At 72.8% G+C, this 114512-nt stretch carries 98 protein-coding genes (2 of these 98 cut by a window edge); 56 read left to right on the forward strand and 42 right to left on the reverse strand.

From position 1 onward, the window contains the following. The 14 genes from Pta02_RS25605 to Pta02_RS25670 form a co-directional block, all read left to right on the forward strand. Positions 1-678: the 3' portion of an ABC transporter ATP-binding protein gene (locus Pta02_RS25605; protein ID WP_203877468.1), read on the forward strand. It extends 306 nt beyond the left edge of the window; only the last 678 of its 984 coding nucleotides appear in the window; its start codon lies off the left edge, out of view; its stop codon occupies positions 676-678. Next, a complete protein-coding gene (locus Pta02_RS25610) occupies positions 675-1469 on the forward strand; it encodes an ABC transporter permease (RefSeq protein WP_203877469.1) in 795 nt (264 codons plus the stop codon). The genes Pta02_RS25605 and Pta02_RS25610 overlap by 4 nt, the downstream gene beginning before the upstream one ends. Then, entirely contained in the window at positions 1466-2830 is a 1365-nt protein-coding gene (locus Pta02_RS25615; protein ID WP_203877470.1) for a YcaO-like family protein, read from the forward strand. Before Pta02_RS25610 ends, Pta02_RS25615 begins: the two co-directional genes overlap by 4 nt. A 16-nt stretch (positions 2831-2846) precedes the next feature. After that, a complete protein-coding gene (locus tag Pta02_RS25620) occupies positions 2847-3497 on the forward strand; it encodes a TOMM precursor leader peptide-binding protein (RefSeq protein ID WP_203877471.1) in 651 nt (216 codons plus the stop codon). A 14-nt stretch (positions 3498-3511) separates the two neighbouring features. After that, entirely contained in the window at positions 3512-5158 is a 1647-nt protein-coding gene (locus Pta02_RS25625) for a TOMM precursor leader peptide-binding protein (protein ID WP_203877472.1), read from the forward strand. Continuing rightward, the gene (locus Pta02_RS25630) at positions 5155-5904 is read left to right on the forward strand and encodes a nitroreductase family protein (RefSeq protein WP_203877473.1); all 750 of its coding nucleotides are present in this window, start codon (positions 5155-5157) and stop codon (positions 5902-5904) included. Before Pta02_RS25625 ends, Pta02_RS25630 begins: the two co-directional genes overlap by 4 nt. 64 nt (positions 5905-5968) lie before the next feature. Next, a complete protein-coding gene (locus Pta02_RS25635) occupies positions 5969-6157 on the forward strand; it encodes a thiocillin family RiPP (RefSeq protein WP_203877474.1) in 189 nt (62 codons plus the stop codon). Positions 6158-6408: 251 nt separating this feature from the next. Beyond that, positions 6409-6576: a thiocillin family RiPP gene (locus tag Pta02_RS25640; protein ID WP_203877475.1), complete on the forward strand. Its 168-nt coding sequence runs from the start codon at positions 6409-6411 to the stop codon at positions 6574-6576. 18 nt (positions 6577-6594) lie between these two features. Then, positions 6595-6780, forward strand: coding sequence for a thiocillin family RiPP (locus Pta02_RS25645; RefSeq protein ID WP_203877476.1), 186 nt, complete (start codon positions 6595-6597; stop codon positions 6778-6780). A gap of 238 nt (positions 6781-7018) precedes the next feature. Further along, the gene (locus Pta02_RS25650) at positions 7019-8095 is read left to right on the forward strand and encodes a PqqD family protein (RefSeq protein WP_203877477.1); all 1077 of its coding nucleotides are present in this window, start codon (positions 7019-7021) and stop codon (positions 8093-8095) included. An 86-nt stretch (positions 8096-8181) separates the two neighbouring features. Then, positions 8182-10617 carry a lantibiotic dehydratase family protein gene (locus Pta02_RS25655; RefSeq protein WP_203877478.1) on the forward strand — a complete coding sequence of 812 codons (2436 nt, stop codon included), beginning with the start codon at positions 8182-8184 and terminating at the stop codon, positions 10615-10617. 4 nt (positions 10618-10621) lie between these two features. Continuing rightward, a complete protein-coding gene (locus Pta02_RS25660; protein ID WP_203877479.1) occupies positions 10622-11563 on the forward strand; it encodes a lantibiotic dehydratase C-terminal domain-containing protein in 942 nt (313 codons plus the stop codon). 15 nt (positions 11564-11578) lie between these two features. Further along, positions 11579-11944: a hypothetical protein gene (locus tag Pta02_RS25665; protein WP_203877480.1), complete on the forward strand. Its 366-nt coding sequence runs from the start codon at positions 11579-11581 to the stop codon at positions 11942-11944. A gap of 205 nt (positions 11945-12149) precedes the next feature. Then, complete coding sequence (locus Pta02_RS25670; protein ID WP_203877481.1) at positions 12150-12356, forward strand: hypothetical protein; 207 nt, start codon at positions 12150-12152, stop codon at positions 12354-12356. A gap of 105 nt (positions 12357-12461) precedes the next feature. On the opposite strand, the gene Pta02_RS25675 is transcribed toward Pta02_RS25670, so the two are convergent. After that, on the reverse strand, positions 12462-15395 hold the full coding sequence (locus Pta02_RS25675; RefSeq protein WP_203877482.1) for an AfsR/SARP family transcriptional regulator: 2934 nt from the start codon (positions 15393-15395) through the stop codon (positions 12462-12464). A gap of 297 nt (positions 15396-15692) precedes the next feature. Here Pta02_RS25675 and tsaB point away from each other — a divergent pair, with 297 nt between their 5' ends. From tsaB to tsaD, 3 genes are all read left to right on the forward strand, one after another. Next, positions 15693-16376 (forward strand): tRNA (adenosine(37)-N6)-threonylcarbamoyltransferase complex dimerization subunit type 1 TsaB, encoded by a 684-nt coding sequence (gene tsaB, locus Pta02_RS25680; RefSeq protein WP_203877571.1) that lies wholly within the window; start codon positions 15693-15695, stop codon positions 16374-16376. 62 nt (positions 16377-16438) lie between these two features. After that, entirely contained in the window at positions 16439-16870 is a 432-nt protein-coding gene (gene rimI / locus Pta02_RS25685; protein ID WP_203877572.1) for a ribosomal protein S18-alanine N-acetyltransferase, read from the forward strand. After that, entirely contained in the window at positions 16863-17894 is a 1032-nt protein-coding gene (tsaD, locus tag Pta02_RS25690) for a tRNA (adenosine(37)-N6)-threonylcarbamoyltransferase complex transferase subunit TsaD (protein ID WP_203877483.1), read from the forward strand. The genes rimI and tsaD overlap by 8 nt, the downstream gene beginning before the upstream one ends. Before the next feature lie 27 nt (positions 17895-17921). Here tsaD and Pta02_RS25695 read toward each other — a convergent pair whose 3' ends face one another. Beyond that, a complete protein-coding gene (locus tag Pta02_RS25695) occupies positions 17922-18992 on the reverse strand; it encodes an alkene reductase (protein WP_203877484.1) in 1071 nt (356 codons plus the stop codon). A 108-nt stretch (positions 18993-19100) separates the two neighbouring features. Between Pta02_RS25695 and Pta02_RS25700 the strand changes: the two genes are divergently transcribed. After that, complete coding sequence (locus Pta02_RS25700; RefSeq protein WP_203877485.1) at positions 19101-19592, forward strand: MarR family winged helix-turn-helix transcriptional regulator; 492 nt, start codon at positions 19101-19103, stop codon at positions 19590-19592. Positions 19593-19684: 92 nt separating this feature from the next. On the opposite strand, the gene Pta02_RS25705 is transcribed toward Pta02_RS25700, so the two are convergent. Next, on the reverse strand, positions 19685-20182 hold the full coding sequence (locus tag Pta02_RS25705; protein ID WP_203877486.1) for a GNAT family N-acetyltransferase: 498 nt from the start codon (positions 20180-20182) through the stop codon (positions 19685-19687). Between the two features lie 306 nt (positions 20183-20488). On the opposite strand from Pta02_RS25705, the gene Pta02_RS25710 reads away from it, so the two are divergent. Next, positions 20489-20953 carry a pyridoxamine 5'-phosphate oxidase family protein gene (locus tag Pta02_RS25710; protein WP_203877487.1) on the forward strand — a complete coding sequence of 155 codons (465 nt, stop codon included), beginning with the start codon at positions 20489-20491 and terminating at the stop codon, positions 20951-20953. Between the two features lie 463 nt (positions 20954-21416). Here Pta02_RS25710 and Pta02_RS25715 read toward each other — a convergent pair whose 3' ends face one another. The 3 genes from Pta02_RS25715 to Pta02_RS25725 form a co-directional block, all read right to left on the reverse strand. Next, positions 21417-22868, reverse strand: a complete 1452-nt coding sequence (locus Pta02_RS25715) for a coiled-coil domain-containing protein (RefSeq protein ID WP_203877488.1) — start codon at positions 22866-22868, stop codon at positions 21417-21419. 180 nt (positions 22869-23048) lie between these two features. Further along, positions 23049-24224 carry a class I SAM-dependent methyltransferase gene (locus tag Pta02_RS25720; RefSeq protein ID WP_203877489.1) on the reverse strand — a complete coding sequence of 392 codons (1176 nt, stop codon included), beginning with the start codon at positions 24222-24224 and terminating at the stop codon, positions 23049-23051. Positions 24225-24249: 25 nt separating this feature from the next. Next, on the reverse strand, positions 24250-24741 hold the full coding sequence (locus Pta02_RS25725) for a MarR family winged helix-turn-helix transcriptional regulator (protein WP_203877490.1): 492 nt from the start codon (positions 24739-24741) through the stop codon (positions 24250-24252). A 110-nt stretch (positions 24742-24851) separates the two neighbouring features. On the opposite strand from Pta02_RS25725, the gene Pta02_RS25730 reads away from it, so the two are divergent. From Pta02_RS25730 to Pta02_RS25750, 5 genes are all read left to right on the forward strand, one after another. After that, positions 24852-25697, forward strand: a complete 846-nt coding sequence (locus Pta02_RS25730) for an NAD-dependent epimerase/dehydratase family protein (protein ID WP_203877491.1) — start codon at positions 24852-24854, stop codon at positions 25695-25697. A 232-nt stretch (positions 25698-25929) separates the two neighbouring features. Next, the gene (groES, locus tag Pta02_RS25735) at positions 25930-26241 is read left to right on the forward strand and encodes a co-chaperone GroES (protein WP_203877492.1); all 312 of its coding nucleotides are present in this window, start codon (positions 25930-25932) and stop codon (positions 26239-26241) included. Positions 26242-26331: 90 nt separating this feature from the next. Beyond that, on the forward strand, positions 26332-27954 hold the full coding sequence (gene groL / locus Pta02_RS25740) for a chaperonin GroEL (protein WP_203877493.1): 1623 nt from the start codon (positions 26332-26334) through the stop codon (positions 27952-27954). Between the two features lie 334 nt (positions 27955-28288). Then, positions 28289-28927 (forward strand): sigma-70 family RNA polymerase sigma factor, encoded by a 639-nt coding sequence (locus Pta02_RS25745; RefSeq protein ID WP_239126861.1) that lies wholly within the window; start codon positions 28289-28291, stop codon positions 28925-28927. Further along, positions 28924-29127 carry a hypothetical protein gene (locus tag Pta02_RS25750; RefSeq protein WP_203877495.1) on the forward strand — a complete coding sequence of 68 codons (204 nt, stop codon included), beginning with the start codon at positions 28924-28926 and terminating at the stop codon, positions 29125-29127. Before Pta02_RS25745 ends, Pta02_RS25750 begins: the two co-directional genes overlap by 4 nt. Here Pta02_RS25750 and Pta02_RS25755 read toward each other — a convergent pair. Continuing rightward, positions 29088-29465 (reverse strand): DUF5319 family protein, encoded by a 378-nt coding sequence (locus tag Pta02_RS25755; protein ID WP_203877496.1) that lies wholly within the window; start codon positions 29463-29465, stop codon positions 29088-29090. The genes Pta02_RS25750 and Pta02_RS25755 overlap by 40 nt on opposite strands. A gap of 162 nt (positions 29466-29627) precedes the next feature. Next, positions 29628-30629 (reverse strand): helix-turn-helix transcriptional regulator, encoded by a 1002-nt coding sequence (locus Pta02_RS25760; RefSeq protein ID WP_203877497.1) that lies wholly within the window; start codon positions 30627-30629, stop codon positions 29628-29630. A 392-nt stretch (positions 30630-31021) separates the two neighbouring features. On the opposite strand from Pta02_RS25760, the gene guaB reads away from it, so the two are divergent. Together guaB and Pta02_RS25770 are read left to right on the forward strand one after the other, a co-directional pair. Beyond that, complete coding sequence (guaB, locus tag Pta02_RS25765) at positions 31022-32503, forward strand: IMP dehydrogenase (RefSeq protein ID WP_239131219.1); 1482 nt, start codon at positions 31022-31024, stop codon at positions 32501-32503. A gap of 69 nt (positions 32504-32572) precedes the next feature. Continuing rightward, positions 32573-33691, forward strand: coding sequence for a GuaB3 family IMP dehydrogenase-related protein (locus tag Pta02_RS25770; RefSeq protein ID WP_203877499.1), 1119 nt, complete (start codon positions 32573-32575; stop codon positions 33689-33691). A 21-nt stretch (positions 33692-33712) separates the two neighbouring features. Here the strand turns inward: Pta02_RS25770 and Pta02_RS25775 are convergent, their stop codons facing one another. The 4 genes from Pta02_RS25775 to Pta02_RS25790 form a co-directional block, all read right to left on the reverse strand. Next, entirely contained in the window at positions 33713-34537 is an 825-nt protein-coding gene (locus tag Pta02_RS25775; protein ID WP_203877500.1) for a class II fructose-bisphosphate aldolase, read from the reverse strand. Between the two features lie 64 nt (positions 34538-34601). Then, positions 34602-35636, reverse strand: coding sequence for a 1-phosphofructokinase family hexose kinase (locus Pta02_RS25780; RefSeq protein ID WP_203877501.1), 1035 nt, complete (start codon positions 35634-35636; stop codon positions 34602-34604). Positions 35637-35664: 28 nt separating this feature from the next. Next, entirely contained in the window at positions 35665-36807 is a 1143-nt protein-coding gene (nagA, locus tag Pta02_RS25785; RefSeq protein WP_203877502.1) for an N-acetylglucosamine-6-phosphate deacetylase, read from the reverse strand. 26 nt (positions 36808-36833) lie between these two features. Continuing rightward, positions 36834-37709, reverse strand: a complete 876-nt coding sequence (locus Pta02_RS25790) for an SIS domain-containing protein (RefSeq protein WP_203877503.1) — start codon at positions 37707-37709, stop codon at positions 36834-36836. Positions 37710-37813: 104 nt separating this feature from the next. Here Pta02_RS25790 and Pta02_RS25795 point away from each other — a divergent pair, with 104 nt between their 5' ends. The 4 genes from Pta02_RS25795 (at position 37814) to Pta02_RS25810 (ending at position 44280) form a co-directional block, all read left to right on the forward strand. Continuing rightward, positions 37814-38584 carry a DeoR/GlpR family DNA-binding transcription regulator gene (locus tag Pta02_RS25795; RefSeq protein ID WP_203877504.1) on the forward strand — a complete coding sequence of 257 codons (771 nt, stop codon included), beginning with the start codon at positions 37814-37816 and terminating at the stop codon, positions 38582-38584. Between the two features lie 222 nt (positions 38585-38806). Beyond that, positions 38807-40543 (forward strand): glycerol-3-phosphate dehydrogenase/oxidase, encoded by a 1737-nt coding sequence (locus tag Pta02_RS25800; RefSeq protein ID WP_239131220.1) that lies wholly within the window; start codon positions 38807-38809, stop codon positions 40541-40543. 126 nt (positions 40544-40669) lie between these two features. Beyond that, a complete protein-coding gene (locus Pta02_RS25805; RefSeq protein WP_203877505.1) occupies positions 40670-41707 on the forward strand; it encodes an aldo/keto reductase family protein in 1038 nt (345 codons plus the stop codon). Between the two features lie 116 nt (positions 41708-41823). Next, the gene (locus Pta02_RS25810; RefSeq protein WP_203877506.1) at positions 41824-44280 is read left to right on the forward strand and encodes an ABC transporter permease; all 2457 of its coding nucleotides are present in this window, start codon (positions 41824-41826) and stop codon (positions 44278-44280) included. Positions 44281-44384: 104 nt separating this feature from the next. Here Pta02_RS25810 and Pta02_RS25815 read toward each other — a convergent pair whose 3' ends face one another. The 9 genes from Pta02_RS25815 to Pta02_RS25855 all read right to left on the reverse strand — a co-directional run bounded on the left by Pta02_RS25815 (position 44385) and on the right by Pta02_RS25855 (position 55422). Then, positions 44385-47291 carry a M36 family metallopeptidase gene (locus Pta02_RS25815; RefSeq protein WP_239131221.1) on the reverse strand — a complete coding sequence of 969 codons (2907 nt, stop codon included), beginning with the start codon at positions 47289-47291 and terminating at the stop codon, positions 44385-44387. Between the two features lie 153 nt (positions 47292-47444). Next, positions 47445-48605 (reverse strand): TIGR04500 family putative peptide maturation system protein, encoded by a 1161-nt coding sequence (locus tag Pta02_RS25820; RefSeq protein ID WP_203877507.1) that lies wholly within the window; start codon positions 48603-48605, stop codon positions 47445-47447. Next, positions 48602-49606, reverse strand: coding sequence for an MvdC/MvdD family ATP grasp protein (locus Pta02_RS25825; RefSeq protein WP_203877508.1), 1005 nt, complete (start codon positions 49604-49606; stop codon positions 48602-48604). Before Pta02_RS25825 ends, Pta02_RS25820 begins: the two co-directional genes overlap by 4 nt. 62 nt (positions 49607-49668) lie before the next feature. After that, positions 49669-49821: a hypothetical protein gene (locus Pta02_RS25830; RefSeq protein WP_203877509.1), complete on the reverse strand. Its 153-nt coding sequence runs from the start codon at positions 49819-49821 to the stop codon at positions 49669-49671. Between the two features lie 47 nt (positions 49822-49868). Next, positions 49869-50021 carry a hypothetical protein gene (locus Pta02_RS25835; protein ID WP_203877510.1) on the reverse strand — a complete coding sequence of 51 codons (153 nt, stop codon included), beginning with the start codon at positions 50019-50021 and terminating at the stop codon, positions 49869-49871. 49 nt (positions 50022-50070) lie between these two features. Then, positions 50071-50220: a hypothetical protein gene (locus tag Pta02_RS25840; protein ID WP_203877511.1), complete on the reverse strand. Its 150-nt coding sequence runs from the start codon at positions 50218-50220 to the stop codon at positions 50071-50073. A gap of 43 nt (positions 50221-50263) precedes the next feature. Next, entirely contained in the window at positions 50264-52570 is a 2307-nt protein-coding gene (locus Pta02_RS25845) for a peptidase domain-containing ABC transporter (protein WP_203877512.1), read from the reverse strand. A 294-nt stretch (positions 52571-52864) separates the two neighbouring features. Further along, positions 52865-53065 carry an ATP-binding protein gene (locus Pta02_RS25850; RefSeq protein ID WP_203877513.1) on the reverse strand — a complete coding sequence of 67 codons (201 nt, stop codon included), beginning with the start codon at positions 53063-53065 and terminating at the stop codon, positions 52865-52867. A 194-nt stretch (positions 53066-53259) separates the two neighbouring features. Next, positions 53260-55422 (reverse strand): beta-propeller domain-containing protein, encoded by a 2163-nt coding sequence (locus Pta02_RS25855; protein ID WP_203877514.1) that lies wholly within the window; start codon positions 55420-55422, stop codon positions 53260-53262. Positions 55423-55507: 85 nt separating this feature from the next. Between Pta02_RS25855 and Pta02_RS25860 the strand changes: the two genes are divergently transcribed. From Pta02_RS25860 to Pta02_RS25870, 3 genes are read left to right on the forward strand one after another with little or no spacing between them, the layout of a single operon-like run. Further along, positions 55508-57073 carry a succinic semialdehyde dehydrogenase gene (locus Pta02_RS25860; RefSeq protein ID WP_203877515.1) on the forward strand — a complete coding sequence of 522 codons (1566 nt, stop codon included), beginning with the start codon at positions 55508-55510 and terminating at the stop codon, positions 57071-57073. Between the two features lie 27 nt (positions 57074-57100). Then, complete coding sequence (locus Pta02_RS25865) at positions 57101-58795, forward strand: GMC oxidoreductase (RefSeq protein ID WP_203877516.1); 1695 nt, start codon at positions 57101-57103, stop codon at positions 58793-58795. Between the two features lie 58 nt (positions 58796-58853). Then, entirely contained in the window at positions 58854-60227 is a 1374-nt protein-coding gene (locus tag Pta02_RS25870) for a pyridoxal phosphate-dependent decarboxylase family protein (protein ID WP_203877517.1), read from the forward strand. Between the two features lie 60 nt (positions 60228-60287). On the opposite strand, the gene Pta02_RS25875 is transcribed toward Pta02_RS25870, so the two are convergent. Beyond that, on the reverse strand, positions 60288-60992 hold the full coding sequence (locus tag Pta02_RS25875; RefSeq protein ID WP_203877518.1) for an alpha/beta fold hydrolase: 705 nt from the start codon (positions 60990-60992) through the stop codon (positions 60288-60290). 13 nt (positions 60993-61005) lie between these two features. Then, a complete protein-coding gene (locus Pta02_RS25880; RefSeq protein ID WP_239131222.1) occupies positions 61006-62259 on the reverse strand; it encodes an MFS transporter in 1254 nt (417 codons plus the stop codon). A 200-nt stretch (positions 62260-62459) separates the two neighbouring features. Here Pta02_RS25880 and Pta02_RS25885 point away from each other — a divergent pair, with 200 nt between their 5' ends. Next, positions 62460-63455 (forward strand): LacI family DNA-binding transcriptional regulator, encoded by a 996-nt coding sequence (locus Pta02_RS25885; protein WP_239131223.1) that lies wholly within the window; start codon positions 62460-62462, stop codon positions 63453-63455. Between the two features lie 127 nt (positions 63456-63582). On the opposite strand, the gene Pta02_RS25890 is transcribed toward Pta02_RS25885, so the two are convergent. Beyond that, positions 63583-64326 carry an N-acetyltransferase gene (locus Pta02_RS25890; RefSeq protein ID WP_203877520.1) on the reverse strand — a complete coding sequence of 248 codons (744 nt, stop codon included), beginning with the start codon at positions 64324-64326 and terminating at the stop codon, positions 63583-63585. Between the two features lie 230 nt (positions 64327-64556). Next, complete coding sequence (locus Pta02_RS25895) at positions 64557-65627, reverse strand: YhaZ family DNA alkylation repair protein (protein WP_203877521.1); 1071 nt, start codon at positions 65625-65627, stop codon at positions 64557-64559. 85 nt (positions 65628-65712) lie between these two features. Here Pta02_RS25895 and Pta02_RS25900 point away from each other — a divergent pair, with 85 nt between their 5' ends. After that, positions 65713-67227 (forward strand): DUF885 family protein, encoded by a 1515-nt coding sequence (locus Pta02_RS25900; RefSeq protein WP_203877522.1) that lies wholly within the window; start codon positions 65713-65715, stop codon positions 67225-67227. 193 nt (positions 67228-67420) lie between these two features. Then, positions 67421-68728 carry an APC family permease gene (locus tag Pta02_RS25905; RefSeq protein ID WP_203877523.1) on the forward strand — a complete coding sequence of 436 codons (1308 nt, stop codon included), beginning with the start codon at positions 67421-67423 and terminating at the stop codon, positions 68726-68728. On the opposite strand, the gene Pta02_RS25910 is transcribed toward Pta02_RS25905, so the two are convergent. Then, a complete protein-coding gene (locus tag Pta02_RS25910) occupies positions 68691-69827 on the reverse strand; it encodes a polysaccharide pyruvyl transferase family protein (RefSeq protein ID WP_203877524.1) in 1137 nt (378 codons plus the stop codon). The two genes, Pta02_RS25905 and Pta02_RS25910, sit on opposite strands and share 38 nt — an antisense overlap. A 77-nt stretch (positions 69828-69904) precedes the next feature. Further along, positions 69905-70651 carry an SDR family NAD(P)-dependent oxidoreductase gene (locus Pta02_RS25915; protein WP_203877525.1) on the reverse strand — a complete coding sequence of 249 codons (747 nt, stop codon included), beginning with the start codon at positions 70649-70651 and terminating at the stop codon, positions 69905-69907. 81 nt (positions 70652-70732) lie between these two features. Between Pta02_RS25915 and Pta02_RS25920 the strand changes: the two genes are divergently transcribed. From Pta02_RS25920 to Pta02_RS25935, 4 genes are all read left to right on the forward strand, one after another. Next, entirely contained in the window at positions 70733-71575 is an 843-nt protein-coding gene (locus Pta02_RS25920; RefSeq protein WP_203877526.1) for an SDR family NAD(P)-dependent oxidoreductase, read from the forward strand. Positions 71576-71672: 97 nt separating this feature from the next. Further along, positions 71673-73247, forward strand: coding sequence for a glutamine-hydrolyzing GMP synthase (gene guaA / locus Pta02_RS25925; RefSeq protein ID WP_203877527.1), 1575 nt, complete (start codon positions 71673-71675; stop codon positions 73245-73247). A 79-nt stretch (positions 73248-73326) separates the two neighbouring features. Next, on the forward strand, positions 73327-74550 hold the full coding sequence (locus Pta02_RS25930) for an acyltransferase family protein (protein ID WP_239131224.1): 1224 nt from the start codon (positions 73327-73329) through the stop codon (positions 74548-74550). 51 nt (positions 74551-74601) lie between these two features. Next, positions 74602-75921 (forward strand): acyltransferase family protein, encoded by a 1320-nt coding sequence (locus tag Pta02_RS25935; RefSeq protein ID WP_203877528.1) that lies wholly within the window; start codon positions 74602-74604, stop codon positions 75919-75921. Here the strand turns inward: Pta02_RS25935 and Pta02_RS25940 are convergent. Beyond that, on the reverse strand, positions 75825-76688 hold the full coding sequence (locus Pta02_RS25940; RefSeq protein WP_239131225.1) for a polysaccharide deacetylase family protein: 864 nt from the start codon (positions 76686-76688) through the stop codon (positions 75825-75827). The two genes, Pta02_RS25935 and Pta02_RS25940, sit on opposite strands and share 97 nt — an antisense overlap. Positions 76689-76870: 182 nt before the next feature. On the opposite strand from Pta02_RS25940, the gene Pta02_RS25945 reads away from it, so the two are divergent. From Pta02_RS25945 to Pta02_RS25955, 3 genes are read left to right on the forward strand one after another with little or no spacing between them, the layout of a single operon-like run. Then, positions 76871-79219: a hypothetical protein gene (locus tag Pta02_RS25945; RefSeq protein WP_203877529.1), complete on the forward strand. Its 2349-nt coding sequence runs from the start codon at positions 76871-76873 to the stop codon at positions 79217-79219. Between the two features lie 60 nt (positions 79220-79279). Beyond that, positions 79280-80434, forward strand: coding sequence for a dTDP-4-amino-4,6-dideoxygalactose transaminase (gene rffA / locus Pta02_RS25950; protein ID WP_239131226.1), 1155 nt, complete (start codon positions 79280-79282; stop codon positions 80432-80434). Beyond that, positions 80434-81171: a GNAT family N-acetyltransferase gene (locus Pta02_RS25955; RefSeq protein ID WP_203877531.1), complete on the forward strand. Its 738-nt coding sequence runs from the start codon at positions 80434-80436 to the stop codon at positions 81169-81171. The genes rffA and Pta02_RS25955 overlap by 1 nt, the downstream gene beginning before the upstream one ends. Here Pta02_RS25955 and Pta02_RS25960 read toward each other — a convergent pair. After that, the gene (locus Pta02_RS25960; protein WP_203877532.1) at positions 81137-82159 is read right to left on the reverse strand and encodes a glycosyltransferase family 2 protein; all 1023 of its coding nucleotides are present in this window, start codon (positions 82157-82159) and stop codon (positions 81137-81139) included. The two genes, Pta02_RS25955 and Pta02_RS25960, sit on opposite strands and share 35 nt — an antisense overlap. A gap of 152 nt (positions 82160-82311) precedes the next feature. Here Pta02_RS25960 and Pta02_RS25965 point away from each other — a divergent pair, with 152 nt between their 5' ends. From Pta02_RS25965 to Pta02_RS26020, 12 genes are all read left to right on the forward strand, one after another. Then, positions 82312-82725 (forward strand): GtrA family protein, encoded by a 414-nt coding sequence (locus Pta02_RS25965; protein WP_275423613.1) that lies wholly within the window; start codon positions 82312-82314, stop codon positions 82723-82725. A gap of 126 nt (positions 82726-82851) precedes the next feature. Next, positions 82852-83919, forward strand: coding sequence for a glucose-1-phosphate thymidylyltransferase (locus Pta02_RS25970; protein ID WP_203877534.1), 1068 nt, complete (start codon positions 82852-82854; stop codon positions 83917-83919). Then, complete coding sequence (rfbB, locus tag Pta02_RS25975) at positions 83916-84893, forward strand: dTDP-glucose 4,6-dehydratase (protein ID WP_203877535.1); 978 nt, start codon at positions 83916-83918, stop codon at positions 84891-84893. The genes Pta02_RS25970 and rfbB overlap by 4 nt, the downstream gene beginning before the upstream one ends. A 26-nt stretch (positions 84894-84919) precedes the next feature. Beyond that, positions 84920-85804: a class I SAM-dependent methyltransferase gene (locus Pta02_RS25980; RefSeq protein ID WP_203877536.1), complete on the forward strand. Its 885-nt coding sequence runs from the start codon at positions 84920-84922 to the stop codon at positions 85802-85804. A 55-nt stretch (positions 85805-85859) separates the two neighbouring features. Beyond that, complete coding sequence (locus tag Pta02_RS25985; protein WP_203877537.1) at positions 85860-87473, forward strand: hypothetical protein; 1614 nt, start codon at positions 85860-85862, stop codon at positions 87471-87473. A gap of 84 nt (positions 87474-87557) precedes the next feature. Further along, positions 87558-89210, forward strand: a complete 1653-nt coding sequence (locus Pta02_RS25990) for a hypothetical protein (RefSeq protein WP_203877538.1) — start codon at positions 87558-87560, stop codon at positions 89208-89210. Positions 89211-89289: 79 nt separating this feature from the next. After that, positions 89290-91404: a glycosyltransferase family 2 protein gene (locus Pta02_RS25995; RefSeq protein ID WP_203877539.1), complete on the forward strand. Its 2115-nt coding sequence runs from the start codon at positions 89290-89292 to the stop codon at positions 91402-91404. Continuing rightward, positions 91404-93083 carry a glycosyltransferase gene (locus Pta02_RS26000; protein ID WP_203877540.1) on the forward strand — a complete coding sequence of 560 codons (1680 nt, stop codon included), beginning with the start codon at positions 91404-91406 and terminating at the stop codon, positions 93081-93083. Before Pta02_RS25995 ends, Pta02_RS26000 begins: the two co-directional genes overlap by 1 nt. Before the next feature lie 3 nt (positions 93084-93086). Next, a complete protein-coding gene (locus Pta02_RS26005; protein ID WP_203877541.1) occupies positions 93087-96497 on the forward strand; it encodes a bifunctional glycosyltransferase/CDP-glycerol:glycerophosphate glycerophosphotransferase in 3411 nt (1136 codons plus the stop codon). Positions 96498-96794: 297 nt separating this feature from the next. Then, positions 96795-97685 carry a CDP-alcohol phosphatidyltransferase family protein gene (locus Pta02_RS26010; protein WP_239131227.1) on the forward strand — a complete coding sequence of 297 codons (891 nt, stop codon included), beginning with the start codon at positions 96795-96797 and terminating at the stop codon, positions 97683-97685. A 26-nt stretch (positions 97686-97711) separates the two neighbouring features. Beyond that, positions 97712-98722 (forward strand): sulfotransferase family protein, encoded by a 1011-nt coding sequence (locus Pta02_RS26015; RefSeq protein WP_203877543.1) that lies wholly within the window; start codon positions 97712-97714, stop codon positions 98720-98722. A gap of 2 nt (positions 98723-98724) precedes the next feature. Continuing rightward, positions 98725-99768 (forward strand): sulfotransferase family protein, encoded by a 1044-nt coding sequence (locus Pta02_RS26020; RefSeq protein ID WP_203877544.1) that lies wholly within the window; start codon positions 98725-98727, stop codon positions 99766-99768. A gap of 233 nt (positions 99769-100001) precedes the next feature. On the opposite strand, the gene Pta02_RS26025 is transcribed toward Pta02_RS26020, so the two are convergent. The 11 genes from Pta02_RS26025 to Pta02_RS26070 all read right to left on the reverse strand — a co-directional run bounded on the left by Pta02_RS26025 (position 100002) and on the right by Pta02_RS26070 (position 112629). Beyond that, a complete protein-coding gene (locus Pta02_RS26025) occupies positions 100002-101096 on the reverse strand; it encodes a glycosyltransferase (RefSeq protein ID WP_203877545.1) in 1095 nt (364 codons plus the stop codon). A gap of 37 nt (positions 101097-101133) precedes the next feature. After that, on the reverse strand, positions 101134-103917 hold the full coding sequence (locus Pta02_RS26030; RefSeq protein WP_203877546.1) for a bifunctional glycosyltransferase/CDP-glycerol:glycerophosphate glycerophosphotransferase: 2784 nt from the start codon (positions 103915-103917) through the stop codon (positions 101134-101136). A gap of 57 nt (positions 103918-103974) precedes the next feature. Further along, complete coding sequence (locus Pta02_RS26035; RefSeq protein WP_203877547.1) at positions 103975-105135, reverse strand: HesA/MoeB/ThiF family protein; 1161 nt, start codon at positions 105133-105135, stop codon at positions 103975-103977. A gap of 69 nt (positions 105136-105204) precedes the next feature. Next, positions 105205-105327, reverse strand: a complete 123-nt coding sequence (locus Pta02_RS42015; RefSeq protein WP_275423612.1) for a hypothetical protein — start codon at positions 105325-105327, stop codon at positions 105205-105207. 57 nt (positions 105328-105384) lie between these two features. Continuing rightward, complete coding sequence (locus Pta02_RS26040) at positions 105385-106233, reverse strand: SRPBCC family protein (protein WP_203877548.1); 849 nt, start codon at positions 106231-106233, stop codon at positions 105385-105387. A gap of 235 nt (positions 106234-106468) precedes the next feature. Beyond that, positions 106469-107356 carry an FAD binding domain-containing protein gene (locus tag Pta02_RS26045; protein WP_203877549.1) on the reverse strand — a complete coding sequence of 296 codons (888 nt, stop codon included), beginning with the start codon at positions 107354-107356 and terminating at the stop codon, positions 106469-106471. Next, positions 107353-109803 (reverse strand): xanthine dehydrogenase family protein molybdopterin-binding subunit, encoded by a 2451-nt coding sequence (locus Pta02_RS26050; protein WP_203877550.1) that lies wholly within the window; start codon positions 109801-109803, stop codon positions 107353-107355. Before Pta02_RS26050 ends, Pta02_RS26045 begins: the two co-directional genes overlap by 4 nt. After that, complete coding sequence (locus Pta02_RS26055) at positions 109800-110285, reverse strand: (2Fe-2S)-binding protein (RefSeq protein ID WP_203877551.1); 486 nt, start codon at positions 110283-110285, stop codon at positions 109800-109802. Before Pta02_RS26055 ends, Pta02_RS26050 begins: the two co-directional genes overlap by 4 nt. An 81-nt stretch (positions 110286-110366) precedes the next feature. After that, positions 110367-111359, reverse strand: coding sequence for a pyridoxamine 5'-phosphate oxidase family protein (locus Pta02_RS26060; RefSeq protein WP_203877552.1), 993 nt, complete (start codon positions 111357-111359; stop codon positions 110367-110369). Between the two features lie 27 nt (positions 111360-111386). Further along, positions 111387-111830, reverse strand: coding sequence for a VOC family protein (locus tag Pta02_RS26065; RefSeq protein ID WP_203877553.1), 444 nt, complete (start codon positions 111828-111830; stop codon positions 111387-111389). Positions 111831-111957: 127 nt separating this feature from the next. Further along, entirely contained in the window at positions 111958-112629 is a 672-nt protein-coding gene (locus Pta02_RS26070) for a type 1 glutamine amidotransferase domain-containing protein (RefSeq protein ID WP_203877554.1), read from the reverse strand. Positions 112630-112715: 86 nt separating this feature from the next. Between Pta02_RS26070 and Pta02_RS26075 the strand changes: the two genes are divergently transcribed. Beyond that, the gene (locus tag Pta02_RS26075) at positions 112716-113732 is read left to right on the forward strand and encodes a LysR family transcriptional regulator (RefSeq protein ID WP_203877555.1); all 1017 of its coding nucleotides are present in this window, start codon (positions 112716-112718) and stop codon (positions 113730-113732) included. Positions 113733-113810: 78 nt separating this feature from the next. On the opposite strand, the gene Pta02_RS26080 is transcribed toward Pta02_RS26075, so the two are convergent. Next, the gene (locus Pta02_RS26080; RefSeq protein WP_203877556.1) at positions 113811-114386 is read right to left on the reverse strand and encodes a CGNR zinc finger domain-containing protein; all 576 of its coding nucleotides are present in this window, start codon (positions 114384-114386) and stop codon (positions 113811-113813) included. Between the two features lie 53 nt (positions 114387-114439). Further along, positions 114440-114512, reverse strand: the final stretch of a protein-coding gene (locus tag Pta02_RS26085) for a hypothetical protein (protein WP_203877580.1). 149 nt of this gene lie beyond the right edge of the window; only the last 73 of its 222 coding nucleotides appear in the window; its start codon lies off the right edge, out of view — the gene reads right to left on this strand; its stop codon occupies positions 114440-114442.

A 114512-nucleotide genomic window follows, 5' to 3' on the forward strand; every position in this document is an offset into this window, starting at 1 on the left:
CCCCAGGAGGCGTCGCTGTTCCCCACCCTCACGGTGGAGGAGACGTTGCGGCTGTGGGCCTCCCTGCACGCCAGGCCCCGCGGCGTCGCCGACACGCTCGAACGCATCGGGCTGCGGGAGCAGGCCGGGGTCAAGGCCAAGGCGCTGTCCGGGGGCCAGCGCCGGCGGCTGCTGCTGGGCGTGGCGGTCATCGCCAACCCCGAGGTGCTCGTCCTGGACGAGCCCGCGGCCGGGCTGGACCCGCAGGCGCGCCAGCAGCTCTGGGACCTGATCAGGGCCGAGCGCGTCGAGGGCACCACGGTGCTGCTGACCACGCACGACATGACCGAGGCCACCGAGCTGTGCGACCGGGTCGGCATCGTCGTGGGCGGCCGGCTGGTCGCCCTGGGCACGCCCCGCGAGCTGGTCCACCGGCTCGGCGTCGCGCACGAGGTGTCCTTCGAGACCGAGGCCGACCTGACGGAGATCGAGGCGCTGGACTGCGTGAGCGGCGTCAGCGTGGACGGCTCCCGCGCGACCGTCACCACCTCCGACACCGACGAGGTGGTCCGCGCGGTGGCGGGCCTGTCCGCCCGGCACATCGAGGTGCGCACCGGCCGGCTGGAGGACGTCTTCCTCAAACTGGCCGCCGAGCACCACGAGAGCACCGCCGCCGAGCGGAACGGAGCGAGCCGATGACCGCCCTGACCGCGGTCCCGGACACCGACCGCAGACCCGGCGCGTTCGCCGAGCTGACCAGGGCCAACGCCCGTGAGCTGATCCGCGACCCCCGCAGCTTCTTCTTCGTCCTGATCTTCCCGCTCGTCTTCATGGCGATGTTCCTGTTCATGGGCACGCTCAACCCCTCCGACGGCGGGGGCGGCTTCGACCCCATGCGGGCAGGCATCCCGGCGGTGCTGATGATGGCGTTCATGTCGCTGGCCTTCTTCGGCACCGCGACCCCGCTGATCTCGCTGCGCCAGAAGGGCACCCTGCGCATGCTCGGCACGACCCCGCTGCGCAGGACGACCTTCATCCTGGCCCAGGCGCCGGTGCGCTTCGCGATCGCCATCGGCCAGCTCGCCGCCCTGTCGGCGGCGGCCCTGGCCACCGGGTTCCTGGAGCCGTCCGCGATCGGCAGGCTGCTGGTCACCTGCGCCCTCGGACTGGCCATGCTCTTCTCGACGGGCTATCTCGTCGCGGCCCGGATGCGCAACGCCGAACTCGCCAACGGCGTGCTGGCGCTGGCCATGCCGGTGCTGCTGATGCTCTCGGGAGTCTTCCTCCCGCTGGAGATCCTGCCCGGGACGGTGCGCGCCGTCGCCGAGCACCTGCCCACCACCTACTTCGCCGACGCGCTCCGCCAGGACCTGGTCGGCGTGGCCGGCGGGCCGATCGTCACCGCCTGGCTGGTGATGGCCGGGGTGGCCGTCGCCGCCGCGGCCGCGGCCGTCGCCCTCTTCAGCTGGACGGACGGTGAGAAGCGATGACCATCGAGACCCCCGCCGCGGCGGGAGAGCAGCGGACCTCGACCGGCGAGCCCCTCGGCAGGCTGACCGACCTCGACGACCTCGTCGGCTCCTACGGGCTGGCCAGCCGCGTGCAGCAGCTGCCCAACCACCCGGGCGAGCCCCGATTCTCGATCTTCACCGCCTCCATGGGCGACCTGGCCGCCGTCTCGGCCAACATCGCCGAGTCCGCCGCCGGATCCGACATCCGCGGCGGCATGGACGGGGCGGGCGGCGCCCTCGGCACCGAACGGGCCGGCCGCCTCTGCGTCGCCGAGTCCCTGGAGCGCTACTCCAGCTGCGTCTTCGACGAGTCGGCGCTGCGCTGGGCCACCGCGGAGGAACTCGGCGAGGAGGCGCTCGACCTGGGCACCGTCCCCCGCTGCACCCCGGGGGAGCTGGCCCACCCCAAGAGCATCGTCACCGCTCCCGACCCCTCGGGGCCGATGCGCTGGACCCGGGGCTGGTCGCTCACCGGCAACCGCCCGGTATGGGTGCCGGCGGTGATGGTCTGGATGCACATCAGGGCCAAGTCGGCCGCGGAACGGTTCACCATGCCGATCTCGACCGGCTGCGCGGCGCACTCCGACCTGTCGGCGGCGCTGGTCGGCGCGATCTGCGAGGTGGTGGAGCGCGACTCGATCTCCCTGACCTGGCTGCAGCGCATCCCCTGGCCGCGCATCGAGCTGGACGAGATCCCCGAACGGCTGGCGCCGTACGCCGAACGGCACCGGGCCAGCCACGTGCGGACCCTGTTCTACGACGCGACCACCGACCTGGGCATCCCGACGATCTACTCGATCGACGTGACCCCGGACAACGAGGTCCTGGGCCAGCTGGTGATGTGCAACACCGACCTCGACCCGGTCACCTCGATCGGGAAGATCATGCGGGAGTCGGCGTCGTCCAGGATCGCCATGCAGGTGCCGCGGCCCCGGCCGGAGGACCCCGACGAGTTCCTCCACGTCTTCCACGGCGCCTCCTACATGGGCGCGCCCGAGCGGGCCGGCGACTTCGCCTTCCTGCTCGACGGGCAGGAGCGCAGGGCGCTGTCGTCCATGCCGGACCTGTCCACCGGGACGGCCCGGGGAGACCTGCGCCTGCTGGTGGAGCGGCTCAAGGCCGCCGGGTGCGACGTGATCGCCGTCGAGGTGACCACGGACGAGGCCAGGGACGTCGGCTTCCGGGTGGTCCGGGTGATCATCCCGCAGCTGATGCCGCTGTCCTTCGTCCACACCGCCCGCTACACGGCCCACCCCCGCCTCTACGAGGCACCGGCCCGCCTGGGCCACCCGGTGCACGCCGAGGCCGACCTCAACCCCCTTCCCCAGCCCTTCGCCTAGAGAGGAGGACACCGCGATGCGCGAGCTCCACATCATCACCCTCGGTGACTTCGGCGCCGACGTGGCCGAGCGGGTGCGCGAGCGCTCCGGCGACGTGGCCGTCACCCCGGCCGACGAGCACGGCTACCTCGACCCCTCGCTCTGGCCGAACGCCAGGGTCCGCGTGCTGGCCTCCTTCCGGCCCGCCCCGCGGCTGGAGGAGACCCTCGACGGCGCCTCCTTCGCCTACCGGACCCCCTGGTTCCCGGTCGTGCTGGAGCATCCCAGGCTGCGGGTCGGGCCGGTCGCGGCCCCCGGGCACGGCGCCTGCGCCGGCTGCTTCCAGACCCGCCGCCGCCAGCACGACCCGACCCACCGGCTCGGCGCGGTGCTGGCCGAGGCCTACGACCCGGACCCCGCGCTCGGCCCCCGGGGATATCTGCCCCACCACGCCGAGCTGGCGGCCCTGCTGACCGTGCAGCTGGCCGGCTCGCTGCGGGCCGACGGGGGAGCGGCCGAGGCCGGGCACGTGCGCCACGTCCACCTGCTCGACGGGACGCTCGGCCGCTCCACGGTCATCGGGGTGCACGGGTGCCGGCGCTGCCGCACCACCCCCGACCAGCGGGAGTCGACCTGGCGCGACCTCGCCGACGAACTGCCGGGCATCCTCGCCCCGGCCGGCCACTAGTGATGGGACGAAGCATGGCCAAGCCCAGCCTGGTCCCCGCGGAGGCGATGAGCCACGCGGTGGCCACCGACCCCCAGTTCCGGATGCCCGGGCGGCCCCGCCTGGTACCCGGCCTGGTGACCCTCCCGCTCCCCGACGGCCTGCTCGTCGAGGGCACCCCGACCCGGCAGGCTCTGCGCGGCACCGCCGCCAGGGAGCTCATCCCCCGGCTCCTGCCCGAGCTGGACGGCCGCAGGCGGCTGCCGGAGCTGGCCGCCGACCTGGACCTGACCCCGGGCCACCTCCACCAGGCGATCTCCCTGCTCTACACCTGCGGGATGCTGGAGGACGCCGACGGTCCCGAGATCCCCGAGGGGACCCCGGAGCACATCGCGACCTTCCTGACCCGCTCGATCGACTCCAGCCGGGTCAACATCTCCGGAGGCGACGCCGTACGGCGGCTGGCCCGCTCCGGAGTGGCCCTGGCGATCGACGATCCGGCACTGGCCGGGGCCCTGCGGCGGCTCCTGTCGGCCTCGGGCGTCGGCAGGGTGGAGCCGTGGAGCGGCGACACCGACGGGGTGGACCTCATCCTGTCGTCCGGCGGGCGGGCGGACGACGCCGGCGTACCGGTGCTCCCGATCCACCTGGACGGCGACGTCGCCTGGCTGGGGCCGTACGTCGACACCTCCTTCACCGCCTGCGCCGCCTGCGTGACCGCGCAGCGGGAGGCGGCGCGGGAGGAGGGGCCGGCCACGCTCGACCCCGGGCACGCCGCCGACACCGCCGCCGCGCTCATCGCGGCCGACGTGGTGGCGCTGCTGTCGAGGGTCGGCTCCACCCACGTCCTGCACGGACTGGTCCGGGTCGACCTCGGCACCTGGCTCCAGCGGTCCTACCCGCTGGCCGCGCTGCCCGGCTGCCCCCGATGCACCGGCGGAGGCGATCCGGAGCCCGAGGTCCCGGTGGCGCTGGCCTACGAGGAGTCGGTCAGCTTCCCGCCCCGCCGCCTCACCAACCCGCGCGACCACCAGATCCACTACCGCCCGGGGAACCTGGCGCTGCAGGTGGAGTGCAAACGATGGCCCTCCGCCCGATACGTGGAGCTGCCCGAGGAGCCCGCCGAGGCCGTCTTCGGCCCCGTCCCGGCCGGCACGCACGTGCCGGACCCGCGCCGGATCGACGCGGTCACGCTGGGGGCGCTGCTGCGGCGGGCCGGCGGCCTGCGCGACGACGGCCCGGACGCGGCGCGCAAGGTGCAGCGCTGGGCCCCCACCGGCGGCAACCTCGGCTCGGCCCAGCTCCACGTGATCGCCCGCGACGTGTCCGGCCTCGACCCCGCGGTGTACGGCTACCGCATCGACACCCACCGGCTGGCCGACCTGTCCTGGGCCGACCCGCACGCGCCGATCGCCGGCCTGCCCGACGCCGAGGCCGTCATCGTCATCACCGGGGCGCTGGCCCGGGTGGGGTCGAAGTACGCCACCTTCGCCTGGCGGGTGCTCCACCTCGACGCCGGCGTCGCCCTCACCCAGCTCCGGCTGGTCGCGGCGGACCGGGGCCTGGCCACCCGCGTGGTGCAGGCCTGGGACGACGCCGCGCTGACCCGCCTGCTCTCCGTCGACCCGGACGAGGAACCGATCACCGCGGTCCTCGCGATCAACCCGCAGGAGCCCCGATGACCGCGCTGCGCGACCACACCACGCTCTTCGGCGACCTCAGGCAGGAGAGCAGGCTCTCCGCCGGGGACGTGCTGGCCGGCCCGCGCCGGGCCGGGCGCCCGGTGCCGCCGGTCGGCCCCCGCGGGTCCGCGCCCGCCGGAGTGCCCGAGGTCCGCCCGGTCGCGGCCCCGCCGACGGACCGGCCGCTGGAGGAGATCCTGCGCCGGCGCGTGTCGATCCGCGACTACGCCGAGCGGCCGATCCCCGTCGAAGTGATCGCCGCCGCCCTGGCGACGGCGTTCCGGATGGACCGGGAGGCCTGGCCGCAGGACTGGGAGGACGGCAACGGCCTGGGCGTCCTGGTCGCCGCCCGCCGGGTCGCCGGCCTGGAGCCCGCCCTCTACCGGGCCGACGAGGACGGCGCCCGCCTGGTGCCGCTGGCCGGGCTCGCCGACGGCCGGGCGGCCGAGGAGATGGTGCTGCAGATCGAGTACGCCGCCAGCCCCGTCATCCTCGCCATCACCGGCTCCCTGTCGACCGCGCTCGCCCGGCACGGCACCCACGGCCACCGCACCCTGCTGGCCAGGGCCTCGGGCCTGGCGTACGCGGCCCTGGTACGGAGCGCCGCGCACGGGCTGGTCGGCAGCGTGTTCGCCGGGTTCCTCCAGTCGGGCATGCGCCCGCTGGTCGACCTGGACGGCTACCGGCAGCGGCAGCTGTTCGCGGTGTCGCTGGGCTATCCCGTCCCGGAGACGGCAGCCCTCTGAGAAGACTTCCGTGCGGCGCCCGCCGTACGGAGAACCGGAAACACCTCGTGAAAGGAACGACGTCATGGCTGACGACATCAAGAAGAACGACGACGCCGTCGACCTCTACGCCGAGGACCTGAGCGGCCTGGCGGCCGAGGACCTCCCCGGGGAGACCGCCCTCGCCTCGCTGAGCTCCCTCACCACCGCCGGCTCGGCCTCCTGCCCCGCCAGCTCCGCCAGCTCGCTGACCACCACGGGCACCTGGGGCTGATCGGGCCCGGCTGATCCCATAGACCGCTGAGGAGAGTCGGAAGTGGACATGGATCTTTTCGCCGAGGAGATCAGCGACGACGAGCTCTATCTCTACCAGCTCGACGAGACCGCGCTGCTGGCGTCCATGAGCACCGCGAGCACGCTGTCCTGAACGTCGTCCTGCCGCTGCCCGCCAAGGGCGCTGCGGGGTGGACCACCACCCGGCATTCCTCGGCAGACCGGAAAACCATCGAAGAAGGAAGAAGGATCATGGAAGAGCAGAACATCGACCTGTTCGCCGAAGAGCCGGACCTCTCGGTCGAGGAGCTCGCCGACGCGAACCTGCTGGGCACCTGGAGCAGCGCCGGCTGTGCCGGTTCGGCCTCCTGCCCCGCCTCCACCGCCTCCAGCGCCTCCAGCGGCTCGTCTTTCGGCTGATCGGACAGGAGAACACAGATGAGTGACGACAAGACCCCGAAGGACCGGATCGACCTGGCGGCCGAGGACCTGGGCGCCGAGGAACTGGACGAGGTGACCTCGGCGGGCTTCACCACCGCCAACACCGCGTTCACCGGCGGCACCGCGAGCTGCCCCGGCTCCTCGGCCTCCACCGCCTCCACCTTCTCCAGCAGCGGCGGCTGATCGGCCGGGTAACGCAGGCCCAGTAACGCAGCAGTGCCGGGACCTCACCACAGGTCCCGGCACATGCGACGCAAGGCGGCCCGGCTGTCGTCCCAAACCTGTCGAGCGTGAAGGCAGCACTCTCGACACGAGACCAGAAAGGCGCATTATGCGATCCGCCACCCAGGATACCTCCGCCGACCCGGCGCAGGCAGGCCGAACCGCAGCGCAGGGCTCGGCCGCCTCGGAAGCCGACTGGATGACATCCGTCCCGCTGCAGCTCAGGCCGGACGTCGAGGTCATCACCGGCATCGATGACAGACCCCTGCTCTACAACACCAGCACCGGGCGCTATCTCGCGCTCACCCCCTCCGGCGTCCGCCTGCTCGACCTGCTCGACGGCAGCCGTACCGGCGAGACCATCGTCAGCCAGCTCTCCGACCACCGCCCCGACCCCGCGTCCGCCCGCGACCGGGTCGGCGCCTTCCTCGGCGACCTGCGGCAGGCGGGCGTGCTCACCGTCGAGCCCCCCGCCCAGGACCGCGGGTCCCGCATCATGCGCTTCTCGCTGCGCGAGCACATGCCCCGTCTCAAGCTGACCGGCCGCGTCGAGCACGTCATGGAGCCGATCGCCGCCCTGTTGCGCAAGGCCCCCGCCCGGGCGCTGAGCGCCGCGGTCGTGGCGATCGTGCTGGCGAGCATGGGCGTCGGCCTCTACGCGCTGCTGAACCCCGCCGGCCACGCCTACCCCGCGCTGTGGTGGGTGGCCATGCCGATCCTGATCCTGCAGGTGGTCGTCCACGAGGCCGCGCACGCCCTGGTCTGCCAGTATCTGCGCGCCCCGATCAGGGAGGCGGGCGTCGGCCTGATGCTCTACTTCATGCCGGTGGCCTACGTCGACAGGACCGACGCCTACCGCATCAGGAGCCGCGGCGGCCGGGTGATGATCGCCCTCGCCGGCCCCTTCAGCGACCAGATCTGGTACGGCGTCACCGGAGTCGTGGCGCTGACCGTCGGGGGACAGGTCGGTGACATCGCCTACGTGCTGCTGGTGCTGCAGACCCTGCTGACCGTGGTCAACCTCAACCCGCTGCTGCCCTCCGACGGCTACCACGCCATCGCGGCGGCGACCGGGGCGGTCAACCTCCGCGGCAGGGCCTTCGCCTACCTGGCCCACGTGGTGCTGCGCTCGCCGCTGCCCTCCAGCATGCACGCGCTGACCGGCTGGAAGCGGGCCGGATACCTGCTCTTCGGCGCACTGTGCTTCCTGTACGCGGCGGGGCTGGCCGTACTGGTCCTGAAGAACCTGTGGGGCATGGTGGGGGGGCTGTTCTGATGACGGCGACCCTGCCTTTCCCGGGGCCCCTCTCCGGATCCCTCCCGGAACTCTCCCCGGCCCCGCCGGACATCGAGATCTCGGACATGCGGATCGACCGGGTGGGGGGCCTGCCCGCCGACGCGGCCGACCTCGACCTGGTGGAGACCGGCCGCCTGCTGGACGCCGTGGCCACCTCCGAGGCGTTCCTGGCCGAGCTGGCCGACCCGGTCAGCGACATCCTCTACCGGCTGGTCCCGGCCCTGGACCACGATCCCGCGCTCCGCCGCCTGGTGCTGAAGGTCAGGCGCTCCACCCACAGCGACAAGGCGCTGCGGGTGGCCGAGGAGGACCTCGACCGCATCGCCGGCGCGCTGGAGGACGAGGAGGCCCGGGCCTTCCGCCGCTGGAGCTCGGCCGCCCTGACCCGGACCGCGCTGCTGGAGCGGCTGCCCGCCGGATACGCGGGGGAGACCGAGGAGACCGGACGGCGGCTGGGCGCGCTGCTGGCCGAGCCCGCCCTCGCGACCGGGATCGCGCACGCCAGCGCCGACCTGCTCAAGCACGTCGACGTCGGCGGCCTGCACCCCGGCGGCAAGGCGGCCCGCTCGATCCTGTCCTACGCCGCCAGGGCCGCGCGCAAGACCAGCCCCTTCTCCACCTTCACCGGCATCGGCCTGTACGGCAGGCCCAGCGGCGGCCGGAGCAACACCGCCCTGTCCCAGACCCACGTCTTCGCCTGGCTGCAGGCCCTGGTCCGCGACGAGCGGCTGGTCACCGCCTTCGAGCTGGAGCCGCTGAACGCGGTCCGGACGATCGACGGCGAGCCGCGGAGCCTGGCCTCGGCCTACCGGATGGGCGACGGCTTCGCCTGGCGGACCGACGAGCTGGTGGACGTCACCGCCTACCGCTCCATCATCCGGTCGCTGGCCGGGATCGGCCGGGCGGGCGCCGCCGAGTACATGATCAGGCTGGGCGGCGAGGACCCCTTCGCCGCGCTGCAGCGGCTGCTGGACGCCGGCATGCTGCGCGTGGTCGCCCCGTGGTCGCGCGGCGACCGGGCCCCGCTGCTGGCCCTGGCCGAGAGCGTGCGCCGGGTGGGCACCGAGTACGCCGCGGCCACCGCCCGCACCCTGCGGGAGCTGCACGCCGACGCCGTCGCGCTGGCCGGCCAGGACGGCGGGCGGCGGGTGCGGACGCTGGAGTCGATGACGGAGCGGGCCGCCGCCGGCCTGGAGAGGCTCGGCGTCGCCGGGGACCGGACGGGCTTCGCCGTCTACGACGACGCCGAGGCGGTCGCCGACGTCCCCGCGCTGGGCGAGCACGTCTCCGACGACCTGCGCGAGCTGGCCGGGCGGATGCGGCCCATGGTCTTCCGCAGCCACCTGTACGACATGCTCGTCGAGATCTTCGTCGAGCGGTACGGCGCCGGCGGCCGCTGCCCGGACGCCCTGCGCTTCTGCATGGAGGTCTCCAACACCCCGGACCTGACGCGGCGGCTGTTCGCGGCGATCCGCGCCGACGCGCAGACCCGCGGCCGGGCCACCGAGCGGGCCTGGCTGCCGGTCAGCGCGAGCTCGGCGCCGCCCACCGTCGCGGTCGCCTACCAGGTCGCGGCCCGCTCGCTCGACGCCGTCCGCGAGGGCGACCACCTGCTGGTGGTCAACCAGTTCAACGCCGGGTCCGGTGGGCTGGTGTCGCGCTTCCGCAACGTGCTCGACGGTCCCGACGGGCTGGAGGGCCGGCTGCGGGCCTGGGTGGGCGGCAACTTCCCCGAGGCGCAGCCCCGCGAGCTGGTCATCTCCTCCGACGTCAACGGCCTGCAGTACGCCTGCACCGGCGCGATCCCCGCGCTCACCTGGCCGAACGAGCTGCCGCTGGCCGACACCGGCGACGCGGTCGCGGTCAGCGAGCTGTCGGTGGTCCACGACGCCAGGACCGGCACGCTCAGCCTGCTCGACGCGCACGGCGCCCCGGTCGCCCCGGTCTACCTGGGTGTGGTGCCCGCCCACATGGTGCTCGGCCCGGCGCGCTATCTGATGGTGCTCGGCGACCCGTGGGTGCTCGGCGCGCGCATGGCCTGCACCCGGGGCCCCTCCGAGCCGGTCACCGAGCCGGTGGCCGAGGTCGACGAGGTCGAGCGGCTGGGGTTCGGGCGGGTCGTCACCCGCAGGGCCGCCTGGCGGCTGCGGCCCGAGCACTTCCCGCGCCCGGAACGGGGCGAGCCGCCCGCGGACTACTTCCTGCGGGCCGACCGGTGGCGGCGCCGGCACGGCATCCCCGAGGAGGTCTTCGTCTCCCTGGAGACGCCGGGCATCTCGCTGGAGCACGGCAAGCGCAAGCCCACCCTGCTCAGCTTCCGCAACCCGCACTCGCTGCACGCCGCGGCGGGCCTGCCCGTGGAGGGCGTGGTGGCGATGTCGCTGGCCGAGTCCCTGCCCGGGCGCGAGGGCCACTGGCTGGCCGGGCCCGGCGGGCAGGCCCACGCGGTGGAGCACGTGTCGTTCATCCGCTGGTCCCGCCCCCGGCCCGAAGAGGAGTGAACCGGTGCTCGACGTTCCCGAGTGGTGGTTCGTCCGCCTGTACACCGGCGGGTTCGGCGCGAGCGACCTGCTGGTCACCGAGGTGCTCCCGCCTTTGGTGGCCGAGGCGCGCGCGCACGGCGCGTTCCGCTGGTTCTTCATCCGCTACACCGACCCCTCGGGCCCGCACCTGCGGGTGCGGGTGTTCGGTCCCCGGGAGACCGTCGACCGCATGCACCGTTCCCTGGCCCGGGTGCAGCGCCACGCCGACGCGGTGGTGGCCGGGGCAGAGGAGGCCCCGGTCTGGCTGGCGCCGATCCCCATGCGGCGCATGCTCGGCGACTCCGGCACGGGCCTGTCCACGGCGCTGTACGAGCCCGAGTACGGCAAGTACGGCGGGCCGTCCGGCGTGGAGCTGGCGGAGCGGGTCTTCGAGTTCTCCAGCGACCTGGCCATCTGGGCCACCGCGCGGTTCGGCAAGATCCCCGAACGGGCGGCGCTGGCGGCGCTGCTGCTGTGCGAGGCGACCCGGGCGATGCTGGAGGGCCGGCCCGAGGACCTCAGCCCCGAACCGGTGATGCCGCCCGCCGACCGGCGCAGGCTCAACGTGAGCTGGGCCCGCTACTGGGACAGGCACCTCGCCTGGTGGACGGCCGACCTCGCCAAACACGCGCCGGAGCTGCAGGCCCAGCTGCGCGAGCACGCCGAGCGGGACCCGCACCGGGTCCGCTCGATCGCCCGCGAGCTGCGCGCCGACAGCTCGGTCGACCCCTGGCTGCGCCGCTGGGGGCAGGTGATCGACGACTCGCTCGTCCGGGCCCACCGGATGCGGATCGGGCTCACCCCGCAACACCTCGTCTTCCACCAGGCCCACATGATGATGAACCGGCTGGGCTTCCTGCCCCGCGAGGAGGCGCTCCTCGGTGTCATCGCGTCCGGGCTGCCGGTGGAGGTTCCCGTCGGCTAGTCGAAGGAGAGAGCAATGACGAACGCAGTACAGCAGGGGAACGCCGCCCCGGTCCGCGGCGGTCTGCTCGTCGCCGCCGCGGGCGCGCTGGCGATGGGCATCGGGCTCACCGTGGTGAGCGGCGCCGCCTGGATCATCGGGATGGGGCTGGCCGCGCTGGTCGCGGGCTCCGTCCAGGCGGCCATGGCCTCGCGCAGGAGGACGGGCCGCCGGCCGGGCGTCTCACCCGCCTACATCGGGGGGAGCGCGGTCGCCTTCGCGGCCGTCATGATCGGCGCCGTGCGGGTCGCGGCCGCCGGTCACTGGTGGATATGGAGTGTGGTCGGCGCCCTCGCGGCCGCCGTCCTGGTGGTCCTGGCGCTGCGGCAGGGGCGGGCCTGAACGGGGGACTCCCGCCGCTCGCGCCGGGTGAGGGCCCGCGTCCCGGTCTCCGGGGCGCGGGCCTTGGTGTTCCCGCGACCGGGGAGGCCCGGAACGGGAGTGCGGCGAGTGGGAGAAGTGAGAAGAGAGACTGACGAAATTGCGGAGAAATCACTCGCTCCTACTGTCGGAGACACCAAGGCGCCGCGGAACAGAGGAGACCGAGATGATGCGCAAGACCAAGCTGGTGATGGCCATGGTGACCTGCGGACTGATCTTCGGTTCCGTGGGTGTCGAGATCGGGGCGGGCCACGGGGGCATCCAGGTCGGCAGGGGTGACGGGCACGGGGGTGTCCCGTTCGCATGCGACATCAAGGCCGATCCGCTGAAGTGCGCGCTGCGGCTCCCCGACGGCGGCGACATGTGGGGGTGACCGCTTCTCCACTCCTCCACGCGCGAAGGGCTCCAGGACGACGTCCCGGAGCCCTTCGGCGTCCCCGGCGGTTCCGCGTCTGCGGCGGTCAGGAGACGGAGGGGTTCAGGGGCAGGAGAAGTTCGTGATGGGCTCCCCGGACAGCCCCTCCAGGGCGGCCTGGGCCCGCTTCTCCCAGATGGGCGCGGCGCCGTCCCCGGAGACGCTGATGGCCTCGCGCAGCAGCTCCTCCGCCCACGCCGGCTCGCCGAGGGCGGTCACGGCCCGGGCCAGCGACAGGCAGGCGCGGGCGTAGGCGACCGCCTGCCCGGCGTCCCCGGCGGTGCGCCGGGCCTCGACGAGGGTGTCGCGCGCGTCGGCGAGTCTTCCCTGCAGGATCCGCGTCTCGCCCAGCCCGCACAGGATGTACGCCTCGCCGAGCGTGTCGCGGCGCTGACGCACCAGTTCGAGGGCCTCGGTGAAGGCCTCGGCGGCCCGGGTGGTGTCGCCGCGGTGCGCGTGGAGCTCGCCGAGCCGCCACAGCGCCTGGGCCTGGCCGCGCTGGTAGCCGACGCCCTTGCAGATGGCCAGGGCCTCCTGCAGCCGGGCGTCGGCGGTCTCGAACTCCTCCCGCAGGATCGCGATCTGCGCCATGCAGCCCAGGACGTGCGCCTCCGCCGCCCGGTCACCGGCCTCGCGCAGCGGGGGCAGGGCCGCCTCGTAGAGCGCCAGGGCCTCGGCGTGGCGGCCCCGGAAGTGCTCGGACAGGCCGATGTAGCGCAGCGCCAGCGCCCGGCCGTGCGCGTTGCCCACCTCGTCGAACAACTGCAGCGCCGTGTCGAGCAGGGCGGAGGACTTGGCCCCGTAGTACAGCTCCAGGCCGCCGAGGCTGTAGACCATGGTGGCCTCGCCCAGCCGCGTGCCGCCGCGCCGTACCGAGACCAGGGCCTGCTCGTGGGTGTGCCGCCAGTCGTCCAGATAGCCCCGCGCCTCGAACAGCGTGACCCCGCTCAGCGCCAGCTCCCAGGCCAGCTCGTCGAGGCCGGCCTCGACCGCCAGCGTGACCCCGGCCACCAGGACGTGCCGCTCGGACTCCAGCCAGTCCAGCGGTACGGCGAGCAGCTCCTCGTCGAGCCCTCCGGGAGGCCGCCAGTAGGCGCTCTCCCCGCGGATGATGGTGAAGTCGCCGCCGCGCTCCCGCCGGTTGGCCTCGTGCGCCAGCGTCAGCAGGCAGCCGAGCACGCGGCGCAGCGCCTCCCGGCGGCAGGACTCCGGCTCCTCGGCCAGGGCCTGCTCCCGGGCGTAGAGCCGGACCAGGTCGTGCATGCGATAGCGCAGGCGGCCCGCCGTGTCCCGGCCCACGGTCGACACGAGCTGGGCGTCGAGCAGTTCCTCCAGGTGGTTCTGGGCCTCGGCCAGGTCGGTGTCGAGCAGGGCCGCGGTGGCCCAGTCGGCGAAGTCGGGGGTGTTGAGCAGGCCGAGCCGGCGGAACAGCTCGGCGGCCGGCCGGCTCAGGCCCTGGTAGCTGAGGGAGAAGTTGGCGCGCAGGCCGACCTCGCCGTGGTTGAACTCGGCGAGCCGGCGCTGCTCGTCGCCGAGCCGGGCGGCCAGGGTGGCCGGGGTCCAGTGCGGCCGGGCCAGCAGCCGGGCCCCCGCGATGCGCAGGGCCAGCGGCAGGCCGTCGCACAGCTCGGCGAGCCTGGCCGTCGCCTCGCGCTCGCCGTCCATCCGCTCCGCGCCCACGATGGCGCCGAGGAGTGCTGCGGACTCCTCGGCGTTCAGCGTGGGCAGCCGCAGCGGATGGGCGCCCTCGCGCACCACCAGGTCGGTGAGCTGGTCGCGGGTGGTGACGACGACGGCGCAGCCGGGGGCGCCGGGCAGCAGCGGGCGCACCTGCGCCGAGGTGCGCGCGTTGTCCAGCAGGAACAGCACCCGGCGCCCGGCCAGCATGCTGCGCAGCAACGCCTCACGGTCGTCCAGGCCGGCGGGCACCCGCTCGCCGGGGACGCCCAGCGTGCGCAGGAACCGGTCGAGGGCGGCCTCGGGGGTCAGCGGCGCGGCCTGCTCGGTGTATCCGTGCAGGTCGATGAAGAGCTGCCCGTCCGGGAAGTGCTCGGCCACCCGGTGCGCCCAGCGCACGGCCAGGCCCGTCTTGCCCACGCCGCCCATGCTGGTCACCACGATGCAGGTCGGCACCCCGGCGTCGCGGCACTCGGCGAAGATGCGGTCCATCTCGGCCAGCTCGCGCTCGCGGGCGACGAACCCGGCGATGTTGGACGGCAGCTGGGCGACGGCCATGGGCGCGCTCGCCGGGACGGGCACGGGGGCGGTCTCACGCGGGGCGGGCGCGGGAGCCGCGTCCAGTTCTCCGTGGAGGATCGCGTCGTGGGTGGCCTGGAGCTCCGGTCCGGGATCGACGCCCAGCTCCTCGGCGAGGATCCGGCGGCCCTGACGGTAGACCTCCAGGGCCTCGGCCTGGCGGCCCCCGGCGTACAGGGCCCGCATCAACGTGGCCCGGAGCGTCTCGCGGAAGGGGTGGAGGTCGACCAGCGTGGTCAGTTCGGTGACCACCTCGCCGCCCAGGCCGCGGGCCAGCTTCAGATCGAGGTACTCCTCGGTGACGGTGAGCCGCCACTCCTCCAGCCGGGCCGCCTCGGCGGCCATCGTGTCGCTGGACAGCCCGCTCAGCGTCTCCCCGCGCCACAGGTCCAGGGCCGCCCGCAGATGCGCGGCCGCGGCCTCGGCGGCGTCGTCCTCCCGGGCCCGGCGCCCGGCTCTGACCAGCTCCTCGGCCAGGCTCAGGTCGACGGTCACGGCGTTGGGCCGCAGCTGGTAGCCCGGCGGCACGGCGGCGATGAGCTCCTCACCGGAGGCCTGGAGGACGCGGCGCAGCTGCGTCACGCAGATGGCGATCTGGTTGCGGGCGGAGGCCGGGGGGTCCTCTCCCCACACGGCGTCGATGATCAGGTCGAGCGGGACCACGCGACCGGCGTTCAGGGCCAGGAGCGCCATGACGACGCGCTGGCGCCGACCGGAAATCGTCAGGAGAGTGCCGTCCACCACGACCTCAACCGGCCCGAGGACCCGCACTTCACGACAGGTGCCCAAATGGCCTCCTGTGAGGTAATGAAACCTGACATGCACCTTCTACAGGTATGTCTGGTTATCTGGCAATCATGAGCAGTTGTCACTGATACTTGATGTTTCTTCCGACCGTTTTGTTGCGGGAGATTGTCGGGGAAGCTAAGTGATCTTGATATTTTGCCTGATTCGCCAGGGTGGACGCACCCGTGCGAACCGGGGACGCTCCGGGTTTGTGTGCGGTTCGCGTCACCCGACGGACTAGGCTTGACGACCGTGCTGGTCCTGGCCTTTGACACCGCCACCCCCGCCGTCACCGCAGCGCTGCACGACGGCCGGAGGGTCCTCGCCGAGTCGACCACGGTGGACGCGCGCCGCCACGGCGAGCTTCTCGCGCCCACGATCGAGCGCGTCCTGGCCGAGTCCGGAGCGGCGCTCCGCGACGTCACCGCGATCGCCGCCGGCTCCGGCCCCGGCCCCTACACCGGGCTGCGGGTCGGTCTGATGACCGCCCAGGCGCTGGCCACCACCCTGGGCGTGCCCGCCTACGGCGTGTGCACCCTCGACGCCCTCGCCTACGGCACCGGGCTGTCCGAGCCGTTCCTGGTCGCCACCGACGCGCGGCGCAAGGAGGTCTTCTGGGGCCACTACGCCGACGCGCGCACCCGGCTGTCGGGGCCCGCGGTGGACAAGCCCCAGGACCTGCCCGCCGATCTGCCGCTGGCCGGCGCCGGCGCCCGGATGTACGCCGAGATCGTCGGCGCCTCCCGCGTGCTGGACGTGCCGGAGCTGCCCTCCGCCGGGGCGCTGGCCGCGCTGGCCGCCTCGCGGCTGGACGACCCCGATCTGCGGGAGGTCGTGGAGAGCGGGGCGCACCCGGTGCTGGGCCTGCCCCGCCCGATCTATCTGCGCCGTCCCGACGCCCAGGTGCCCGCTCCGCCCAAGAAGGTCTCCCGGTGAGCCCGCGCCCCGACGTCCGCGCGACCGGTGAGGGCGGCCGCGTGGGCGTGGTGCTGCGCCAGATGACCGCCGGCGACCTGCCCGCGGTGATGGTGATCGAGCGGGAGACCTTCCCCGCCGACGCCTGGAGCGAGGTCATGCTCCGCGGCGAGCTGGACGACCAGCCCAGGACCCGTCACTACGTCGTCGCCGTGCTCGGCGAGGAGATCGTCGGCTACGCCGGCCTCGCCGCGGCGGGCGACCAGGCCGACGTGCAGACCATCGCGGTCTCGGCCGGTCACCGGCGGGCCGGGATCGGCGGCGCCATGCTGACCGAGCTGCTGGCGGAGGCCGTACGGCGCGGTGCCCGGGAGATCTTCCTGGAGGTCCGCGCCGACAACCCGTCCGCCCAGGCCGTGTACGACCGGTTCGGATTCGAGGCCATCGGCGTGCGCCGGCGCTACTACGAGGACGGCACCGACGCGATCATGATGAAGAAGGATCTCCATGCGTGACGAACCCCTGGTCCTGGGAATCGAGACCTCCTGCGACGAGACCGGGGTGGGCATCGTCCGCGGTCACACCCTGCTGGCCAACACGATCGCCTCCAGCGTCGAGGAGCACGCCCGCTTCGGCGGGGTCGTCCCCGAGGTGGCCTCCCGGGCGCACCTGGAGGCGATGGCCCCGACCGTCGAGCGCGCGCTGCAGCAGGCGGGGCTGAGCTTCACCGACATCGACGCCGTCGCCGTGACGGCCGGCCCCGGCCTGGCCGGTGCGCTGCTCGTCGGCGTGGCGGCGGCCAAGGCCTACGCCCTCGGGCTCGGCGTGCCGCTCTACGGGGTCAACCACCTGGCCGCCCACGTGGCCGTCGACCAGCTCGAACACGGGGCCCTGCCCAAGCCCTGCATCGCCATGCTCGTCTCGGGCGGGCACTCGTCCCTGCTGCTGGTCCCCGACGTGGCCAGGGAGGTCGTCTCGCTCGGCTCCACCGTGGACGACGCGGCGGGCGAGGCCTTCGACAAGGTGGCCCGGGTCCTGGGACTGCCCTTCCCGGGCGGGCCGCACATCGACAGGGTCGCGCGCGAGGGCTCGGGCACCGCCGTCTCCTTCCCCCGGGGCAAGCTGGACGACGGGACCCTCGACTTCTCCTTCTCCGGGCTGAAGACGGCCGTGGCCCGCTGGGTCGAGGCGCGGGAGAAGGCCGGTGAGACGATCCACGTGCCCGACGTGGCGGCCTCGTTCCAGGAGGCCGTGGTCGACGTGCTGACCCGCAAGGCCCTGCAGGCGTGCAAGCAGTACGGCGTCCAGGACCTGCTGATCGGCGGCGGGGTGGCCGCCAACTCCCGGCTGCGGGCGCTGGCCCAGGAGCGCTGCGAGGCCGCCGGGGTCCGCGTGCGCGTCCCCCGTCCCGGCCTGTGCACCGACAACGGCGCGATGGTCGCCGCCCTGGGCTCCGACCTCGTCGCGGCCGGGGTGACCGCCTCGCTCCTGGACATCCCGGCCGACTCCTCCATGCCCATCACGACCGTCCACGTCTGAGCGGGCCGGGGCCTCGGGCGGGCCGGTTCAGGCGGGCTCGCCGGCCGGGTGCAGGGCGAGCGCCGGATAGTCGGTGTAGCCGCGGTGGTCGCCGCCGAAGGCCGTGCTGAGGTCCGGCTCGTTGAGCGGGGCGCCCAGCCGCAGGCGCAGGGGCAGGTCGGGGTTGGCCAGGAAGTACTGGCCCAGCGCGACCAGGTCCGCGCCCCGGTCCAGCCACCGGTCGAGCGCCTCGGCGGGCTGCCCGGCCGACGGGTCGTTGACGATGAGGGTGTTCGGCCACAGCTCGCGGATGCGCAGGTTGAGCTCGTCCGAGGGGCCCGTCAGGAGGTGCAGATAGGCCAGGTCGAGCCCGGCCAGCGCGGAGACCAGCGCCGGATAGACCTCGTGCGCGTCGTCCTCGACCAGGTCCTGGACGCCGGTGGCGGGGGAGATCCGGATGCCGACCCGGGACGGGCCGATCGCCTCGACGACGGCCTCGGCGACCTCCACGGCGAACCGGATGCGGTTCTCGACGGACCCGCCGAAGCGGTCGTCGCGCAGATTGGCGTTCTGCGACAGGAACTGGTGGATGAGATAGCCGTTGGCGCCGTGCAGCTCGACCCCGTCGAACCCGGCCTCGATCGCCCTCCTGGCGGCGTTCGCGAAGTCCTGGACGGTCGCCTCCACCTCGGCGGTGGACAGCTCCACCGGGTCCGGGACGTCCTGCGGGCCGTTCGGCGTGAAGATCTGCGCCGCGGGCCGTACGGCCGAGGGCGCGACGGGCAGGTGTCCGGTGTTGTCGGGATGGCCGATCCGGCCGGAGTGCATGATCTGGGCGAAGATCCGCCCGCCCGCGGCGTGGACGGCGTCGGTCACCTCGCGCCAGCCCGTCACCTGCTCGTCGGTGTGCAGGCCCGGGGTGTTCATGTATCCCTTGCCCGCGTGGCTCGGCTGGATCCCCTCGGTGACGATCAGACCGGCGGAGGCGCGCTGGGCGTAGTAGAGGGCGGTCAGCGAGGAGGGGATCCCGTCCACGTAGGCCCGTGAGCGTGTCATGGGGGCCATGACGAGACGGTTGGGAAGACGCAGGTCACCGAGGTCGAACGTGGTGAACGGCATGGCTGTGGTCCTTTCTTGGGCAGCCAACTTGGCCGACCAATGGTTAGTTCTACAACTTGGTCGGCCAATATGCAAGAGGTAGTCTGTCCACCGAGGATGGAGGTCGGCATGGCTGAACCGTTGACACTCGAGGAGACCGACTGTTCGAGGCCGTACGGGGAGGACCCCGACGGGCTTCCCTGCCTCATGGCCCAGACGTCACGAGGCCACCGCGTGCTGCTCGCCTCTCTCCTGGCCGAGATCGACCTCTACCCGGGCCAGGACCGCGCGCTGTTCACCCTGTGGGAGAACGGCCCGCAGTCGCAGAACGCGCTGGCGCGGCTGATCGGCATCGACGTGTCCACGATGACGAAGACCCTGCAGCGCCTCGAACGCAGCGGCTTCATCAGCCGCAGCCCGTCGCCTTCCAACCGCCGGATCAGCATCGTGAGCACCACCCCGAAGGGCGACGCGCTCCGCCCCGAGCTCTACCGCATCCAGGAAGAACTCCACCGCCGCCTGACCGACGGCCTGACCCCCGACCAGGTCGAGACCCTCACCTCCCTGCTCGCCGTGATCCGCAACAACGTCTGCCGCGAAGCCGGCGCCTGCCCCACCTGACCCACCCCACCGCCGCTCCGTTGCCGCTGTCCTCGTGCCGGGTCCGCCTTCACGGCGCCGGTACGGCTTCCGCATGCCCGCTCTCGGCCATTTCAGCCCCTGTGTTCCATGCACACCAGTTGGGGCCGGGGGTCCCACGAGTCGACCACGGTGAAGCCGGCCCGTTCGTACAGGGCGATGGCGTTCGTGCGCCATTCCCACACCGACAGCCGGACGGTTCGGGCGCCGGTTCCTCCGGCGTGCTTCAGTGCCGCTTCGAGCAAGGAGGACGCGATGCCCCGGCTCCGCATCTCCGGGCTCACCCACAACCGCTTGATCTCAGCCCAGCCCTCTGCGGGCGCCAGGACCACGCAGCCCACCGCGTCGTCACCGATCGACGCCACCAGCACGACGTCGGAGGCGAACGCGGACCGTGGATCCGCGACCTCCGCCAGGTACCGCTCCGGCAGTCCGGCCACCTCGGCGACGGGCTCGCCTTTCTCCTTCTCAGTCTGCAGGTGGTAGGCCGCCAGCAGCCCGGCCAGCCCGTCATCGGCCGACGGGGTCCGGAACGGCCAGCGCGTGACGACGACTTCGTGATGATCAGCCATGCCGGTCAGCATGGCATCCGGCGAAAGCGGAGTATCCGGACGGGGTGACGGCCCAGCCGGGGAACTCGGCACGCACTGCCGACCGTCGCTCCGGCTCGGAGGAGCTCGAAGGATCGCGGCGACGGCGGTGGTCTCGACGAGCCGGCCGGCGCATCCCGGACAGGAGACGCCGAGCAAGGTCGAGGCATGCGGCCCGGCGGCGAGCCCGGACCGGCGTACGGCGTCCCACACCCGGCCGAGATCCGCAGTCGTCCGGCGGTGACCCGGTACAGTCGGCACCGACTTTGATCAAAGGAGACCTCAGCGATGTCACCGTCGCCTCGCACCCCGCAGCAACGCAAGCAGGACACCCTCGACCGGCTCGCTCACGACGTCGACGCCTGGGTGGCCACCGCCGACGGGGAAAGCGGGACGCCCTACATGGTGCCGCTGTCCTTCCTGTGGGACGGCTCCACGCTGCTGTTCTCCACTCCGGCCTCCAGCCCGACCAGCCGCAACCTGCGAGCCACCGGCAAGGTCCGCCTCGGCATCGGCCCGACCCGCGATGTCGTCCTCATCGAGGGAACCGTCCAGACGCTGACGTCCGACGAACTCCCCGACGACGTCGGCGACGCCTTCGCCGTCAAGACCGGCTTCGACCCGCGCCGGCTCAGCAGCCCCTACCTCTACTTCCGCGTCCACCCCCAACTCATCCAGGCCTGGCGCGAAGCCAACGAACTCGACGGCCGCGACCTCATGCGCGACGGCCGCTGGACCACCCCCGACCTCTAGGGCACACCCACCGCCCAGCCTTCCCAGCTCCCACCTGGGCGCCGTACGGTGCCCAGCCCTGCGCTCCTTCCCGCCGGCGAAGCCGCAAGGCCACGGCGAGCAGCCCTGAACGGCCCCGCACCCCCGCTTCAGCCACCCACAGAACACCGATCGTCCGGGAAAGATCCGCACCATACGGCCCGCACCGCCTACGGCGGTGCGCGAGGAGTGCGGCGCGGCCGGCCGGAACACCCGCCCGCACAGCGCGACCATGTCTCCCACCACGACAGCCCGGACCCGCCACCCCGGCCCGCCCGCCGTACAAAGGCGCCACGAGGGGCCACACGCATGCATCAGCGAAAAGAGCCGTGGTGGCCGGGATGAGAGGTGGGGGGGGGTGAGTTCTGGACTGAGGGTGCGGGAGACCGGGGCGTGGAAGGGGAACGTGGTCCCGGTCTCCGGCGCCCCCGGGCCGGGGTCCGGGTCAGTCCTTGGAGCGGGTGGGGCGCAGGAGGGCCTCGGCGAGGGCGAGCATGGTCTCCTCGAGGGCGTTGAGGCGGCGGGTGAGGTCGGTGCGGGCGGGTTCGACGATCTCGCCGAGGGCCTCGACGAGCTGTTCGCGGTCGGGCTGGGCGCGGAGCATGTCGGCCAGCGGGGCGAGGGCGGCCTCGGCCTGGGCGAGGCGGTCGTCCAGGGTGTCGAAGCGCTTGGTCTGGTCGTCGGCCTGGGCGGAGATGAGTTCGCCGATGTTGCGGTGGACGTCGCCGATGTTGAGGGTGGCGGGCAACTGGCCGATGCGCTGGTTGACGGCCTCGATGTGGTCGTCGACGGCTTCGAGCTGCTCGCCGGCCTTCTCGGCGTGGCCGTCCAGTGTGGACAGGCGGGAGTCGACGACGTCGATCCGGCCCGTGATCCGGCCCTCGATGTCGTCGAGGCGCTCGTCCAGGGTGTCGAAGCGGCCGTCGTGACGGGTGGCGATGTCACCGGCGCGGGTGTCGGTGGAGCCGAGGCGGGTGTCCACGGAGTCGAGGCGCGCGGCGGCGGTGCCGAGGTGGGCGTCCACGGAATCCAGGTGGGTGTCGACTGAACCCAGGTGGGTGTCGACTGAACCCAGGTGGGTGTCGACGGAGTCGAGGCGCGTGGTGGCGGTGCCGAGGTGGGTGTCGACCGAGCCCAGGTGGGTCTCCAGTTCGCTCATCCGGGTGTCGATGTCGGCCAGGCAGCAGTCGGTGGTCTCGATGCGGCCGTCGATCGAGGTCAGGCGGGTGTTGACGCCGATCAGGTGGCCGTCCACGCGGTCGATGCGGCTCTCGATGCCGTCGATGCGGTCGTCCATCCGGGTCACCATGATGTCGGCCTTGGACGTCACCTGCTCGACCGCCGCCACCATGCGGGCGGCGGCGGCGTCGACGATGCCCCGCATCTCCGAGGGCAGGGCGGACAGGCCGTTCTCCAGGCCGTCGGTGCGTTCGGACAGCTCGGTCAGCGCCTTGTCCAGGCGGGTGAACCGGCCGGAGGCGGCCTCCATGCCGGCCTGGAGCTGGCCGAGGCGCTTGTCGAGGTCGTCCATCCGCTCGCCGACGCCCTGGCCGACCGAGCCGACGTGCTCGTCGACGGTGTCGACGTGGTCGCGGACGACCTCGACGTGCTGGGCGAGGCTCTCGGCCCAGGCGGGGGGCCGGATGGCGATGTCGTCCAAGCGTCCGTGGACGGACTCCAGCGTGCCGTTCAACCCGCCCAGCTCACGCTCCCTGACCTCGCGCAGCAGCCATTCCATGCCTTCGAGCCGCTGGCGGATCTCGTCGAGCACGGCGCCCTGGGTGCGCTGCTCGTAGACGTGGTCCTGGGCCGCGCGGGCCAGGAGCTCGCGCATGCGGTCGGGAATCATGGACGGGCTGCCTGCCTGAAGCAGGGCGGTGTGGTTGGAGTGATCCACCGAAAGCTCCTTCACTCGCCGACGGTCAGCCGCGCGGTGGGGTTGGTCCGGTCTGCTGAGGGACGCGGTCGAACCGCAGGCGGGAAGAATTCCCGCCCGGCAACCCTAGCCTCTGGATCAAGGTTTTCCGGGGCCGAATTTAAAAGATCGCGATTGTCGAGATCACCCGGGATTGGCCGTTCAAGCAGGCTGTTTGGCGGAGCAGACAAGGGCGAACGGTTTTTCTCCGATGCGGGTGAGAATGACCGTTGCCGATTTTTCCCCGGACAATCTCAGATCTTTCCGGAGCCGCTCGATGTCGACCGCGGAACCGCGCTTCTTGATCGTCACGTTTCCCGCTCCGCGCTCCCTGAGCGCCGCCCGCAGCCGCTTGAGCGAGAACGGCAGCATCTCCTCGACCTCGTAGCGGGAGGCCCACGGGGTGTCGACGGGATCGTCGGAGGTGATGTAGGCGATGTGCGGGTCGAGCAGGCGCCCGCCGACCAGTGCGGCGACCTCCGCGACCAGGTGCGCCCGGATGGCCGCGCCGTCGGGCTCGTAGACGTGGCGGCCGACGGGACCGGTCTCGGCCGGGCCGAGACCGGGGTCGGGGGTCAGCGTCGCGCCCGAGGGCAGCATCGTGGCCCTGCGCCCGCCCTCTCCGGCCAGGCCGCCGCACCAGATCACCGCCTCCTTGACCTCTCCCCGGTGAGAGACCCATTCGGCCTCGGCGCCGGAGGGGATGAACTCGTACGGGATGCCGGGGGCGACCTTCAGGCAGGCCGACCCGGCCTTGGCGACCATCTCCAGCACCTCGGGCCAGGCGGGGGAGTAGGCCATGGGGTCGAAGGTCCTGCCCCGTGAGGTACGGCGGGCGGGGTCGGCGAACAGCACGTCGAAGGCGGCGGGGTCGACCGTGGCGGCGTCGGCCGTACGGACCGAGACGCGCTCGCCGAATCCGAGGGCGTCGGCGTTGGCCCGGGCGACGGCGGCGGTGAGCGGGTCGGCGTCCACGGCGTGCACGGTGCATCCGGCCCCGGCCAGGGCCAGCAGGTCGCCGCCGATGCCGCAGCAGACGTCGGCGACCCGGGAGCCCGGGGCGATGCGCCGGGCGCGGTGGTCGGCGACCTCGCGGCGGGTGGCCTGCTCCAGGCCGTCCGGGGTGAAGTACATCACGTCGGCGTCGGCGCCGAACTTCTCCCTGGCGCGCCTGCGGAGCCCGGCCTGGGTGAGCGCGGCGGAGGTGAGGCCGGCGTCGAAGGTCTTCCTGAGCCTGGTCACCGCCGCCACCGGGTCGTCTCCGGCGGTCTGCGCCGCGGCGTGCAGAGCCTCCTGGCCGTACGGGGTCAGCAGCTGCCGGAACGCGTCGAGGTCCACGGCACCTGACGCTACCCCCTCCGGCTCAGGGCGCGGTGTCGCCCAGGGTGTACAGGAGCTTGCACAGCAGGCCGGCCAGCTGGGCCCGCTCGGCGGCGGTGAGGCCCTCCAGGAGGCTGTTCTCGTTGGCGACGTGGCCGTCGAGGAGGCCGGTGGCCAGCCGGCGTCCCTCCTCGGTGAGGCTGACCAGGACGAGGCGGCGGTTGTCCTGCGAGGTGGCGCGGGTGACCAGGCCCTTGGCCACGAGGCGGTCGATGCGGTTGGTGAGCGCGCCGGAGCTGACCATGGCGGCTCCGGCCAGGTCGCTCATGCACAGGGTCCGGTCGGCGCGCAGCAGGGTCGCCAGGACGTCGAACTCCCAGGCCTCGAGGCCGTGCTCGTCGAAGTAGGCCTTGACGCCGCGTTCCAGCAGCCGGGAGGCGCGGGAGATGCGGCCGACCACACCCATGGCGGAGACGTCCAGGCCGGGGCGCACGGCACCCCACTGATCGAGGATCTTGTCCACGGCGTCGTTCACGGCTCCAGGATACCAACGCTTCAACGTCGAACAGTTTGACATCTCTTGATTATCGCCTCTAACGTTTCACCGGCAGACATTTCGGCATCAAAACTTTTGAGGTGGAGACGATGAAGGTGCTCGTGACGGGCGCGACCGGGTACATCGGCTCGGCGGTGGCCGGACGGCTCGCGGAGCGCGGGCACGAGGTGGTGGCGCTCGTCCGGCCGAAGCAGGTCGAGGCCAGGGGCGTCCCGGGGGCGGCCCAGGTCCGTTACGGCGACGTGACCGACCCCGCCTCCCTCGCCGCCGGCGACGTGGACGCGGTGGTGCACGCCACCGCTCCGACCGGCGACGAAGCGGTGGAGCTCGCGGCGGTCGACGCCCTGCTCGCCGGCGGGGCGAAGGTCGTCTACACCAGCGGGGTCTGGGTGCTGGGCCCCGGTGACGCCGATGAGACCAGCCCGGTGAACCCCATTCCGTTCGTCACCTTCCGCGCCGCGGTGGAGCGGCGGGTGCTCGACGGCGGCGGCGTCGTGCTCAGGCCCGGCATCGTGTACGGCGGGGGCCGCGGCATCCCCGCCCTCCTGACGGCCAAGGCCGCCGAGCACGGCCGGGGCCGTTACGTCGCGGCGGACGGGCGCGAGCCCACCTGGCCCACCATCCACATCGACGATCTGGCCGAGCTGTTCGTCGCCGTGGTGGAGCGGGGCGAGAGCGGCTCGATCTACCACGGCGTGGCCGAGGAGGCGGTCCCGCTGAGCGCTGTGGCGAAGGCGGCGGCGCGGGCGGCGGGCCTCGGGGACGCGCCGGTGGAGGCGTGGCCGGTGGAGGAGGCGGCGGGGGACCTCGGCCCGGGCTTCGCCGGGGCGCTGGCCGTCGGCCAGGCCGTACGGGCCGACCGGACCCGCAAGGAGCTGGGGTGGGCCCCGAGCCGGCCGGGCATCGTCGCCGACCTCGAAGCCGGCGCCCGCTGAGGCGGCGGCGGCCGATATCCGCCCTCTTCGGCGTGGTGGACGTGGCTTGACCGTTCGCGGGAAGCGCACAGAGGCGGTTCGTGTTGACTGTCAAGGCCTCCTTGCATACTGTTCCGTATTGGCACTCTCCCGGTGAGAGTGCCAATACATGCGACGAGGCAGGTCTGACACCCGCGACGGCAGACCGCTGGTCGCCTCTTCTGATCATTCAAATCTGAAGGGGAGGTCCGACGTGACGACCGCCACCAAGGTTCCCGTTAAGCCGCTCGGCGACCGCATCGTGGTCCAGCCGCTTGAGGCCGAGCAGACCACCGCCTCCGGCCTGGTCATCCCGGACACCGCCAAGGAGAAGCCCCAGGAGGGCAAGGTTCTCGCGGTGGGTCCCGGCAACTGGGACGAGAGCGGCACCAAGCGTGTCCCGCTCGACGTCAACGAGGGCGACGTCGTCCTCTACAGCAAGTACGGCGGCACCGAGGTGAAGTACGGCGGCGAGGAGTACCTCGTGCTCTCCGCCCGTGACGTGCTCGCCATCATCGAGAAGTAACCGACGCTTCGCAGAGATGACGCACTGAGCCCCGGGCTGCTGCGGCACCCGGGGCTTTGATGCGCCGACGTACTTTCAGAGAGGATTGTCATGCCGAAGATCCTGTCGTTCGAGGAGGACGCGCGCCGCGCTCTCGAGCGTGGTGTCAACGCCCTCGCCGACGCGGTGAAGGTGACCCTCGGCCCGCGCGGCCGCAACGTCGTCATCGACAAGAAGTTCGGTGCGCCGACCATCACCAACGACGGCGTCACCATCGCCCGCGAGGTGGAGCTGGAGGGCGCCTACGAGAACCTCGGCGCCCAGCTGGCCAAGGAAGTCGCCACCAAGACCAACGACATCGCCGGTGACGGCACGACCACCGCCACGGTCCTCGCCCAGGCGATGGTCCGCGAGGGTCTGCGCAACGTCGCCGCCGGCGCCCAGCCGCTCTCGCTCAAGCGCGGCATCGACATCGCGGCCAAGGCCGTCAGCGACAGGCTGATCGAGTCCGCCCGCCCGGTCGCCGACAAGAAGGAGATCGCGAACGTCGCGACGATCTCGGCGCAGGACGCCAAGATCGGCGACCTGATCGCCGAGGCCTTCGACAAGGTCGGCAAGGACGGTGTCATCACCGTCGAGGAGTCCAACTCCATGGGCCTGGAGCTGGAGTTCACCGAGGGTCTGCAGTTCGACAAGGGCTACCTGTCGCCCTACATGGTGACCGACCAGGAGCGGATGGAGGCGGTCCTGGAGGACCCCTACATCCTGATCCACCAGGGCAAGATCTCCTCCGTCGCGGACTTCCTGCCGCTGCTGGAGAAGGTCGCCCAGACCAAGCGGGCGCTGTTCGTCATCGCCGAGGACGTCGAGGGCGAGGCCCTGGCCGTCCTGGTCACCAACAAGATCCGCGGCACCTTCACCTCCGTCGCCGTCAAGGCGCCGGGCTTCGGTGACCGCCGCAAGGCCATGCTCCAGGACATCGCGATCCTCACCGGCGGCCAGGTCGTCAGCGAGGAGGTCGGCCTCAAGCTGGAGCACGTGGGCACCGAGGTGCTCGGCACGGCCCGCCGCGTCGTGGTCACCAAGGACGCCACCACCGTCGTGGACGGCGGCGGCGACGCGCAGGCGATCGCCGACCGCGTCAAGGAGATCAAGCTCGCCGTCGAGCAGTCCGACTCCGACTGGGACCGTGAGAAGCTCCAGGAGCGCCTGGCCAAGCTCTCCGGCGGCGTCTGCGTGCTGAAGGTCGGCGCGGCCACCGAGGTGGAGCTCAAGGAGAAGAAGCACCGTCTCGAGGACGCCATCTCCGCCACCCGCGCCGCGATCGAGGAGGGCATCGTCTCCGGCGGTGGCTCCGCGCTCGTGCACGTCTCCAAGGCCCTGGACGACCTGGGCCTGTCGGGTGACGAGGCCACCGGTGTCTCCGTGGTGCGCAGGGCCCTCGTCGAGCCGGCCCGCTGGATCGCCGAGAACGCCGGCCTGGAGGGCTACGTGGTGACCTTCAAGGTCTCCGAGCTGCCCGTGGGCCACGGTCTCAACGCCGCCTCCGGCGAGTACGGCGACCTGATCGCCCAGGGCGTCATCGACCCGGTCAAGGTCACCCGCTCGGCCGTCCAGAACGCCGCCTCCATCGCCGGCATGCTGCTGACGACCGAGGCCCTCGTGGTGGACAAGCCCGAGGAGGAGGCCCCGGCCGCCGCCGGTCACGGTCACGGCCACGGCCACGGTCACTGATCCACGGTCACCGATCCGAGCGGCCCGCGCGGGCGGCGGGGCACCGGCCCCGTCCGCGCGGACCGCACCGGACGCGTACGGCCCGCACCTCGAAAAGAGGGGCGGGCCGTTCTTGTTTCACGGTGAACCGAAAGGGGCTTCGAAGCGTCATCGACCGGTCATCCGGAACGGGGCAAGATATAACAAATAGCCGACATATATGGCGATCCCGTGAAATATTCGGGCATATTAAAAATCCCAGGGTCGCCAATCGATCACACTCTGCTATCTCCACCCCAATGTGACCAATCCGTAGCCGTTCGCCATGACGACACGCCGGATCAGTGTGGGCATCATGCCTATCGTGACCGAGGGATGCGTCGCCGACGCCAAAACTGGGGTAAGGCTTGCGACGAGATCTGACGGGGCTGCCCACGGGGATGACCTCAAGGATCTGACGAGCCTCGCCGTTCAGGGGGATCGCACCGCGATCGAATCCCTGCTGGGGCAGTTGCGCCCGATGGTGGTGCGTTACTGCCGTGCTCGTCTCGGCAGGGTTTCCGGCCAGTACCACATCGCCGACGATGTGGCTCAGGAAGTGTGCATCGCGGTGCTGTCCGCGCTGCCCCGTTACCGTGACATGGGGCGTCCCTTCGCGTCCTTCGTCTTCGGCATCGCCTCGCACAAGGTGGCTGACGCGCTGCGCAGCTCCGTGCGCTCCGCCGTGCCGACCCAGGATCTCCCCGACGGGCCCGACGAGGGTCCGGGGCCGGAGGAGACCGTGGTCCGCTACATCGAGGCCGAGCACGCGCGCAGGCTGCTGTCCAGGCTCCCGGACAATCAGCGCGAGCTGCTGATGCTCAGGGTGGTATCGGGTCTTTCCGCCGAGGAGACCGGTAATGTACTGGGCATGTCACCAGGTGCGGTTCGCGTCGCCCAGCATCGGGCGCTCGCCCGGTTGCGGGCGATGGCTGAGCTGGAGTCGATAGCTTGACCACGGTCCACCCACGGCGCCCGGTCCGGCGGTACGGGCCGCAGGAGGATCCGGCCGTAGCCGAGACCGAGGCGATCGTGCAGGCGCTCTCCGGCAGGCAGCCCGTCGAGCTGACCGACGACGCGCTCAGACTGCTCGCGGCGCTGATCGACGACGTCGATCAGCGCTGCTCCTCGGTGTCGATCACGCCGTCCGCGTAGCCCTGGGCGTAGTCCCAGCTCACATAGTTCGTGGGGTTGGGCTGGTAGGCGGGTTCGTGCACCTGCGGCTGACCGTTCTCGATCATCTGACGCAGGTTGCCGCGCAGCAGGTCCCAGTCGAAATAGTGCTGCTCGCCGCATTCGGGGCAGTCGAGGACCAGGCCGGCGACACCCTGAGGTTCGAGGAGGGAGCGGAAAACCTCCACGTCGGCGAGGTCGGTGATGGCCTCGTCGCGTTCGGCCGGCGTCAGGGGTTCGGAGTCGTCAGGCTCACCCAGCGCCGCGGCCGGGTCGTCGGGGTCGTCCGCGAACGGGTCGCGTGGGACGTCTTCCAGCACGATCCCACTTTATGGCCTCGATGCAACCGACATACCCCGAACCCCCCGAGCTTCGTACGGGATCGCCTCCGCCGCAGGTCACCGCGGAGGAGCTTTCGCCGGTGGATCACCCGCCCCCGCGCGGTCCGTACCGCCCGTGCCCCCCGCGCGGGCCGTGCCGTCCTAGTCGAACCACCCGCGCCGGGCCGCCTCCACCCCGGCCTGGAAGCGCGACTGCGCGCCGAGCTCGGCCATCGCCTCGGCGAAGCGGGTGCGGACGGTCCGCACGGAGATCCCGAGCTGCCGGGCGATCGACTCGTCGCTGACGCCCTGGGCGGCCAGCCTGAGCACCCGCGCCGCGCTCTGGCCCGAACGCGACCACGGCAGCGGGGTGGCGCGGGCCCACAGCTCCTCGAAGAGGGTGCGCAGCGCGGCCACCACGATGGAGGCCCGGACCAGGTGGAAGTTGTAGGCGTTCTCGGCCAGGGTCCCGCCCCACTGGGCGGGCATGCCGGCGGTGTCGGCCCCGGCGACGAGGAACCAGCTCGGCACCGAGGTGAGGGTCCGCACGCGCGCCCCGGCCTCCTCGAACTGCGTGAGCTTGTCCCGCAGGCCCGGCATCCCCAGCGTGCCCACCGGGATGAGCGCCCGGCAGGACAGCAGGCCGCGGCGCTGGGCGCCGATCCACTGGTCGGCGTAGCGATGGGCGAAGTCGCCCATCGTGCGCCGGTCGGGGATCGCCGAGAGCAGTTCCAGGGGCGGGTCCTGGACCGCCATCCCGATCACGCTCTCGTAGAGCTCGTCGGCCCCGCCGACCAGCTCGACCGGGAACTGCCCGCTCTGGTAGTCGCGCCCGGCGTCGTACTGGTGGATGAAGCCGCGGATCGAGCCGAGCACGGTGTCGATCCTGCGGCTCTCCTCGGCCAGCCGGTCCAGGCGCTCGGCGATCAGGTGGCCGAGGGCGGCGGCGGGGTGCCGGGCGAGGTATTCGCCGGCCTGCTCGTCGACCACTCCCAGGTTCACGAGGGTTGCCAGCTCGCGGTCCAGCAGGTCGGGAGAGCCGCCGGTGGCCTGGACGAGATCGGCGAAAGTGGCGCGATGGAGGCGCAGCACCGCGTTGTAGAGGGATGTCTGGGCCGGTGTGAGGCCCAGCGCCGCCAGGGGGTCGGTTGTGTCGGTACGCATCGGCGAGAGGCTCCTGAAGTAACACGACTGTCGTGAGGATAACCCGGGGGATCGCCGTTGTCCCCGGCCTTGACCGGACTGGACGCTCATCGCATGCAACTTTGTGCAGTTGCACGTTTGCACATTGCGTCCGAACGCATGGTGACGCAGTCTTGACACAGCGTCGGCACCGTAAGCGAAAGGCGTCGCCGTTCGGGCGCGGAGGGGGGTCCGGCGGTGTGAGAGGACGTCTCGCTGGTGTTGCCGGTGCCGGAGGACCGAGCGGGTCACCGACCGCTCGGTCCTCCGGGCTTTCCCCCTGCCGTCCGGGCGTCGCGCGCCAGACCCTAAACTGTGCCCCGGGGACCGGCGCCTCTCCCCACCCATAGCGCGCCGTGGCAGGAGGGTTGCAGATGGCCAAGTTCACCGGGCAGGGACTCACGTTCGACGACGTGCTCCTGGTCCCCGCCTATTCGAACCTGCAGCCCGGAGAGGCCGACACCACCACCCGCCTGTCCCGCAACATCGCCCTGCGGATCCCGCTCGTCTCGGCGGCGATGGACACGGTGACCGAGGCGCGGATGGCGGTGGCCATGGCCCGCCAGGGCGGCATCGGCATCCTGCACCGCAACCTGTCCATCGAGGACCAGGCCCAGCAGGCCGACCTCGTCAAGCGCTCCGAGGCCGGGATGGTCACCAACCCGGTCACCTGCTCCCCGGACGACACCCTCGCCGAGGTCGAGCGGCTGTGCGCCACCTACCGGATCTCCGGCGTCCCGGTGACCGACGCCGACGGCGTGCTGGTCGGCATCGTCACCAACCGCGACATGCGCTTCGAGAACGACCACGGCCGTCCCGTGCGCGAGGTCATGACCGCGATGCCGCTGGTCACCGCGCCGGTCGGGGTCTCCAGGGACGAGGCGTTCGACCTCCTGCGGAAGAACAAGATCGAGAAGCTCCCGCTGGTCGACGCGGACGGCAGGCTCCGCGGCCTGATCACGGTCAAGGACTTCACCAAGAGCGAGCAGTATCCGCTCGCCACCAAAGACGCCGACGGCCGGCTTGTCGTGGGGGCGGCCATCGGCGTCGGCGGTGACGCCGAGCAGCGGGCGGCGGCCCTGATCGAGGCCGGGGTCGACGTGATCGTGGTGGACGTGGCGCACGGCCACTCCAAGGGTCTCGCCGACATGATCGCCAAGATCAAGGCCAACAGCCGGGTCGACGTGATCGGCGGCAACATCGCCACCCGGGCCGGCGCCCAGATGCTGATCGACGCCGGCGCCGACGCGGTCAAGGTCGGCGTCGGCCCCGGTTCCATCTGCACCACCCGCGTGGTCGCCGGTGTCGGCGCCCCGCAGGTGACGGCCATCCACGAGGCCTCGCTGGCGTGCGGCCCGGCCGGGGTGCCGGTGATCGGCGACGGCGGCCTGCAGTACTCCGGCGACATCGTCAAGGCCATCGCGGCCGGCGCCGACACCGTGATGCTCGGCTCGCTGCTGGCCGGCTGCGAGGAGTCGCCCGGTGAGCTGATCTTCATCAACGGCAAGCAGTTCAAGTCCTACCGCGGCATGGGCTCGCTCGGCGCGGTCCGCAACCGCGAGCGCGGCGGCGCCTCCTTCAGCAAGGACCGCTACGCCCAGGCCGACGTCGGCGGCGAGGACAAGTACATCCCCGAGGGCATCGAGGGCCAGGTCCCCTACCGCGGCCCGGTCGCCGCGGTCGCCCACCAGCTGGTCGGCGGCCTGCGCCAGGGCATGTGGTACGCCGGGTGCCGCACCGTCGAGGAGATGCACGCCAACTGCGAGCTCATGCCGATCACGGCGGCGGGTCTCAAGGAGAGCCACCCGCACGACATCCAGATGACGGTCGAGGCCCCGAACTACCACCGTCGCTAGGTTTCCTCCTGCGGCTTCCGCCCGCACGCGGCGGGAGCCGTACTCGCATGAAATGGGAAAGATGAGCATATGACTCAGGTGGAGATCGGCCGCGGCAAGAACGGCCGCCGTGCATACGCGCTCGACGAGATCGGCATCGTCCCGTCCCGGCGGACCCGTGACCCGGAGGAGGTCTCGATCGCCTGGCAGATCGACGCCTACCGGTTCGACCTGCCCCTGGTGGTGAGCCCCATGGACAGCGTCGTGTCGCCGAAGACCGCGATCGAGGTGGGCCGGCTCGGCGGTCTGGCGGCGCTGGACCTCGAAGGACTGTGGACGCGCTACGAGGACCCGACGTCGCTGCTGGCCGAGGTGGCCGAGCTGCAGGGCGACGCGGCGACGCGCCGGCTCCAGGAGATCTACAGCGCGCCGATCAAGGAGGAGTTGATCGGCCGCCGGATCGAGGAGATCCGCGCGGCGGGGGTGACCACGGCGGTCCGCCTGTCCCCCCAGCGCACGGTCCAGTACCACAAGGCCGTCATCGACGCCGGTGTGGACATCTTCGTGATCCGCGGCACCACGGTCTCCGCCGAGCACGTCTCGGGCCGGGCCGAGCCGCTGAACCTCAAGCAGTTCATCTACGAGCTCGACGTCCCGGTGATCGTCGGCGGCTGCGCCACCTACACCGCGGCGCTGCACCTGATGCGGACCGGCGCGGCCGGCGTGCTCGTCGGATTCGGCGGCGGCGCCTCGCACACCACCCGCACCGTGCTGGGCGTGGTGGTGCCGATGGCCACCGCGATCTCCGACGTGGCCGCGGCCCGCCGCGACTACATGGACGAGTCGGGCGGCCGCTACGTCCACGTCATCGCCGACGGCGGCATGGGCACCTCCGGCGACATCGCCAAGGCCATCGCCTGCGGCGCCGACGCGGTCATGGTCGGCTCGCCGCTGGCCCGCGCCGCCGAGGCGCCCGGTCACGGCTTCCACTGGGGCTCGGAGGCCCACCACCCGGAGCTGCCGCGCGGCAAGCGGGTCCAGTTCGGCACCGTGGGCACGCTGGAGCAGATCCTGCACGGTCCGTCCTCGGTCGCCGACGGCTCGATGAACCTGATGGGCTCCCTGCGTCGCACGATGGCCACCGCCGGCTACTCCGACCTGAAGGAGTTCCAGCGGGTCGAGGTCGTCGTCGCCCCGCAGCAGCCCTGACCCGGGGCCGCCGGGCGGCGCTCAGCCCCGCAGGACGCCGAGGAGGCGGGCGACTTCGCCCGCCACCGCGGTACGGCCGGCCTTGACGTACTTGCGGGGGTCGACGACCTTCTCGTCGGCCGCCAGGTGGTCGCGGATCGCGCGGGTGAACGCCTTGTTCAGGTGCGTGGCGATGTTGATCTTCTTCATGCCGTGCCGTACGGCCTCGCGCAATGTGTCGTCCGGCACGCCCGAGGAGCCGTGGAGCACCAGCGGGACCGGGAGCGCCGCGTGCAGCTCGGCGATCAGGGCGAGGTCGAGGACGGCGTCCCGGGTGGTCATGGCGTGGGAGCTGCCGACGGCCACGGCCAGGGCGTCGACGCCGGTGCGGGCCACGTACTCCACCGCCTCGTGCGGCCTGGTCCGCACGCCGGGGGCGTGCACGCCGTCCTTGCCGCCGATCTCGCCCAGCTCGGCCTCCACCCACACGCCCCGCCCGTGGCACCGGGCGGCGACCTCGGCGGTGAGCGCCGCGTTCTCCTCGTCGGGCAGCGCGGAGGCGTCGAACATCACCGACCCGATCCCCAGCTCCACCGCCTCCTCGACGAGCGCGGGGTCGGTGGCGTGGTCGAGGTGGACGGCCACCGGCACCGAGGCCGCCCGGGCCACGGCGAGCGAGGCGGCCGCGATCGGGGCGAGGGCGCCGTGGTAGCGCACGCAGTTCTCACTGATCTGCAGCACGACCGGGGCGCCCGCGGCCTCGGCCCCGGCGACGATCGCCTCGGCGTGCTCCAGCTGGATGACGTTGAACGCGCCGACGCCCGCCGGGGCGTCGCGGACGATGTCGCCGATGCCGGTCAGAGGCATGATGAGGGGCCTTTCGCTTGCGATGGAACCGGGACGGGACCGGGTCTGCGGGGATGCGGGGCGCTCAGTCGCATACGGGCTCGATCCGGATCCCGGGCTCGACCTCGCGCAGCACGTCCCCGTCGATGTCGCCGGCGACCGGGGCGGCCACCGCCGCCGCGCCCAGGGCGGCGGCCCGGCGCAGCCGGTCGGGCCAGGGCGTGCCCTCCGCCAGGCCCAGCGCCAGCCCCGCGACCAGGGCGTCCCCGGCTCCGGTCGGGTTGCCCTCCACCCGGTACGGCATGGCGGCCCGCCAGGCGCCCTCGGGGGTCACGGCCAGCAGCCCGTCCGCCCCGAGGGAGACGACGACCGATCCGGCGCCGGTCTCCATGAGCGCCCGGGCGCCCCGGAGCGCCTGCCCGGGATCGTCCGGGCGGGCGGGGCCGGACGCTCCCCGGGAGCCGTCCGATCCGGCGGGACCGGGCGCCGCCGACAGGGCGCGGGCGAGTTCCTCGGCGTTGGGCTTGACGATCGCGGGCCGCCCGGCGGGCGCGTGCCGCAGGGCCTCCCCGTCGGCGTCCACGATCACCGGGACGCCGTGGGCGCGGGCCCGGCCGGTGAGGGTCGCGTAGAAGTCCGCCGGCACGCCGGGCGGCATGCTCCCCGAGATCACCGCCACCGCGATCCCGCCGCGGCGCAGCCGTTCCTCCAAAGCGCCGGCGAACCCGTCGAGCTCCCCGGCCGAGACGACGGGCCCCGGCTCGTTGAACAGGGCCGTGCGCTGCGCGGCCCCGCCGGGGGAGAGATCGGAGACGGTGAGGGTGGTGCGGGACTCACCGGTGATGGGGGTGAGGGCGGCGGGCAGGCCGCAGGCGGCCAGGTCGGCCCGGGCGGCGTCGCCGACGGCGCCGCCCGCCAGGCCGGTGACCAGGACCCGCCGGCCCAGGGCCGCGAGCACGCGGGCGACGTTGACGCCCTTGCCGCCCGCCCGGCGGTGCACCGCCCGCACCCGGTTGACGCCGTTCCAGTCGACGTCGCGGGTCTGGTAGGTGACGTCGAGGGCCAGGTTCAGGGTGACGGTGAGGATCGTCCCCGCGGAGGCGGGCGGTGGGAGGGTCATCAGGGTCCGGTGCTCCGGGTCGTGCGCATCACGGCTCCGTGATCCAGCTTCCGCGCCTCATGACGCCGGCGACCTCCAGGCCGTCGGTGAGGACCACCAGGTCGGCCTGCTTGCCGACGGAGAGCGAGCCGATGCGGTCGGCCAGGCCGAGGACCCGGGCGGGGGTGAGGCTGGCGGCCTCGGCGGCCTCGGGCAGGGACAGGCCGAGCTCCCGGACGGCGCGCCGGAAGGCGACGTCCATGGTCAGGGTGGAGCCCGCGATGGAGCCGGCCCCGGGGCCGCCGGCCAGCCGGGCCACGCCGTCCACCACCTCGACCTTCAGCGGGCCGAGGCCGTAGCTCCCGTCGCCCACTCCGGCCGCCGCCATCGCGTCGGTGATGAGCGCCGTACGGCTCGCGCCCGCGGCCCGGTAGGCGAGGCGGAGCATCGCCGGGTGCACGTGCACGCCGTCGTTGACCAGCTCGACCGTGACGCGCTCGTCCTCCAGCAGCGCGGCGATCGGGCCGGGCTCGCGGTGCCCGAGCTGCGGCATCGCGTTGAAGAGGTGGGTCGCGACGGCGGCGCCCGCCTCGATTCCCGCGATGGTCTGCGCGTAGTCGGCGTCGCTGTGCCCGAGCGCGGCGATCACGCCGTTGGCCACCGCCTCTCGGATGGTGTCCGTCGCGCCCGGCAGTTCGGCGGCGATGGTGAGCATCCGCACGTGACCGCGTCCCGCCGCCAGCAGCTCCCGGAACTCCCGGACCGAGGGCTCGCGCAGCAGGGCGGGGTCGTGCGCGCCGCAGCGGGCCTTGGAGATGTAGGGGCCCTCGAAGTGGATGCCCGCCAGCAGGCCCTCCTCGCACAGGTCCGCGAGGGCGGCGGTGGCCCTGGCGATGTCGTCCAGGGTGGCGGTGACGAGGCTGGCGATGAGCGTGGTGGTGCCGTGCTCGGCGTGCAGCGCCGCGATCCGGCTCGCCTGGTCCGGGTCGCCCGAGGGGAAGGAACCACCCGCTCCGCCGTGGTTGTGGATGTCGACGAAGCCCGGCACGACGTACCGGCCGCCCAGGCTGTGGCCCGGACCGGGGGCCCCTCCCTGGCCGATGTGGGTGATGCGGCCGTCTTCGATGGTCAGCCAGCCGTCGTGGACGCCCTCGGGGGTGACGACGCGGGCGTCGGCGAGTGTGATGGTCATGGCGTCATCCTCTCCTCTCCCGGAGGTCACCGGGGAGGGAGGATCACCGAGCGGGTCAGGTGGAGCGGCTCGTCCGGGTCGAGGCCCTGCCGCAGCGCCCGGGCCACGGCCACCCGCTGGATCGTCACCAGCTCCGCCATCGGGTCCAGGCCGCTCTCCAGGAACGTGCCGCCGGTGGCCTCGACCTCGCCGCGCAGCCCGGCGGGGGACTCGCCGAGCATCCAGGTGACCCGGCCGGGGCCGGCGATGCTGATCGGGCCGTGCCGGTACTCCATCGCGGGATAGGCCTCGGTCCAGGCCCGGCAGGCCTCGCGCATCTTCAGGCCCGCCTCCAGCGCCAGGCCGTAGGACCAGCCGCGGCCCAGGAAGGTGAACTGCTCGGCGGCCAGGAGCCCCGGGGCGAGCGGTACGGCGAGCGCGCGCTCGGCGTCGGCGATCGCGCCGGTCAGGTCCTCGCCGAGGTGGGCGCGGAGCAGCGCGAGCTGGGTGGTCGCGAAGCGGGTCTGCACGACCGACCTCTCGTCGGCGAAGTCGAGGACGATCACCTCGTCGGCCAGCGTCATGACCGGGGTGCCCGGATCGGCGGTGATCGCGGTGGTCCGGGTGCCGGAACTCTTGAGCAGCTCCAGCACCTCGGTGGTGGTGCCGGACCGGGTCAGCGCGAGCACCCGGTCGTAGGAGCGGCCGGTCGGCGCCTCTGAGGCGGCGAAGGCGTCGGTCTCGCCGTGACCCGCGCGCTCGCGGAGCACGGCGTAGGCCTGGGCGACGAACCAGGAGGTGCCGCAGCCGACCACGGCCACCCGCTCGCCCGGCCGGGGGAGGGCGCCGGCCGGGACCTCGCCGACGGCGCGGCGCCAGCAGGCGGGCTGGGACGCGATCTCTGCTTCGGTGTGGGTGGTCACGGCATGCCTCCCCAGTGGGATTGTTTCTGATTGATTTATAGCAGAAATGAGCATGATTGCGCACCAGTGGGTTTTGATCGCTCGTCTGTGTCACCCTGTTCCCCGTGAGCCGATACGAGCGCTGGAATTCGATCCTCGAACTGCTCGCCCGGGAGGGCCGCCTGACGGTCGAGCAGGCGGCCGAGGCGCTGGAGGTCTCCACCGCGACGATCCGGCGCGACTTCGACCAGCTCGCCCAGCAGCAGATGCTCATGCGCACCCGCGGCGGGGCCGTGGCCCAGAGCGTGAGCTACGACCTGCCCCTGCGCTACAAGACCGCCCGGCACGCGGGGGAGAAGCAGCGCATCGCCGAGGCCGCCGCCGCGCTGGTGGCGCCCGGCGCGATCGTCGGCATGAACGGCGGCACGACCACCTCGGAGGTCGCGCGGGCCCTGGCGCTCCGGGCCGGCCCCGAAGCGGGCTTCACGATCGTCACCAACGCCCTGAACATCGCCGCCGAGCTGACGGTCCGCCAGCACGTGAAGATCGTGCTGACGGGGGGCGTGGCCAGGCCGCAGTCCTACGAGCTGATCGGCCCGCTGGCCTCGGGGGTGCTGGAGCAGGTCACGCTGGACGTCGCCTTCCTGGGCGTGGACGCCATCGACGCCGAGGCCGGGGCCTTCGCCCACCACGAGGGCGAGGCGAGCGTCAACAACCTGCTGATCGGCCGGGCGGCGGAGGTCGTCGTGGTGGCCGACGCGTCCAAGATCGGCCGTCGCGCCTTCGCCCGCATCTGCCCGCTCGGCGCCGTGAGCACTCTGATCACCGACGAGAGCCTGTCCGACGAGGCCGCGGCCCGCTTCGGCGAGGCGGGGGTCAAGGTCGTGCGCGCCTGACGGCGGGCGTGAAGGCGGGCACGTGGGGCCGGTATGCGTGACCGGTATGCGTGAGAGGTGATGAATCGTTCACCGGAGTGTGGCCGGAATCTCGCCGGGGTTTGCTACTGGTGGGTAATGATGGCTGGGATGAAAGGGTAGATACCCCAGGGGCTGGCCCCGGGGTCCCACCCGGGAACAGACTCTGGACAGGACGATCGGCGTACCTCGGGGAGATGCAGCATGACGGCGCGAATGGGCACCGCACGGCTCGGCCCTGCCGAAAGAACGGCCGCACTGGAGCAGATGGCCACCTCGGAGCTCGACGTGGTGGTGATCGGCGGCGGCATCGTCGGGGCCGGGGTCGCGCTCGACGCGGCGACGCGAGGGCTGAGCGTGGGGCTGCTGGAGGCGCGCGACTTCGCCTCGGGCACCTCCTCCCGCTCCTCCAAACTGATCCACGGCGGGCTGCGCTATCTGGAGCAGCTCAACTTCGACCTGGTCAGGGAGGCGTTGCAGGAGCGCGCCCTGCTGCTGCAGCGCATCGCCCCCCACCTCGTACGGCCGGTGCCGTTCCTGTTCCCGCTGACCCACTTCGGCTGGGAGCGGCCGTACGTCGGCGCCGGGCTGGTGATGTACGACTCGCTCGGCTTCTCCTTCGGCTTCACCCGGGGCGTGCCCGGCCACCGGCACCTGTCGCGCAGGCGGGCGCTGCGGCTGGCCCCGGCGCTGCGCCGTACGGCCTTCTCCGGCGCGGTGCAGTACTGGGACGCGCAGGTCGACGACGCCCGCTACGTGATGACCGTGCTGCGGACCGCCGCGACCTACGGGGCGCACGTCGCCTCCCGGGCGCAGGTGGTGGGCTTCCTGCGCGAGGGCGAGCGGGTCACCGGGGTGCGGGTGCGCGACCTGGAGGCCGGCATCGAGCGCGAGGTGCGGGCGCGGCAGGTGGTCAACGCCACCGGCGTGTGGACCGACGACATCCAGGAGCTGGTCGGCGGGCGCGGCCAGATCCACGTGCGCGCCTCCAAGGGCGTCCACCTGGTGGTGCCGCGCGACCGCATCCACTCCCTGACCGGGATCATCCTGCGCACGGAGAAGTCGGTGCTGTTCGTGATCCCCTGGGGCCGCCACTGGATCATCGGGACCACCGACACGCGCTGGGAGCTGGACCGGGCGCACCCGGCGGCCTCCCGCTCCGACATCGACTACGTCCTGGAGCACGTGAACGAGGTGCTGTCGGTCCCGCTCACCCGCGACGACGTCGAGGGCGTCTACGCCGGGCTGAGGCCGCTGCTGTCGGGCGAGTCGGAGGAGACCTCGAAGCTCTCCCGCGAACACGTGGTGGCCCACCCGGTGCCCGGCCTGGTCATGGTCGCCGGGGGGAAGTACACCACCTACCGCGTCATGGCCCGCGACGCGGTCGACGCGGTGGCGCACGGCCTGGACCAGCGGGTCCCGCCCTCGTGCACCGACCGGATCCCGCTGGCCGGGGCGGAGGGGTACCAGGCGCTGTGGAACTCCCGCCAGCGGCTGGCCCAGACCTCCGGGCTGCACGTGGCGCGGATCGAGCACCTCCTCCAGCGGTACGGCTCCATGATCGACCAGGTGCTGGCGCTCATCGAGGACGACCCCTCGCTCGCCCGCCCGCTGACCGGGGCCGACGACTACCTGCGGGCCGAGGTCGTCTACGCCGCGACCCACGAGGGCGCCCGGCACCTCAACGACGTGCTGACCCGCCGCACCCACGTCTCCTTCGAGACCTTCCACCGCGGCGTGGCCGTGGCGCAGGAGGCGGCCGAACTGCTCGCCGGGCCGCTGGAGTGGGACGCCGAGCAGGTCAAGCGCGAGGTGGAGTACTACGCCAAGCGCATCGAGGCCGAGCGCCTGTCCCAGGAGCAGGACACCGACCACGAGGCCGACGCCATCCGCCTGGGCGCCCCCGAGATCGTCCCCGTCGCCACCCCCGATCCGGTTTAGGGCGGTTTTCTACCAGAAAGCCTGCGACCCTCCCCGATGTCATGATCGACTTGGTGTCGTCGTCGATCACGTGAGAGGGGGGACGGGGGAGGGGCCCGCACCAGGGGCGCCGTACCCCGGCTGCCGATGGAGCATCGCCACCTTGGGCGCAGCGGCCTGATGGTCAGTGAGGTCACCTACGGAAACTGGCTCACCCACGGTGAACTGGTGGATCGTCACCAGGCCGTGGCCTGCATCCGGGCCGCGCTCGACGCGGGCGTCACCACCTTCGACACCGCCGACGTCTACGCGCGGGGAGCGGCCGAGGAAGTGCTGGGCGCCGCGCTCGCCGGCGAGAGGCGGTCGTCTCTGGTCATCGCCTCGAAGGTCTGCCTGCCCACCGGTGACGGTCCGAACGATCGCGGTCTGAGCCGCAAGCACATCCGGGAATCCTGTGAGGCGTCCCTGCGCCGGCTGCGTACCGACTACATCGACCTGTACCAGGCGCACCGTTTCGACGAGACGACTCCTCTGGAGGAGACTCTGGTCGCTCTCGACGACCTGGTGCGCCAGGGCAAGGTGCTCTACGTCGGCGTCTCCGAGTGGACGGCTCCGCAGATCGAGTCCGCGCTGACCATCATCCGCGAGCTCGGCCTGCGCAGCCGCCTCGTCTCCAACCAGCCGCAGTACAACATGTTGTGGCGGATCATCGAACCGGAGATCGCCCCGCTGTGCCTTCGTGAGGGCATCGGTCAGCTGGCCTTCCAGCCGCTGGCGCAGGGTGTGCTGACCGGGAAGTACCGGCCCGGCCAGGAACCGCCGGAGGGGTCGAGGGGGAGGGCCGGCGGGCGGGCTCCCGCATTCGTCGGCAGGGTGCTCGGCCCGCAGCTTCTCGAACGTGTGCAGAACCTGCTCCCCGTCGCCGCGGACTGCGGCCTGTCGGCCGCTCAGCTCGCGATCGCCTGGGTGCTCCGGCAGCCGGGGGTCTCCTCGGTGGTCGCCGGTGCCACCAGGCCCGAGCAGGTGGCCGAGAACGCTTCGGCATCCGGTAAGAAGATCGACGATGCCGCTCTGGCACGGGTGGACGAGATACTCGGGGATCTCATCGACCGGGATCCCGGCAAGACCGCCCAGATGATGGCGGTCAAATCGGAGTGGAGGAGAACCTCGGCCGGAAACGGTTAGCCTGCGGCAGGGGTGATCCGCCACGGGCGCGGCGACCACGCAGACGGCGTGCCCCCATCGCTTCAGGAGGGCTGGCACCCTGGCGCGGTGCGCCGGCCGGGAGGACATTGGGCCCCGTGAGGTTCCCCCGTGCCTGGCTGGGGCTGGAGGTCCGCCGCCGCCGGCGGTCCCTGGCCGTGCTGGCCGTGCTCATCGCCTTCTCCCTGGCCACGGTCCTGGCGGCGGTGGCCGGTTCGAGGCGCGGGGAGAGCGCCCTGGATCGGTTGCGCGCCGGCACGCTGCCCGCGGACGCTCAGGTGCTGATCCAGGATCCGGGGTTCGACTGGGACAAGGTCCGGGCGATTCCGGGGGTCCTCGGGGTCGCGCCCTCCGTCACCGCGGCCATGTACATCGAGGGCGTCCAGCTCGGCTGGGACTCGGTGCCGCCCGTCGACCCCGCCGTCTGGCGGGACGTCGAGCGGCCGGTACTCCTCGCCGGCAGGCTGCCCGACCCCGCCCGCGCCGACGAGCTCGCGGTCTCCGCCCGGTTCGTCGAGCGGTACGGGAAAGGGGTCGGCGACTCGGCGGTCATCCGCCTCGCCACCCCGCAGGAGGCGGACATCGATCTCGGAGTGGACGCGGCCAACACCGGCAGCACGCGGATCAGGGCGAACGGCCCGCGCGTCACGGCGAGGATCGTCGGGGTCATCCGCTCGCCGTGGTTCGCCGACCGCGTCGGTGAGACCTCCGGCGGTGCCACCGGTGAGGGTTTCGCCATCCCCTCGCCAGGACTGTTCCTGAAATATCAGGACAACTTCCTGGGGGCGCAGCGCAGCAAATTCACCAACGCCCTGGTGCGCCTGGAAAACGGCGAGGACGGCCTGGCCGAATTCCGCAGCCGGCTCGCGGCCGCCACGGGTCGTCCGGAGATCCGGGTGGACAACCTCGCCGACGGCCTCCGCCGCAACCAGCGGCTGGTCCGGTACGAGGCGATCGCCCTGCTGGCGTTCGGGCTGTCCGCGCTGGTGGCAGCCGCCCTGGTGATCGGGCAGTTCGCAGCCCGGCTGGTCGCCGCCTCCCTCGCGGAGCTGCGGGTCCTGATCCCGGCCGGGCTCACGCCACGCCAGGCCGTGGTCGCCGCCGCGCTCGGCCCGTCGGCGGCCGCCCTGCCCGGCGCGGTGCTCGGCGTCACGGGGGCGGCCCTGGCCTCCCGGTGGACGCCGCTCGGCGCCGCGGCCAACTTCGAACCCCGTCCGGGCCTCGACCTGGACTGGCCGGTCCTGCTCGGGGGCCTGGTGGCGGTCCTCGTCGCGGTCGCCGCGGGCGCGGGCGGGTACGCCTGGCTCGCCGTCGCAGCCAAGCCCGCGGGCCCGTCCGGCCGTTCGGCGGTCGCCACGGCCGCCGGCCGGATGGGCTGGCCGGTGCCGGTCCTGGTCGGTCTCCGCCTGGCCCTGGAACGCGGGCACGGCCGTACCGCCCTGCCGGTGCGCTCGGCCCTGATCGGGTCCACCGTGGGCATCGCGGGGGTGGTGGCCGCGCTGACGTTCTCCGCCGGGGTGAGCGACGCCGCGAGCAACCCCGCCAGGTACGGCCAGACGCACAGGCTCCTGGTCTTCCTGGGGGCCAACGGCCGGAGCGGGCCCGCCGACCAGGTCGGCCGGGTGCTGTCGGTGCTGGCCCGCGACCCGGACGTGGCCGGAGTGGAGGACCGGCGCTTGTTCAGCGCCGCGTCCGGCGACCTCACGTTCCCGGTGTACGACTACACGCCCGTCGGCACGCCCCCGCCGATCGAGCTGAAGACCGGGCGGCTGCCCGTCTCCGACCGGGAGATCATGCTGGCCGCCGACACGGCCGGCAAACTCAGGGACGCCGGCATGCTCAAGGCCGGTGTCGGCGACCGGATCCATCTCACCGGCGATCGAGGCGGCCGGGACTTCACGGTCTCGGGCATCGGGTTCGTCCCCGAAGGGCCTTCCAACACCTATTCCGAAGGCGTCCTGGCCACTCCCGCCGGCTACGACAGCCTGTTCGCGTCCTTCGAGATCCGCATGGGCTTCGTCGCCTTCCGGCCCGGTGCGGACGTCGCGGAGGCGACCGCCCGGCTCCGTCAGACGGTCGGCTCCCTTCCCGGCGGCGACGACATCGGAATGATGTCGTCCTTCAAGCCCAGACAGCTCGCCGAGGTCCAGGGCGTCCGCGCGCTCCCCGTCGCACTCGGCGCCTTCCTCGCGCTCCTCGCCCTGGCCTCGGCCGCCTACACGTCGGTGACGGCCGTACGGCGCCGCCGCCACGACATCGCCGTGCTGCGGGCGCTGGGCATGACACCGGCCCAGACCCGGTGGAGCGTGGCCACCCAGGCAGGCACCCTCGCCGCGGTCGGGCTGGTCTTCGGCGTTCCCGTCGGCCTCGCCCTCGGGCGCGTCCTGTGGCAGGGCGTCGCGGAGAACACGCCCCTGTTCTACGTGCCCCCGGTCCCCACGTGGACGCTGGTGCTCATCGGCCCGGTCACCCTCCTGGCCATGAACCTGCTCGCCGCCCGCTCCGCCGGGGTCGCCGCCCGGCTGAACCTGGCCCACGCGCTGCGGGCGGAGTGACGCCGGGCGGACGGGGAAAAGCGGGATCCCGGACACGGGACGGCTCCCGCCCCGGGAGGGGGGCGGGAGCCGTACGGAACGGGTCGTCGTGTCAGAGCGGACCGTCAGTGGGCGAACGCCTGGAACTCGGCGGCGCGGACCTGCTCGCGGGCCGGGCTGGCGGTGCCGCAGTCGGTGGCGGAGTTGGGGTCGTTGTCCTGCTCACCGGCGTAGAGCGGGTTGCCGGTGCACTGGGTGGAGACGACGCGCAGGGCCAGGTGGGTGGCCGTGGTCGTCGGGATCTTGAAGGACTTGATGATCAGGTCCGCCCCGCGCGGGCGCGGCAGGCGGGTCTGGAAGGCGTCGGCCGGGCCGGTGTAGGCGACCGAGAAGTTCGCCGGGGATGAGCAGTCCTTCTTGGTGGCGTCGCAGGCCAGGACCTCGAAGGCGCGCAGGGCGCTGAAGCGGTTCTGGCCGCCGGGGTCGGCGGGGTCGTTGACGTTCGGCCGCAGCATGGCGCTGACCTGCACCCGGCGGATCTTCACGGGGTCGGACCCGGCCAGGTCCACGGTGACCGACTTGCCGGTGACCGCGCCGGTGAGCGAGGCCCAGTTCGTCGCCTCGGTCTCGTCGATCAGCCTGGCGTGGTTGACGCCGTCGCCCGTCGCCGTGGCGCCCAGCGCGGAGGAGGCGAGGTTCTTGCCCAGCGGGAGCGGCAGCGGCAGCCTCAAGCCGGGCAGGACCGCGAACTTCACCCGGGTGTGGCCGTAGCCGTTGCCGACGACCAGGAAGTCGTACAGGCCCGGGGTCATCTCCACGGTGTCGCCCAGCTCGGTGGCGGGGTCGGTGTCGGCCACCGGCACCGCGCGGCCCTCGTAGTCGCCGACGTACAGGCGCAGCGCGGCGCCCTTGGCGTCGGCCAGCGGCTTGAGCTGGATCCGGCCGTTCCGGCCGACCGGGTCGACGAAGCTCGGGGTCGGGTCGGGGTCGTTCTGGTTCACGCTCGCCGCGCCCTCGCCGAGGCCGTGCTCGGCGAACGCCCGCCACATGATGTCCTGGTTCGCGCCGCCGAAGCGGATCGCGTCGGCCGCCAGCAGCGCGTCCCGGTGGTCGACGTAGCTGACCGCGCCGGAGGCCATCAGCAGCAGGGCGTCGAAGGACAGCTGTGCCCAGCGCCGGTTGCCGGGGCACTTGTCGACGGGGGTCTTGCCGTCGGCGCAGGCCCGCTGCGTGGCCGGGGTGCCCTTGCCGTACCGCTTGAGGAAGGCCTCGCGCACGTCGAACTGGGTGGCCGACCAGACCTCGCCGTCGGCGTGGACCTGCTGGCCGACGAGGTCGTAGGCGATGTCGCTGTAGTTCAGCGGCGAGTTGGACATGTCGTAGTTGCGGATGCCCGCCTTCTTGTCGCCGGTGACGTAGCCGCCGGTCACGTACGGCGTGTCGCCCGCGGGGCGGAAGCCGTACTCGTACAGGTGCTCCATGGCGAACAGGTCGGAGGTGCTCTCGTTCATGGCGCCCGGCTGGGCCCCGCTCCACCCGGCGTTCGGGCCGGCGATCATGCGGCCGGAGATCGCGTGGGTGTACTCGTGCCCGATCACCGACATGTCGTAGTCGCCGTCCACGCAGGGCGAGTAGAAGGCGCCCGCGACCGGCTGCCAGAGGTACATGTTCGTGATCGGAGCGACCCCGTCGGGGCCGGTGATCTGGTTGGCGTTGTCGCGCACGCTCAGCACCCGCGCGCCCGCCTGGGCGTTGCCCTGCTCGGGGTCGTCGCCCAGGCCGCCGCGGTCGCCGTTCTCGTCCTGCATGTTCCAGGCCGTCTCGGTGAAGCCGAGGCGGTAGGACCAGTCGTGCATGCGGTTGTGCATGGCGTGCAGGTTGGCGATGGCGGCTTCCAGGTCGGCCTCGCCCGGCTGGTCGAAGACGGCCGGGTCGCACTTGGCGGTGTACCAGCGGTTGGTCCACGGGTAGACGTAGTTCCGGCTCGGCGTGAGCACGTTGCTGCGGGTGCCGACGGTGAAGGGGTCCCCGCTGGCGCGGTTCTCGAAGGTCCTGGCGGCGTTGCCGATGCTGGTGTTCGTCGGGGTGTTCGTGGCGTGGTCCACGTCCCAGGCCCGCCCCGTCGCCGGGTCGCCGCCCACCACGTAGTCGCAGCCGGGCCCGGCGGTGAAGCACCAGCGGGCGCGGGTGTCGGTGGAGGAGTAGTCGGCCGGCGGGTTGGCCGGGAAGACCTCCCACTGCGGGTTGTCCGGCTCGGCGTGATGGTCCACGAGGTTCTCGCGGGTCAGGATCGCGCCGCTGACCGCGTCGACATGGGTGGTGTAGGCGGCGGGCTCGTCACCGCCGCCGATGAGGACCACCTGGTAGGCGCTGCGCGGCCCGTCGGCCGTGGGCACGGCCACCGCGGTGGCCTTCTTGACGGTCGCCGTCGCCAGGTCGATCCCGCCGTCGCGGGCGGCGGTCTCCAGCGCCTGCTGCCCGGTGAGGACGGCGGCCGGGGGAGCCTCGGTGGAGCGTGACAGGGTGGAGGTGACGTGCAGGACCTTGCCGTCCCGCACGCCGATCGCCACCTGCCCGTCCACGCCCGCGGGCAGGTCGCCGAACTTCTGGCGGAGCAGTACGGCGTGGCCGCCGCCGATCGGGTTGACCGCGATCTTCTCCAGGGCGTCGACGGCCTCGGCGGTCAGCCCGAACAGGCTCTCGTTGGCCTTGAGGTAGGCCCGCGCGGCCTGCTCGGGGTCGGAGCCGAGCCCTTCGGCCAGCGGCGCCGTACCGGTGACGACGGCCGGGGTGCCGAGAGCGTTCCACCGGATGGTCGCGCCTGCCGCTCTCTTGGCGAGCGCGGGAGGCGCGACGGCGCCGCTCCGGTTGTCCACGTCCGGCTTGCCGTGCTCCTCGGCCTGGAAGTCGTGGACGGGGGTCTTGCCGGCCGGCCCGCTCTGGGCGACGCCGGGGACCGCGAGTGCGGGGAGTGCGAGGGATGCCGTCGCGGCGGCGATGAGGCTGATGCGTAACCAGGGTTTGCTCGACACCGGTCCTCCTGCGGAGAGGTGGCCGCCATTGGCCACTGAGCGCGTGGATCACGCCTGCTGCGCAAGAAGTAACATTTGTCTGATCTCGTGACAAGATCTTGTAAAGGCCGATATAGAGCTGTAATAGGGTGAGTTCCGGGAGCGGTCGCGGCCTCAAGCTTTCAGGGCGGCGTCGAGCGCGTCGGTGCGGGCCGTACTCCCCCAGAACCACTGCACGTGGGCGTGCCGGCGCCGCTCGCGCAGCCAGTCGTCGAAGAGCCGGCGCTCGACGATCTTCCTCGTCGCCGGATTCGGCGTCGCCGGCTCCACGGCGAGCACGACGGTGACACCGAACCCCCCGTCCCCTGTCGGGCGGGGTCCGAGGACTGCCCCGGCCCGGGCGTCGTGGGCGTCCGCGCCGTACAGGGCGGCGAGATCCTCCCGGGGGTTCCCCTCGATCCGGCAGGTGCCCAGACCGGCGAGCGCGGCCTCGGTCGCCAGGCCGGTGGCCAGGGCGCCCAGCTCCTGCGGCGTGGTGTCCCCGGACCGCTCCCGCAGCCGGGCCGCCGCGGCGTCGGCGTCGGCGCGGGCGCCGTAGCGCAGGCGGACCACGCGCAGCACGTCCAGCCCGGCGCCGTGCTCGGCGAAGAAGCCCTCGACCCGTCCGGCGGTCACCCGGCGGCGCAGCCGCGCCACCTTCGCCTCGAAGGTGACGATCTGCTCCAGACGCGTCACGCCGAGGCCGCGCTCGGCCATCCACTCCTCGGTCGCGCGGGCGGTGAGCAGCCCCCGGGCGCGGCGGAAGGCGTCCATGGCGGCCTGCAGCTCCCCGTCCGCCAGGTCGGCGGAGGCGGCCACCTCCTGCTCGACCAGGCAGGCGTTGACCAGGCGGACGGCCAGGCCGGTGTCCTCCCACAACACGTCGAGCAGGGAGACGACCTGCTCGATCTGCACGTCGACGCCGTTGACGCGCAGGACGACCTGCTCGCCGGAGCGCTGGCTGCCCCGCAGCGGCCAGGGGATCGCCCGGTCCGGGGCGAAGGCCAGGGACACGGTGCCGCCGGTGGACGGCAGGAGCAGGTCGTAGTGGTAGTCGCCGGTGGCGGCCTCGCGCTGCCACACCAGCCGCATGTCCGCACCGGGGTGCCGGGACCGCAGCTCACCGAGCCGCCCGCGGGCCTCCTCGGGGCCGATTCCGTCCAGCCCGCGCAACCAGGTCAGGGCGTCACCGAGAAGACCGGGGGTCACGGTCCCGGACGGTGTCGCGGTCTCCGGGAGAGCGGGGGCGTGCGGGCGCGTCGTGGTCTCCGGCGGCGTCGCGGTCTCCGGGCTCATGCTCGGGGTCCTTCCAGTAACAGGTCGCAGACGGCCCGGCTGATCGGCAGGCCGGTCAGATCCTCGATCCACAGCCACTGGCCGTTGGGGTTGATCTCCATGAACACGTACTCGTCCTCGGGCGTGAGGATCAGGTCGAAGGCGCCGTACAGCAGGCCGAGGCGGTCCATCATGGCCAGGCAGCGCCGGCCGACCTCGTCGGGGAGCCGGTGGACACGGTGCGGGGTGACGTCGGTGTTGTAGCGGCGCCAGTCCAGCCGGGACCGGTTGGAGGCCTGTGAGTGGATCTCGGCGGCGAAGATCTGGCCGCCCACCACGGTGACCCGCAGCTCCAGGCGTTTGGGCACGTACCGCTGCACGATGACCGGGCAGAACCGCAGCGCGTCGGCGTAGGCCAGGTCGCGCGGGGAGACCGGCTCGCAGAAGCGGGAGACCGTGTCACCGCTGCGGAGGTTCTCCACCCACGGCCTGCCGAACGGCTTGGTGACGATCTGGCCGTCGTGGCGGTCGTGGAAGTCCCACAGTTCCCGGGCCTGCGTGGTGATCAATGTGTCCGGCACGGTGAAGCCCAGCTCGGCCGCGATGATCAGCTGGGAGGACTTCCGCCTGGCCCGCTGCAGCACCGACTCGGCCGCGGGCACCTTGCGGCACGGCAGATGCTCCCACAGGTCCGAGACCAGGCTCGCGCTCTCCTGCGCGGCGTACGCCGCGACGGCGGGGTCGGTCAGCTCGGGATGGGCCGCCGGCGGCGTCGGGCGCCGCCACCACAGGGCGGTCAGCTCGTTCAGGTCCACGGTGCCGGCTCCGGCGCCGGTTCCGGTGTGCAGCAGGCGCCGGGTGAGGCCCCGGCCGGTGTAGGCCAGCTCGACGTGCGCCTGCGCCGGGTAGAGCCGGTGGTCGAAGACCGTGACGCGGGCGCCGCGTCCGGTCAGCAGGCCGGTGACCCGGGCGGCATGGGGGTCCTCGTCACCGGTGAGGACGAGGACGTGCGGGGTGGGCACGGGATTCCTCCGGGATACGGGGCCGGGCGTCGAGCGGAGGACGCCCGGCCTCTTCTACGCGGTCAGTCCTCGACGCAGACGCCCGGGGGGTCGATCTGGGTGCCCCCTACCTCGATGACGAGGATTCGCGGCCGGCCGCCGCTGATGCCGTGCAGGGCGCTCTCGTCGAGCTCGTCGCCGATGGGCGCGAGGTCGTTCAGCTCTGTCCGGTTCATGGCGTTGTTCCTCCTGTTCTCCGTGGAAGGGCCGGTCGTCCGGCCGGTCACTCGTCGCTGAAGCAGACACCCGGAGGGTTGACGTAGGTCCCCAAGATCTCTCGCGGCTGGCCGCCGCTGATGCCGTGCAGGGCGCTCTCGTCGAGCTCGTCGCCGAGGGGCGCGAGGTCGCGCATCTCGGTTCCCGATGCGTAATCCATGATCGGTCTCTCCTCTCTCCGGAAGGGGCTGACTTCTCCGACTGCAGGCTCAGTCCATCGCGCAGTAACCCGGCGGGTCGACCTGGGTCATCGCGATGAGCTTCGGCTGGCCGCCGCTGATGCCGTGCAGGGCGCTCTCGTCGAGCTCGTCGCCGACGGGCGCGAGGTCCTCGATCCGATTGCGTGCGCCGTCGTTCACGGGCACCCCCCTTCATTGCGGGATTTCCTTGATCGAGAGGCTGTCAGGGTCGTCTTGGAAGCGACTTGTGAAGGGATGCAAAACCGCTGTCCTCGCCGTCGGCCTGCCTCCCGGCGAGCCGGGCGTAACGGCCGCCCAGCCGGAGCAGTTCCCGGTGGGTGCCGGTCTCGGCGATCCGGCCGCCGTCGAGTACGACGATCAGGTCCGCGTCGCGGACGGTGCTCAACCGGTGGGCGATCACGATGCGGGTCTGGGTGAGCGTGCCGAGGTTGGCGTCGATGACCGCCTCGGTGTCGGCGTCGAGGTGGCTGGTGGCCTCGTCCAGGAGGAGGATGTCCGGCCGGGTGAGCAGGGCCCTGGCCAGGGCGATGCGCTGCCGCTGCCCGCCGGACACGCCGCCCCCCTCCGTCAGGTGGGTGTGGTAGCCCATGGGCATGGCGCCGATGTCGTCGTGGACGCAGGCGAGCCGTGCCGCCTCGTGCACCCGGGCGAGGGACGCGTCGGGGTCCCCAAGGGTGATGTTGTCCAGGATCGTCCCGGTGAACAGGGCCGGTTCCTGCGTCACCACTCCGAACCGGCGGCGCAGCCGGCCCGCCTCCGCCTCGGACAGCGGGACGCCGCCGTAGCGGATCTCGCCCTCGGCCGGCCCCAGCAGCCCCAGCAGCACCCTGGCCAGGGTGCTCTTGCCGGAGCCGGACCGGCCGACCAGGGCGATCTTCCGTCCGGGAGGGATCGTCAGGTCGATGCCGCGCAGGATCCAGGGGCTCTCGGGCGTGTAGCGGAACCCGACCCCGCGCAGCTCGATCTCCGCCGGACCGCCGTGGCCGGAGCCGGGGTCGCCGTGGCCGTGGCCGTGGCCGGGGCCGCCTGCGGAGCCGTTTGCGGGAGCGGCTCCGGAGCCGCCGGAGCCGGCCCGGGAAGGACTGTTCCGGGCGGCGGGTTCCGTCCGGGGGGAGTGGTCCCGGGCGGCGGGTTCCGTCCGGGTGCTCCACAGGTCGGCCAGCCGCTCACCGTGTACCCGGGCGAGCTGCACGCTGCGCAGGCCGCCGGTCAGGGCTGCCAGCGGGGCCAGGGCCGCCGCCGCCAGGGCCTGCAGGCCGAGCATGGCGCCCAGGCTGAGCTGATGGGTCGTGACCTGCCAGGCTCCCGCCCAGAGCAGGGCCAGGGGGGTGCCGAACCGCAGCGCCGCCAGGGCGGAGTCCTGCAGGCCCTGGGCCGTCCCGTTGCGCCGCGCCCGCCGCATCTGGACCGCGAGCAACCGCGACCAGCGGCCGAGGACGCGTTCCTCGGCCCCCACCGCCTTGATCGTCTCGATGCCGCGGACGCTCTCGATCAGCTGTCCCTGGGCGTCGTTGCGGGCCTCCATCTCGCGGTGGGTCAGGTCGGCGAGCCGGCGGTGGGTCGTGGTCAGCAGGACGACCTGTGCCGCCGCGAAGGCCAGCAGGATCGCGCCGAGCAGCGGCGACCGTACGGTGACCACGATGAGATACCCGGCGGCGAGCGGCCCGTCCAGCAGGGCGGTCAGCGCCTGGCCGGTGAGGATCTCTCGCAGCAGGGTCACGCCGGAGATCCGGGAGACCAGGTCGGCGGAGCCCCGGTGGGCGAAGAAGCGGAAGGGCACCGAGAGCAGGCGCCGGGCCAGTTCGTCCAGGAGGGCGGTGTCCGCACGGGTCCGCAGTGTGACCAGCGCCCAGGACCGCGCCGCGCCGACCGCGAGCTGGACGGCGGTCGTCACCGCCATGCCCAGCCCGATCAGGGTCAGCAGGTCCGTCTCGCCCGCGGTGAGCACCCGGTCCACGACCGTCTCGGTCACGGCGGGCAGTACCAGGCCCAGGGCCTGCAGGGCCAGGCTGAGCAGGATCAGCAGTGCCAGCAGACCGCGATGGCGGCTCACGATCACCCGGAGGTACCGGGACCACCAGCCGGCCCGGTCGCCGACGCGGCCCGTGCGGAAGCCCGCCCCCGGCCCGAAGGTGAACGCCACCCCGCTGTAGTTCTCGGCGAAGTCGCGCGGGGTGAGGCCCACGCGCCCCAGCGCGGGGTCGATGATCATGATCCGGCCGGGGGAGACCCGCTCGACCACCACGAAGTGGCTGTGCCGCCAGTGCACCACCGCGGGCAGCGGGAGCTCGGAGACCCGTGCCGCGGGCACGGAGGCCGCCCGGGTGGCCAGGCCGTGCGCCCGGGCGGTGCGGACCAGGGTCAGCGCGCTGACCCCGTCCCGGCCGATGCCCATCTCCTCGGAGAGGACGTACACCGGGACGCGCCGCCCGTGCGCGGCGAGGATCATCGCCAGGCACGCGGCGCCGCATTCCACCATGCTGTGCTGGAGTACGACCGGAACCTTCATGGACCGGCAGTCTCCGGCAGTCGTCTTGGATCCGGCTTGCGACTGACTCGATCATGCCGCCGCCCGGCAGCCGGTGCCGGACGAGTAAGTCCTGAAGCGGAGAGCGGTACGGCGGTGCGTACCGGCCGGGTGAGCCCACCCGTGAGGCGCGTCCCCGGTGGGCCGGGTGTCGCCCACCCACGCTGCGCCGCACGGCAGCCGAGCCCCCCACGCCACCAGGGCGCACGCGAGGAAGGGCGCCGGGGATCGACGGGTGACCCACACCCTCACCACCCTGTGCGATCGCACGGTAGGTCAGGATCGACGCCCGGGGCCGACCGGCGCGGTGGCGAGGGTCGTATCGATGTCGAGCCGGCGGAAGGTGCCCTGGCCTCCGGTCAGTTCCCGGGCCAGAGTGGTCTTGCCGACCTGACGCGGTCCGCCGACGACGACCACCCGATAGGCCGACAGCGCGCGTGTCAGTCGAGGTTCCATCCTGCGGGAGATCTTCGCCACGCGTCTCACCGGCCTGTTCGTAGCTTTGCCACGCCCCTGGCCGACAGTTTGCCGCAGACCGAGAATCCGCCGGTGTGTTGTCGAGGATCCGTCAGGGGAGAAGTCCTGCTCGGCCGGGAAACGGCCGCGCCCCCGGGGGTGGGGTCCGGGGGCGCGGGGGTCGGGGGCGTACGGCGGGGCCGTACGGGGGTGGGTCAGTCGAACGGGATCCAGGCCTGCTCGGCGAGGTCGGACATGGAGTTGATCTTGAGGCCGAGGTCGGAGACCGTCCAGAGGCTGTCGCCGATCACGATCGAGCGGCGGATGCCCGGGTCGTAGGGGGCGATGCGGGTGTTCTCCACCGGCTTGGGCGCGGGGTGGAGGATGGTGCCGGTCTTGTCGATGGCGGAGTCGCCGATCTTCAGGACCAGGGCGGCGCCGTTGGTCTGCTCGGTGCCGGTCCAGGTGCTCAGCGGCAGGACGGCCGTGCCGGTCTTGGCCCAGTAGAGGAAGGCGTGCGGGTCCCACTCGGCCTCGGAGCCGGAGTCCTTCTGGAACAGCTGCGACAGGCGGCGCGGGGCGGCCGGGTCGCTGACGTCGAACAGGGAGACCTGGGTGCCGAGCGTGCGGCCCTGCTCGCTGGCCTCCTGGCCGATGCCGATCAGCCGTCCGTCACCGGCCGGGTGCAGGTAGGCGGAGTATCCGGTGATCTTCAGCTCGCCGGTCTTCCGCGGCGCGGCGGGGTCGCGCAGGTCGAGCACGTAGAGCGGGTCCACCTGCTTGAACGTCACCACGTAGCCGACCGGGCCGATGAACCGGACCGAGTAGATCCGCTCGCCCTCACCCAGCCCGCCGATCTCGCCGACCTTGGCCAGCGTGCCGGCGTCGAGCACGTACACCGCGCTGGAACTGCTCTTGTCCGTGTTCAGGGTGGTCGCGATCCGCAGGTTCCCCTCGTGCTCGGACAGGGAGTACTGGTTGAGCAGCCTGCCGGGCACCTTGCCCGAGGCGACGTAGCGGGGCGCGCCCGGCGCGGTGATGTCGAACCGGTGCACCTCGGTCTCCTCCGGGGGCTGCGCCGGGGTCGTGGCGGGCTCGGGCGTGGCGGAGACGGGCGGGTCGGGGACGCCGGTGGTCTCGTTGTTCGGCTCGGGGTTGCGGGTGGCGGTCGGGTCGTCCGGCGAGGTGGCGGCCGGGTCCTGCGGCTGCGGGGTGACGGTCTCCTCGGCCGGGGTGGGCTCCACCTTCGGCGGCACCGCCTCGCCGGAGGAACTCCCGGAGGGGCTCGCGGCGGGCGTGGCGGCCGGCTCCTCCTCCAGGATGACGTCGGTCGGCATCGCCCACCACCAGCGCGGGTTGCTGGTCACGTACAGGCTGGAGCCGGTGCCGTAGACCGTGTCCCCGTCGGCGGCCACGCTGATCGGCGCGCTGGCCGACAGGGCCTGGGCGCCCTGGGCCAGGTCGAGGGTGTGCACGGTCAGCATCGAGGTGCCGGTGTACTCCCGCGGGTGGCTGACCTGCTCGCAGGCGACGGTGTTCTTCACCGTCGTGCCCGCGGCGTCGGCGACCTCGAACTTCGGCAGCCACGCCTCCAGCGGCGCGGCCTTGACGACCTCGACGTTCTTGCGGGTGCGCTCGGTCTCGGTGGCGTCGGGACCGGCGTCGGGGAAGGTGATCTGGGGCTGGCTGCGCACCACCAGCCGCACCGTCGAGCCGACCATCCTGGCGTCCACGTGCGAGCCCTCGGGGGTGATCGAGCCGAGCACCTTCGGCTCGCCCGACAGGTCGACGAGCACGTAGCGGGGGCCCGGGCTCGGGGCGATCTTGGCGGTCGCGCCGAAGGGGATGATCCCGCCGCCGGAGAACAGCACCAGCGCCCGGTCCCCGCTGACCAGCAGGTCCGCCGGGGCCCACGCCTGCTCGGCGTCCACCAGCTTCAGCGTGCCGGTCACCTTCCTGGTCGCGGTGTCCACCACGCGCAGCACGCCCCGGTTCACGGTGATCACCCGGTTGCCGTCGGTCTTGACCAGGTCCGGCTCGTCCACCCCGGCCTCGTGCGTGTTCGTGGTGGAGTGCTCGGGGGCCTCGGCACGCTTGCCGGCCGCCGCGGTGTCCTCCGCCCCGACCGCCGTGCGGTACATCAGCTGCGGCCCGCCGATGCCCCACGGTCCCACGTTCTTGGCCGTCGCCTCGCGCAACCCGGCCAGCATGTCGTCACACCCGCTGTAGGAGACCAGCTTCACGTTCCCGAGCTCCACCGGTGTCGTACGGCTCGCGCCGGGCTCCGTCCCGGCGGAACTGCACGCCGTGGCGAGCAGGGCGGTGGCAAGGGTGACGGCGCTCCCGTTGCGGACGGCCGTACGAATCGATGTCCTCATGCCCCCATGACGGATGGACGCACCGAGTGGTTCAGATGGCTACCGGCCAGTAGCCGCGGAGGCGTTCGCCGAATATTCTTCGGGCATGGCTGCCACTCTCGGAGCGACCCGTACCCTCGACCCCCTCATGATCGAACGTGTCGTCCGGCACGTGACCTCCGGCGGCAAGACGCAGGTGGTCCTCGCGCCGTTCACCGGGGAGACCCTCGCCGAACTGCCCGTCTCCACCGCCGAGGACGTTCGCACCGCCCACGCCGCGGCGCGCCGGGCACAGCGGGAGTGGGCCGCGCTGCCGGTCCGGGAGAGGGTCAAGCCCTTCCTGCGCCTGCACGACGCCCTGCTCGACCGCCGCGAGGAGATCCTCGACGTGGTGCAGTGGGAGACCGGCAAGGCCCGCAGGCACGCCTTCGAGGAGGTCCTCGACGTCGCGGGCTGCACGCTCTACTACGCGCGCCGGGCGCCGGGCCTGCTGGAGCCCAAGCGGCGCGGGGGCATCTTCCCGCTGGCCACGAAGGTCGCCGAGACCCGCCACCCCAAGGGCGTCGTGGCGCTGATCTCCCCCTGGAACTACCCGCTCTCCCTCGGCGTGACGGACGTCGTCCCTGCGCTGCTGGCGGGCAACGCCGTGGTGCACAAGCCCGATACCCAGACCGCGCTGTCCACCCTGTGGACGATCGACCTGCTGGTCTCCCTCGGCATGCCCCGGGAGATCTGGCAGGTCGTGCTCGGCGAGCCGGCCGAGATCGGCGACCCGCTGCTCGACGACGCCGACTACGTGGCCTTCACCGGCTCCACCCGGGGCGGCAGGAAGATCGCCGAGGAGGCGGCCAAGCGGTTGATCGGCTGCTCGCTGGAGCTCGGCGGCAAGAACCCGATGATCGTGCTCGACGACGCCGACCTGGACGTGGCCGCCCAGGGGGCGCTGCGCGCCTGCTTCACCAACGCCGGGCAGCTGTGCATCTCCATCGAGCGCCTCTACGTCCACGACGCCGTGCACGACGCGTTCGTCGACAAGTTCGTCCGGCAGGCGAAGAACATGAAGCTCGGCTCCGGCCTCGACTGGAACGTGCAGATGGGCTCGCTCACCTCGCGCCGCCAGCTGGAGGCGGTGAGCGCGCACGTGGACGACGCCGTGGCCAAGGGCGCCCGGGTGCTCGCGGGCGGCAGGGCCCGTCCCGACGCCGGGCCGCTGTTCTACGAGCCCACGATCCTGACCGACGTGGACGAGACCATGGACCTGTGCCGCGAGGAGACCTTCGGCCCGGTCGTGTCGATCTACCGGTTCTCGGACGAGGACGAGGCGGTGGAGCGGGCCAACGACACCGTCTACGGCCTCAACGCCTCCGTCTGGACCCGCGACGTGGCGCGCGGGCGCGCGCTGGCCGCCCGGATCAAGGCCGGGACCGTCAACGTCAACGAGGGGTACGGCTCGGCCTACGCCTCCTACGACGCGCCCATGGGCGGCATGAAGTCCTCCGGGATCGGGCGCCGCCACGGGGCCGAGGGCCTGCTGAAGTACACCGAGGCGCAGAACATCGCCAGCCAGGCCTCCTGGCTGGGCTTCGAGCCGATCTTCGGCATGACCTACGACAAGTACGCCGACACGCTCGCCGGCCTGCTCAAGACCATGAAGAAGCTCCACCTCAAGTAAGCGGAGACGGCCGGAGGGAGGTCGCGGATGTTCAACTACGACGTGCTGGTGGTCGGGTCCGGGTTCGGCGGGAGCGTGGCGGCGCTGCGGCTGACCGAGAAGGGCTACAAGGTCGGCGTGCTGGAGGCCGGGCGGCGCTTCGACGAGCGCACGCTGCCCCGGACCTCCTGGCGCCTGCGCGACTTCCTGTGGGCGCCCGGCCTCGGGCTCAAGGGCATCCAGCGCATCCACGTGCTGCGCGGCGGCAGGGGCTCGGGCGTGATGGTGCTGGCCGGCGCCGGGGTCGGCGGCGGCTCGCTGGTGTACGCCAACACCCTGTACGAGCCGCTGGACCCGTTCTTCGCCGACCCCCAGTGGGCGGGCATCACCGACTGGAAGGCCGAGCTGGCGCCGTACTACGACCAGGCCAAGCGCATGCTGGGCGTGGTGGTCAACCCGACGCTGACCCGGGCCGACGAGGTCATGCAGAAGGTCGCCGCCCGGATGGGCGTGGCCGACACCTTCCACCGCGCCCCGGTCGGCGTGTTCTTCGGAACGCCCGGGGTGGAGGTCGACGACCCGTACTTCGGCGGGGCCGGGCCGCGCCGTACCGGCTGCACCGAGTGCGGGGAGTGCATGACCGGCTGCCGGCACGGCGCCAAGAACATGCTGATCAAGAACTATCTGTATCTCGCCGAGAAGGCCGGGGCCAGGGTGCACCCGGAGACCACGGCCGTCTCGGTCCGGCCCCTGCCCGCGGGCGGATACGAGGTGGAGGTGGCCAGGACCGGGCAGCCCTGGCGGCGCCGTACGCTCACCGCCGGGCAGGTGGTCTTCGCCGCCGGGACGTACGGCACGCAGCGCCTGCTGCACCGGATGCGGGCCGGCGGGAGGCTGCCCCGGATCTCGGACCGGCTGGGGACGCTGACCCGGACCAACTCCGAGGCGCTGCTCGGTTTCGAGCGCCTGTCCGTCAAGGGCGAGAAGCTCAACCACGGCGTGGCGATCACCTCCTCCATCCACCCCGACGCGCACACGCACATCGAGCCCGTCCGCTACGGGAACGGCTCCAACGCGATGGGCCTGCTGCGCAGCCTGCTGATCGACGGCGGGGGCGCGCCGCGCTGGCTGAAGTTCCTGGGCGAGGCCGCCCGGCGCCCGCATCTGGTGCCGCGGCTGTTCAACCACCGCCGCTGGTCGGAGCGCACGATCATCGCGCTGGTCATGCAGGCCAAGGACAACTCCATCACCCTGTCGGCGCGCAGGGGCCCGCTCGGCTGGAGACTGCGCTCGCGGCCGGGCCACGGCGAGCCCAACCCGACCTGGATCCCGGCCGGCCACGAGTTCGTCCGGTACGCGGCCGAGGAGATCGGCGGCATGCCCGGCGGCTCCTGGCTGGACCTGTTCGACATCCCGGCCACCGCGCACTTCCTGGGCGGCTGCGCCATCGGCGCCACGCCGTCCGAGGGGGTGATCGACGCCTACCACCGCGTGTACGGGCACGAGGGGCTGCACGTGGTGGACGGCTCGGCGATCTCGGCCAACCCCGGGGTCAACCCCTCGCTGACCATCACCGCCCAGGCCGAGCGGGCCATGGCGCTGTGGCCCAACAGGGGCGAGGCCGACGCCCGCCCGGCGCCGGGATCGTCCTACGCCCGGCTGGCGCCGGTGGCGCCGAGGAGCCCGGCCGTCCCGGCCGCCGCCCCGGGCGCGCTCCGCCTGCCCGTCGTCGAGGTGACCTGAGGGACGCACCTGCGGACCTGGCCACCGGCCCCGCCGGGACGTCCGGCACAATCCCCGTGTGATCTGGAACGTCGAGGAGTTCACCCGCGCCGCGGGCGTGACCGTCGAGCGGCTGGCCGCCTACGTGGAGGAGAGTCAGCGGGGCCTGCCGCCCGTCGTCGCCCGCCGCCCGCCGCGCGAGCTGGCCGAGCGGCTCGGCCTGGCCCGGTGGATCCGCGAGGGCGGGATGACGCCGGAGGGGTACGCCGGCTTCCTGGCCGTCTATCTGGCGGAGGGCACCCGGCTGCACCACCCGGCCTCCCTGGGCCACCAGGTCGCCTCCCCGGACTTCCCCGCGGCGCTGGCCGACTTCGTGCACGGCGCCGCCAACAACCCGATGGCGATCTACGAGATGGGCGCCTCCGCGGCCACCGTCGAGTTCGAGGTCCTGCGCTGGATGCTGGACAAGGCCGGGTACGGCGAGACGGGCGGCGGCGTGCTCACCCACGGGGGCTCGCTGGCCAACCTCACCGCCCTGCTGGCCGCGCGGGCGGCGGCGGCCCCCCGGGCGTGGACCGACGGGGTCCCCGCGGACCTGGCCCTGCTCGCGCCCGAGTCGGCGCACTACTCGCTCACCCGCGCCGCGGCGATCCTCGGCCTGGGGGAGCGGGCGGTCATGCCGCTGGACACCGACCCGCTGGGCAGGATCGACGTGGCCCGGCTGCCCGCGGCGCTGGAGCGGGTACGGCGGGCCGGGCGGCGGCCGATGGCCCTGGTGGCGAACGCCTGCTCGACCGGGACCGGCCTCTACGACGACCTGCGCGGCATCGGCGCGTTCTGCGCCGCGCACGGCGTCTGGTTCCACGTGGACGGCGCGCACGGCGCCTCGGCGCTGCTGTCGGCCGGGCACCGGCGCCTGCTCGACGGGATCGAGCTCGCCGACTCGATGATCTGGGACGCGCACAAGATGCTGCGCACCTCCAGCCTGGCGGCCGCCGTACTGACCCGGCGGGAGGGCGACCTGGACGCGGCCTTCCGCCAGCGGGCCAGCTATCTGTTCTACGGCGACCAGGGCTTCGACCTGATCGGCAGGACGGTGGAGTGCAGCAAGGCCGAGCTGGGCCTGAAGGTGTTCCTCAACCTCGCCTGGCGGGGCGAGCGCGGCCTGGGCGACTACGTCGCCCGGCAGTACGCCGCCGCGCACCGCCTGTGGGAGCTGGGCCGGGAGCGGCCGGGCTTCACCTTCCCCTACGAGCCGGAGAGCAACATCGTCTGCTTCCGGTACGGCGCCGGCGACCAGGCGGAGATCCGCGAGCGCCTGATGGACGAGGGCGCCTTCCACCTGACGTCGGCCGAGATCGGCGGTGTCCGGCACCTGCGGGCGACCGTCATGGCCCCGGCGACGGACGACAAGACGCTGGAGGCGCTGCTCGACCGGATCGCCGGGGCGTGACGGGGGGACGCTCCGGGACGTCTCAGGACGTCCCGGAGCGTCCGGAGGCGTCCCCGATCGTCAGAGCCAGTCGTCGATCGAGGCCATGAAGCCGTCGAACAGGTGTCGGTGCACGGTGTGCTCGGCGCCCGGCACGATCCGGACCTCGAAGCCCCGCTCCTTCAGTTCCGCGGCGAAGCCGGGAGAGACGAGGAAACTGGGGTCGGCGAGCTGGACCAGGGACGGGACCACCGGCTCGGGGGTGAAGTCCCGGCCGGAGAACCCGCCCAGCGCGAGCGCGGTCGCGACGTCCCAGGACTCCAGCATCTCCAGCTCCACCTCGACCTCGTCGGCGGGGAAGCCGGGATGGGAGGCGGCGACCTGCTCGCGGGTGGCGTCCTTGCCCCGGGCGAGCATCTCGGTCATCGGCACGCCGTCGACGACGGGCAGCCGGAACGCGGGATCGGAGTAGATCGCCCGGCCGGGCCGCAGCCGCTCCACCGCCAGGCCGAGCGTCAGCCCGCCCAGCGAGTGGCCGATCGCCAGTTCCGGCTCCGCGGGCACCGACTCCAGCACCGAGGCCGCCAGCGCCTCGGGCGCGTAGTCCGCCTCGTCCCCGCCGCGGGGGCTGTCGCCGTGCCCGGGAAGGTCCACCGCGATGACCCGGTAACCGCGCCCGGCCAGCGCGGGACCCACCCGCCACCAGCACCGGGAGTCGGCCATGATGCCGTGGACCAGCACGGCGACCCGGTCGCCGGAACCCCATTGGCGTGTGTTGAGCTTCATATGGACCCTTTCCTCAACGAACCGATCTGATGGGGAGTACGGCGACCGCCCCGGCGAGCGAGATGACGATCGCCACCGCCCACAGTGCGCCATAGCCGCCGAAGGCGCTCACGATCGCGCCGGCGACGAACGGGGCGATCATCTGCGGGCCCGCGTTGGCGACGTTGAGGATGCCCATGTCACGGGCGGCGTCCCCCTTGCTGGGCAGCACCAGGGTGACGATCGCGATGTCCACCGCGCCGTAGGCGCCGAACGCGGCGCCGTGCACGATGCTGTAGACGATCATCGAGGTCATGCTGGGCCAGAGCAGCGGCAGCAGCATCGAGACGGCGGTGACGAGGCCCGCGGCGGTCACGAACATCTTGCGCCGGTCCAGCCGGTCCGACAACGGGCCGCAGACGATCGCCGCGACCATCGCCGACAGCGTGGAGACGATCGTGGTCGTCGCGACGGCCTGCGGCGCCTCCTCCTTCGACAGGCCGATGTAGTCCTGGAAGAGGAACAGCATGAACAGCAGCACCATGAAGTAGCCCAGGACCATCAGGGCGCGGCCGACGAAGACCCACAGGAAGTCCCGGTGGGCGAGGGCGGAGACGAAGTCCGCGACCGAGGTGGCCAGGGAGGTCCTGGGCCGCCGCGTGACCTCGTACTCCCCGGGGCGCGGGTCGTGGGTCAGCGAGACCACCAGGAGCGCGCCGAGCACCACGGCCGAGCCGAAGACCAGATAGCCGAGGGAGACGTCGGCCACGAAGAACGCCGCGAGCTGGACGCCGACCATGACGCCGACCGAGGTGGCCACGGAGATGACCGCCGAGGCGGTGCCCCGCCGCTCCTCGGGCACCCGGTCGGGGACGATCGCGGTCAGCGCGGCCTGGTAGAGGTTCATCATCGCCTGGGCCAGCGACCAGCCGAGCAGGATCATCGGGATGGTCGAGACCTGGCTCATCAGCAGCATGGTGGCCAGCGCGGCCAGGGCGCCGCCGATGATCCACGGGTTGCGCCGCCCCCACCGGGAGCGGGTCCGGTCCGACAGCGTGCCGCCGATCGGGTTGAAGACCGTGGCGAACACGGCGCTGACGCCGGCGACCATGGCCACGTTGGCGACCTTGTTCTCGGGGTCGATCTCGGCGATCTGAGTCTGCACGAGCAGACCGCCGACGCCCAGATAGAGCATGTACATGACGGCGTTGGCGACACCGAGGACGCCCAGCAGCTTGGGCAGGCCGTCCTTACGGGTCGCGGCGGGGGGAGTGCCGAGGGCGCTCACGCGCGGCTCGCCAAAGTCATCGTCGTTCCTTTCGCGCAGCTCAAAGTGGGGGTGACGCAGTGGTTATACGTATAATCAGTTGATAGCACCCGCCCGCCGGAGATGACAAGAGCAAAGTTCTGTAACGGCCGTCCCGGGACGGGGTCCCCCGGTGGAGCGGAGCGGGCGAAGTCCCCGCCGGGGCGGCGAGAATGGAGGCGATGAACGCCAAGCCTCCCACCAGCCTCGACGTCGCCCGGCTGGCCGGCGTCTCCCAGGCGACGGTCTCGTACGTGCTCAACGACCGACCGGGCGCCCGGGTCAGCGACGAGACGCGGGAACGGGTGCGGGAGGCCGCCGAGCGACTGGGATACGTGCCGCACGCCGGGGCGCGCACGCTGCGCACCGGACGGAGCGGGCTGATCCTGATCTCCATGGACGACGTGCCGTACGGACCGCTGGCCATCGGCATGCTGGAGGAGCTCGACCGGGAGCTCTCCCGGCGCGGTTACACCCTGGTCCAGTACGGCGCCCGCCGGCTGCGCGGGGTCCCGGCCGCCCGCGCCTGGGCCGAGCTGCGGCCGGTCGCGGTGCTGGCCGGGGCCGGGAAGCTCGACGAGCAGGCGGTGGCCGTCCTGCGCTCGGCCGGGGTCAAGGCCGTCGTCGCGCTGGGGGCCCACTCCTCGGCCGTGACCGCGAGCGTCGTCGTCGACCACGCGGGCATAGGGGCCCTGGCGGCCGGGCACCTGATCGACCGCGGCTGCCGTACGATCGCCGCGGTCGTCCCGGCGGAGCCCGGCCTGCGCGAGATGGGCGAGCACCGGCTGAGCGGGGCCCGGCGGGTCGCCGAGGCCCGGGGAGTCCCGCTGACCAGGGCCGACCTGCCCTTCAGCGAGGAAGGCGCCGCCGCCCTGCTCGACGTGTGGCGGCGGGTGGACGGGGTGTTCGCCTACAACGACGACTACGCCATGCTGCTGATGACCGTGCTGCGCGACGCGGGCGTCGCCGTACCCGGTGACGTGCGGATGGTCGGCTGCGACGACCTGCCGCTGGCCACCCTCCTGCGCCCGAGGCTCACCACGGTCCGGATCGACGTCTCCGCGATGCCGTCCCTCCTCGCCCGGCGGCTGGAGGAGCTCATGGAACAGGAGGCCCCCGCCGAACCGGACCACATCCACCCGTGGAACCCGGTCCTGGTCGTCCGGGAGTCGTCCTGAACGGCAGGGCACCGTCGCGAGGCGTCTGCGGTCCCGGTGCCGCGGCGTCCCCGGTTCCGATCCCGTGCCGTCACCGGGAGGCCGGGTCCGCAGCCTCCGGCCGGGCCGGGACGGTGAGCCCGCCGGCTCAGGCCAGGGGGTGCCGGACCCAGATGTTGGGCTCGACGTAGACGGCGTGGTCCTGCCCGACGTCGCAGTGGACCGGGACGAGGGCCTTGGGCACCTCGATCTCGCCGCTCGCGTCGAAGGGCAGGCCGGTCCACTCACGCCACTCGGCGAGCGTGCCGGAGATCGTCATCGAGCGGGGCGCCACCTTCACGATCCCGCCGCCGGCGCGGATGTGCACGCGCAGCCACGGGTCGGCGGGGAGGCCGTCGGGCCGGGTCCGCGCGGCGTAATCCGCCATCGGGGTGCGCGGCTCCAGGTGCTTGGCGTTCGGCCGTACCGGGGCCAGCATCTCGGTGAACCCGAGCCGGGCGGCGTTGTCCCGCAGCGCGCCGAGCATGGTCGGCGACAATCCCTTGCCCAGCAGATCGGTCCTGACGGTGATCTCCAGGGCGGTGACCCTGCCGGGGGTCCCACCGGTCCGCCGGGTGTGCCAGGCCCGCAGGATCGCGCCGTCCCAGCCGCCGTCCGGCAGCTCCTCGCGCGTCCAGGTGAACGGGACGCTGAACGCCCTGGCCGCCAGGCGCCCGGGATCGGCGTCGTCGTCGGCGACCAGGACGAACTCCGGGTAGGCGCTCTCGCAGACGTCGTAGAAGAGATTCGCCATCGGGTCGTGGAGCATGAACTCCGGCCAGGGATTGTCCATCGCCCAGATCGCCCCGGCGAGTTCCGGGCGTTCGGCGAGAGTGGTGATTCTCAAGGCCATACCGCCATCCTCGCAGGCGGCATGCCATCGGCCCGGACATCCGTCCCACCACCCGGAGGCGGGAGCCGGTGAGAGAGGCGGGAACCGATGAGAGGGGCGGGAACCGATGAGAGGGGCGGGAATCGGCGAGGCGGCCGCCGGGGACGGCGAGGACGCGCGGGGCCCGTGCGGGCTCACACGCAGGTGTCGGGCACCTCGCCCGGGTCGAATCCGCTCCGCGACGGGGCGGGTCAGGCCTCGGCCAGGGTGAAGGGGGCGCTCGCCCGGACCGTGCCGTTGACGACGATCTCCAGGACGCGGGGGCCCGGGGGCTCGGTGCGGGTGGTCACCGGGCGGAACGAGTGGGCCTTCGCCACCGTGACCGCCTCGCCGGGGACCTCGGCCCGGCGCTCGCCGAGATGGAAGACGCGCCGCGAGCCGTCGCGCCGGATCGCGTATTTGAGCACGAGCGGCCCGGGGGAGTCGGCCGCGACCGTGACCGTGAACCGCAGGCGCTCCCCGACGGCCACCCGGTCGGCGTCGAGCACCAGGGTCCGCACCGACCCGCCGCCCGGGGCGGCGCCCACCAGCTCCAGGCCGCCGGGATGCCCCGCGCGCAGCAGGCCGCGCACGGCATGGCGCAGGACCCTCTCGACGTGGGAGCCGCCCTCGGAACGCCAGCGGCCGAGCAGCTCGACCGCGACGCCGGGGTGGTCCTTGGCGATGTCGTTGACGTGGTTGGCCACCGAGCGCCGGACGTATTCGCCGGGGTCGTCGCGGAGCCGGTCGAGGATCGGCAGGGTCGGGCCGGGCTCCATCAGCCACCGGACCCGCGTCGCCCAGGGCAGCCGGGGCCGCGACCCCTCCGAGGCCAGGCGCCGCAGGTGCTCGTCGGGCGACTCCGCCCAGCCGTACATGATCTTCAGGGCGTCCTCGCCGTGACGGTCGAGGTAGGGCCGGACGGCGAACTCTCCCGTGGCGTACGGCGTGAGCACGGCGAGCGTGGTCATCGCCTCGTCGAGATGGCCGAGGCCGTGCCCGGCGACGTAGTCGGTGGCGGGCCAGCCGCTCCACATGTCCAGCCGGACGCGGGCGGCGGCCTCGCGGAGGATCCCGGCGGCGTGCGGGAACGCCGGGGGCAGCGCCTCGCCCAGGTGCCGGGCGACGTGCCGGACGCGGTCCTTCAGCTCCAGACCGGCCAGCCCGGCGCTCGCCCCGGCGACGAACCGGTCGCGGGGGAACGGCGTCCAGGCCGCCGTCACGCCGTCGGCGAGCAGCCCCACGGAGGCGGTGCCGATCATCTCTTTGAGAGGTTGCGCCATGGCGGGTACGGTGCCACACCGCCCTGACATTTCCGGTGACGTCTCCCGGTCGAGGACCGGGAGCCGCTGGGATAGCGTCGGCCGCATGACCGAACTCGACTCCCGCCTGCGGGCGGTGTGCGACCTGAGCGTCGCGGGATCCCGGGAGATGGCCGGACGCCACGAGTACGACGGGACGATCCAGGACCTGTCGCCGGACGGAGTGCGCGCCGGGCTGGCCGCGCTGGGCCGCGGGCCGTCGCCGGACGACCCCTACGACACCGCCCACCTGGAGGTCTTCGAGGAGTCCTCCCGGGTCCGGTACGGCGAGCTGGAGCTGTACCGGCGCAGCCCGATGGAGCACCTGGAGGGCATGGACCTGGCCGCCTACGACCGGGAGTACGCCCCGCGGGCCGAGCGGGACGCCGCCCGGCTGGCCCATCTGGCCCGCTGGCCCGAGGCGGTGGACAACGCGGTCGCCGCGCTCGACCGGCTCAGCGCGCCGGTCGCCACGTCCCTGCTGGGGGCGGCGCGCGGCCTGGCCGCCGGGATCCCCCGGGAGGCGGACGAGGCGGTGCGCGAGGCGGCGCTGAAGGCCCACGCCCGCCTGGTCGAGCACATCGAGGAGGCCTCGCGGTCCGGCGACCCCGATGCCTCCCTGGGCGCGGCCGGCCTGGCCGGGCTGATGAGCGCGGACGAGGGGATCCCGGTCGACCTGGGACGGCTCGCCGAGCGGGCCGACGCCGAGCGCGACCGGCTCATGGAGCGGCTGACCGAGTCGTGCGCGAAGCTGGGGCACGGCGACCGGCCGCCGCTGGAGGTCTGCCGCGAGCTGGTCCGCGACCACCCCGGCATCGACGGCGTGATCGACGCCGCCCGGGAGGGCACCGAGCGGGCGATCGCCTTCACCCGGGAGCGGGACCTGGTCCCCTACCACGACGGCGAGTGCCTGGTCGGCATCGCGCCCGAGTCGCGCCGGTGGGCCATGGCGATGATCAGCTGGGCCGCCCCGGGCGAGCCGGAGGCCCCGTCGTGGTATCACATCACCCCGCCCGACCCCGCCTGGCCGGAGAACGAGATCGAGGAGTGGCTGGAGGTCTTCAGCGCCACCACGCTTCCGGCGATCAACGTCCACGAGGTCGCCCCGGGGCACTTCTCCCACAGCCGCGCCCTGCGTCATGCCCGCTCCGACGTGCGCCGGACGCTGATGTCGCCGGCGTTCGCGGAGGGCTGGGCGCACTACGCAGAGGAGCTCTGCGTCGAGGAGGGCTTCGCCCCCGACGACCCGCGCTTCGAGATCGGCGTGTGGCTGGAGGCGCTGATCCGGGTGACCCGGATGGCCTGCGCGATCGGCGTGCACACCGGGGCGATGACGGTCGAGGAGGGCGCCCGCCGCTTCGAGGCCGACACCCACATCGCCGGTCCGGCCGCGCTGTCGGAGGCCCGCCGCGCCACCTTCGACCCGACCTACGGCCGCTACACCTGGGGCAAGCTGGAGATCCTCGATCTGCGCGAGCGGGCCAGGGCCGAGTGGGGCGCGTCCTTCACGCTCAAGCGCTTCCACACCGCCATGCTGGAGCTCGGCTCCCCGCCCCTGGGCCTGCTGCCGCGGGCGCTGTGATCCCGGAGGCGCCGTGATCCCGCCGGCCCTTCTCACCCGCGCCGGGTGATCCCGGGCTCCGGCTCCGGCCGGAGCCTGGGAGGGCCGTGGCGACGCCGGTCGCCGCCGTGTCCGGTGATGGGGAACGGTCACGGCGACCGTGTCCGGTGGCGGGAAGCGGTCATGGCGACCTGTCCGGCGGTGGGAGGCGTTCATGGCGACCACAGAGGAGAACCGGCAGTTCACGGTCTTCCAGGCGGCGTTCATCGGCCTGGGGGCGATGGTCGGCGCCGGGATCTTCGCCCTCCTCGGGGCGGCGGGCGAGATCGCCGGCGCGGCGGTGTGGCTGTCGTTCCTGCTGGCGGGCGGGATCGCGATCCTCCACGGATACTCGTTCGCCAAGCTCGGCGCGAAGTACCCCTCGGCCGGCGGCATGCTCGAGTACATGGCGCGGGGCTTCGGGGAGGGGCACGTCACGGCCGTCACCGCCTGGCTCGTCTACGCGGCCAACGCCATCGTCACCGCCATGGTGGCGGTGACCTTCGGCAGCTACGCGAGCGCGGTCGTGGCCGGTCAGGACCAGACGTGGGCCAAGGTGTTCTCCTGCCTGCTCGTCGTCGCGATGACGGCGCTGAACGTCGCGGGCTCGACGGCCGTCGCCCGGGTCCAGTCCGTGATCGTCAAGGTGGTCATCTCCATCCTCGTGGTCTTCGCGGTCGTCACGATGGTGAACATGGAGCCCTCGTTGCTCGCCCCCTCCGGCTATCCCGGTGTGCGGGAGATCGTCTCGAGCGTCGCGCTGACGTTCTTCGCGTTCCTCGGGTTCGGCGTCATCACCTTCACCGCCAAGGACCTCCCCGAACCCTCCCGCCAGCTGCCCAGGGCCATGTTCCTGGCGCTGGGGATCGCCACGGCGGTGTACGTCGCCGTCGCGCTGGGGGTCTTCGGCACGCTCACCGTGGACCAGGTGATCGCTTCGGGCGGGACGGCGCTCGCGGAGGCGGCGAAGCCGACCCTGGGCCAGTTCGGCTACGTCCTGATGGTCATCACGGCGCTGTTCTCCACGACCGGCGCGGTGAACTCGGGGCTGTACCCCTCCATCGGCCTGGCCGGGTATCTGGCCTCGACCGGCCAGTTCCCGCCGGTGTTCGGACGGTTCGTCGGGCGGCGCAGGGCGTCGGCAGGACTGCTGATCATGGCGGGCGCGACCCTGCTCATGGTGGTCTTCTTCAACCTCAACAGCATCGCGTCGCTGGGCAGCGCCGTCGCCCTGCTGGTCTTCTCCGCGGTCACGTTCGCGCACTTCCGAGTCCGGCGGGAGACCGGCGCCAGCCTGATCGTCCTCGTCGTCGCGGTGGTGTGCACGCTCGGGACGTTCGTCGTGTTCTGCGTCACGACGCTCGCCGAGGAGCCGGTCACGGCTCTCACGCTCGTCGGGATCATCCTGCTGTCCGTCGTCGTCGACCTGCTGTGGAAGCGGACCCTCAGATCACGGGGCGCTTCACCGGGGGCAGCCCGTTGACCTCCAGATAGTCGTTGAAGTTGTCGAAGAGCCCGCCGATGTGGTCGAAGAAGTCGTCGTAGTCGATCAGCGACCCGATCTCCCCGACGCTCATGTCCCGGACGGTCCCGACGGGTACGGCGGGCAGGTGCAGGAAGTCCGTCAGCTCCCGCGTCCTGGCGTCGTGGGTCAGCCACAGGGCCGGCCTGCCGCTGAGGATCGACGCCATGTTGACGTGGAACCTGGTGCCGTAGGTGAACGAGACCGACTCCTGGTTGAACTGGTACCAGGACTTCGTGTCCCGGAAGAGCCGGTATCTGCGCTGGTAGTAGCTCTCCAGCTGGTCGCGCGTCCCCCGTGTGCGGCGCAGGCGGCGGGCGCGGTAGTCCTTGAGGAAGGACGGGATCCGGCCGTCCCCGCGGCCGCGGGTGACGTCGACGTAGAACTGGTGGCTGCGCCGGTTCGACGGCTCGATCATGAACGTGTCGTTGCGGATGGCGTCGTGGAGCAGCCGCGTCTCGGCCTCCTCCTTGAGCTTGGTGCCGGAGAACGCCGGACGGCCCTCGCCGTTCCTGAGGTTCCTGAGGTTCTTGCGGAGCCGGGCCAGCTGGGCCGGGCGGGAGAACAGCGACGGGCAGCCGACGACCTTGGTGTTGGTCACCCCGCATATCTGCTCCAGCACCCGCCTGGTCGTCTCCCCCCGGACCCCGATGACCGCGCACCGCTCCTGTAGGTCGCGCAGCACGCCGGTCGCCTCGGCGGGCAGCGTCGCCCCGGTCAGGTCGTCGGTCTCGGCCTGGACGCCGAGGCCGAAGATGACGATGGGCTTGTCGATGCGGTCCAGCAGCTCGCGCAGCCGGAGGTAGGGGCTCGCGTCGTCGGAGCCGAGCCTGAGGGTGTTCGCCATGGTGAACACCAGATGGCTGCAGTGCCGGTTGACGAAGTCGGCGAAGGAGGTGGCGCCGGTCAGCGACCGCCACTGGCGGTCCAGGCGGTAGACGCAGTCGTCGAACATCTCGAAGGGCGCGTTGGCGTGGATCATGTTGCCGGAGTTCTCGGGATGCACCAGAGGAAACTCCGGGGGCAGTTCGCGCCGGCAGCCCGCTACGGCGATGGCCATGCTTTTTTCCGTTCCCCCGTGGACGATGTCGCCCACTGTAACGGTGTCGATACGGAGGGGATGCGGCTTTTTCCGGATCAGCGGTCGACGGCGGTGGCGCCGCCGTCGACGACCAGGTGGGCGCCGGTGATGAAGGACGCCTCGTCGCTCATCAGGAACCGCACGGCCGCGGCGACCTCCTCGGGGCGGCCGAGGCGGCCGGTGATCGCCTTCTTCCTGAACGCCTCCATGAAGCCCGGGTCGCCGCCGGTGGCGCCGGTCAGCATCGGGGTGTCGATGTAGCCGGGGCAGACCGCGTTCACCCGGATCGGGGCCAGCTCGTGGGCCATGGAGCGGGTCAGGCCGAGCAGACCGGCCTTGGAGGAGCAGTACGCCGGGACGAAGGCCTGGCCGACCAGGCCCTCGATGGAGGAGACGCCCACGATCGCCGAGCCCTCGTTGCTCCGGAGGTCCTGAAGGATCGCCTTGACCAGCAGGGCCTGGGCGCGCAGGTTGACGTTGAGCACCCGGTCCCAGGACGCCTCGTCGAGGTCGCCGATCGCCATGGGCCCGGCGATCCCGGCCGCGTGGACCAGGCCGCCGACCGGGCCGAGGGCGTCGCGGGTGGCGGCGAGCGCGTCGGGGAAGGCGGAGCTGTCGGTGACGTCGACGGTCAGGCCGACGGCGGTGGCGCCGTTCATCGCGGCGAAGGAGGCCGTCTCCTTGGCGCCCGGGGTGTCCACGTCCCAGACGGCGACCGGCCGTCCCGTCTCGGCGAGCGCCAGCGCGCAGGCCCGCCCGATCCCGGACGCGCCTCCCGTGACGATGACTCCGGTCCGCGGCATGTGGCCTCCTCGACGCGTGGTGATCCTCACGTTAGCTTGGGATACCAAGCTAGCGATAGGTACGAAAAGACGGAGGCCGGGATGCGGGAACTGTCGGGCAGGGTCGCGGTCGTCACCGGAGCCGGCGGCGGCATCGGCCGGGCGCTCGCCTCGCGGCTGGCCGCCGAGGGCATGGCGCTGATGCTCGCCGACGTGGATCCCGGGCCGCTGGCCGAGACCGCCTCCGAGGTGGAGGCCGCCACCGGCGTCACGGTCCTCACCCAGGTCACCGACGTCTCCGACGCGGCGGCCGTACGCCACCTGGCCGACCGCTCGTTCGGCGAGCTCGGCGCCGTCCACGTGCTGTGCAACAACGCCGGGGTGTTCCAGGGCGGGCGGATGTGGACCCGCGAGCCGGAGGACTTCGCCTGGCTGCTCGGGGTGAACCTGTGGGGCACGCTGCACGGCATCCACGCCTTCGTACCCCGGATGATCGAGCAGGACACCGAGGGGCACATCCTCAACACGGTCTCGGTGGCGGGACTGTTCGCCGCACCGCTCAGCGGGGGCTACTCGGTCTCGAAGTACGCCGCCCTGGCCGCCTCGCAGTCCCTGGCGCAGGACCTGCTGCTGGCCGGCTCCAGGCTCAGGGTGACCGCCCTGTGCCCGGGCGGGGTGCGCACGGACATCAACCGGTCGGAGCGGGTGCGGCCGGAGAACCTGCTGGTTGCCGAGCGCACCGAGGACGAGCGGCTCTCGGCCGACATCATCGACGGCCTGGTGGACAAGGGCATCGACCCGGCGGAGGTGGCCGGGGCCGCGGTGGCGGCCATCCGCGAGGAGCGCTTCCTGGTCCTGACCCACCCCCGCTACGCCGACGGCCTGCGCGACCAGACGGAGGCGCTGCTCTCGGGCGGTCTGCCCGATCTGCCCGTCTACGAGTGAACGCCCGCGCGAGCCCGCGGACAGACGCCCGCGTAAGCGCCGGGACGGGCGCCGATACACTGACCCCACCGCTGCGCTTTTTCCCTGGGGGGTCTTGGTGTCAAAGTTCGACCCGTCGTCCGACCCGACGTTCGACACGGTCCTGGTCGTCGACTTCGGCGCGCAGTACGCGCAGCTGATCGCCAGGCGGGTCCGCGAGTGCCACGTCTACTCCGAGGTCGTCCCCTCGACGATGCCGGTCGAGGAGATGATGGCCAAGAACCCCAAGGCCATCATCCTGTCCGGCGGCCCCTCCTCGGTCTACGCCGAGGGCGCCCCGCCCGTGCCGCACGGCCTGTTCGACACCGGGGTGCCGACCTTCGGCATCTGCTACGGCTTCCAGGCCATGGCCCAGGCGCTCGGCGGCACGGTGGCCAGGACCGGCGGCGCCGAGTACGGCGGCACCCGCCTCGACGTCTCCCTGGAGGGCGTGCTCTTCGCCGGTCTGCCGGCCCGGCAGGCGGTCTGGATGTCGCACGGCGACAGCGTCTCGGCCGCCCCCGAGGGCTTCGACGTCACCGCCTCCACCGCCGACACCCCGGTCGCCGCCTTCGAGAACCCCGGCCGCGGCCTGTACGGCGTGCAGTTCCACCCCGAGGTCCTGCACTCCGAGCACGGCCAGGCCGTGCTCAGGCACTTCCTGGAGGCCGCGGGCTGCCGCCCCTCCTGGACGATGCTCAACATCGTCGAGGAGGCCGTGGAGGCGGTCCGCGCCCAGGTCGGCCCGGAGGGCCGGGCCATCTGCGGCCTGTCCGGCGGCGTGGACTCCGCGGTGGCCGCGGCCATCGTGCAGCGGGCCATCGGTGACCGCCTGACCTGCGTGTTCGTCGACCACGGCCTGCTGCGCAAGGGTGAGGCCGAGCAGGTCGAGCGCGACTTCGTCGAGGCCACCGGCGTCAAGCTCCGCGTGGTGGACGCCCAGGAGCGCTTCCTGAAGGCGCTGGACGGCGTGAGCGACCCGGAGGAGAAGCGCAAGATCATCGGCCGCGAGTTCATCCGCGTCTTCGAGGACGAGGAGCGCGCCATCATGGCCGACGGCCCGGTCGGCTTCCTGGTCCAGGGCACGCTCTACCCGGACGTGGTCGAGTCCGGCGGCGGCACCGGCACCGCCAACATCAAGTCCCACCACAACGTCGGCGGCCTGCCGGAGGACCTGCAGTTCGAGCTGGTCGAGCCGCTGCGCGCGCTGTTCAAGGACGAGGTCCGCCGCGCCGGCGAGGAGCTCGGCCTGCCCTCCGCCATGGTCTGGCGCCAGCCGTTCCCCGGTCCGGGCCTGGGCATCCGCATCGTCGGCGCCGTCACCCGCGAGCGCCTGGAGATCCTGCGCGAGGCCGACGCCATCGCCCGCGAGGAGCTGTCCCGGGCGGGGCTGGACCGCGAGATCTGGCAGTGCCCGGTGGTGCTGCTCGCCGACGTCCGCTCGGTGGGCGTGCAGGGCGACGGCCGCACCTACGGCCACCCGGTCGTCCTGCGCCCGGTCTCCAGCGAGGACGCGATGACCGCCGACTGGTCCCGCGTGCCGTACGACGTGCTGGCCCGCATCTCCACCCGGATCACCAACGAGGTCGCCGAGGTCAACCGGGTGGTGCTCGACGTGACGAGCAAGCCGCCGGGCACCATCGAGTGGGAGTGAGCCGGGATTCGGCCGCGTATCCGATAGAGGATGTGCGTTAGTCCTGTTTCACGAAGTCACGGCGGGTAAGTTGGGGCGGGTGTCGACGACCGCCCTCACCCGATCCCGCCCGTCCGTGACCGGCACCCGGCTGGCGTGGCTGGACGCGCTGCGCGGGCTCGGCGCGACGGCGGTGCTGCTGGAGCACCTGCTGCCGTGGTTCATGCCGCAGCTGCGGCCGTACTGGTTCAACCTGGGCATGTACGGCGTGCTGGTGTTCTTCCTGGTCAGCGGATACATCATCCCGGTCTCCCTGGAGGGCCGGGGGGACGTGCGGGCCTTCTGGATCAGCCGCATCTTCCGCCTGTACCCGATCTACCTGCTGGTCGTGGCCATCGTCCTGGTGACGGCCATCTGGATGCCGGTCCGCGAGCACGTCCCGCGCGACCTCGCCTCGGTCTCGGCGCACCTGACGATGCTGCTGGACGTGGTGCACCTGGGCGGCCTGGCCGACACCATGTGGACGCTCTCCTACGAGATGGTGTTCTACCTGCTGGTCACCGCGCTGTTCGTGCACGGCCTGCACCGGCGCAGCGGGACCTTCGCCGTCGGGTTCGGCGCCGCGGCGGTCGGGATCGGGCTGGTGCTGACGGCCCCGGTGCTGACGGGTTTCTGGCCCGCCTACGTCTCGGGCGCGGTGTTCCTGGCGGGCATGGCCTGCCTGCTGGCGGGCCGGTTCCGTACGGCGGCCGCCTCCGCCCTGGGCCTGATGGCCGTGACGCTGCTGCTGCTGGGCAGCTTCGTGCCGTGGTTCGCGGCGGCGATCCTGGCGGTGATGTTCACCGGGACCGCGATCCGCCGCTGGGAGCAGGGCACCGGGAGCCTGTGGCCGGTGGCCGCCGCGACCGTGCTCGTGGCGCTGGCCCCGGTCTGGGCGGACCAGGCGCGCTGGTGGTGGGTGCAGCCGGACGTGTGGATCACCACGATGGTCCTGGCGGGGGTGACGTTCGCGCTCGCGATGGCCCTGCGGGAGCGCCGCCTGCCCCGCTTCCTGGTCTGGCTCGGCCTGATCAGCTACTCGCTCTACCTGCTGCACCACCCCCTGCTGCGGCTGGCCTACGCCGTTCTGTACGCCACCGTGGGCGACGTGCGCGCCCTGCCCGTACCGGTGCAGGCGGCGCTGACGGCGGGCTTCGCCGCGGCGGTCCTGGGGCTGAGCTGGCTCACCTACCGCTACGTCGAACTGCCCGCCCAGCGGTTCGGCCGGGCCCTGGCCCGCCGGGTGGCGCCGGCCGGGGAAGCTCCGGTCAAAGAGCGGGTATAGCCCTGGTCAATCGGCGCCGACACGCCGTACCCGCGTCAATAGCGTGGGGCAATGCCCAGCCCCGAGACGACGTCTCCTCCCCTGCTGCCCGCCCCGCGGGACGGATCCCGGCCGATCCCCGGCGGCCGTCACCGATCCGGCGGAGCCGGCGCGCGGATGGGCTGGCTGGACGCGCTGCGCGGCATCGCCGCGACGGCCGTCCTGATCTCGCACATGCTGCCCTGGTTCGCCCCCCGGCTGACCCCCTCGTGGATCGCTCTCGGCACGGCGGGCGTCCTGGTGTTCTTCCTGGTCAGCGGCTATATCATCCCCGCCTCGCTGGAGCGCAGGGGATGCGTGCGGTCCTTCTGGACCAGCAGGCTCTTCCGGCTCTACCCGCTGTACCTGGTGGCCATCCTCTTCGCCCTGGCCTGCGCGCCGCTCGTGCCGATCCACAAGGGCGTCGATCCGATCGCGCACATCACCATGCTGATGAGCACGGTGGGCTCGGCCAGGATCGTGGATCCGATGTGGACGCTGGCCTACGAGATGATCTTCTACCTGCTGGTGACCGCGCTGTTCGTGACCGGCGCGCACCGCCGCAGCGGCCTGATCGCGATCCTGTGCATGGGACTGGCGATCGGGGTGGGCATGACGCTGGCCAACGGCCCGCTGCCCGGACCCCGCGGCCTGCTGTCCGGCATGGCCCCGCTGGTCTCGCTGGTCCTGGTCGTCATCGGGCTGGCGTGCGTGCTGTCGGGCCGGCTGCCCAGGACGGGCGCCCTGGTGCTGGGGGCGACCGCTCTCTCCCTGGCCGTCCTGGGACCGGTGGACCCCTGGCTGGGGCCCACCTTCCTGGCGGTGATGTTCACCGGCACCGCGATCCACCGGTGGGAGCACGGCCGGAGATCGGCGATCTGGGCCGTCCCCGTCGTGGCGGTCCTGGTGTGCCTGACGCCCTTCGTCTCCCATCCCGCGCCCAGCTGGACGGTGCCGCAGAAGTGGATCCCCACCCTGGCCGCCGCGGGCGTCGTCTTCGCGATCGGCATGGCGCTGCGGCACCGCCGCGTCCCCGGGTTCCTCACCTGGCTGGGGCGGATCAGCTACTCGCTCTACCTGCTGCACTATCCGGTGCTGCTGCTGTTCGTGGCGGTCCTGGGAGACCCGAAGAAGTCCCCGGCGCCGACGGCGGCGCTGGTCGCCGGCCTGTACCTCGCGGTGCTGTTCGGCCTGTGCGCCCTCACCTACCGCTACGTCGAGCTGCCGATGCAGCGCCTGGGACGTCTGCTGGCGGCTCAGCTGCCGTCGGTGGGCGACTCGGCGAAGTCCCCGGCGTCACCGGTGGGCGAGTCGGAGGAGAGGTCCTTGTCCTCGGCGGCGCCCGCCGGGTAGATCGCGGCCGGCTTCAGGCCCTTGGCGCCGGGGAGCGAGGAGACCGCCACCAGGTGGTAGCCCTGCTTCTTCAGCGCGGCGACGAGCTTGGGCATCACCGTGACGGTCTGCTCGACCCAGTCGTGCATCAGGATGACGCCGTCGCGCCTGGCGTTCTTGAGCACCTCGTCGTAGATGGCCTTCTCGTTCTTGGTCGCCCAGTCGCGCGAGCCGCCGTTCCACAGGACGAGCGGCAGCTTCATCTCGGTGGCGACCGTCTTGACGTCGTCGTCCAGCAGGCCGTACGGCGGGCGGATCATCGTGGGGGCCTTGCCGGTGACCTTCTTGACGAGGTCCTGGGTCTTCTTCAGCTCCTCGCGGATCGTCTCCGGCGAGCTCTTGGTGAAGTCCGGGTGGCTGTAGCTGTGGTTGCCGATGTCGTGTCCCTCGGTGACCATCCGCTTGGCGAACGCAGGGCGCGCCTTCACGTACTGGCCCTCGAGGAAGAACGTGGCCTTGGCGTCGTACTTCTTGAGGGTGTCGAGCAGCTTGTCGGCGTACCGTCCCGGGCCGTCGTCGAAGGTGAGCGCGATGCACTTGACCTTGGCGCAGTCCACGGGCTTGGCCTTGGGGGCGGGCTTCGCCGTGGGCTTGGGGGTCGGCTTCGGCGTCTCCGCGCTCCAGGCGGCGGTCGGCGTGGACAGCAGGCCGATGGCGCAACCCGCGGCGAGGATCATTCGGGCGGGGGACTTCATGAGGGGAACTCCGGTCAAATCGACGTCGGTCAAGTGGGCATCCTATCGAGACGCTTGTCGCCTACCGGGGCGCAAGCGTCACGATGTGCTGTGAAAGCCGCGCGGGACCGCGCCGGCGGCCTCTTCGATCTTCACAGGTCAGCGGCGGGCAAAGGATCTCCAAGGATCGGTCGTCACGCCCGGCCCGTCACCCGGCTCTCAGCAGACTTGCGCGCATGACTGCGGCTCCCCCCGTCGACGACTGCCCGCCGGATCCGTCCGGACCGCCGGGAGGCCCCCGGCCGGACGCGCCCGCACCGGGCTCCGCGCGTGACCGGGAATGGCGGGGCGCCGTGGCGCGGTGGCTCCCGGCCGGCGTCACGACCGCGCTCATCGTGCTCCTGCTGGGGTTCTACGACGTCTCCGCCGCGGACACGGCCGCCTTCGCCGCCTATTTCACGTTGGGCGTCACGCTGCCGGGCACGCTCGTCGCCCGTGCGCTGCGGGGCGGCGGGCGTACGGCGGCCGAGGAGATCGCGGTCGGGACGGCGCTGGGATACGCGATCGAGGTGCCCGCCTACATCGCCGCCCGCGCCGCCGGGCAGCCGCTGCTCGTGGCGCTGTGGCCGGCCGGTACGTACGCGCTCTTCCTCGCCGTCCCCCGGCTGCGCCGGCACTGGAGGAGGGCGCCCGGTCCCCGCGCGCCCGTCTGGTGGTCGTGGTGCATCGCGCTGCTCGTGACATACCTGCTCGTCTGGAGCGCGACGGTCTTCCGGCTGTACGACGTCGCCCGGCCGGGGATCTGGGCCTCCGACCCCGACCTGATGTACCACCTGGCGCTCATCGGCGAAGTGAAGCACCACATGCCCCCCACGGTGCCCATGGTCGCGGGCGAGCCGCTGCACTACCACTGGTTCGCCTACGCGCACTTCGCCTCGGCGAGCTGGCTGACCGGGATCGAGCCGCTGATCCTGGAGACGCGCCTGGCGATCCTGCCGCTCATGATCGGGCTCGTCGTCCTGGTGGGAGTGGCCGGGCGGCGCGTCACCGGTTCGTGGGCGGGCGGGGCGCTCGCCGCCGCGGGCACGGTCCTGGTCAAGCCGCCGAACCTGTACCTGGGGCCGAACCGGATGTTCGCCTTCGGCGGCCTCGACACCACCTGGGACAGCTGCACCCAGGCGTTCGGGGCGTTCCTGTTCGCCGCCGTGGTCCTCCTGCTGCCCGGCCTGCTCGGGCGGGAGCGCGGCGGCGCCGGGCGCTGGCTGCTGTGGGGAGTCCTCATGGCCGTGCTCTCCGGGGCGAAGGCCGCCTATCTCCCCCTTCTCGGCGGGGGGCTGGCGGCGGTGATCGCGGTCGAGCTGGTCAGGAGGCGCCGGGTCCACGTGCCCGCCGTGGCGGCGCTCGCGACGACCGGGGTGTGCTTGCTGTTCACGCAGTTCGTGATGTTCGGCGGCAGGCGGATGGGAATGGCGGTCGATCCGCTCTACCACACGAGCCTGGCCTGGCGGGCGCTGACCGGCAGAGCGCCGGAAGCCGGGGCCTCCCCGGCCGGGGTGCTCGACATGACGGTGATCTACCTGCTGTGCTGGGCGGTGGCGCTGTGCGGGGTGTCCGTCCTCCTGACCCGGGCGCGACCGCACCCGGGGCCCGCGCTGCCCCTCCTGCTGGGGATCGGCGCCGGAGGCGTCGGCGGGACGCTCCTGTTCGCCTATCCCGGGCTGGGCCAGGTCTATTTCGTCATGGGGGCGCACCCCTGCCTGATGCTGGCCGCGGCGTGCGGGATCGTCGCGGCGGTACGGCGGGCGCGGCCCTCGCCCCGGGCGCTGGCCGCCGCGGTCGCCGCCGGGGTGACCGCGGCGTACGCGATCCCCGTCCTGTGCGACGTCCGGGTGCCGATATCGCCGGTACAGGACGACGACGTCCTGTACCGGCCGTACATCGCGCTGGTGCTCGTCGCCGCGGTCGCGGCCGCCGTCCTGTCCGCCCTGGCGGGGAGGGCGCGCGCCGGGGCCCTGGTGATCGTGATGCTCTCGGCCGTCAGCCTCCCCACGGACCTGCACACCCGCCTCCTGCCGGCGCTGGAGAAGGTCGTGCAGGAGGGACCCCGCCGGCCGGACCGGCCGGCCGGGGAGCAGGCGATGCCGCCGCGCGCGCTGGCCGCGCTGCGGTGGCTGCGGGAGAACTCGCGGCCGGAGGAGCCGGTGGCGACGAACGCCAACTGGGACGGGGGAGACCCGGTCACCCGCGAGAGCACGGGTTTCTGGACGACGGCGTACGCCGAGCGGCGGGTGCTCCTGGAGGGCTGGGCGTTCACGGCCGGGAACATGGAGCACTGGCGGCCGGGCCGGCCGGTGAGTGCGCCGTACTGGGACCGGGAACGGCTCCTGGCGAACCGGCGGGTCTTCGAGGACCCCTCGCCGTCGGCGGTCCGGCACCTGGCCGAGCGGTACGGGGTGCGCTGGCTCTTCGTCGACGAACGGCGGGCGGGGACGGGGGCGGGCGCGCGCCTGGCGGAGGCCGCGGTGCTCCGGTTCAGGTCGGGGGATTTCTCCCTGTATTCACTGCCCGCCGCCGCAGGGCAATGAATTCCTAAAGGAATGGGCGAGGCAGGGACGCTGGGAGGGCGCCCGCTGTTCACTGCACGCGTGAACTCCAACGACCTGAAGACGATCCCCTTCAACCGCACGCATCTGTCGCCGAACGAGCTCGGTTACCTGACCGAGGCGGTGGGGCAGGGCTCCACCTCCGGCGACGGTCCGTTCACCGGCCGGGCGAGCGCGCTCCTGGGGACGATGGTCGGCGGGGGCAGGACGCTGCTGACCACCTCCTGCACGCACGCGCTGGAGATGTCGGCGATCCTGCTGGACCTGCGGCCCGGGGACGAAGTGATCATGCCGTCGTTCACGTTCGTCTCGACGGCGAACGCGTTCGCCATGCGCGGGGCGGTCCCGGTGTTCGTCGACTGCCGGCCCGACACCCTGAACGTGGACGAGCGGCTGATCGAGGCCGAGATCACCCCGCGGACGAAGGCCGTCGTGGTCGTGCACTACGCGGGGGTGGCCTGCGAGATGGAGGAGATCGGCCGGATCGCGCGGCGGCACGGCCTGGCGGTGATCGAGGACAACGCCCACGGCCTGGGCGGCCTCTACCGGGGCCGGCCGCTGGGCTCGTTCGGCTGCATGGCGACGCAGAGCTTCCACGCGACGAAGAACGTGCAGTGCGGCGAGGGCGGTGCGCTGGTCCTCAACGACGCCGGCCTGGTCGCCCGCGCCGAGGTGATCCGCGAGAAGGGCACCAACCGCAGCCAGTTCTTCCGCGGGCAGGTCGACAAGTACCGGTGGGTCGACATCGGCTCCAGCTATCTGCCCTCCGACGTCCTGGCCGCGCAGCTGACCGCGCAGCTGGAGGCGTTCGGCGCGATCCAGTCCCGGCGCCAGGCGGTGTGGAGCGCCTACCACGAGGGGCTGGCGGACTGGGCGACGGCCGGCGAGGTCTCCCAGCCGGTGATCCCGGACGGCTGCGTCCACCCCGCGCACCTGTACTACCTGCTCCTGCCGGACCTGGACAACCGGCAGGCCCTGATCGCCCACCTCGCGGCCCGGGGGGTGCAGGCGACGTTCCACTACCAGCCGCTGCACGCGGCCCCGGCGGGGGAGCGGTACGGCCGCGCGGCCGCGGAGGGCTGCCCCGTCACCGAGCGGATCGCCGACCGGCTGGTCCGCCTGCCGCTCTTCGCCGACCTGGACGCGGCGGACGCGGCGCGCGTGATCGACGCCGTCCGGTCCTACGAGGTGGTGTGATGCGGATCCGGCAGTCCCCGCTGGAGTCGGCGCGGTTCGGGCGCTCGGTGGAGCGGCTGACCGTCCCCGCCGGGGAGCGTCCGCCGTTCTCCCCGGTCGGGCAGGCGCTGCTCGAATCGGCGGCGGACGTCGTGGTGCTGCGTTATCCGGCCGAGTACGTCGACTGGTTCGCGATGCTGTCCCTGCCGGGCCGGACCCCGCTGTTCGCCGGTTCCCTGACCTACTGGCGGCTGGCCGCCGGCCGGGGCAGCGGCCCGCAGGACGCGGACGGGCTGTGGACGGCGGAGCTGGACGACCCGGCCGCGGCCTCTGCGCTGGTCGCCGAGATCTTCGCCGAGTACGGCAACCACTACGCCGCCAACCCCCTGTTCGACGACTCGCTGGCGCTGGCGGGCTATCAGGAGTGGGCGGGCGCCTGCGCCGCCGGGGGCCGGTGCCTGGCCCTGTGGGGCCGCGGTCCGGGCGGGGAGCCCGAGGTCCTCGGCCTGGCCACGGTGGACGACGGTCCCGATACGGAGATCCTGCTCGCCGGGGTGGTCCCCGGGGCGCGCGGCCGGGGCCGCTACGCCCACCTGCTGCGGGCGGTCGAGGAGCGGGCGCTCGGCCGGGGCTCGGCCGAGGTGGTCATCTCCACCCAGGAGCACAACACCCGGGTGCAGAGGGCCTGGGCCCGTTACGGCTTCCGGCCCTCGCACGCCGTGCTCACCGTTCACCTTGTCCGGAGCGGGCTGCTGTGAAGCTCGCCGGGGCGAAGGCCAGGGAGCCGGAGCCGTCCTGCCGGGCCGGGAGGCCGACGGCGGTCGCCGCCCCCGTGTGCTCGCGGATCACGTAGGTCGGCCGCCCCAGCCCTCCGCCGTGGATGCGGCCGATGTACTCGCCGAGCACCCCGATGGAGATCAGCTGCGCCGAGGAGAAGATGGCGACCATCGAGGCGACGGTGGTGAACCCTGCCACGGTGGTGTCGCCCGTGACGAACCGCCACAGCACCAGCCCGCCCAGGATCAGCCCGATGACGCCGGTGACGAACCCCAGATAGCTGGCCATCCGCAGGGGGGCGGTGCTGTACCCCAGGAGCATGTTCACCGCGTGCCGTACCAGCAGGCGGGGGGTGTAGTTGGAGCGTCCGTGCTCCCGCTCGTTCATGTGCACCCCGACCGAGCCGACCTGCGCGGTGCCCCAGGACAGCGCCACGTCGATGGAGGCGTGCGGTCCCGACAGTCCCTCGAACCCGTCGCGCAGGCAGGTGCGGAAGGCGCGGAAGGCGCTGATCTTCTGCGCGTTCCTGACGCCGAGGGCGCGGGACATGCCCGTCTTCACCGACCGGGAGGCGAAGCTGCGCAGCAGCCCGTGCTCCTCCTGGTGCGCGATGCCGTACACCAGGTCCAGCCGGTCGCCTTCCAGCGCGGCCAGCAGCAGGGGGATCTGCTCCGGCGGGTGCTGCAGGTCGTCGTCCATGGTGACGACCACGTCGAAGGCCGCCGCCCTGATGCCCGCCACGAGGGCGTTGTGCTGCCCGTAGTTGCGTGACAGGCGGATCGCGCGCACGCCCGGGACCCGCCGGGCCAGCGACGAGGCCACGCTCCAGGTGTCGTCCGGGCTGCCGTCGACGACGAGGATCACCTCGTGGCGGGCCGCGATCTCCGGCAGCACGGAGACGAGCCGGTCCACCAGTGCGGGAAGAGTCTTCGCCGAGCGGTAACAAGGGACGACCACTGATACGGACATCTATATTCTCCCGACCATCGACTTTTAATCTTGATGGGCCTGTACGATTCTCAGGTCCCATTCGGAATAGTCATCACGATCACCGCGGGAGATGTCGAAGAATGACTGAAGTAGATGTGCGGACCACTCCCCGGGAAGGTTCTCCCAATCGAATGCGCGGTTTACCGCCGGTTCTCCGTGGACAGCGCATCACATACTTGGCGGGAGGTGTCATGACGGTCGCCTCCTATTTCAGTCTTCTTACCCTGGGATTACTCACATTTGAAGGAGGGGTCCCGTACCTTTTCCTGGTCGTGGTCAGCCACCTCTGCACGGTGGTGATCGTCTATCCGTGGTACCGGCTGGTCGTCTTCCGGGTCACCGAGGGGTCGTGGATCGCCGGATACCTGCGGTTCTACGTGGTCTGCCTGGGATTCCTGGCCACCTCGCTCGCGGGCCTGCCGATCCTGGTGGAACTGGCCGGCCTGCCGGTCCTCGTCGCGCAGTTCCTGATCACGGGCGCGGGCGCCCTGCTCGGTTACGCGGTCAACCGATCGTGGACTTTCCGGGCGCGCGCCAAGGTATAGCGTTGGCAATGGAGGGTTCGCCGACTCGCAAAACCGGCGGAGCGTTCCCTCGTCCCCCTCGGAGAATCTGAGTGCACGGCGGTCGCCACGGCTGATCGCGTTCTCGGATAAAGGGGATTTCACAGGGTGAAAGCACTTGTCCTGGCGGGTGGCAGAGGCACGAGATTGCGGCCGCTGACCCACACCTCCGCCAAGCAGCTGGTCCCCGTCGCCAACAAACCGGTCCTCTATTACGGGCTTGAGGCGATACGTGAGGCGGGGATCACCAGCGTCGGGATCATCACCGGCGACACCGGCGCCGAGGTCCGCGAGGCCGTGGGAGACGGTTCGCGCTTCGGGCTCGAGGTCACCTACATCCCGCAGCGGGCCCCCCTCGGGCTGGCCCACTGCGTGCTGATCGCGCAGGAGTTCCTGGGCGACGAGCCGTTCGTGATGTACCTCGGCGACAACTTCCTGATCGGCGGGATCTCCGACCTCGTCGGGGCGTTCCGGCAGGGCGGCTACGACGCCCAGGTCCTGCTGACGAAGGTCGCCGAACCGCAGTTCTACGGGGTGGCCGAGCTCGGTGACACCGGCGAGATCGTCGGCCTGCAGGAGAAGCCGGCCGTACCGCGCAGCGATCTGGCCGTCGTGGGGGTCTACTCCTTCTCCCCGGCCATCCACGAGGCGGTCCGGGCGATCAGGCCGTCCGCGCGCGGGGAGCTGGAGATCACCGACGCGATCCAGTGGCTGATCGACAACGGCCGCGCCGTGCACTCGCACATGGTGACCGGCTACTGGAAGGACACCGGCCGGCTGCAGGACCTGCTGGAGTGCAACCGCATGGTCCTGGAGTCGGTCGAGCCGGACAACCGGGGCACGGTCGACGGGCTGAGCGAGATCACCGGCCGGGTCGTCATCGAGCCCGGCGCCGTGGTGGAGAACTCCGTGCTGCGCGGGCCGATCGTGGTGGGCGCCGACGCGAAGATCCAGTCCTCCTACGTCGGGCCGTTCACGTCGATCGGGCCGCGCTGCGTCGTGCAGGACACCGAGGTCGAGTACTCCATCGTGCTCGACGACTCCTCCGTCCACGGGGTCTCGCGGCTGGCCCACTCCCTCATCGGCCGCAACGTCGAGGTGACCCGCGCCGAGGGCACCCCCAACACCTACGGGCTGATGGTCGGCGACCACAGCAGGATCCAGGTGCGCGCATGAGAATCCTCGTCACCGGAGGGGCCGGGTTCATCGGCTCCCACTACGTGCGGTCGCTGCTGCGGGGCGCCTACCCGGGCTTCGAGGACGCCCGCGTCACGGTCCTGGACAAGCTCACCTACGCCGGCAACCTCGCCAACCTGGCCCCCGTCGCCGAGCACCGCAACCTCCGCTTCGTGCGGGGGGACATCACCGACCTCGGGCTCCTGGCGGAGCTGGTCCCCGGCCACGACGTGATCGTGAACTTCGCCGCGGAGTCCCACGTCGACCGGTCCATCACCGGGGCGGGCGACTTCGTGACCACCAACGTCCTGGGGACGCAGCGGCTGCTGCAGGCGGCCCTGGAGAACGAGGTCCGCACGTTCGTGCAGATCTCCACGGACGAGGTGTACGGCTCGATCGCCACGGGCTCCTGGGACGAGACGCGGCCGCTGATGCCGAACTCGCCCTACTCGGCGGCCAAGGCGTCGGCGGACCTGTTCTGCCGGGCCTACGGCCGCACCCACGGCCTCGACGTGCGCGTCACCCGGTGCTCCAACAACTACGGGCCCCACCAGTACCCGGAGAAGCTCATCCCGCTCTTCGTCACCAACCTGATCGACGGGCTCCGGGTCCCCCTGTACGGCGTGGGCCGCAACGTGCGCGAGTGGCTGCACGTCGACGACCACTGCCGGGGCATCCAGCTCGTCCTGGAGAAGGGCTGCCCCGGGGAGATCTACAACATCGGCGGCGGCGTGGAGCTGACCAACCTGGAGCTCACCGAGCGGCTGCTGACGGCCTTCGGCGCCGGCTGGGACATGGTCGTGCGCGTCCCCGACCGGCCGGGCCACGACCTGCGCTACTCCGTGGACAGCGGCAAGATCCGGGCCATCGGCTACGAGCCCCGGGTGCCCTTCGAGGAGGGGCTGGCCGAGGTCGTGCGCTGGTACCGGGAGAACCCGTCGTGGTGGCGGCCGCTGGCGGAGCGGACCAGATGAGAGCGGACCAGATGAGAGCGGATCCGATGACGGAGACGGGGGCGCCGGCGCGCTGCCCGGCCGACCGGCTGACGGGCCTGCTCGTCTGCCCGTCCTGCCGCCTTCCCCTCGACGGTCCCGCCGACGGCCGGCTGACCTGCGCGGCCTGCGGCTGCGGCGGTCAGCGGCGGGGCGACCGGCTGCACTTCGGCGGGTTCGAGGAGACCGAGCTGCGCGACGACCCGCTCAACCGGATCAAGGAGACCGTCAAGCGCCGCTTCGGCCGGGCCTACCCGATGGCCATCCAGATGGTCTCGCCGGTCCTGCTGCGGCGCTTCGTGCGCCCCTTCCTGGCCGGGTTCGACCTCGACCGGCAGCTGGTGGCCGACCTCGGGTCGGGGACCAACCGCTACGACCGGCGGATCCTGTGCGTGGACGGGGGCGTCTACGACAACGTCGACCTGGTGGGCGACCTGCGGACGCTGCCGCTGGCCGACGCCTCCCTCGACGGGATCGTCAGCGTCGCCGTGCTGGAGCACGTCCCCGACCCCCAGGCGCACGTCGAGGAGATGTGGCGGGTCCTGAAGCCCGGCGGACGCCTGCTGTGCTTCGTGCCGTTCATGCAGCCCTTCCACGCCTCGCCGTACGACTACCAGCGCTACACCGCCCCCGGTCTGGCGGAGCTGTTCGGCCGCTTCGAGGTCGTCGGCACCCGGGTCGGCGCGGGGCCGACGTCGAGCCTGGTGTGGGTGCTGCAGGAATGGCTCGCGCTCGTGCTGTCCTTCGGCAGCACCCGGCTGTACCGCGCGCTGGTCCCCCTGATGTGGGCGCTGTCGCCGCTGAAGCTGGCCGACCACCTCCTCGCGCGCCACCCCGCCGCGCCGGTCCTGGCCAGCGGGTTCGTCATCGAGGCCCGCAGACCCGCCGGATGATCCCGGGCCGCGCCGCGGCGGCCGTACCCCCCTTCCCCAGAGAGGTTCCCCCACGATGCAAGGACTGAGCCGGCAGGAGCGCGGGTCCCGCTCCCGGTCCGCCGACCGCGGGCCGGACGCCGGGGGCGGCGCGTCCCCGGCGGGCCGGATCCGGATCAGTCCGGTGGCGGTGCTGGCGGTCGTCGCACTCTGCTACGCCGCCGCCCAGCTCCTGCTGGTCTCGCCGCGCTTCGCCCTCGAATGGGACGAGGCGGTCTACGCCAGCCAGTTCTCCGGCAACGGGGCGCCGATCGCCTTCCACGCCTCCCGCGGCTGGGGGACGCCGCTCCTGGTCGCCCCGGTGGTCGCGCTGACCGACTCGATCACGGTCCTGCGCGTGTACCTGACGGGCGTCTCGGCGCTGCTGCTGTTCGTCTCCTTCCGCCTGTGGCTGCCGCTGCGGCCGGGCTATGCCGTCCCGGTGGCGGCGGCGCTGTTCGCCGGCTGCTGGCCGGCGGTGTTCTACGGCGACGAGGCGATGCCCAACGTCCCCACCGCGCTGGGCGCCGTCGCTCTGACCGCTCTGGCGCTGCGCGCCGCGACCGCGCGGGGCGTTCCCGCGGGCACGGCGGTCACCGTGGCGGGCACCGTGGTCGTCGTCTCGCTGTTCCGCCCGACCGACGTCACGGTCATCGCCCTCACCCTGGCGGGGGCGCTCGCCTTCCTGCTGCTCTCCCCGGCGCGGCGGCGCGGCACGTTGATCGCGATCGCCGCGCTGGGCACCGGGCTGGCCGCCGGATGGGGGCTGTGGACCGCGGACGCGCTCCGCCGCTACGGGGGCGTCGCCGAGCGGCTGGAGAAGGCGACCGAGAACTTCGGGGAGTACCGCTGGCTCGGCGGGCAGCACCTTCGGGCCCTGGACGGGCCGGTGGTGTGCTCCTCGCAGGACACCTGCGGGCCCGTCCCGGTCGCCGGGGCCGTGTGGCTGGCGGTCTTCCTGCTCCTGGCGGCGGCCGGCCTCGCGTCGGCGCGCCGGCGGGAGCGGACGGCGGCCGGGCGAGGGGACGGCCTGACGGTGCTCGCCGTCCCCGTCGTGGTCGCGGCGGGCATCGCGGGCGCCTACCTCTACTACCCCAGCCTCACGCTGCCGCGCTACATGCTGCCCGCCTACGGGCTGCTCTCGATCGCCGCCGCCGCGGGCCTGCTCCGGTCGGCCGGGGCCCTGCGGCGGCGCACCGCACCCGCGTACGCGGTGGCCTGCTGCTGCGTGGTCGTCGGCGGCCACCTGTGGGTGCAGGCCTCCCAGCTGCTCGACAACGTCGGCAGGCTCATGCCGGGCCGCGCCCGCGACGTGACGGTGGCGGCCGACCTCAGGAGGCTCGGCCACGGCCGCCCCTGCCTGGTGTACGGCTGGCACGCCCCGCAGATCGGCCACTACCTCGGATGCGAGGCGGCCGGCACGCCGGGCGGTGAGCCGCTGCCGGCCACTCCGCGGCACGTCGCCGCCAAGGCGGCGGACGGGTACGCGGTGATCGTGGTCTACAAGGACGACGCGGACCGCGGCGCCCCCGACCTGGCCTCCTGGCCGAGGCACCGGCTCCCCGCCAGCGGCTGGTACGCCCGCGTCAACAACGGAGAGATCGACACCGGCGTCCCGCCGGGCCGGCCGTACGACGAACCCGGCCTCTGAACGCGCGCGGCCGCGTCCGGCCCGCCGTACCAGGCAATCCGACGTTCCCGGGGACTGTGCCCGGGGATTGAGAGGGGCTTTCCCATGCTGCAAGGTCTGAAGCGACGAGACCCCCGGCGAGAATCCGGAGCGCGTCCCCGGCCGCCGGCGCCGGACCGCGCCGGGCGCGCGGGCGATCCGGCGCCGCGGACCGGCGCGGTCGCGGCGCTGACGAGCCCCGTCGCCCTGCTGGCGGCCGTCGCGTTCTGCTACGCCCTGGCCCAGATCTTCCTGACCGGGCCGAGGATGGGGCTCGGCTACGACGAGACGGTGTACGTCAGCCAGTTCTCCCTCAACGGCAAGCCGGCCGGCTTCCACGCCTCGCGGGGATGGGGCACGCCGGTCCTGGCCGCCCCGGTGGTCTCGCTGACGGACTCCATCGTGGCGCTGCGGATGTACATGACGACCGTCTCGGCGGTGCTGCTGTTCCTGGCGTTCCGCATCTGGCTGCCGCTGCGGCCGGGCTACGCCGTGCCGGTGGCGGCGGCGCTGTTCGCCGCCTGGTGGCCGTCGGTGTTCTACGGCCACGAGGTCATGCCCAACCTGTACACCGCCCTGGGCACGGTGGCCCTGACGGGGCTGGCGCTGCGCGCGGCGGCGCCCGGCGCCCGGCGCAGGCCCCTGCTGCTGGCCGCGGTGGCGGTCGTGGCCGCCGTCCTGCCGTTCTTCCGGCCCTCCGACGCCATGATCGTCGCGGTGGCCGTCGGAGCGGTGACGGCGGTCATGCTGCTGTCGCGGGCACGGCGCCGCCCGGCGTTCCTGGTCGTCCTCGCCCTGGGCGCCGGGTCCGCGGTGGCGTTCGGGCAGTGGGTCCTGGAGGCGCTGCTGACCTTCGGGGGGATCCGCGAGCGGGTCGAGCTGGGCACCCAGAACTTCGGCGAGGTCCGCTGGCTCGTCGGCCACCACATCCGGGCCCTGGACGGGCCGACGCTGTGCTCGGGCCCGGTCGGCTGCGGTCCCGTCCCGGTCGCGGGGGTGGCGTGGCTGACGGTCTTCCTGCTCCTGGCGGCCGGGGGCCTGGCGGCGGCCTGGCGGCGAGAGCACCGGATCGCCCTGGTCACGGCGGTCGTGGTCGGCACCTGCATCGCCCTCGCCTATCTCTACTATCCGGCCTTCGTCGCCCCGCGCTATCTGGCGCCCGCCTACGCGCTGTGGTCGATCGCCGCGGCGGAGGGGTTCACGCGCCTGCTCGCCGCTCTGCGGCACAGGGCCGGAACCGCGTCCGCGGTGGCCTGCTGCGCCCTTCTGACCGGCGGTTACCTGCACGTCCAGAACGACTATCTGGCGGCGAACGTCATCCCGACGGAGCGCAGCCGCTCCGGCTACCAGCGCCTGGCGGACGAGCTCAGGAAAATCGAATTCCGGCGCCCCTGCCTGATATACGGATGGAACGCGCCGCAGGTCGCCTATCTGCTGAACTGCGAGGCGCGCAGCGCACTCAGCGGAAAACCGTTCCCCGTCACGCCCGACTACATTCTCGACCAGAGAATCAAATCCGGTTATCACATCATGGCGATATTCCGCGAGGACGTGGACATGAGCGCCCCCTATCTCCGGAACTGGCCGAGGCATCTTCTGACCTCGGGTGGCTGGTACGCCCGGATCAACCACGCCGTGCGGCCTCCCGCGCCCCCGAAGGCGGCCGGGAGGAAGGGCGCCCGCGGGCGAGTAAATTCGGAGCAAACCCCCCGCCCGTGATATATGGCCGCCGATAGATTCACATAATCGCGTCCGGTGATTCAAAAGAAAGGCGCGGCGTGTTCGTGGGGGGATACACGTGAGGAACTTCCTGAAGGCCGCGCCCGACACCCTGGGGTGCCATATCGGGTTCGGGGGACATCCCGATCCGCCGGTACGGCTGTGCGACGGGGCCGACGCGACCTGGACGGACCTGGACGGCCTCTCGCCGGACCGCCCGCTGCCGGGCAAGGGGATCACCCGGCTGCTCCTGCTCGCCAGGACGCCCGGCGACCTGCGGCGGGCCGTCCCCCTGGCCGGCGTGCTGCCCGACGTGCGCGCGGTCACGGTGGCCATCGCCGAATCGCCCGGCTGGCGGCCGGCGCCGGTGCCGGTCCTCGGCGGCGGCCGGCACTGGGAGGGACTGCTCGACCTGCGGACCCGCCGCCGGCCGGACGGCTCGTGGCGGATCGACGCGGACTTCGCCGTGCGGACGCCGGCGGGGGAGCTGCTGAAGGCTCTGTCCCGCGCTCTGAGCGGTCCCGTGCGGGGTGAGACGCCGGTGGTGTCCCTGGCCGGAGCCGGCTCCTGCCACTGGCGGCCGGGGGACCCCAACGTCGTGCTCGCCCCGGAGGAGGGCCCCGTGCCCGACCGGCGGGAGGCGACGGGATGCGACCTGCTGCTGAGGACCGTGGACGCCGCCTCGCCGCTCTGGCAGGACGGCGGCGTGGACCCGGTGGACCGGCCGGTGCCCGGCGGCACGCTCCCGGCCGGAGGCGGTTCCGGACTCCCGGCCGGGGGCGGTCTCGGACTCCTGGCAGGGAGCGGTTCCGGCGGCCTCGGCGGCGTCCCGCCCCAGGAGGGGCGGTCCCAGGGCGGGCGGTCCCAGGGCGGGCCTCAGGACGGGCGGCCTCAGGACGGGCCTCAGGATGGGCAGGGGCTCCCTCCGGCGCTCCGCGCCGACGACCTGCCCCCCGTCGACGAGACCTCGGTGTGCCCCGTCGGTTTCCTCGCCGACACCGACGGGCCGCCCGGCGAGCTGCGGGAGGCGGACGGCGCCTACGAGATCGTCCGGCGGGACCGGGTCATCACGCGCTTCCCCGCCTCCGGCGCCCTCACCGACGCGGACGTCGCCCGCCTGCGCGGGCTCCCGGGCGTGGTGGCGGACCTCGGCGGAGACCGGCCCGCGCGGACCGGGCTCGCGCACGCCGTCTGCGGCCTGGCCGCGGCGGGGGTGCCCGTGCTGACCGGCCCGGACGGACTGGGCGGCCGGTGGGCGGACGCGCTCGGTGCGGAGCTGGCGGCGCTGCTGGAGGGGTTCGACCCGGGGGAGCTGTGCGACCCCATGGAGCGCGAGCTGTTCAGCATCAGGTTGCGGCGCGCGGCGCTCGGCACGCACGGTGTGGCGGCCAGGTGGCGCGGGATCGCCGCGTCGCGGGGCCTGTGCCCGCCGGGCCCGCCGGCCGTCTCGGTGCTGCTGTGCACCCGGCGGCCCGAGCTGGTGGGGTTCGCGCTGGAGCAGGTGGCCCGGCAGCGCGGGGTGGAGACGGAGGTGGTCCTCTCCCTGCACGGGGTCCCGGCGAGCCTGCCCGAGGTGCGCGAGGCGACGGACGCCTACGGGGGAGCCCTCACCGTGATCGAGGAGGACGGGCGGCGCGTGTTCGGCGAGGTTCTCGACCGGGCCGCCCGCCGCGCCTCCGGAGCCCTGCTGGCCAAGATGGACGACGACGACTGGTACGGCCCGGACCACCTGTCCGACCTGCTGCTGGCCCGGCGGTACTCGGGCGCCGACCTGGTGGGGGTCGCGGCCGAGTTCTTCTATCTCGAATCCCTCGGGATCACCGTGCGCCGCCACTGCGAGTCGGAGCTGTACGCCGGGCACGTGGCCGGCAGCTCCATCCTGATCTCGCGGGAGGCCTTCGACGGCGCCGGAGGATTCCGCCCGATCCCCCGCACGGTGGACGGCCAGCTGCTGGAGTCGGTCGCGGCCGCCGGCGGCAGGATCTACCGCGCGCACGGCTTCAACTACATCGTCGGCAGGCGCCGCGTGGCCGGGCACACGTGGAAGGAACCGGTCAACACGTTCCTGTCGAGATACCGCCGGCAGTGGCGGGGGTTCTACGCCAACCCGCTGATGGAACTGCCCGGATCCTCTCCCGACGGAGAGTCCCGCGCCGCGGACGAGACCGCCATGGCGAGAAAAGGACACTGGTGATGCACATGCGTACTGCGAACCCGGACGCGGCGCCCGAACCCCGGATCCGGATGAACGACTTCGGCGCCCTGTCCCCTCCGGCGCTGGGCGCCTGGACTCCCCGCCGCAGCGTGAGCATCGTGATCCCGGCCTACCGGTCCGACGAGACGCTCCCGCTCACGCTCGCGAGCCTGGCCGGGCAGAGCTATCCCGCCCACCTGACGGAGGTCGTCGTCGTCGACGACGGGGAGGGCGAGCCGCTGAGCCTTCCCGAGTCGGCGCCGGAGAACACGCGGGTCGTCCGGCCGGAACCCGGCGGCTGGGGCATCGCCAACGCCTTCCACACCGGCGTGCTGGCCGCGGAGGGGGAGGTGGTGCACCGGATCGACGCCGACCTCGTCCTGCAGGCCGAGCACGTCGAGGCGCAGATGCGCTGGCACCACCTGGCGGGCTACCTGGTGGTCCTGGGGCACCTGCGGTTCAACGACTACGACCCCGCGTCCCTGACCGCCTCGGAGGTGCACGCCGCCGTCGTCGCGGGCACCGTGGGCAAGCTCTTCGACGACGAGGGGACGCCCCAGTGGACCGAGGCGAAGTGGGATGAGACCGCCGACCTGCGCTGGGCCGGGCTGGACGTCTTCCGCCTCAACGTCGGCGCCACGGCGTCCATGACGAAGGAGCTCTATCTGAGCGCCGGGGGCATGGACACCTCGCTGGCGCGCGGATCGGACACCGAGATCGGCTACCGCCTCGCGCAGGCCGGCGCGGTCTTCGTCGCCGACAGGGAGTCGCACTGCCGCCATCTGGGCAGCTCGACGGTGATGCGCCGGCAGAACGAGGTGCAGCGTTACACCCAGCCGTACATGGCCGAACGCATCCCCTACCGCCAGTACCGCTCGCCCAAGGGCCCCAACCGGCGCTACGCCGTACCCAAGGTGGAGGCGGTGGTGACCGCCGGAGGGTGCTCGCTGGAGGATGTGCGGGCCACCGTCAACGGCCTGCTGGGCAGCTGGATGTCCGACGTCCGCGTCACCCTGGTCGGCCCCTGGGGCCTGCTCACCGACGAGCGCCGCTCCCCGCTGGACGACCCGCTGCTCGACCTGCGCCTGGTCCGGGAGACCTTCCGGGGGGAGGACCGCGTCCGCTTCGCGGAGGAGGCCGGCGCGACGGCCTTCCCGTCGCCGTTCCGGTTCACCTGCCCGGCCGGGTGGGTCCTGGAGCCGGAGACGCTGGGCCGGCTGGTGGGCTTCGCCGAGGAGCGGGCGCTCGGCCTGGTGTCCCTGGTCGTGGACGAGCGGCAGGAGCCGGTGGCGGCCCGGCTGGAGCGCACCGCCGCCCTGTCGCGCGCCCGGCTGCTCGTGCGGCCGGGTGAGGACCTGGAGGAGGTGGTCCACCAGGTCTCCGGCACGGTCTGGGAGGACGGGCGCCGGTGGGGGATCATGCCCGCGGGCGACCCCGACTCCACCGCCGAGGACGGGCTGGAGGCCCAGGCGGAGCGCTGGCGCAGGCGGGCCGAGAGGTGGGAGGTCCGGGCGCTGCGCTGGAAGGAGAAGGCGCTGGCCATGCAGATGAGGGGACTCGACCCGGTGGCGGCACGGAGCCTGCGCCGGGCGGTCGGCAAGGGGCTGCGGCTGGTCAGGGCGGCCGGGGGCCGCAGGACCGGTGCGGCCGGAACCCGCGACCGCCGATCCGGAGGATGAGCCATGCCGCTGATCAGCGTCATCGTGCCGATCTACAACGTCGAGCGCTACCTGGACGCGTGCCTGGAGTCCCTGGCCTGCCAGACCTGGCAGGACATCGAGGTCGTCATGGTCGACGACGGCTCACCCGACGCCGGTGCCGCGATCGCCGAGCGCCACGCGGCGCGCGACCCCCGCTTCGTACTGGTGCGCCGGCCCAACGGCGGTCTGGGCGCGGCGCGCAACACGGGGCTGCGCCGGGCCCGGGGGGAGTTCCTCGCCTTCCTCGACGGCGACGACATGCTGCCCCTGCACGCGCTGGAGACCATGGTCACCACCCTCATGGAGACCGGGTCCGACTTCGTGGCGGGGAACGTGCACCGCTTCAGCGGGCGGGGCGTACGGCAGTCGCCGATGCACCGCGAGGTCTTCGCCCGCGCCAGGCGGCGCACCCGCATCGCCGACGACGACCTGCTGATGCGCGACCGCCTGGTCACCAACAAGCTGTGGCGGCGCTCGTTCTGGGACGGGCACGGGTTCGGGTTCCCCGAGGGCGTGCTGTACGAGGACATCGTGGTCGCGCTCCGGGCGCACTTCCTCGCCGAGGCCGTGGACGTGCTTCCCGTCCCCGTCTACCTGTGGCGGGAGCGGGAGGGCGAGCAGCTGTCGATCACCCAGGACCGCGCGCAGGTCAAGGGCGTCGAGGACCGGTTCACCGCCGTGCGCACGGTGCGCGCCTTCCTGACGGAGGAGGGCTTCGCCGAACACGTCCCCGTCTGGGACCGCACCGCCCTCGACCACGACCTGAGCGTCTTCCTGACGGCCCTGCGGCGGGGTGACGAGGCCTTCCGGCGGCGCTTCGCCGAGCTGACCGCGGCCTATCTCGACGAGGCCGGTCCCGGCGTGCCGGCCGCCGTCTCCGCCGCCCGCCGCGTGGCCTGGCACCTGGTACGGCAGGGCCGGCTGGACGACGCGGCCGAGGCCGTCGCCTGGGAGCGGACGGCGGAGGCGCAGGCCGTGCGCCGGGGCGCCCGCTACCACCTCGACGCCCCGGTACCGGACCTGCCCGCGGCGGCGACGCGCCTGCGCGGTGACCTGACCCTGCTCCAGCGCCTGGACGAGGTGCGCTGGGAGGACGGCCGCCTGGTGGTCGAGGGGCGGGTCACCCTGCGCTACCTGCGCCCGACCCAGCGCGTGCACCAGCAGGTGTTCGCCACGCTGGTGCAGTCCGGCACCGGACGGCAGGTCCGCGTCCCGGTCACCGCGATCCAGGCGGGGTCGATCGGCTCCCCGCGGCACAGCCGCAAGCGGCGCGACTGGGGCGGCTTCCGCCTCGTCGTCGACCCCGCGAAGCTCGACGGCGGGCGGGCCTCGACCTGGCACGTCGAGCTGATGGTGCTGCACCGCGGCATGGTGCGGCGCGAGCGGCTGCGCGGGAACGCCTGCGGCGCCCACGAGGCGTGGCCGGGCGTGCGGGTGGTCGCCGAGCAGGACGACGGGGACTTCGCCCTCAGGGTCGAGCCGGAGCGGCTGCGGCTGACCGGCCGGTCGGTGGAGGCGGGCCGGATCCGGCTGACCGGCACGGCCCTGACCGGCCTGACCGCGCCCGCCCTCGAACTGGTCCCCGGGCCCGGGGGCTCGACCCTGTCCTACCCCGTCCACGGCGGGGACGGGGCCTTCCACGCCGAGATCGACCTGGCGGACGTGCTGCCCCGGCGTGTCCCCCGCCTGACCCCCGGCGGTCCCGAGGCCGCGGCCCTGGACACGAGGACGGAGTGGCGGATCCGCTTGGTCGACGGCGGGAGGGTGATGCCGATCGCCGACGATCTCGTGCCGTCCCGCCACGCGGAGGGCGGCCGCGAGATCATCGCGGGGCCCTCGCCCGCGGGCGAGCTGACGTTGCGCGTGCAGCCCCCGGCGGCCGTCGTGGAGCGCGCCGAGTGGTCGGCCGACGGCCGGTTGCTGCTGGCCGGCGGGTTCACCGGCACCGGAGGGGCGCCGGTCCATCTCGTCGCCTCCTGCGCCGACCGTCACGACGAGCGGCTGTTCCCCGTCCACTGCGACGGCGCCCGCTTCGAGGCGGAGATCGCCCCCGGCGCGGTCCACTCCCTGGCCGGGACGCTCCCGCTGCCGTCGGGCAGATACCGGCTGGCCCTGCGGGCCCCCGACCGCGAACTCCCCCTGGAGGCCTGCGGGGCCGTACAGCACCGCACACCCGTGCGGACCTTCGTGCTGGAGGCCGACGAGGCGGGGAACGCGCTGCTCACGGTGGACGGCGACCTGACGGAGGAGGAGCGCGGCGCGGCCAACCAGCGGGAGCTGCGCACGACGCACTACGCGGGATGGCGGCGCGAGCCGCTGCGGCAGGCGGTGCTGTTCGACAGCTTCTCCGGCAGGCAGTTCTCCGGCAGCCCCAGGGCCGTCTACGAGGAGCTGCGGCGCAGGGGCGCCGAGCTGGAGTTCCTGTGGGTCGTCCGCGACGGGCAGGTCGAACTGCCCTCCGACGTGGCGCCGGTGCGCCTGCAGGGCAGGGAGCACTACGAGGCGCTCGCCCGCTGCCGCTACGTCGTCACCGACACCGACCTGCCGATGTGGTTCGAGCACCGGGAGGGGCAGGCGGTCCTGCAGACCCGGCGCGGCTCCCCGCTGCGGCGCGTCGGGTTCGACACCGGCGGGGCCCGCCGCGGTCTGCCCGAGGCGCACGAGGAGCTGATCAGGCAGACCGCGACGTGGGACTACCTGATCTCGCCCAGCCCTTGGTGCACGCCGATCCTGAAGGAGGCCTTCGCCTTCGGAGGCGCGCTGCTGGAGACCGGCTCCCCGCGCAACGACGTGCTGGCCGGTCCGGACCGGTGGGAGAGGGCCGCGCGGGTCCGGGAGCGGATCGGCGTGCTGCCCGGAAGGAAGACGGTGCTGTACGCCCCGGCCGCGCGGCGGGAAGCCGTCGACGGCAGGGGCCGGCGCCGGTTCGACCTCCGACTGGACCTGGACCGCATGCGTGAGCGGCTCGGCCCGGACCACACCGTGCTGGTGCGCCGGCACCCCGACGTGGTCGACATGGCGTTGCGGACGGGTGACGGGTTCGCCGTCGACGTGTCGGCCTACCCGGACGCCGCGGAGCTGTACCTCGCCGCAGACGTGCTGGTCACCGACTACTCCTCGGCGATGGCCGACTTCGCGGTGACGGGCCGGCCGATCCTGCTGTACGCCTACGACCTCGAACAGCAGCGGGAGGAACGGGGCTTCTACCTCGACCTGGAGACGGAGGCGCCGGGCCCGCTGCTGCGGAGCACGGAGGAGGTCGTCGCCGCGCTCCGCGGGCTCGGCGAGGTCGCCGCGGAGTACGGGCCGCGGTACGCCGACTTCACCGCCCGGTACTGCGCGCTCGACGACGGGGGCGCCGCCGCGAGAGTGGTCGACGCGCTCTTCACCTGACCGGGCGCTCTTCACCTGGCCCGGCGGTCTTCACCCGATCCGCGTACATGACACCGGGAAGCCCGGAGCCTTCGAGGCTCCGGGCTTTCGCGTCGTACGGCCGCGCGGAGTCATGGAGAGGACGTGGGCGACCGTCGGCGTCCCGCGCGGGAAGGTCGGCAAGTCCTCCGGCCGGTGTGCCGCTTCGTCAAAGCAAACCGCCCGACCGGCCCTGGTTGGTCAAGAACTGGCATGGAGACCTTCCAGTAGTTACAGAGCGTCATTGATGGTGGGCTGTGCGTCGCCATGCTGGCATGCATGAGGGCCTACTCGTTGGACGACGTTCACGCCACACGTAAGCGCAGAGACTCCTGGTGGACGGTTTTCCTCGTCGACCCGGTGGCCTGCAGGCTCACCTTGCACGTCGCCAACCACACGGCCGTCACGCCGAACGGGCTCACCCGGTTCTCCCTCGTGCTCGGCATGGGATCGGCGATCTGGTTCGCGGCGGGACAGCTCGTGGCGGGGGCCGCGCTGTTCTACCTGAGCTTCATGGTCGACTGCATGGACGGGAAGATCGCCCGCCTCAAGGGGACGGGGACGGCCTTCGGTCTGTGGCTCGACTACGTGGGCGACCGGGTCCGGGTCGTCCTGTGCGCGAGCGGCCTGGCGTTCGGCCAGTACGCCGCCACCGGGGACCTCGTCTACATCCTGCTGGGCGCGGGCGTCGCGGTGCTCGACCTGTTCCGCTACGTGAACGCGCCGCAGATGAAACGGGTGCGCGAGGTGGTCAGGGAGAGCCGGCCGGCGCACCACACCGGCCCGGTGGAGACCGCCCCCGTCGCGACGGACGAGATCTCCGTCAGCCCGGCCGACATCTCCTCGGTGCTGAACGAGGCCGACTCGCTGATCGCGGCCTCCTCGTCCCGTCCCCGGGCCGTGCTGATGATCATGGGAGCCCACCGCAGGCTCGGCCGGTTCCTGGCCCGGTACAGGGTGCGCAGCCACCTGATGAGCGGCATCGAGTTCCACGCCGCGGTGTTCGTGGTCGCCCCGCTGCTGGGGTCCTGGGCGCTGCTGCCCGTCTCGACCGCGGCGGGCGCGCTGCTCCTGCTGAACGAAGTCTTCCTGATCTACCGACTGTGGCTGTTCGCCCGGACGGCGCCCTCCGCGCCGATCGCGCAGGACGCCCAGCGCATACCTGTCTGACCGACTCTCCACGGGGGTTCGTTGTGATGCAGTCCGACCGTCCGATCTTCGTCATCGGCTGCCCGCGTTCCGGCACCACGATGCTGCAGCTCATGCTGCACTCGCACCCGCGCATCGGGGTGCCGCCGGAGACGCGGTTCGTGATACCCGGCTACTACCGCCGGTTCGTCTTCGGCGACCTGCGGGAGGAGGTCAACCGGCGGCGCCTCGGCCAGTGGATCGTCACCGACAAGGACACCAAGTTCAAGGAACTGAAGATCGACGGTGACCGGTTCGTCGAGGACGTCGTCGCCGGCCCGCCCACGCTGGGCTCCGCCATCGGCATCGCCTTCCGGTCCCACGCCGAGCAGTTCGGCAAGGCCCGCTGGGGCGACAAGCGGCCGAGCTACTACCACTACGTGGACGTGCTCCTGCGGCTGTTCCCCGACGCCCAGTTCATCCACCTGATCCGGGACGGCCGGGACGCGGTCTCCTCGCTCAAGGAGATGCCCTGGTACACCAAGGACGTCTTCCACGCGGTGAACAACTGGGCCGAGGCCATCGACTTCGGCCGCCGCCACGCCAAGAACCTGCCCGCCGACAGCTACTACGAGCTGCGCTACGAGGACCTGACGGCCGACCCGGAGACCGAGCTGGCCAAGCTGTGCGGCTTCCTCGGCGAGGAGTACGACCCGGTGATGAGCGAGCCGTGCCACGTGGCCCGGCTGGCCATCCCGCAGAACCGGTCCTGGCACCTGAACACCCACGGCGAGGTGACCACCTCCCGGTCCGGCTCGTGGAAGTCGAGGCTGGAGCCGTGGGAGGTCTCCCTCTGCGAGACGGTGCTGGGCGAGCGGCTGACCGCCAACGGCTACGAGCTGAGCGGCGCGCCCAAGGCGGACAAGGCCCACGTCGCGGAGGTGTCCAAGGCCGCGGCCAAGCGGCGCGCCGCCCGCCGGCGCAAGGACCTGCGGGACCGCATCAACCGGTTCCGCGAGCCGGGGCCGGTGGCCGCGCAGCTCACCACCCGGCAGCTGGGCGAGCTGGCGAAGGTCTGATCATGGCATCCGACCGTCCGATCTTCATTCTGGGCTGCCCCCGCTCCGGGACGACGCTGCTGCAGCTCATGACGCACTCCCACCCCCGCATGGCCATCCCGCCGGAGACCCGGTTCATGGTGGCGGCCTACCAGCGGCGGCTGCAGTTCGGCGACCTCGACGACCAGGCCCACCGCCGCGAGCTGGCCGAGTGGATCGTCGGCCGCCGGCAGTCCCGCTTCTACGAGCTGAGGCTGGACGCGGCCAAGGTGACCGAGGAGATCGTCGAGGGACCCCCGACGCTCGGCTCGGCGCTGGGCATCGTGCTGCGCGCCTACGCGGCCAGGTTCCGCAAGGAGCGCTGGGGCGACAAGCGGCCCTCGTACTTCCAGAACGTCGACGTCCTGCTGCGGCTGTTCCCCGACGCCCAGTTCGTCCACCTGATCAGGGACGGCCGCGACTGCGTGGCCTCGCTGAAGGAGATGCCCTGGTACGACGGGAGCGTGCACAGCGCCGTCTCGGTGTGGGCCGAGGCGATCGACTTCGCCCGAAACGGCGCGGCCAAGCTGCCCGCGGGCAGCTACCACGAGCTGCGTTACGAGGACCTGACCGCCGACCCCGAGACCTCCCTGCGCGGGCTGTGCGACTTCCTCGATGAGGACTTCGACCCGGCGATGTGCGAGCCGGGCAAGGTGGCGCGCCTGGCCGTACCCGCCCGCAAGACCTGGCACGACCGCACCCGGGGCGAGATCACCACCTCGCGGGCCGGCTCCTGGAGGGACCGGCTGACCCGGCGGGAGGTCTCGCTGTGCGAGACCGTGCTCGGCGAGCGGCTGCAGGCCTACGGCTACGAGCTGAGCGACGCCCCGAAGGCCGAGACCTCCCAGGTCCTCGCCTACGAGCACACCGCGGCCCGGCGCAAGCTGGCCCGCGTCAAGCGGGTGACGCTCGACCGGCTGGTACGGCTGCGCGAGCCGAACCCGCTGGCGGCCAGGCTCACCGACGGCCAGATCGTGCTGGCCGGGGTTCCCCGCCCCCGTCACGAGCCGCCCGTCCCGGTCGCCTGACCCGATCGGCCGGACGGGGAGTCCTGGGGCCGAGGGCGGTACGGCGGTGCGTGGTGGGCCGGGTGTCCCCCACCCGTGGGGCGGGTCGGTGGCAGGGCGGGTGCCGCCCACCCGGGCGGCGTCGCAGGGCAGCCGAGTCTGTGCCCGGGCTGCGGCGCCCGCCGGTCCCACCCGGGCGGGCGCGACGGCCGGACCGGGCCGGGCCGGGTCAGCGGACGTACTCACCGGACACCTCAGCGGACGACGTGCTCGAACAGGGCCTCCCAGCGGTCCAGGACCCGTTCCAGCCGGAAGTCCCCGGCGTGCGCGCGGGCGGCGGCGCCGAGCCGTCGCCGTTCGGCGGCCGAGGCCATCAGCCCGCCCAGCGCCGTCGCGAACGCCTCCACGTCGGCCGGGGGCACCAGCAGCCCGGTCCTGCCGTCCACGACCAGTGAGCGGACCCCGCCCGAGACGTCGAACGCGACGGCGGGCACGCCGTGGGCGGCGGCCTCGGCCACCACCAGCGGCAGCCCCTCGTGCTCGCTGGACAGGGCCAGGACCGATCCGGCGAGGTACTCGGCGCTCATCTCCGCCGCGGGCACCGCCCCCCGGAACACCATCTGCCCGCCCACCCCGCACGCCAGCGCGTGGGCGCGCAGCCGTTCCCGCTCCTCCCCGTCGCCGATCAGGTGCAGCTCCCAGTCCTCGGCCACGTCCTGGCGGGCCAGGGCGAAGGCCGAGATCAGCCGGTCGAAGCGCTTGACGCCCTCCAGCCTGCCGACCCCGATGACCCGGCTGCCGGCGGGGTCGGCGGCCCGCGCCGGCCAGACGGGCAGCGGGTTCGGGATCGACCAGGTGTTGGGCAGCCGCGCGTGCTCGGAGAACAGCCACGCGTCGTCGTCGCTGACGAACACCGCCTTCTCCAGGCCGCCGTAGTGCCGCCGGACCGATCCCAGGTGCCAGGAGCCCCGGGCGTGCCGGTAGGAGCCGTGGTACTGGCCGATCGGCAGCAGGTGCCCGGGCAGCAGTCTCTTGAGCCGGGTCACCGCCCCCGGCGAGGTCATCACCGCGAATCCCGGTTCCAGGCGGCCGAAGAGCGCCGCCAGCCGCCGACGCTCGCGCCACAGGTCCAGCCGGGAGAACTTCCCCCGGCCCATGGGCGTGCGGTGGATCACATGGTGGGCGTAGCCCGGCCGCTCCACGTAGCGGAAGGGCCGCTCGGCCCGGTGCAGCCCGACCACGTGCACCTCGTGCCCCCGCCCGGCCAGCCCCTGCGCCACGGTGTGGGTGACCCGCTGGATGCCGCCCAGGGTGTCGGCGTCCATGCAGGCGAACAGGACCGTGCTCATCGCGACCACCCGATCACGCAGGCGAACGGCACCGTGCTCATCGCGGCCATCCGAACATCGCGGGCCGGGCCGGGCGCCGTACGGGCGGCGGCGGGCCGTACGGCGGGGCGGACGGCAGGGCGGCGGGGCCGAAGAACGCGTCCACCACCATGGCGCTGGCGTGCCCGCGCTCGTCGGCGCACCACATCTCGCGGAACGCGGCGTACTTGTCGGCGAAGGAGGACGACAGCTCCTCCAGGTCGAGCAGCGCGTAGACCAGCTCCCGGGTGGTGGTCAGGCACGGCCCCGGGGCGATGGCGGGCAGGTCGTGGTAGACGCCCCGCTCCAGGTGCCGGTACTCGTCCCAGTCGTCGATCAGGAACAGCATCGGCCGGCCGGTGACGGCGTAGTCGCACATCACGGAGGAGTAGTCGGTCAGCAGCGCGTCCGAGGCGAGCATCAGGTCGTTGATCTCCGGATACGACCCGGCCGGGCGCACGAAGTGGCGCAGCCGCTCGGGCACCCGGTAGCGCTCGACCGGGTGCGGGCGCAGGACGACCACCCACTCACCGGCCAGGGCCTCGGCCATCAGGTCCAGGTCGGCCCGGACCGACTGGCCCGAGAACTTGGCCTGGTCCCGGTAGGTCGGCGCGTAGAGCAGCACCTTGCGGTCCGGCGGGATCTCCAGGCGGTCCCGTACCCGCTCCACCGCGGCCGGGTCGCCGTGGACGAGCACGTCGCACCGGGGCGAGCCGAACCTGAGCACCGGGCCCGCGTACTCGTTCGACGGGACGAAGATCCGCTCGAACTCGGCGCTCGGCGCGACCAGCGCGTCCCAGCGCGCGACGGCCGCCCGCCACTGCGCGCGCGGCCCCGGGAAGTCGGCGCGCAGGTCGGGCGAGTTGAAGCCGATCGACTTGATGCCCTGGCCGTGCCACGTCTGCAGATACCGGGTCCCGGGCGGTTTGGGATAGTCCAGCGGCAGGCCGTGGCTGTCCACCCAGTAGCCCGCCCTGGCCATCGTCCAGATGTAGCGCCAGCTCATCCGGCGCACGAGCGTGGCGTCGGAGGGGAAGTTCCTCCGCTGTCTGGCGACCGACCAGACCGCGCGGATCGGCGTCCCGCGCCTGCGGAGCTCCTCGTAGACGTACCGCGGGCTGCCGGTGTAGCCGGCGCCGACGTCGGACTCGAACAGGGCCAGGTCCATGCGCCGCGGAACGACCCTGATGAGCCCCTCGTAGACGCGCAGCTTCAGGGCCGGGGTGCTCAGCCTGCCGACGAGCCGGGTCCTGGTCCGCAGCAGCCGGGGCACCCTGCGGAGCAGGCCCTCCCGCCGCCAGGACATGCGCAGGACCGCGGCCGGTCCGTCGGCGCTGATCGTGATCGTGTGCCGGGGGACGGCGGCGGTGAGCGGCGCGGACGCCGGGTCCACCAGCAGCGGGTCGGAGGTGGTCCGCCCGCCGGGACGGACGATCACGATCTTCGGGTCGCGGTGGCCGCCGGAGCCCAGGCGGCCCCGGCGCAGTCCGGCGAGGTCGAGGCTCACCCGGCTCAGGAGGCCGCCGCCGGGCTGCTCGCGCGGCTTCAGCGGTATCCGGTCGGGCCCGATCTGCAGGAACGCCTTCCAGCCGGGCACGGCCGGCAGGACCCCGAACGGGTCGTAGGTCCGGATCGACAGGGTGAGCCGGGCCCCCTCGCAGGCGACCTCGGCCTCGTGGCGGAGCCGGGCCGCGCTGAAGGGCAGCTCCGCCATCCGCAGGGAGGTGATCTCCATCCGCGGGTCCGGTTCGGCGCCCCAGTACGTCCGGCCCTCCCGCCGTACGGCGTGGCGCGGCGCGGCCCTGGGCCCGTTGAGGGACCGGGCGGCGGCGATCAGCTCCTCGACGCGGCCGTCGAGGATCAGGTGGCAGCAGACCCGCGCGACCGGCTCCAGGCGGTCGATCATCGCCGGGTCGATCTCCGCCAGGTACGGCCCGACCTCGGCGACGAACTCCTCGGCCCAGGCCCGGTCACGCGCGGGCAGCGGGTTGAGGTAGACCCGCAGGTCCTGGCGGAGGAAGCGGTGCTGGCGCTCGGGCACCAGCTCGCCGCGCCCGCGCTCCCGCAGGGCCCCGTCGCTGAGGCGGGCCGCCCTGACCCGCTGCCGGAGGTTGTCCATCTCCGTGAAGCGCTGCGAGATCGACGTGCGGAACTCGTCGGTGGCGCGGGCCCGGTGCCAGAGGTAGACGGTCCACGGCACCACCGCGAACCGGCGGGCGAGGCAGTACAGCTCGGCGGTGAACAGGTGGTCCTCGAAGTGCAGGTCCTCCCTGAACGGGATCCGCCGCAGCAGCCCGGTCCGGTAGAGCTTGTTGGTGGCGAAGGAGTCCAGGAACATCTCCGGCTCCTCGGCGATCCCCTCGACCGTCCTGCGGCGGGTGAACAGGGCCGGGTAGTACCGCCTGCTCTTGCGCGTGGCCTCGGAGAACCGGGAGATCTGCGCGGTGACGAAGTCGGCGCCGGTGCGCTCGATCTCCGCGAGCAGGCTCTTGCAGGCGTGCCGGGTGAGCCGGTCGTCGCTGTCGAGGAACATCGCGTACGGCGCGCGGGCGGCGGCCACCCCGTCGTTGCGCGGCGCCCCGCAGCCGCCGCTGTTGCCGGCTCTGCGCAGATAGCGGACGCGGGGGTCCTCCCGTTGCAGGGCGAGCACGACCTGTTCGGTGTCGTCGGTGCTCGCGTCGTCCACGACGATCACTTCGACGTTGCGCAGCGACTGGTCCAGCACCGACCGCACGGCCCGGGGGACTCGCGCGGCGTCGTTGTAGGTGATGACGATCACGCTGCAGTCGGGTGCATTGATCACGGGCTCTGCATGCCCTGGATAAATGCAGATTTGTCCGTCTTGTCAAGCGTTTGAGGGTTATTTACGGTTTCCGGACGGATGTCCGCCAGTCTCCCTGCGAGGTCCGCGCACGGGCAGCCGCCCGCACCCTCCGGACCGGGACGCGGGCCCGCAGACCGGGCAGCCGGGCCGGGGCGGGTGCCGGATCCACACGTGGTGGTCGGGCGCGATGAGGTTCACGCCCACGACGGCTCCGACGGCGGGCCCCGGCACCCCGGTCACCAGGGAGATGACGGCGTGGGCCACGAGCTGGCCGGAGATCCCGGCCGAGACGGCCGTGGCGCCGGGACCGCCGAGCTCCACCGGGAGGCCGGGCCTGCGCCTGAGCGCCTCTCCCGCGGCGAGGCACTCGTAGCAGGCGCCCCGTCCGCGCGCGAACGTGCCCACGGTGACCAGCGGGCCGTTGTAGCCGCCGCCCGCCCAGGGCACGCCGGCCCGGGCGCAGGCCCGGTTGGCCCAGATCCTGATGCCCTGGCCGCGGGGCTCGTCCGCGCAGAGCGCGAGCACGTCGCACCCGTCGAGCAGGGCCGACAGCTCGCTCTCGCTCCCCACCCGGCGCCGCTCGCCGGTGATCTCGATGTCGGAGTTCACCCGGCGCAGCGCCACCACGGCGGTGGCGGCCTTCGGACGGCCGATGTCGCCCTCGGTGTACAGGGCCTGCCGGTTGAGGTTCGACAGCTCCACCAGGTCGGCGTCCACGCAGTGGATCCGCCCCACCCCCGAGGCGGCCAGCGCCCAGGCGGCGTGGCTGCCGGTCCCGCCCAGTCCCAGGACCACGATCCGGGCGGCCTTCAGGCGGAGCTGGGCCTCCCAGCCGTGCTCGCGCGGGGTGAGGTCGACGCGGCGGAAGAAGGCCTGGCTCCTGCCGTACCGGATGCGCTCCCGCTCGCCGATCTCGGCGGGGACCCGGGCGGAGGCGTCCTCGAGGTGGCCCGAGGCGATCAGCCGCGTCACGACCTCGCGCGCCGCCGCCTCCGCCAGCCGCGGGAACGACGCCCGCACCGCCGCCACGACCTCCTCCGTCGTGCGGGTGCCGTCCATCAGGGTCAGGGCGGCCCACGCGACGCCCTGCGGATCGCCGATCTCGGTGGCCAGCCCGTAGATCTCACCGCCGATGCGGACCGTGCCGTCATCGAACCTGAAGGGGTGGTGCCCGTCCTTGACCCGCGGCAGCAGCATCGGCCCGTCCCTCCCCGGAGAAAGGCGGGCGGGATGTGCCATCCCGCCCGCCGGACATCGCCTGTGCCTTCAGGCCTCGGACTGGTTGAGGCCCGTCGTCTCGCTTTTGTCGAGCCGTCTGATCGTGATCAGAACCTGGGCCGGCTCCCGGGGTTCGGGAGCCGGTGTCGCGTCGTTCTGGGGCGGATCCATCGTGCGCCTCCCAACGTCCGGCGATGTACGACAGATCATCACCTGCCGGTCCGCCGATCAAGACCCGCCGGTGCGGCGCAGGAGGGCCCGGCGGACCAGCCAGGCGAGCAGGGTGACGGCCGCGACGGCGGCGACCAGCGGGGCGACGCGCTTGAGCAGGGGGATGCCGGCCACCTCCAGGAGGTCGAGGGCCTCCTCCTCGGGGGTGCGGGAGGTGCGGGCGGTCCCGCCCGGATGGGGGTCCTGGCCGCGGATCTCCTCGGCGTCGCCGGGGGCGGGGACCACGGTGAGGGAGACCGGGCGCGAGGGCTCGGGGGGCTCCGGGGGCCCGCCGTCCCCTGTGGAGGGCACCAGGGACCCCTCCCGGGAACCGGAGGGCTCCTGCGCGGGGCCGGCGGGCACGACCGGGGTCAGGGGGGTGACGTTCGCGGGCCCCGCCGCGGGCTCGGCTCCCGGGCCCTCCCCGAGCAGGTCGGAGAGGTTGGCGGCGAATCTGTCGATCAGCTTGGCGCCGACCTCGGCCATCACGCCCCGGCCGAACTGGGCGGGGCGCCCCGTCACGTTGAAGGTCGTGTCGACGGTGACCCGGGTGGCGGAGCCCTCGGGGTGCAGGCGCGCGGTGACCGTGGCGCCGGCCGTCCCCGAGCCCCGCGCCTCCTTGCCCGCGGCCTTGATGGTGAGGGAGTGGGCGTCCTTGTCCACGTCCTGGAAGGAGGCGTCGCCGCGGTAGGTGACGGTGATCGGGCCGACCTTCACCTTCATCCGCCCGGTGAAGGAGTCGCCTTCGACGGTGTCGAGCGTGGCCCCCGGCAGGCAGGGCGCGACCCGCTCGACGTCGAGCAGGACCGCCCAGGCCTGCTCGATCGAGACCGGGACCGTGAACTCGTGCTCGAACCGCATCGCCATCGATTCGCTCCTTGTCGGTCGGTGGGACAGTCCGCCGTCCCGCGACGCCGTTTCCGCGAGGCCGTTCCCGGAACGCCGTCCCGGGACGCCGTTTCCGCGACGCTGTGATGCCTGCGACATTACGGCGACGCACGGTGAGGTGACCAGAGCCCGCCGGCCGGTGCCGGGTACCGGCCGGCGGGCTCGTGGATCAGGCGCCCGTGGATCAGGCGCCCGTGGGTCGGGCGCTCACGGATCAGGTGCTCGCGGCCCGGACGGCGCGGTAGGTCAGCACCCGGGCCAGGTGACGGCGGTAGTCGGAGGTGGCGTGCAGGTCGGCCGGGGGCGAGGTGTCGTCGGCCGCCTCGCCGCAGGCGTCCCTGACCGGGTCGTGGCCGCCGTTGGAGGCGCCGTTCCCGTCCGGCGCGGGGGAGGGCGCCCCCCGCAGGGCCGCCTCCACGGCCGAGGCCCGCACCGGGGTGGAGCCCATGTTGGTCAGGCCGACCCGGGCCTCGGAGATGGCGCCCCCCTCGGTCCTGACGGCGGCCGCCACGCCGACGATCGCCCAGGCCTGCGCGGTCCGGTGGAACTTCTCGTAGTGGAAGCCCCACCCGGCGCCGAGCTTGGGCACCTGGACGCCGACCAGCACCTCGCCCGGATCCAGGGCGGACTCCAGATAGTCGACGAAGAAGTCGGACGCGGGGATCTCCCGCTGGCCGCCGGTCATCCGGGTGACGAAGACGCAGCCCAGGGCCAGCGCGACGGCGGGCAGGTCCCCGGCCGGGTCGGCGTGGGCCAGCGAGCCGCCGAAGGTGCCGCGGTGCCGTACCGCCGGGTCGGCGACCGTGGCGGTGGCCAGCGCGACCAGCGGGACGTGCTCGCGGATCACCGGGGAGCGCATCACCTCGTCGTGCGTGGTGAGCGCGCCGATGAACACGTGGTCGCCCCGGTCCTGCACGCCGTGCAGCTCCGGCAGCCGCCCGAGGTCGACGAGCACCGACGGGTAGGCCAGCCGCAGCCGCAGCAGCGGCAGCAGGGACTGACCCCCGGCCAGGACCTTGGCCTCCTCGCCCGTGGTGGCCAGGACGTGGCAGGCCTCCTCCAGGGACGCGGGCCTGACGTAGTCGAACGCCGCCGGGATCATCGCTCGCCTCCTTCGGCCTCGGTCGGTCCCGCCCACCCGGCGGCGGCGCCGCCGCTTTCGGAGATCGCCCGCCAGATCCGCTCCGGGCTGCAGGGCATCCGCACGTCGCGCACGCCGTACGGCCGCAGCGCGTCGACGACGGCGTTGACCACGGCCGGGGTGGCGGCGATCGTCCCCGCCTCGCCGACGCCCTTGACGCCGAGCGCGTTGCTGGTGGCGGGGGTCTCGGTCCGGTCGGTGACGAACTCGGGCAGGTCGGCCGCCGACGGGATCAGGTAGTCGGTCATCGTCGTGGTCAGCAGGTTGCCCTCGGAGTCGTAGACCGCCTCCTCGAACAGGGCCTGCCCGATGCCCTGGGCGATGCCGCCGTGCACCTGGCCCTCGACGATCAGCGGGTTCACCACGTTGCCCACGTCGTCGACCGCCACGTACGAGCGGATCTTCGTCATGCCGGTCTCGGTGTCCACCTCGACCGCGCACAGGTGGGTGCCGTGCGGGAAGGAGAAGTTCTGCGGGTCGAAGGTCACATCGGCGTCCAGCCGGGGCTCGAAGCCCTCCGGCAGGTCGTGCGCGGCGAAGGCGGCCAGGGCCAGCTCCTGGATCGTCTTGCCCGCCGAGGTGCCGCGCACCGAGAACGTGCCGCCGGAGAACTCGATGTCGTCGGGGGAGGCCTCCAGCATGTGCGCGGCCAGTTTCCTGGCCCTGTCCTTCACCTTCTCGCAGGCCTGCAGTACGGCGACGCCGCCGATCACCAGCGAGCGCGAGCCGTAGGTGTCCATGCCCTTGGGGGCGACCGTGGTGTCGCCGTGCAGCACCGCGACGTCCTCGAACGGCACGCCCATGGCGTCGGCCGCGATCTGGCTCCAGGCCGTCTCGTGGCCCTGGCCGTGCGGCGAGGTGCCGGTGACGACCTCGACCTTGCCGGTGGGCAGCAGGCGGACCGTGGCGTGCTCCCAGCCGCCCGCCCCGTAGCTGAGGCTGCCCAGGACGCGGGAGGGCGCCAGACCGCACATCTCGGTGTAGGTGGACACGCCGATGCCGAGCTGGACGGGGTCCCGGCGGTCGCGCCGGTCGGCCTGCTCGGCGCGGAGCTTGTCATAGCCGAACAGGGCCAGCGCCCGGTCCGTGGCGGCCTCGTAGTTGCCGGAGTCGTAGGTCAGACCGGCGATCGTGGTGTAGGGGAACTCCTGGTGGGTGATCCAGTTGCGCCGCCGCACCTCGACGGGGTCCATGCCCAGCTCGTGGGCGAGTTCGTCGACGGCCCGCTCGATCGCGAACGTGGCCTCGGGGCGGCCCGCGCCGCGGTAGGCGTCGGTGGGCATCTTGGTGGTGAAGACGCCCGTGCAGGTGAAGTCGTAGGCGTCCATCTTGTAGATGCCGTTGTACATGAACGCGCCGAGGATCGGGATGCCCGGCGTGACCAGCATCAGGTAGGCGCCCATGTCGGCCAGCAGGTCCGCCCGCATGCCCCGGATGCGCCCGTCCCGCTCGGCGGCCAGGGTGATCCGCTGGAGCTGGTCGCGGCCGTGGTGCACGGTCAGGTTGCCCTCGGAGCGGGACTCGGTCCACTTCACCGGCTTGCCGAGCCGGCGGGTCAGCAGCAGGCAGAGCACCTCCTCGGCGGTGACCTGGAGCTTGGACCCGAAGCCGCCGCCCACGTCGGGGGCGACCACCCGAAGCAGGTGCTCGGGGATGCCGGTGGTCAGCGCCAGCATGACGCGCAGGACGTGCGGGATCTGCGTGGAGGAGTACAGGGTGAAGGCGGTGCCGTCGGTGGTGGCCACCACCGCGCGGGGCTCCATGGCGGTGGGGATGAGCCGCTGCTGGACGTAGGTGCGCTCGATCACCACGGGGGCGTCGCGGAAGGCGGCCTCGACGTCACCGCCGGAGAACTTCCAGGTGAAGGACCGGTTGCCGGCCTCGTGGACCTTCGGGGAGCCCTCGGCCAGCGCCTCGGTCATGTCGAGCACGGGCTCCAGCGGCTCGTAGTCGACCTCGATCGCCTCCAGGGCGTCGGCGGCCTTGTAGCGGTCGGTGGCGACCACGCAGGCCACGGCCTCGCCGACGTAGCGGACCTCCTCGACCGCCATGGGCGGGTGGTCGGGGATGACGATGTCCTCGGTGACCGGCCAGGCGCACGGCAGGCTGCCCTGCTCGGCCGCGAAGTCCCGGCCGGTGTAGACGGCGGCCACGCCGGGCTGGTTGCGCGCGGCCGAGGTGTCCACCCGGGTGATCCGCGCGTGCGCCATCGGGCTGCGCAGGAAGGCCACGTACAGCATGCCGGGCAGCTGGATGTCGTCGGTCCACAGCGTGCGGCCGGTGATCAGCCGGGCGTCCTCCTTGCGCCTGCGGGCCCGGCCGATCTCACGGCCCGGGTCGGGGGAGCCGAGCCGGTCGCTCTCGGCGATGCGCCGGGCGACCATCCCGGCGTCGATCTGCTCGGTCATGAGGTCCGCACCCCCTCGCCCGACATCTCCTGCGCGCCGCGCCGTACCGCCCTGACGATGTTGCAGTAACCCGTGCACCGGCACAGGTTGCCTTCGAGTCCCCGGCGGATCGCCTCGTCGGACGGGTCGGGATCGTCCTTGAGCAGGTCGACGGCGGCCATGATCATGCCCGGGGTGCAGTAGCCGCACTGCAGCGCGTGCTCGGCGTGGAAGGCCTCCTGCATGGGATGCAGCCTGCCGTTCCGAGCCAGGCCCTCGATGGTGACGACGTCGGACCCGTCTGCCTGCACGGCCAGGACGGAGCAGCTCTTGGCGCTCCTGCCGTCGAGCATCACGGTGCAGGCGCCGCAGTTGCCGGTGTCGCAGCCGACGGGCGTCCCGGTCTTGCCGAGCCGGTCCCTCAGGAGATGGACGAGGAGGAGGCGCGGCTCGACCTCCTCCTCGTAGACGATTCCGTCGACGGTGACGGTGATTCGGGGCATACGTCCTCCAAGGTGCACCCGCGGGGGGGATAGGAGAAGTGAGAGCCGACAAACGTGAACGTACGCCCCTGTTGTTCGCGGTCAACCCCCCGCGGCCAGATGGGCGGCGGGCTCGATGACCGGGGGGTTGTGCCGGGAATGATCCCCGGCCGCCCAGCGGAGCGGGACCGCCCCGCGGACGTGGACGACCTCCTCCACGTCGAACCCGACCAGCCGCTCCGCCCCCGGTACGCCGCCCGGATCCCAGTCCACCCGCGCCCGGCCGGTCAGGTGCAGGGCGTCACCGGTGTCCCACCCCAGGAAGAGCAGGCCGCAGCGCTCGTCCAGCTCCAGGTTGCCGAGCGTCATGTACATCGAGTTGCCCAGGTAATCCGGCCAGACCAGCCGCCGGGCGCCGGCCGTCCGCACGAACCCGGGGTCGCCGCCCCGGTGGGACACGTCGGCGCCGAGCCCGCCGGCGCGGGTGGCGACGAAGAACGTGTCCGCACCGTCGATCCACGCGCGCTGCCCGGCGGTGAGCGCCCCGGAGACGTGCGCGCCGCCCGGCACCGGGGCCGCGTCGGCGCCGGGCGTCCTGGACCGGATGTATTTGGGGCAGTTGGCGTAGACCTGTTCGGTGCGGACGACGAGCCGGTCGCCGTCCCTGCGCGCCCTGCCGTTGATCCGCATCCGCCGCCGGGTCGCGGGATCGATGGCGAGCATGCCCACGTCGTGCTCGTCGTCCCGGTCGTCCGGGTCATGCCCGCCGTCCCGCGCCACACCGTCGTACGGCCCGCCCGCGGCCGTGCCCGCCGCGGCGCCGAACAGCCCGGCCAGCGGGTCGTGCGGGCCGGGGAGGGCGTCGATCACGACCGTCCGTTCGTCGAGGGGCCCGGCGAACCCCGTGGGACCGGTCAGGGGACCGGCCCAGATCCGGCCGGAGGCGTCGGCGGCCCCGACGACGAGCATCCGCTGTGCGCGCAGGAACTCGCCCGCCACCGGCGGGATCTCCGGCCGGGTCCGCACCGATCCCAGCTCGCCGGCCCGCGGCACCCCGGCCCGCCGCTGGACGGCCGCCTCTCCTTCGTGCCTCATGACGTGTCCCTCCCGCCCGTCGCCGGTCTAGAAGAAGCCGCAGGTGGGCGCGCCGGGGGTGGGGGCCGTCAGGCCCTGCGCGCCGGCGGGCGCGTAGATCTCCAGCCGGATGCCGTCCGGGTCCTCGAAGAAGACGCCGCCGGAGGAGGCGCCCTCGCCGTGCGGGACGACGCCGTCGTGGTGGAGCGTGGCCCCGAGCTCCCGGATGACGGTCTCGGCCCGCCGTACCGCCTCGATGTCCGGGACCTGGAAGGACAGGTGGTGCAGGCCCGGCACGCCGGTGGCGAAGCGGCCCTCGCTCTGCTGCCACAGGGTCAGCACGAGCGTGCCGTCCTGCCCGAGGAAGGCGTAGCGGCGGCCCTGCCCGGCCGACTCCCCGACGATCTCGAAGCCGAAGACCTTCCGGTAGAAGTCCTTGGAGGCGTCGAGGTCGGAGACGTTGAGGCCCACGTGGCCGGTCTGAAAGCTCATCCTGGTTCTCCCGTCGCGCTTTCTAACGGCTGAATCCGTTAGACGTCGTGACGACAGACTAACGGATTCAATGCGCTATGTGCATTAGAAGACAGTGATCTGCATCACTGTCGGATGAGCGGCCGCATCACTTCTCGCCGAGGGCGACCACGACCTCCTCGGCGGTTCCGGTGGCGCTCGCCGGGTTCTGGCCGGTCACCAGCCGGCCGTCGCGCACGACGTGCGGCTCGAAGTCGGGGGCCGAGGAGTGCAGGGCGCCGCGCTCGGTGAGGGCGTCCTGCAGCAGGAACGGCACCGTCCCGGTGAGCCCGACCGCCTCCTCCTCGGCGTTGGTGAAGGCGGCCACACGCCTGCCCGCGACCAGGTGGGTGCCGTCCGACAGGGTGAGGTTCACCAGGGCCGACGGGCCGTGGCACACGGCGGCCACCACCCCGCCGTTCTCGTAGACGGACCGGGCGAACCCGGCGAGGTCCCGGTCGCCGGGGAAGTCCCACACGGTGCCGTGGCCGCCGGCGAAGAAGACGGCGTCGTAGTCGCCCGGGTCGAGGTCCGCGACGCGCGGGGTCTTGCGCAGCCGCTCGCCGTACACCTCCAGGAACTCCTTCTGCACGGCGTCGGCGGGGTCGTAGCCGTCCTGCGGGGGCTCGCCGCCCGCGACGCTGGCCAGTTCCACCTCGAATCCGGAGGTACGGAAGACCTGCCACGGGTGGGCGGCCTCCGACACGTAGAACCCGGTGCTCCGGCCGGTCTCGCCGAGCCGGTCGTGGCTGGTCAGGATGGTGAGAATGCGCTTGGTCATGCATCGAGCATCACCGGTGCGGAGGCATCGGAGCAAATAGCCGAGACTATCCCCAGGTATCAGAATTGCGATGGGAGAACCGGCGGATGGCCGTATCGCTGGACCTGCTGCGCACCTTCCTGGCGGTGTACCGCACGGGGTCCGTCACCGCCGCCGCGCACACCCTGGGGCTGGCCCAGCCGACGGTGAGCGCCCAGGTCAAGGCGTTGGAGGCGGTGCTGGAGCGCCGGTTGTTCGACCGCCTGCCGCGCGGGGTCGCCCCCACGGCCGCCGCCGACGAGCTGGCCCGGCGGCTCGCCGGGCCCCTCGACGCGCTGGCTGAGGCGGTCGGCGCCGATCTGGACCCGCAGGCGCCCGGCCGCGCCGTCCACCTGGGCGGGCCCGCCGAGCTGATGTCCGCCCGCGTCATGGGCGTGCTCGCCCCGCTGATCGCCGGCGGCATGCGGATCCGCGTCGAGCTCGGCCTCGCCGACGACCTGCTCGACCTGCTCGCCGCCGGCACCCTCGACCTCGTCGTCTCCGCGGTCCGCCCCCGCCGCCGCGGCGTGCACGCCACCCCCCTGCTGGACGAGGAGTTCGTCCTGGTGGCCGCTCCCCGCTGGGCCGGCCGCGCGGCACCCGCGGCGGATCAGGGCGGGGCCGGCGGTGCGGAAGCCTCGGTGGATCAGGGCGGGGCCGGTGGGCGGCGGGCGGGTGCCGGGCCGGGGGCTCCGGACGCGGCCCGGCTGGCGGGGGTGCCGGTGGTCGCCTACGCCGAGGACCTGCCGGTCATCCGGCGCTACTGGCGGACCGTGTTCGGAACCCGGCCGGTCATGTCCGCCGCTCTGGTGATGCCCGACCTGCGCGGGGTCCTGGCCGCCGTGGCGGCGGGCGCGGGGATGTCGGTGGTGCCCCGCTATCTGTGCGAGGAGGAACTGGCGGCCGGGACGCTCGTCCCGCTCGCCGGGCCCGAGCTGCCGCCGATCAACACCCTGTTCCTCGCCGTCAGAGAGGGGGCGACGGCCCAGCGCGCGGTCGCGGCCGTCCACGACCACCTGCTCCGCTGGGGCAGGCGGTCCACCGCGCCCGGCGGTGAGGCGGTGGAAGCGAGCCCGAGAGCGTGAACCGGAGACCGCGAGCCCGGCGGTCGCGGCAGTGGTGGTCGCCGGCCGTGGCCGTGCCCGAAGGCCCCGGTCCGGCGGTCAGCGGGCCTTGTGCTGGTGGTAGTGGCGGGCGGCGCGGGCGCGGTTGCCGCAGCCGACCGAGCACCACTCCTGGCGGGCGTGCTCCTTGACGAAATAGAGCACGCAGCGCGGGGCCGGGCAGGTCCGCAGCCGCTCGCGCTCGGGACCGGCCAGCAGGGCGATCGCCGAGGCGGCGAGAGCGGCGCGGATGCGCGGCGACCAGGCGGCCTCGGTGGCGGGGACGGTCCTGGCCACCGGCGCGCCCGCGTCCGGCCACTCCAGGCGCGGGGCCAGCGGTACGGCCAGCGCGGCGGCGTTGACCAGGTCGAGCGATTCGGCGAACCCCGGGAGGCGGTGGGCGTCGGCGCCGCTGGCCGGGTCCGGCGCGACGGCGCGGGCGAACAGGGCGCGCACGGCCTGCCGCAGCTCGACCACCTCGCGGCGCAGATCCTCGGTGGCGGTGAACCCCGGGCCGATCCCCAGCCCGGCGGCGTGCTCGCGGGCCCAGGCGGTCATCCCCGCCACGTCGGACAGCGTGTCCACCGGACCGCTCCGCGTGGCGCGGACGGTGCTGACGAACTCCAGGGCGAGCATCCTGCGATTCTAACGCCTGGACCCGTGAGACCGGTCGCGGAGCGCGGCCGGTCTCACTTGCGCCGGATCGAGCGGGCGATGATGGCGACGAACCCGGAGAAGGCGAGGCCGCCGAGGACGACCGGG

It is taken from the genome of Paraplanobispora takensis, from assembly GCF_016863195.1.
In the GTDB taxonomy this organism is placed as follows: domain Bacteria; phylum Actinomycetota; class Actinomycetes; order Streptosporangiales; family Streptosporangiaceae; genus Planobispora; species Planobispora takensis.

What these genes read in the sequence shown, in the direction of transcription:
- Pta02_RS25610 (WP_203877469.1), top strand. Translation starts at nt 675, where the DNA reads ATGACCGCCCTGACCGCGGTCCCGGACACCGACCGCAGACCCGGCGCG.
- Pta02_RS25615 (WP_203877470.1), top strand. Translation starts at nt 1,466, where the DNA reads ATGACCATCGAGACCCCCGCCGCGGCGGGAGAGCAGCGGACCTCGACC.
- Pta02_RS25620 (WP_203877471.1), top strand. Translation starts at nt 2,847, where the DNA reads ATGCGCGAGCTCCACATCATCACCCTCGGTGACTTCGGCGCCGACGTG.
- Pta02_RS25625 (WP_203877472.1), top strand. Translation starts at nt 3,512, where the DNA reads ATGGCCAAGCCCAGCCTGGTCCCCGCGGAGGCGATGAGCCACGCGGTG.
- Pta02_RS25630 (WP_203877473.1), top strand. Translation starts at nt 5,155, where the DNA reads ATGACCGCGCTGCGCGACCACACCACGCTCTTCGGCGACCTCAGGCAG.
- Pta02_RS25635 (WP_203877474.1), top strand. Translation starts at nt 5,969, where the DNA reads ATGGCTGACGACATCAAGAAGAACGACGACGCCGTCGACCTCTACGCC.
- Pta02_RS25640 (WP_203877475.1), top strand. Translation starts at nt 6,409, where the DNA reads ATGGAAGAGCAGAACATCGACCTGTTCGCCGAAGAGCCGGACCTCTCG.
- Pta02_RS25645 (WP_203877476.1), top strand. Translation starts at nt 6,595, where the DNA reads ATGAGTGACGACAAGACCCCGAAGGACCGGATCGACCTGGCGGCCGAG.
- Pta02_RS25650 (WP_203877477.1), top strand. Translation starts at nt 7,019, where the DNA reads ATGACATCCGTCCCGCTGCAGCTCAGGCCGGACGTCGAGGTCATCACC.
- Pta02_RS25655 (WP_203877478.1), top strand. Translation starts at nt 8,182, where the DNA reads ATGCGGATCGACCGGGTGGGGGGCCTGCCCGCCGACGCGGCCGACCTC.
- Pta02_RS25665 (WP_203877480.1), top strand. Translation starts at nt 11,579, where the DNA reads ATGACGAACGCAGTACAGCAGGGGAACGCCGCCCCGGTCCGCGGCGGT.
- Pta02_RS25670 (WP_203877481.1), top strand. Translation starts at nt 12,150, where the DNA reads ATGATGCGCAAGACCAAGCTGGTGATGGCCATGGTGACCTGCGGACTG.
- rimI (WP_203877572.1), top strand. Translation starts at nt 16,439, where the DNA reads ATGACCGCCGGCGACCTGCCCGCGGTGATGGTGATCGAGCGGGAGACC.
- tsaD (WP_203877483.1), top strand. Translation starts at nt 16,863, where the DNA reads ATGCGTGACGAACCCCTGGTCCTGGGAATCGAGACCTCCTGCGACGAG.
- Pta02_RS25695 (WP_203877484.1), bottom strand. Translation starts at nt 18,992, where the DNA reads ATGCCGTTCACCACGTTCGACCTCGGTGACCTGCGTCTTCCCAACCGT.
- Pta02_RS25700 (WP_203877485.1), top strand. Translation starts at nt 19,101, where the DNA reads ATGGCTGAACCGTTGACACTCGAGGAGACCGACTGTTCGAGGCCGTAC.
- Pta02_RS25705 (WP_203877486.1), bottom strand. Translation starts at nt 20,182, where the DNA reads ATGGCTGATCATCACGAAGTCGTCGTCACGCGCTGGCCGTTCCGGACC.
- Pta02_RS25710 (WP_203877487.1), top strand. Translation starts at nt 20,489, where the DNA reads ATGTCACCGTCGCCTCGCACCCCGCAGCAACGCAAGCAGGACACCCTC.
- Pta02_RS25730 (WP_203877491.1), top strand. Translation starts at nt 24,852, where the DNA reads ATGAAGGTGCTCGTGACGGGCGCGACCGGGTACATCGGCTCGGCGGTG.
- groL (WP_203877493.1), top strand. Translation starts at nt 26,332, where the DNA reads ATGCCGAAGATCCTGTCGTTCGAGGAGGACGCGCGCCGCGCTCTCGAG.
- Pta02_RS25745 (WP_239126861.1), top strand. Translation starts at nt 28,289, where the DNA reads ATGCCTATCGTGACCGAGGGATGCGTCGCCGACGCCAAAACTGGGGTA.
- Pta02_RS25760 (WP_203877497.1), bottom strand. Translation starts at nt 30,629, where the DNA reads ATGCGTACCGACACAACCGACCCCCTGGCGGCGCTGGGCCTCACACCG.
- guaB (WP_239131219.1), top strand. Translation starts at nt 31,022, where the DNA reads ATGGCCAAGTTCACCGGGCAGGGACTCACGTTCGACGACGTGCTCCTG.
- Pta02_RS25770 (WP_203877499.1), top strand. Translation starts at nt 32,573, where the DNA reads ATGACTCAGGTGGAGATCGGCCGCGGCAAGAACGGCCGCCGTGCATAC.
- Pta02_RS25775 (WP_203877500.1), bottom strand. Translation starts at nt 34,537, where the DNA reads ATGCCTCTGACCGGCATCGGCGACATCGTCCGCGACGCCCCGGCGGGC.
- Pta02_RS25780 (WP_203877501.1), bottom strand. Translation starts at nt 35,636, where the DNA reads ATGACCCTCCCACCGCCCGCCTCCGCGGGGACGATCCTCACCGTCACC.
- nagA (WP_203877502.1), bottom strand. Translation starts at nt 36,807, where the DNA reads ATGACCATCACACTCGCCGACGCCCGCGTCGTCACCCCCGAGGGCGTC.
- Pta02_RS25800 (WP_239131220.1), top strand. Translation starts at nt 38,807, where the DNA reads ATGACGGCGCGAATGGGCACCGCACGGCTCGGCCCTGCCGAAAGAACG.
- Pta02_RS25805 (WP_203877505.1), top strand. Translation starts at nt 40,670, where the DNA reads ATGGAGCATCGCCACCTTGGGCGCAGCGGCCTGATGGTCAGTGAGGTC.
- Pta02_RS25820 (WP_203877507.1), bottom strand. Translation starts at nt 48,605, where the DNA reads ATGAGCCCGGAGACCGCGACGCCGCCGGAGACCACGACGCGCCCGCAC.
- Pta02_RS25830 (WP_203877509.1), bottom strand. Translation starts at nt 49,821, where the DNA reads ATGAACCGGACAGAGCTGAACGACCTCGCGCCCATCGGCGACGAGCTC.
- Pta02_RS25835 (WP_203877510.1), bottom strand. Translation starts at nt 50,021, where the DNA reads ATGGATTACGCATCGGGAACCGAGATGCGCGACCTCGCGCCCCTCGGC.
- Pta02_RS25845 (WP_203877512.1), bottom strand. Translation starts at nt 52,570, where the DNA reads ATGAAGGTTCCGGTCGTACTCCAGCACAGCATGGTGGAATGCGGCGCC.
- Pta02_RS25855 (WP_203877514.1), bottom strand. Translation starts at nt 55,422, where the DNA reads ATGAGGACATCGATTCGTACGGCCGTCCGCAACGGGAGCGCCGTCACC.
- Pta02_RS25860 (WP_203877515.1), top strand. Translation starts at nt 55,508, where the DNA reads ATGGCTGCCACTCTCGGAGCGACCCGTACCCTCGACCCCCTCATGATC.
- Pta02_RS25865 (WP_203877516.1), top strand. Translation starts at nt 57,101, where the DNA reads ATGTTCAACTACGACGTGCTGGTGGTCGGGTCCGGGTTCGGCGGGAGC.
- Pta02_RS25875 (WP_203877518.1), bottom strand. Translation starts at nt 60,992, where the DNA reads ATGAAGCTCAACACACGCCAATGGGGTTCCGGCGACCGGGTCGCCGTG.
- Pta02_RS25885 (WP_239131223.1), top strand. Translation starts at nt 62,460, where the DNA reads ATGAACGCCAAGCCTCCCACCAGCCTCGACGTCGCCCGGCTGGCCGGC.
- Pta02_RS25890 (WP_203877520.1), bottom strand. Translation starts at nt 64,326, where the DNA reads ATGGCCTTGAGAATCACCACTCTCGCCGAACGCCCGGAACTCGCCGGG.
- Pta02_RS25895 (WP_203877521.1), bottom strand. Translation starts at nt 65,627, where the DNA reads ATGGCGCAACCTCTCAAAGAGATGATCGGCACCGCCTCCGTGGGGCTG.
- Pta02_RS25900 (WP_203877522.1), top strand. Translation starts at nt 65,713, where the DNA reads ATGACCGAACTCGACTCCCGCCTGCGGGCGGTGTGCGACCTGAGCGTC.
- Pta02_RS25905 (WP_203877523.1), top strand. Translation starts at nt 67,421, where the DNA reads ATGGCGACCACAGAGGAGAACCGGCAGTTCACGGTCTTCCAGGCGGCG.
- Pta02_RS25910 (WP_203877524.1), bottom strand. Translation starts at nt 69,827, where the DNA reads ATGGCCATCGCCGTAGCGGGCTGCCGGCGCGAACTGCCCCCGGAGTTT.
- Pta02_RS25915 (WP_203877525.1), bottom strand. Translation starts at nt 70,651, where the DNA reads ATGCCGCGGACCGGAGTCATCGTCACGGGAGGCGCGTCCGGGATCGGG.
- Pta02_RS25920 (WP_203877526.1), top strand. Translation starts at nt 70,733, where the DNA reads ATGCGGGAACTGTCGGGCAGGGTCGCGGTCGTCACCGGAGCCGGCGGC.
- Pta02_RS25935 (WP_203877528.1), top strand. Translation starts at nt 74,602, where the DNA reads ATGCCCAGCCCCGAGACGACGTCTCCTCCCCTGCTGCCCGCCCCGCGG.
- Pta02_RS25945 (WP_203877529.1), top strand. Translation starts at nt 76,871, where the DNA reads ATGACTGCGGCTCCCCCCGTCGACGACTGCCCGCCGGATCCGTCCGGA.
- Pta02_RS25955 (WP_203877531.1), top strand. Translation starts at nt 80,434, where the DNA reads ATGCGGATCCGGCAGTCCCCGCTGGAGTCGGCGCGGTTCGGGCGCTCG.
- Pta02_RS25960 (WP_203877532.1), bottom strand. Translation starts at nt 82,159, where the DNA reads ATGTCCGTATCAGTGGTCGTCCCTTGTTACCGCTCGGCGAAGACTCTT.
- Pta02_RS25965 (WP_275423613.1), top strand. Translation starts at nt 82,312, where the DNA reads ATGCGCGGTTTACCGCCGGTTCTCCGTGGACAGCGCATCACATACTTG.
- rfbB (WP_203877535.1), top strand. Translation starts at nt 83,916, where the DNA reads ATGAGAATCCTCGTCACCGGAGGGGCCGGGTTCATCGGCTCCCACTAC.
- Pta02_RS25980 (WP_203877536.1), top strand. Translation starts at nt 84,920, where the DNA reads ATGACGGAGACGGGGGCGCCGGCGCGCTGCCCGGCCGACCGGCTGACG.
- Pta02_RS25985 (WP_203877537.1), top strand. Translation starts at nt 85,860, where the DNA reads ATGCAAGGACTGAGCCGGCAGGAGCGCGGGTCCCGCTCCCGGTCCGCC.
- Pta02_RS25990 (WP_203877538.1), top strand. Translation starts at nt 87,558, where the DNA reads ATGCTGCAAGGTCTGAAGCGACGAGACCCCCGGCGAGAATCCGGAGCG.
- Pta02_RS26000 (WP_203877540.1), top strand. Translation starts at nt 91,404, where the DNA reads ATGCACATGCGTACTGCGAACCCGGACGCGGCGCCCGAACCCCGGATC.
- Pta02_RS26005 (WP_203877541.1), top strand. Translation starts at nt 93,087, where the DNA reads ATGCCGCTGATCAGCGTCATCGTGCCGATCTACAACGTCGAGCGCTAC.
- Pta02_RS26010 (WP_239131227.1), top strand. Translation starts at nt 96,795, where the DNA reads ATGAGGGCCTACTCGTTGGACGACGTTCACGCCACACGTAAGCGCAGA.
- Pta02_RS26015 (WP_203877543.1), top strand. Translation starts at nt 97,712, where the DNA reads ATGCAGTCCGACCGTCCGATCTTCGTCATCGGCTGCCCGCGTTCCGGC.
- Pta02_RS26020 (WP_203877544.1), top strand. Translation starts at nt 98,725, where the DNA reads ATGGCATCCGACCGTCCGATCTTCATTCTGGGCTGCCCCCGCTCCGGG.
- Pta02_RS26025 (WP_203877545.1), bottom strand. Translation starts at nt 101,096, where the DNA reads ATGAGCACGGTCCTGTTCGCCTGCATGGACGCCGACACCCTGGGCGGC.
- Pta02_RS26035 (WP_203877547.1), bottom strand. Translation starts at nt 105,135, where the DNA reads ATGCTGCTGCCGCGGGTCAAGGACGGGCACCACCCCTTCAGGTTCGAT.
- Pta02_RS42015 (WP_275423612.1), bottom strand. Translation starts at nt 105,327, where the DNA reads ATGGATCCGCCCCAGAACGACGCGACACCGGCTCCCGAACCCCGGGAG.
- Pta02_RS26040 (WP_203877548.1), bottom strand. Translation starts at nt 106,233, where the DNA reads ATGGCGATGCGGTTCGAGCACGAGTTCACGGTCCCGGTCTCGATCGAG.
- Pta02_RS26045 (WP_203877549.1), bottom strand. Translation starts at nt 107,356, where the DNA reads ATGATCCCGGCGGCGTTCGACTACGTCAGGCCCGCGTCCCTGGAGGAG.
- Pta02_RS26050 (WP_203877550.1), bottom strand. Translation starts at nt 109,803, where the DNA reads ATGACCGAGCAGATCGACGCCGGGATGGTCGCCCGGCGCATCGCCGAG.
- Pta02_RS26055 (WP_203877551.1), bottom strand. Translation starts at nt 110,285, where the DNA reads ATGCCCCGAATCACCGTCACCGTCGACGGAATCGTCTACGAGGAGGAG.
- Pta02_RS26060 (WP_203877552.1), bottom strand. Translation starts at nt 111,359, where the DNA reads ATGAGGCACGAAGGAGAGGCGGCCGTCCAGCGGCGGGCCGGGGTGCCG.
- Pta02_RS26065 (WP_203877553.1), bottom strand. Translation starts at nt 111,830, where the DNA reads ATGAGCTTTCAGACCGGCCACGTGGGCCTCAACGTCTCCGACCTCGAC.
- Pta02_RS26070 (WP_203877554.1), bottom strand. Translation starts at nt 112,629, where the DNA reads ATGACCAAGCGCATTCTCACCATCCTGACCAGCCACGACCGGCTCGGC.
- Pta02_RS26075 (WP_203877555.1), top strand. Translation starts at nt 112,716, where the DNA reads ATGGCCGTATCGCTGGACCTGCTGCGCACCTTCCTGGCGGTGTACCGC.
- Pta02_RS26080 (WP_203877556.1), bottom strand. Translation starts at nt 114,386, where the DNA reads ATGCTCGCCCTGGAGTTCGTCAGCACCGTCCGCGCCACGCGGAGCGGT.